Annotated in this window: 88 protein-coding genes, 1 tRNA gene and 1 pseudogene (1 of these 90 running past the window's edge); 32 read left to right on the top strand and 58 right to left on the bottom strand. The window is 43.1% G+C overall.

Annotated features, from left to right (window positions below; translation table 11 throughout):
- The 6 genes and pseudogenes from JMW39_RS05050 to pilG form a co-directional block, all read right to left on the bottom strand.
- Positions 1-746, bottom strand: partial view of an Hpt domain-containing protein gene (locus JMW39_RS05050; RefSeq protein WP_201544480.1) — the 5' portion only. The gene continues 6,343 nt to the left of window position 1, outside the view; only the first 746 of its 7,089 coding nucleotides appear in the window; it begins with the start codon at positions 744-746; its stop codon lies off the left edge, out of view.
- A gap of 30 nt (positions 747-776) precedes the next feature.
- Positions 777-1,790: a CheR family methyltransferase gene (locus JMW39_RS05045; protein WP_201544478.1), complete on the bottom strand. Its 1,014-nt coding sequence runs from the start codon at positions 1,788-1,790 to the stop codon at positions 777-779.
- A 201-nt stretch (positions 1,791-1,991) separates the two neighbouring features.
- A pseudogene (locus JMW39_RS05040) lies at positions 1,992-2,996 on the bottom strand (methyl-accepting chemotaxis protein); the annotation flags it as partial.
- Positions 2,997-3,595: 599 nt separating this feature from the next.
- The gene (locus JMW39_RS05035) at positions 3,596-4,126 is read right to left on the bottom strand and encodes a chemotaxis protein CheW (RefSeq protein ID WP_201544474.1); all 531 of its coding nucleotides are present in this window, start codon (positions 4,124-4,126) and stop codon (positions 3,596-3,598) included.
- Between the two features lie 3 nt (positions 4,127-4,129).
- Complete coding sequence (locus JMW39_RS05030; protein WP_201544472.1) at positions 4,130-4,495, bottom strand: response regulator; 366 nt, start codon at positions 4,493-4,495, stop codon at positions 4,130-4,132.
- Positions 4,496-4,607: 112 nt separating this feature from the next.
- The gene (gene pilG, locus JMW39_RS05025) at positions 4,608-4,985 is read right to left on the bottom strand and encodes a twitching motility response regulator PilG (RefSeq protein WP_201544471.1); all 378 of its coding nucleotides are present in this window, start codon (positions 4,983-4,985) and stop codon (positions 4,608-4,610) included.
- Between the two features lie 789 nt (positions 4,986-5,774).
- Here pilG and JMW39_RS05020 point away from each other — a divergent pair.
- From JMW39_RS05020 to JMW39_RS04995, 6 genes are all read left to right on the top strand, one after another.
- Positions 5,775-7,061, top strand: a complete 1,287-nt coding sequence (locus tag JMW39_RS05020) for an efflux RND transporter periplasmic adaptor subunit (RefSeq protein ID WP_201544467.1) — start codon at positions 5,775-5,777, stop codon at positions 7,059-7,061.
- Between the two features lie 251 nt (positions 7,062-7,312).
- Complete coding sequence (locus tag JMW39_RS05015) at positions 7,313-8,035, top strand: response regulator transcription factor (protein WP_201544465.1); 723 nt, start codon at positions 7,313-7,315, stop codon at positions 8,033-8,035.
- Between the two features lie 92 nt (positions 8,036-8,127).
- Complete coding sequence (locus JMW39_RS05010) at positions 8,128-10,242, top strand: sensor histidine kinase (RefSeq protein ID WP_201544463.1); 2,115 nt, start codon at positions 8,128-8,130, stop codon at positions 10,240-10,242.
- 373 nt (positions 10,243-10,615) lie between these two features.
- The gene (locus JMW39_RS05005) at positions 10,616-11,386 is read left to right on the top strand and encodes a methionine ABC transporter ATP-binding protein (protein ID WP_201544461.1); all 771 of its coding nucleotides are present in this window, start codon (positions 10,616-10,618) and stop codon (positions 11,384-11,386) included.
- Positions 11,387-11,403: 17 nt separating this feature from the next.
- Positions 11,404-12,090, top strand: a complete 687-nt coding sequence (locus tag JMW39_RS05000) for a methionine ABC transporter permease (RefSeq protein WP_201544459.1) — start codon at positions 11,404-11,406, stop codon at positions 12,088-12,090.
- A 267-nt stretch (positions 12,091-12,357) separates the two neighbouring features.
- Positions 12,358-13,353, top strand: coding sequence for a MetQ/NlpA family ABC transporter substrate-binding protein (locus JMW39_RS04995; protein ID WP_201544457.1), 996 nt, complete (start codon positions 12,358-12,360; stop codon positions 13,351-13,353).
- Positions 13,354-13,634: 281 nt separating this feature from the next.
- On the opposite strand, the gene JMW39_RS04990 is transcribed toward JMW39_RS04995, so the two are convergent.
- Together JMW39_RS04990 and JMW39_RS04985 are read right to left on the bottom strand one after the other, a co-directional pair.
- Positions 13,635-14,891, bottom strand: a complete 1,257-nt coding sequence (locus JMW39_RS04990) for an amidohydrolase family protein (protein WP_201544455.1) — start codon at positions 14,889-14,891, stop codon at positions 13,635-13,637.
- Between the two features lie 88 nt (positions 14,892-14,979).
- Positions 14,980-16,212 (bottom strand): MFS transporter, encoded by a 1,233-nt coding sequence (locus tag JMW39_RS04985; RefSeq protein ID WP_265088444.1) that lies wholly within the window; start codon positions 16,210-16,212, stop codon positions 14,980-14,982.
- 479 nt (positions 16,213-16,691) lie between these two features.
- Between JMW39_RS04985 and JMW39_RS04980 the strand changes: the two genes are divergently transcribed.
- The gene (locus tag JMW39_RS04980) at positions 16,692-17,540 is read left to right on the top strand and encodes an aldo/keto reductase (RefSeq protein ID WP_201544453.1); all 849 of its coding nucleotides are present in this window, start codon (positions 16,692-16,694) and stop codon (positions 17,538-17,540) included.
- Positions 17,541-17,654: 114 nt separating this feature from the next.
- Here the strand turns inward: JMW39_RS04980 and ccmE are convergent, their stop codons facing one another.
- The 5 genes from ccmE to ccmA form a co-directional block, all read right to left on the bottom strand.
- Positions 17,655-18,155, bottom strand: coding sequence for a cytochrome c maturation protein CcmE (gene ccmE / locus JMW39_RS04975; protein ID WP_201544451.1), 501 nt, complete (start codon positions 18,153-18,155; stop codon positions 17,655-17,657).
- Positions 18,156-18,396: 241 nt separating this feature from the next.
- Positions 18,397-18,618, bottom strand: a complete 222-nt coding sequence (ccmD, locus tag JMW39_RS04970) for a heme exporter protein CcmD (RefSeq protein WP_201544449.1) — start codon at positions 18,616-18,618, stop codon at positions 18,397-18,399.
- 59 nt (positions 18,619-18,677) lie between these two features.
- A complete protein-coding gene (gene ccmC / locus JMW39_RS04965; protein ID WP_201544447.1) occupies positions 18,678-19,466 on the bottom strand; it encodes a heme ABC transporter permease CcmC in 789 nt (262 codons plus the stop codon).
- Positions 19,467-19,674: 208 nt separating this feature from the next.
- Complete coding sequence (locus JMW39_RS04960; protein WP_201544950.1) at positions 19,675-20,331, bottom strand: heme exporter protein CcmB; 657 nt, start codon at positions 20,329-20,331, stop codon at positions 19,675-19,677.
- Positions 20,332-20,515: 184 nt separating this feature from the next.
- Positions 20,516-21,145 (bottom strand): heme ABC exporter ATP-binding protein CcmA, encoded by a 630-nt coding sequence (gene ccmA, locus JMW39_RS04955; RefSeq protein ID WP_201544438.1) that lies wholly within the window; start codon positions 21,143-21,145, stop codon positions 20,516-20,518.
- A gap of 133 nt (positions 21,146-21,278) precedes the next feature.
- Between ccmA and JMW39_RS04950 the strand changes: the two genes are divergently transcribed.
- From JMW39_RS04950 to JMW39_RS04935, 4 genes are all read left to right on the top strand, one after another.
- Complete coding sequence (locus tag JMW39_RS04950) at positions 21,279-22,328, top strand: hypothetical protein (protein WP_227679345.1); 1,050 nt, start codon at positions 21,279-21,281, stop codon at positions 22,326-22,328.
- Positions 22,329-22,395: 67 nt separating this feature from the next.
- Complete coding sequence (locus tag JMW39_RS04945; RefSeq protein WP_201544436.1) at positions 22,396-23,388, top strand: YbjN domain-containing protein; 993 nt, start codon at positions 22,396-22,398, stop codon at positions 23,386-23,388.
- A 124-nt stretch (positions 23,389-23,512) separates the two neighbouring features.
- Positions 23,513-24,430 (top strand): histone deacetylase, encoded by a 918-nt coding sequence (locus JMW39_RS04940; RefSeq protein WP_201544434.1) that lies wholly within the window; start codon positions 23,513-23,515, stop codon positions 24,428-24,430.
- A 57-nt stretch (positions 24,431-24,487) separates the two neighbouring features.
- The gene (locus JMW39_RS04935) at positions 24,488-24,694 is read left to right on the top strand and encodes a DUF2905 domain-containing protein (protein WP_201544432.1); all 207 of its coding nucleotides are present in this window, start codon (positions 24,488-24,490) and stop codon (positions 24,692-24,694) included.
- A 36-nt stretch (positions 24,695-24,730) separates the two neighbouring features.
- Here the strand turns inward: JMW39_RS04935 and JMW39_RS04930 are convergent, their stop codons facing one another.
- Together JMW39_RS04930 and coaBC are read right to left on the bottom strand one after the other, a co-directional pair.
- Positions 24,731-25,513 (bottom strand): sulfite exporter TauE/SafE family protein, encoded by a 783-nt coding sequence (locus JMW39_RS04930; RefSeq protein WP_201544430.1) that lies wholly within the window; start codon positions 25,511-25,513, stop codon positions 24,731-24,733.
- A 52-nt stretch (positions 25,514-25,565) separates the two neighbouring features.
- Positions 25,566-26,939: a bifunctional phosphopantothenoylcysteine decarboxylase/phosphopantothenate--cysteine ligase CoaBC gene (gene coaBC, locus JMW39_RS04925; protein ID WP_201544428.1), complete on the bottom strand. Its 1,374-nt coding sequence runs from the start codon at positions 26,937-26,939 to the stop codon at positions 25,566-25,568.
- A gap of 128 nt (positions 26,940-27,067) precedes the next feature.
- On the opposite strand from coaBC, the gene radC reads away from it, so the two are divergent.
- The 3 genes from radC (at position 27,068) to JMW39_RS04910 (ending at position 32,825) form a co-directional block, all read left to right on the top strand.
- The gene (gene radC, locus JMW39_RS04920) at positions 27,068-27,751 is read left to right on the top strand and encodes a RadC family protein (protein WP_201544426.1); all 684 of its coding nucleotides are present in this window, start codon (positions 27,068-27,070) and stop codon (positions 27,749-27,751) included.
- 334 nt (positions 27,752-28,085) lie between these two features.
- Positions 28,086-31,049, top strand: a complete 2,964-nt coding sequence (locus JMW39_RS04915) for an acyl-CoA dehydrogenase (protein WP_201544425.1) — start codon at positions 28,086-28,088, stop codon at positions 31,047-31,049.
- 402 nt (positions 31,050-31,451) lie between these two features.
- A complete protein-coding gene (locus JMW39_RS04910; protein WP_201544424.1) occupies positions 31,452-32,825 on the top strand; it encodes a dicarboxylate/amino acid:cation symporter in 1,374 nt (457 codons plus the stop codon).
- Between the two features lie 133 nt (positions 32,826-32,958).
- Here the strand turns inward: JMW39_RS04910 and JMW39_RS04905 are convergent, their stop codons facing one another.
- The gene (locus JMW39_RS04905; protein WP_201544423.1) at positions 32,959-33,714 is read right to left on the bottom strand and encodes a TSUP family transporter; all 756 of its coding nucleotides are present in this window, start codon (positions 33,712-33,714) and stop codon (positions 32,959-32,961) included.
- A 382-nt stretch (positions 33,715-34,096) separates the two neighbouring features.
- Between JMW39_RS04905 and nhaA the strand changes: the two genes are divergently transcribed.
- The gene (gene nhaA / locus JMW39_RS04900) at positions 34,097-35,299 is read left to right on the top strand and encodes a Na+/H+ antiporter NhaA (RefSeq protein ID WP_201544415.1); all 1,203 of its coding nucleotides are present in this window, start codon (positions 34,097-34,099) and stop codon (positions 35,297-35,299) included.
- Between the two features lie 120 nt (positions 35,300-35,419).
- The gene (locus JMW39_RS04895; RefSeq protein ID WP_201544413.1) at positions 35,420-36,841 is read left to right on the top strand and encodes an oxygenase MpaB family protein; all 1,422 of its coding nucleotides are present in this window, start codon (positions 35,420-35,422) and stop codon (positions 36,839-36,841) included.
- 259 nt (positions 36,842-37,100) lie between these two features.
- On the opposite strand, the gene JMW39_RS04890 is transcribed toward JMW39_RS04895, so the two are convergent.
- The gene (locus tag JMW39_RS04890; protein ID WP_201544411.1) at positions 37,101-37,838 is read right to left on the bottom strand and encodes an NUDIX hydrolase; all 738 of its coding nucleotides are present in this window, start codon (positions 37,836-37,838) and stop codon (positions 37,101-37,103) included.
- Positions 37,839-37,962: 124 nt separating this feature from the next.
- Here JMW39_RS04890 and JMW39_RS04885 point away from each other — a divergent pair, with 124 nt between their 5' ends.
- Together JMW39_RS04885 and JMW39_RS04880 are read left to right on the top strand one after the other, a co-directional pair.
- Complete coding sequence (locus JMW39_RS04885) at positions 37,963-38,478, top strand: HPP family protein (protein ID WP_227679343.1); 516 nt, start codon at positions 37,963-37,965, stop codon at positions 38,476-38,478.
- 370 nt (positions 38,479-38,848) lie between these two features.
- The gene (locus JMW39_RS04880; RefSeq protein ID WP_201544409.1) at positions 38,849-39,412 is read left to right on the top strand and encodes an NUDIX hydrolase; all 564 of its coding nucleotides are present in this window, start codon (positions 38,849-38,851) and stop codon (positions 39,410-39,412) included.
- Positions 39,413-39,533: 121 nt separating this feature from the next.
- Here JMW39_RS04880 and JMW39_RS04875 read toward each other — a convergent pair whose 3' ends face one another.
- Positions 39,534-42,617, bottom strand: a complete 3,084-nt coding sequence (locus JMW39_RS04875) for an insulinase family protein (protein WP_201544407.1) — start codon at positions 42,615-42,617, stop codon at positions 39,534-39,536.
- A gap of 354 nt (positions 42,618-42,971) precedes the next feature.
- Between JMW39_RS04875 and JMW39_RS04870 the strand changes: the two genes are divergently transcribed.
- Positions 42,972-43,433, top strand: a complete 462-nt coding sequence (locus tag JMW39_RS04870) for a universal stress protein (RefSeq protein ID WP_201544406.1) — start codon at positions 42,972-42,974, stop codon at positions 43,431-43,433.
- A gap of 149 nt (positions 43,434-43,582) precedes the next feature.
- On the opposite strand, the gene JMW39_RS04865 is transcribed toward JMW39_RS04870, so the two are convergent.
- Positions 43,583-44,515 carry a LysR substrate-binding domain-containing protein gene (locus tag JMW39_RS04865; protein WP_201544404.1) on the bottom strand — a complete coding sequence of 311 codons (933 nt, stop codon included), beginning with the start codon at positions 44,513-44,515 and terminating at the stop codon, positions 43,583-43,585.
- Between the two features lie 192 nt (positions 44,516-44,707).
- Here JMW39_RS04865 and JMW39_RS04860 point away from each other — a divergent pair, with 192 nt between their 5' ends.
- On the top strand, positions 44,708-45,790 hold the full coding sequence (locus tag JMW39_RS04860) for a YeiH family protein (protein ID WP_201544402.1): 1,083 nt from the start codon (positions 44,708-44,710) through the stop codon (positions 45,788-45,790).
- 219 nt (positions 45,791-46,009) lie between these two features.
- Here the strand turns inward: JMW39_RS04860 and JMW39_RS04855 are convergent, their stop codons facing one another.
- The 5 genes from JMW39_RS04855 to JMW39_RS04835 all read right to left on the bottom strand — a co-directional run bounded on the left by JMW39_RS04855 (position 46,010) and on the right by JMW39_RS04835 (position 52,900).
- Positions 46,010-46,219 carry a cold-shock protein gene (locus JMW39_RS04855; protein WP_010201661.1) on the bottom strand — a complete coding sequence of 70 codons (210 nt, stop codon included), beginning with the start codon at positions 46,217-46,219 and terminating at the stop codon, positions 46,010-46,012.
- 266 nt (positions 46,220-46,485) lie between these two features.
- Positions 46,486-46,908 carry a YbaN family protein gene (locus tag JMW39_RS04850; protein ID WP_201544400.1) on the bottom strand — a complete coding sequence of 141 codons (423 nt, stop codon included), beginning with the start codon at positions 46,906-46,908 and terminating at the stop codon, positions 46,486-46,488.
- A 159-nt stretch (positions 46,909-47,067) separates the two neighbouring features.
- Positions 47,068-47,490, bottom strand: coding sequence for a hypothetical protein (locus JMW39_RS04845; protein WP_201544398.1), 423 nt, complete (start codon positions 47,488-47,490; stop codon positions 47,068-47,070).
- Between the two features lie 154 nt (positions 47,491-47,644).
- Positions 47,645-49,801 (bottom strand): SEC-C metal-binding domain-containing protein, encoded by a 2,157-nt coding sequence (locus tag JMW39_RS04840; protein ID WP_201544944.1) that lies wholly within the window; start codon positions 49,799-49,801, stop codon positions 47,645-47,647.
- A 135-nt stretch (positions 49,802-49,936) separates the two neighbouring features.
- Positions 49,937-52,900, bottom strand: coding sequence for a valine--tRNA ligase (locus tag JMW39_RS04835; RefSeq protein WP_201544397.1), 2,964 nt, complete (start codon positions 52,898-52,900; stop codon positions 49,937-49,939).
- A 337-nt stretch (positions 52,901-53,237) separates the two neighbouring features.
- Between JMW39_RS04835 and JMW39_RS04830 the strand changes: the two genes are divergently transcribed.
- A complete protein-coding gene (locus JMW39_RS04830; protein ID WP_201544393.1) occupies positions 53,238-54,314 on the top strand; it encodes a formate/nitrite transporter family protein in 1,077 nt (358 codons plus the stop codon).
- A 271-nt stretch (positions 54,315-54,585) separates the two neighbouring features.
- On the opposite strand, the gene JMW39_RS04825 is transcribed toward JMW39_RS04830, so the two are convergent.
- The 6 genes from JMW39_RS04825 to JMW39_RS04800 all read right to left on the bottom strand — a co-directional run bounded on the left by JMW39_RS04825 (position 54,586) and on the right by JMW39_RS04800 (position 60,090).
- Positions 54,586-55,509 (bottom strand): bile acid:sodium symporter family protein, encoded by a 924-nt coding sequence (locus JMW39_RS04825; RefSeq protein WP_201544391.1) that lies wholly within the window; start codon positions 55,507-55,509, stop codon positions 54,586-54,588.
- Positions 55,510-56,010: 501 nt separating this feature from the next.
- The gene (locus JMW39_RS04820) at positions 56,011-56,523 is read right to left on the bottom strand and encodes a YbjQ family protein (RefSeq protein ID WP_201544389.1); all 513 of its coding nucleotides are present in this window, start codon (positions 56,521-56,523) and stop codon (positions 56,011-56,013) included.
- Between the two features lie 48 nt (positions 56,524-56,571).
- Positions 56,572-57,060, bottom strand: a complete 489-nt coding sequence (locus JMW39_RS13210) for a YbjQ family protein (protein WP_413786217.1) — start codon at positions 57,058-57,060, stop codon at positions 56,572-56,574.
- Between the two features lie 158 nt (positions 57,061-57,218).
- Positions 57,219-57,776: a UPF0149 family protein gene (locus JMW39_RS04810; RefSeq protein ID WP_149488651.1), complete on the bottom strand. Its 558-nt coding sequence runs from the start codon at positions 57,774-57,776 to the stop codon at positions 57,219-57,221.
- 380 nt (positions 57,777-58,156) lie between these two features.
- Positions 58,157-58,393: a PA3496 family putative envelope integrity protein gene (locus tag JMW39_RS04805; protein WP_201544387.1), complete on the bottom strand. Its 237-nt coding sequence runs from the start codon at positions 58,391-58,393 to the stop codon at positions 58,157-58,159.
- A gap of 188 nt (positions 58,394-58,581) precedes the next feature.
- A complete protein-coding gene (locus tag JMW39_RS04800; RefSeq protein ID WP_201544385.1) occupies positions 58,582-60,090 on the bottom strand; it encodes a hypothetical protein in 1,509 nt (502 codons plus the stop codon).
- Between the two features lie 435 nt (positions 60,091-60,525).
- Here JMW39_RS04800 and serB point away from each other — a divergent pair, with 435 nt between their 5' ends.
- The 6 genes from serB to hemJ all read left to right on the top strand — a co-directional run bounded on the left by serB (position 60,526) and on the right by hemJ (position 66,164).
- Positions 60,526-61,713 (top strand): phosphoserine phosphatase SerB, encoded by a 1,188-nt coding sequence (serB, locus tag JMW39_RS04795; RefSeq protein WP_201544384.1) that lies wholly within the window; start codon positions 60,526-60,528, stop codon positions 61,711-61,713.
- A 139-nt stretch (positions 61,714-61,852) separates the two neighbouring features.
- A complete protein-coding gene (locus JMW39_RS04790) occupies positions 61,853-62,863 on the top strand; it encodes a DUF368 domain-containing protein (RefSeq protein ID WP_201544383.1) in 1,011 nt (336 codons plus the stop codon).
- A 239-nt stretch (positions 62,864-63,102) separates the two neighbouring features.
- Entirely contained in the window at positions 63,103-63,492 is a 390-nt protein-coding gene (gene aciT / locus JMW39_RS04785) for an AciT family ciprofloxacin tolerance protein (RefSeq protein ID WP_201544382.1), read from the top strand.
- Positions 63,493-63,711: 219 nt separating this feature from the next.
- Entirely contained in the window at positions 63,712-64,218 is a 507-nt protein-coding gene (locus tag JMW39_RS04780) for an SCP2 sterol-binding domain-containing protein (protein WP_201544381.1), read from the top strand.
- 237 nt (positions 64,219-64,455) lie between these two features.
- Positions 64,456-65,625 (top strand): biotin synthase BioB, encoded by a 1,170-nt coding sequence (gene bioB, locus JMW39_RS04775; RefSeq protein WP_201544374.1) that lies wholly within the window; start codon positions 64,456-64,458, stop codon positions 65,623-65,625.
- 104 nt (positions 65,626-65,729) lie between these two features.
- The gene (hemJ, locus tag JMW39_RS04770; RefSeq protein WP_201544942.1) at positions 65,730-66,164 is read left to right on the top strand and encodes a protoporphyrinogen oxidase HemJ; all 435 of its coding nucleotides are present in this window, start codon (positions 65,730-65,732) and stop codon (positions 66,162-66,164) included.
- A 132-nt stretch (positions 66,165-66,296) separates the two neighbouring features.
- Here the strand turns inward: hemJ and JMW39_RS04765 are convergent, their stop codons facing one another.
- From JMW39_RS04765 to JMW39_RS04745, 5 genes are all read right to left on the bottom strand, one after another.
- Positions 66,297-67,058 (bottom strand): hypothetical protein, encoded by a 762-nt coding sequence (locus tag JMW39_RS04765; RefSeq protein WP_201544372.1) that lies wholly within the window; start codon positions 67,056-67,058, stop codon positions 66,297-66,299.
- 337 nt (positions 67,059-67,395) lie between these two features.
- Positions 67,396-67,887: a hypothetical protein gene (locus JMW39_RS04760; RefSeq protein WP_201544370.1), complete on the bottom strand. Its 492-nt coding sequence runs from the start codon at positions 67,885-67,887 to the stop codon at positions 67,396-67,398.
- Positions 67,888-67,960: 73 nt separating this feature from the next.
- Positions 67,961-68,677 (bottom strand): ribonuclease PH, encoded by a 717-nt coding sequence (gene rph / locus JMW39_RS04755; RefSeq protein ID WP_201544368.1) that lies wholly within the window; start codon positions 68,675-68,677, stop codon positions 67,961-67,963.
- A 198-nt stretch (positions 68,678-68,875) separates the two neighbouring features.
- Positions 68,876-70,657 (bottom strand): AMP-binding protein, encoded by a 1,782-nt coding sequence (locus JMW39_RS04750; RefSeq protein ID WP_201544366.1) that lies wholly within the window; start codon positions 70,655-70,657, stop codon positions 68,876-68,878.
- A gap of 554 nt (positions 70,658-71,211) precedes the next feature.
- Positions 71,212-72,939, bottom strand: coding sequence for an AMP-binding protein (locus JMW39_RS04745; protein ID WP_201544364.1), 1,728 nt, complete (start codon positions 72,937-72,939; stop codon positions 71,212-71,214).
- A 583-nt stretch (positions 72,940-73,522) separates the two neighbouring features.
- Between JMW39_RS04745 and parC the strand changes: the two genes are divergently transcribed.
- Both parC and JMW39_RS04735 read left to right on the top strand, forming a co-directional pair.
- Entirely contained in the window at positions 73,523-75,844 is a 2,322-nt protein-coding gene (parC, locus tag JMW39_RS04740; protein ID WP_201544362.1) for a DNA topoisomerase IV subunit A, read from the top strand.
- 70 nt (positions 75,845-75,914) lie between these two features.
- Positions 75,915-76,823 carry a hypothetical protein gene (locus JMW39_RS04735; RefSeq protein WP_201544359.1) on the top strand — a complete coding sequence of 303 codons (909 nt, stop codon included), beginning with the start codon at positions 75,915-75,917 and terminating at the stop codon, positions 76,821-76,823.
- A 97-nt stretch (positions 76,824-76,920) separates the two neighbouring features.
- On the opposite strand, the gene JMW39_RS04730 is transcribed toward JMW39_RS04735, so the two are convergent.
- Positions 76,921-77,520: a hemerythrin domain-containing protein gene (locus JMW39_RS04730; protein ID WP_201544357.1), complete on the bottom strand. Its 600-nt coding sequence runs from the start codon at positions 77,518-77,520 to the stop codon at positions 76,921-76,923.
- 352 nt (positions 77,521-77,872) lie between these two features.
- Between JMW39_RS04730 and JMW39_RS04725 the strand changes: the two genes are divergently transcribed.
- Positions 77,873-78,703 (top strand): HAD family hydrolase, encoded by an 831-nt coding sequence (locus tag JMW39_RS04725; RefSeq protein ID WP_201544356.1) that lies wholly within the window; start codon positions 77,873-77,875, stop codon positions 78,701-78,703.
- 75 nt (positions 78,704-78,778) lie between these two features.
- Here JMW39_RS04725 and JMW39_RS04720 read toward each other — a convergent pair whose 3' ends face one another.
- Positions 78,779-79,042 (bottom strand): hypothetical protein, encoded by a 264-nt coding sequence (locus tag JMW39_RS04720; protein WP_201544355.1) that lies wholly within the window; start codon positions 79,040-79,042, stop codon positions 78,779-78,781.
- A gap of 404 nt (positions 79,043-79,446) precedes the next feature.
- Between JMW39_RS04720 and JMW39_RS04715 the strand changes: the two genes are divergently transcribed.
- Entirely contained in the window at positions 79,447-80,568 is a 1,122-nt protein-coding gene (locus tag JMW39_RS04715; RefSeq protein WP_201544353.1) for an ABC transporter substrate-binding protein, read from the top strand.
- Positions 80,569-80,707: 139 nt separating this feature from the next.
- Here JMW39_RS04715 and JMW39_RS04710 read toward each other — a convergent pair whose 3' ends face one another.
- The 11 genes from JMW39_RS04710 to JMW39_RS04660 form a co-directional block, all read right to left on the bottom strand.
- Positions 80,708-81,943 carry an FUSC family protein gene (locus tag JMW39_RS04710; protein WP_201544351.1) on the bottom strand — a complete coding sequence of 412 codons (1,236 nt, stop codon included), beginning with the start codon at positions 81,941-81,943 and terminating at the stop codon, positions 80,708-80,710.
- Positions 81,944-82,180: 237 nt separating this feature from the next.
- Positions 82,181-83,602: an FAD-dependent oxidoreductase gene (locus JMW39_RS04705; protein ID WP_201544349.1), complete on the bottom strand. Its 1,422-nt coding sequence runs from the start codon at positions 83,600-83,602 to the stop codon at positions 82,181-82,183.
- A gap of 152 nt (positions 83,603-83,754) precedes the next feature.
- A complete protein-coding gene (gene gltB, locus JMW39_RS04700) occupies positions 83,755-88,218 on the bottom strand; it encodes a glutamate synthase large subunit (protein WP_201544343.1) in 4,464 nt (1,487 codons plus the stop codon).
- 968 nt (positions 88,219-89,186) lie between these two features.
- The gene (locus tag JMW39_RS04695) at positions 89,187-90,293 is read right to left on the bottom strand and encodes a hypothetical protein (protein WP_201544342.1); all 1,107 of its coding nucleotides are present in this window, start codon (positions 90,291-90,293) and stop codon (positions 89,187-89,189) included.
- A gap of 130 nt (positions 90,294-90,423) precedes the next feature.
- On the bottom strand, positions 90,424-91,611 hold the full coding sequence (aroB, locus tag JMW39_RS04690; protein ID WP_201544341.1) for a 3-dehydroquinate synthase: 1,188 nt from the start codon (positions 91,609-91,611) through the stop codon (positions 90,424-90,426).
- A 90-nt stretch (positions 91,612-91,701) separates the two neighbouring features.
- Positions 91,702-92,265: a shikimate kinase AroK gene (gene aroK / locus JMW39_RS04685; RefSeq protein WP_201544340.1), complete on the bottom strand. Its 564-nt coding sequence runs from the start codon at positions 92,263-92,265 to the stop codon at positions 91,702-91,704.
- Positions 92,266-92,428: 163 nt separating this feature from the next.
- Positions 92,429-94,819, bottom strand: a complete 2,391-nt coding sequence (gene pilQ / locus JMW39_RS04680) for a type IV pilus secretin PilQ (RefSeq protein WP_201544336.1) — start codon at positions 94,817-94,819, stop codon at positions 92,429-92,431.
- 27 nt (positions 94,820-94,846) lie between these two features.
- A complete protein-coding gene (locus JMW39_RS04675) occupies positions 94,847-95,380 on the bottom strand; it encodes a pilus assembly protein PilP (RefSeq protein WP_201544335.1) in 534 nt (177 codons plus the stop codon).
- Positions 95,380-96,114, bottom strand: a complete 735-nt coding sequence (locus JMW39_RS04670; RefSeq protein ID WP_201544334.1) for a type 4a pilus biogenesis protein PilO — start codon at positions 96,112-96,114, stop codon at positions 95,380-95,382. Before JMW39_RS04670 ends, JMW39_RS04675 begins: the two co-directional genes overlap by 1 nt.
- Positions 96,111-96,764, bottom strand: coding sequence for a PilN domain-containing protein (locus tag JMW39_RS04665; protein WP_201544333.1), 654 nt, complete (start codon positions 96,762-96,764; stop codon positions 96,111-96,113). Before JMW39_RS04665 ends, JMW39_RS04670 begins: the two co-directional genes overlap by 4 nt.
- Positions 96,764-97,819 (bottom strand): pilus assembly protein PilM, encoded by a 1,056-nt coding sequence (locus JMW39_RS04660; RefSeq protein ID WP_201544331.1) that lies wholly within the window; start codon positions 97,817-97,819, stop codon positions 96,764-96,766. The genes JMW39_RS04665 and JMW39_RS04660 overlap by 1 nt, the downstream gene beginning before the upstream one ends.
- A 193-nt stretch (positions 97,820-98,012) precedes the next feature.
- Between JMW39_RS04660 and JMW39_RS04655 the strand changes: the two genes are divergently transcribed.
- Complete coding sequence (locus tag JMW39_RS04655) at positions 98,013-100,706, top strand: penicillin-binding protein 1A (RefSeq protein WP_201544329.1); 2,694 nt, start codon at positions 98,013-98,015, stop codon at positions 100,704-100,706.
- A 187-nt stretch (positions 100,707-100,893) separates the two neighbouring features.
- Here JMW39_RS04655 and JMW39_RS04650 read toward each other — a convergent pair whose 3' ends face one another.
- From JMW39_RS04650 to JMW39_RS04605, 10 genes are all read right to left on the bottom strand, one after another.
- The gene (locus JMW39_RS04650; RefSeq protein WP_201544325.1) at positions 100,894-101,421 is read right to left on the bottom strand and encodes a DUF6586 family protein; all 528 of its coding nucleotides are present in this window, start codon (positions 101,419-101,421) and stop codon (positions 100,894-100,896) included.
- 207 nt (positions 101,422-101,628) lie between these two features.
- Positions 101,629-105,849, bottom strand: a complete 4,221-nt coding sequence (rpoC, locus tag JMW39_RS04645; protein ID WP_201544324.1) for a DNA-directed RNA polymerase subunit beta' — start codon at positions 105,847-105,849, stop codon at positions 101,629-101,631.
- Positions 105,850-106,037: 188 nt separating this feature from the next.
- On the bottom strand, positions 106,038-110,156 hold the full coding sequence (gene rpoB / locus JMW39_RS04640) for a DNA-directed RNA polymerase subunit beta (protein ID WP_201544323.1): 4,119 nt from the start codon (positions 110,154-110,156) through the stop codon (positions 106,038-106,040).
- An 857-nt stretch (positions 110,157-111,013) separates the two neighbouring features.
- Complete coding sequence (rplL, locus tag JMW39_RS04635) at positions 111,014-111,385, bottom strand: 50S ribosomal protein L7/L12 (RefSeq protein ID WP_201544321.1); 372 nt, start codon at positions 111,383-111,385, stop codon at positions 111,014-111,016.
- Between the two features lie 126 nt (positions 111,386-111,511).
- Positions 111,512-112,039: a 50S ribosomal protein L10 gene (gene rplJ / locus JMW39_RS04630; protein ID WP_201544320.1), complete on the bottom strand. Its 528-nt coding sequence runs from the start codon at positions 112,037-112,039 to the stop codon at positions 111,512-111,514.
- A gap of 430 nt (positions 112,040-112,469) precedes the next feature.
- Entirely contained in the window at positions 112,470-113,171 is a 702-nt protein-coding gene (rplA, locus tag JMW39_RS04625) for a 50S ribosomal protein L1 (RefSeq protein ID WP_201544319.1), read from the bottom strand.
- A complete protein-coding gene (gene rplK / locus JMW39_RS04620; RefSeq protein WP_068405081.1) occupies positions 113,172-113,603 on the bottom strand; it encodes a 50S ribosomal protein L11 in 432 nt (143 codons plus the stop codon). It lies immediately after the preceding gene.
- A gap of 92 nt (positions 113,604-113,695) precedes the next feature.
- Positions 113,696-114,226, bottom strand: coding sequence for a transcription termination/antitermination protein NusG (nusG, locus tag JMW39_RS04615; protein ID WP_201544318.1), 531 nt, complete (start codon positions 114,224-114,226; stop codon positions 113,696-113,698).
- A 69-nt stretch (positions 114,227-114,295) separates the two neighbouring features.
- On the bottom strand, positions 114,296-114,784 hold the full coding sequence (gene secE / locus JMW39_RS04610; protein ID WP_201544317.1) for a preprotein translocase subunit SecE: 489 nt from the start codon (positions 114,782-114,784) through the stop codon (positions 114,296-114,298).
- 51 nt (positions 114,785-114,835) lie between these two features.
- Positions 114,836-114,911, bottom strand: a tRNA-Trp gene (locus tag JMW39_RS04605).
- Positions 114,912-115,343 lie beyond the last annotated feature (432 nt).

The following is a 115,343-nucleotide window of genomic DNA, read 5'->3' as shown; positions in this document are numbered from 1 at the left end:
AACGGGCTGTCATTATGAGCTAGGTCATGTAGCCAAGTTTCAGTCAAATACCAAAGACGCTGTAAATCTGTATCTGCTGTGGTTTGCCATAAATAGCGACTGACCTTTTCTAAAACAGCCAATATCGAAGAAGTATTGCTGTTAGCTGCTAGCAATGCTTGTACTTGCTGACGCCAAACCAATAACAACTGCTGATATTGATCACGGTCTAAATTCGCCGTTGTTGTAATAGCAGGTAGATTAATATCAATGTATTCGTTATCTAGAGCGCTAGTAGAATGCTCATCTTCAGCGTGCAGCAATGCAAGATGATCCATCGCTACATCAAAGTGGGTTAAGACTTGCGTTAACTCCGACGAGATTTTATTGACCAAAACAGTATGGTAGCCACCTGTACGCGCATAGTAGGCAATCTCACGCGCCAGCAGTCGATGAGCCATCTGAGCGATACGGTTTTTATCTGTACCTAATCTAGCTTCAACATCTATTTCAGGGTTATCTTTAAGATCTGCTTTTGAATCAAAACCACCCGCTGCTAACAAACTTAGCTTGTTGGCTAAGCTTGCCAAGGCAGGCAAGTTAATCATGGTTAAAGCGCCACCAATCTGATGATAGCTCTTTGCTATCTCTTCATAATCAGCGCTTTTTTCACCTAATTGCCAGCCATCAGCTACTTGTGATAATTGCTGATTAAACAGTGGTAATAACCACTCAAACGTCACCATGTCATTGGGCTGGTTCTTCATAGATGTATCCTAACTCGTCTAGGTGTTAATTTAGGCACTGATTTTTTGCCACGCATTAATCTGTGGGTGCGCAATACGGCGCATGTTTGAAGGACGCCAAAATAACGCCTCACCTGGAGCCAATATAATATAACCACCTAGCGCACACTGTTCTGATAGCCGTGCCAAAATGTCGCGCTGATCAAACTTACGAAAATAGAGCAGCATATTTTGGCAGACAATCACTTGTTGTAAATGCGGCGTAGGCGGTTCTTTATCAATAATGTTGTGCAAAGCAAAGCGCACATGCTGTTTTAAAGCTGGCATCACCTGCCAGTTTGTAAGAGCACTGTTTTCCATCGTTTTTTTAGTGGCAACGGGAGAAAAATGTAAGTTTCCAACCCCGCTTACTGGGTGCAATGGTTGGATAAACTGCTGACATTGTGAGGGAATTAAATCTCGCTGCTTTTGCTCATACTGCCCTAAGCGGGCTTTTTTTAATGCTTGCTTACTGACGTCGGTACCCAATATGCTGTAATTGGTCAGCTGCTTTGCAGCCAAACTCATTGCCAGCGACCAAGTTTCTTGCCCGCTAGCACAGCCGACGCTCCAAATACGAAACGACTCATCAGCGCTGATATCATCGCTAATATTATCACTATTATTAGCAAGTCCTGTAGCAGTATGACTACTGACACTATCATCAATTAGCTGCTGTCTCTGATACTGCAAAGCATAATCAGTGACAAACTCGATAGAAGGTTGATGGCGAAAAAAGCGACTTTCATGAATCAGCACTTTATCCAATAATTGCTGACGCAGCTCAAAATTAATGGGCAACTGATTCCATAGCTGTATGATAGTCAAACCATAATCTACTGCTGTTTGCGTGATGGCATTGATCAACCATCTACGCTGGACATTCGGTAATATGAAGCCAATCTCTTGCTCTATATAACGTTGCCATTGCTCGGTATCAAAAGCAGCATTATCTTTTAAAGCCTCTGCTGCTAGAGCGTCAGCTTTATGAAGGATAGGACTGAATTTTTTAATATGATTATTCATGTGACCTGCTATTAATAGAGTTGCCCTAAGTAAGATAACGACTAGAGCAACTATTTGGTTAACATTTCAATATAAAAATCATAAATTAAGAGCGGTTAATTACATAGAAAATTGCTTTTAAATGCTATCTGAGACTCTTTCATCAATATCTATATACTCATCGTCAGTCTGTTCTTGTTCCAACTGCTCGTCATCATTAGAAATCTTAAAGCCTGTTACCGACTCTTGCAGTGCAGCCGCCATTTCACTGAGCTCACCAATAGAACGAGCTGTCGCCATTGAACCTGACGAGGTTTGCGAGGTAATATCCTGAATGATATTCATCGTATGCGAGATATGACCTGCAGACTCTGCTTGTTGCATAGCCGCGTTGGAGATGTTTTGAATGAGGTCTGCCAAAGTATTAGATACGGTTTGCACTTCTTCTAGTGCTTCACCAGCATCTTTTGCCAAACGAGCCCCACGTACTACTTCAGAGGTCGTTGATTCCATCGACATAACCGCTTCACTGGTATCCGCCTGAATGGTTTTTACCAGCGTTTCAATCTGTTTGGTCGCATTGGCTGAACGCTCAGCAAGACGCTGGACCTCATCGGCAACAACTGCAAAGCCTCGACCCGCTTCCCCTGCCATCGATGCCTGAATTGCCGCGTTCAATGCCAAAACGTTGGTTTGGTCAGCAATATCGTTGATCAGACCAACGATATCACCAATCTCTTGCGAAGATTCGCCCAAGCGTTTGATACGTTTTGACGTCTCTTGAATCTGATCACGAATAACGTTCATACCTTCAATCGAGCGCTGTACAACTTCTGCACCGTTATAAGCAATGGCAACTGAACGCTGTGCAACCGTTGCCGATTCTGAGGCGTTGTTTGAAACTTGGTCAATTGATACCGTCATCTCATTAATAGCGGCTGATACCCCAGCAATTTCTTGTGCTTGGTGCTCCGATGCTTCAGCAAGCTCAACCGCATTCATCTGCGTTTGCTCTGAAGACTGCGAGACGCGATCAGCCGTGCTGTTAATAACCAGTACCAGTTGGCGTAATTGGTCAATTGCGAAGTTAACAGAGTCAGCAATCGCGCCGGTAAAATCTTCTGATACGGTTGCATTCACCGTCAAATCACCATCTGCTAAATCGCCCAACTCATCCAATAGACGCAAAATTGCAATCTGGTTACGCTCATTCTCTTCTTGAATTTGGCGCGCACGCTCAGATTCTGCTTCCGCTTCTTGGCGACGACGCAAAGTCTCTTTTTCAATCAGTAAACGTTCTGAGCCGCCTCGTTGTTTTAGTAATTGGTATAAAGCAAATAAAATGCCCAGCACACCTACAACAAAGACAATCACCGGTAATATGACTGATTGATTAAAATTGGCTAAATACTGACTGACCGATGACAAGGAATTGACCAGCCAAAACAGACAAGCCACGCTCACTAAAGCACAAAGCCCTAATAACAGCTTCCATTTACTATTAGCATCTGTCGTTGTTTTATTCGTACTAGCTACAGGGTTGTTTATAACATCACTCATCGTGCCTATTCCTTTCAAACAATCGTCAAAGTCGTATCGTGACTGACTCTGAAATCATATTGTCATCAAAACAACAGTGATTCGCAAAGCCTGTATGAATGCTGACATATCATCGAACCATGCCAGCCTTTATTGCTTTCTTCTATCAGCCTTTTAACAAAAAAGCCGATGATTAAAATGGGTGTTTGTTAAAGCTTATGTATTTGCTAAAAATAGATATTTATTAAAAAAATTAGGTAGTAAAAATACTTAAGTACTAAAAACTATTATATTGCGGCATCGGTATATTGCAGATCTTGTGCCAACAAACTCGGCATAAACACATACCAATCCTGCTCATCTTTAAAAAATTTACCATGATTATAAGGCGCGAACGGTGAGCTAGACTCAAGTGCTTCTGGACGGTATTGATCTTGCGTAAACTGCTCAATACCTAGCACCTTGTCTACCAGCAACCCTGAGAACACATTATCATGGTCAATGACGATGACTTTACGCTGGCTCATTTGCGACAACTGACTAGGCACTTGTAAAAACCGCGACAAATCGGTTAAAGGTAACAAGCGCCCACGAATATTGGCGATACCAAGCATCCAAGGCTTTACTAAGGGCAAGCTGGTATATTCTGGCATGGTCAATATTTCTGATACTTGGCCCATTGGCGCTACTAAACGCTGACCACCGATCTCAAATACGACCCCTTGCCAATCAAACTCTTTGCCGCCGCGGCGACCACTTTTGCGCGCGCGTGCTAAGTCTGCTATGCGCAGCAGCTCAATAAATCCTTTGGATGCCACAAGCTACCCCATTACTTTACGAATTATCTGGACCAAACCACTTTCGTCAATCGGTTTGGTAATATATTCTTTAGCACCTTGACGCTTACCCCATACTCGATCCGTTTCTTGATTTTTGGTACTAATCATAATAATAATAGGAATATGAGCGGTCGTTTTACCACGTGTAATCTTACGAGTTGCCTGAAAACCATTCATTTCAGGCATCACTACGTCCATCAAGATGACATCTGGTAGATGGTCAATGGCCATCTGACAGCCTTGCTCACCGTTTGTTGCTTCTAATACTTGATAGTTATTTTTAGAAAGCATGTCGCGAAATTTCGCCATCTCAGATGGCGAGTCGTCAATGACTAAAACAGTAGTCATAGGTGTTTCCTTTATGTTCGATGATATCCAATAGGATATATTGTTGAGACGAAACGATTAAAATAAGTTGCTTGGACCATATCTTTTTACAGATTTATTTCTATTTTTACGCTTAACGATATTGGTTAATCGCCTCGAAAAGCTCATCTTTACTAAAGGGTTTGGTCAAATACTCATCAGAACCGACAATGCGGCCACGGGCTTTATCAAACAAACCATCTTTCGACGACAACATAATTACCGGCTTGCTAGCGTAATCTGGATTGTTTTTGATCAATGCACAAGTTTGATAACCATCTAGACGTGGCATCATGATATCCACAAAAATGATATCTGGGTTATGATCGACAATCTTAGCCAAGGCATCAAAACCATCAATGGCAGTTACCACTTCACAGCCAGCTTTTTGCAACAAGGTTTCTGCGGTACGGCGAATGGTTTTTGAGTCATCAATCACCATTACTTTTAAACCTTCAAAATTATTTTCCATTATCTCTATCCTATTAACGACTATTTATTCATGGCGCTATCTATCATTACAAAATATCAATATAAACTATTAATAGTTAAGCTATTAATTTAAATTAACGAGCTGTTATCTCAATGTATCAATTAGCTTATTCTATCTAAAGATTAACAGCAAACCCTGCATCAGGATCGATCATAATAGCTAGATTTTCACCATCAGTATCTGCCTATTTACTAGGGCATTACCATCCGTCACTATACGCACTTTATGATAAATTATCTTAGCGAATTGCTCGGTATTTTAGGTGCTTTTAGGCTGTTATGATAGCGATAGCAGCAATGAGTAACGATACTAATTAGTCATTGAATCAAATCCTACTGGACTAAAAAATTATCTTTGTTATTGATATATAATTAAGTAGAAGCTGACTTCATCTAATACGGCATGGCTTTAATCAAACTATTGATAGCTACAGGACTGGGCATTGCCATATCTCAAACATTATATAGAAATAGCGTTCACCTTACCGAATAATTTTCTTTTGTCATAAAAATGTATCAATATATTTTGTTATGTTCGTTTTAGCACAGTTATAGCACCTTTTCCAGTCATTTAATGAATTTATGTTCAAATAAATTTGTGTAAATTCATCACTCTAGCGATATTCCTCTTATTTATGTCTTATATCCTTGTCGTTCTCTAGCAGTGCTATATTTGACTTAGAAAATTCAAATTACAAAAGGCAGCGTAATTATTTCACCGCAGCAAGTTTCACTATATAATAAAAATTCGTTGATAAAGGTGATTGATATGATAGGTTCTGCGGGTACAAAAGGCTTAAACGCTATATTTTTAGCTTCTAACCCTCTCAAGAAGAGCACCTATTTTTTAAGTGCTTTACTCATTGTCGCCTGTCAGCCTTCCCCGCCTACCTCTGAGCCGGTCACGGCCGAAAACAGCGAAGCATTCAATACGCCACTTTTGATACGCGCTGATAGCATCACGATGACTCGAGATCATATCTTAAGTGTCAAACCAACCCGTTATCAGCCAAGCCTTGGGCTAGAGGGGCATATTGAACCTATTAGAAAGGTAAATTTGCTTGCCGTGCAGGCCCTGACTGTCGAACAAGTACTGGTAAAGAAAAACCAATGGGTAGAAAAAGGTGCGCCGTTATTTACGGTTCGACGTTTAGCAACGTCTATTACAGCAACAAGCGCCTCTCAACAGCCGAGTAATGAAGCAGCCTCTACAAATCCAAAACCTACTATAGAAGATAGTAACAACGCAGATATTAACTCTAAGCAAACTGCCATTGATAAAGCCAAAACGTCAGCAAATGATAGCGTTATGGATAGTATGCAAGCTGAGGTAAAAATAACGGCAAATGATAATAAGACAAATCCACAAACTAACTACATAGCTAGCAATGACAAACCAAATAATACTCAAGTGCTTAAAAAATCAGAGCAATCATATAGCTTGATTACGGTACGGGCGAGTTTTTCGGGTCGTGTAGAAAAGCTCTATATTAAAAATGAGCAAAAAATAGAAGCTCGCCAGCCTTTATTAAAGCTCAGTGATGAGACGGAACTGCATTTTATCGCAACCCTGCCTATTGAGGCTGAATCGCAAATCTCTGTCGGCCAGACTGTCAACTTTACTGCGGAAGGCTTGATAGATGAATTTACTGGACAGGTTAGTAAGCTGACCGCCACTGCGCAACCAAAGCAGCTATTGGTTTATGTCAATGTGGTTGATAATGAAGTCAGCCGCCACCAAATACGACCTGATATGAAGGTGACAGGACGGGTTGACTACGGACAAATAGAGGTCGGGACTATTGTTCCTAAGCGCGCACTGCATGACGTTGACCTAACCGTGCTACACAACCCCCCTTATAAACCACTGCGTTCTTTGATCGCCAACGTCTGGATTATCAAACAAGACCAACGTTTGACGCGCCAACCTGTTGAAGTCATCGAATATGACCCATTGACCGAGCAGTATTTAATCGCGGGTATTACCAATGACAGTTTGATTTGTTTGGCAAATTTACCGGTTGAATCTGAAGGCAAAAAAGTGGTGGTGTCATAAGCGCCAAAGCCAGTAGTTACATTGTGTAGAAACATTAACAAAGCATGTCTTGTTTAATAACATCCTGTTTAGGCAATATAGCGTATGCTAGCAGTGATTGAGCATTGATTAAAAATTAAGGGCGTGCTTCTTTTTAAGAGCAAACTTATAAAGGCAGAATTTATAGAAAAGCAATTTCTAAAGAATTACTTTTAGAGTAGTATTTTTAGAGCCATTTTAAACAAACTATAACAACAACTAGAGGAAAAATTATGAGTAAGCAGATTTTGTTAATTGAAGATGATCCAGATTTAGCCGAGTTAATCAGTGATTATCTGACCATGAATTATTACGATGTACACCATGCTGGATTGGGTCAAGAAGGTCTTGAGTTATTGGACGCCAAAGAGCGTGATATCGATTTGGTTGTCTTAGATTTGATGCTTCCTGATATGGATGGGATGCAAGTTTGCCAAAAAATACGTGGCAACAAAAATAATATGACCAATAAAGTGCCGATTATTATGCTAACGGCAAAAGGCGATACCACTGATCGTGTACTCGGTTTAGAGATGGGCGCCGATGATTATATCTCGAAGCCGTTTGAGCCGCGTGAATTACTGGCTCGTATTCGTGCCGTTATTCGTCGTCATGAGCAGCCAAATCAAGCAGACAGTCAATCGGATAGCTTGACTTTTGGTCGTTTAAGCGTCTTTCCTGACAGCCATGAAGTCACTATCGATGATCAACCAGTCCGTCTAACGACGCATCAGTTTCAATTGCTGCATTATTTTGCCACCCATTCTGGTAAAGTACTAAACCGCGAGCAATTGTGGCAAGCGATGCCAAACGATGACAGCTCAGACAATATTGATCGCGCTATTGACGTGCATATTTCGCGTTTGCGTGCGCTGATTGAAGACAATCCACGTCAGCCAAAACGTATCATTACTGTACGCGGTGTCGGTTATCAATTTGCCACCGATCAAGTTTAATTGCTAGATAAAATCAAACGGCATTAGGCTAAGCGATAGTTGCAGTAAAACCAATAAAGTGGTTATAAGCGTTTGATAATAGAGATGATTTGATGCAACAACTGGGTTTTCGTTCTGTTTTTGCCAAGCTATTTGCCAGTGTGATGCTGGCACTTATCTTATTTGCGGTAGCGATGGTTTTATTGACCCAGTTGGTTCATGATAAAGATGCTGGTATCCGCTCAGAAATCTTAGCCACGCAAATATTGGGTCAAATCGACCCCTTCTTGCACGAATTAAATATCGCCGTTAGTAATGACAACCGACTACAAGCACGCTTTATGTTGGCGGTAGTCAAAAAAAGCTTTGATATTTTTGATGAATCGTTGCAGGCAAAGATGGGTTTGTATGACAGCGACGGTCATTTGCTGATGCAAAGTGATAACAGCGATTTGCCGTTAGAACTGCCTGCGCCGCCCTCTCTATTAGCGCGGGTTTTTCCATCATTTGCCGAAACCTCTCCAACCAAGCAAGCCCAAGTTTATAGTAGTACGGGCTATACACTATTATATGAATCACGCCTACCACCTAAGAAACCTGTACTTTCCGCAGCATTAAACTTATTTACGGGTACTTTATTGCTGCTCATTATTATGGCAGGTGTGCTTTGGTGGATTGCGCGTACGATCACTTGGCGTATCAATCAGATGAGTCAGCAGATGGCTGAACTTGGTGATGGCGACTTTAGCGTGCGCGTCAATGCCCGCGGTAATGATGAGATTGCGTCACTCGCCCGCGGTTTTAACCAAGCAGCGCAAAAAATCGAACATTTGATCAATGCTAATAATCTGCTATTGGCGCACGCTTCGCACGAACTACGCACACCTATCACCCGTATCCGTTTGCAGATAGAGATGATGGATATGCTAGCTGGAGCATTGCCGAGTGATACCAAAGAAAAATTTGATAAGCGTGCGCAAGCGATCAATCGTGACTTGTCTGGATTAAATGATTTGGTCGAAAGTATTTTGCTCGTCAGTCGTTTAGACGCCGGTCATGCGCTACAGCAAGTTGAGCAACTGGACTTATATGATTTGGTCAATCAGGAACGGCAGCATTATTCTGAAGCGACTTTGATTGGTGAGCACATCGTCATTGATGGGCAATCATCCATGCTGACTCATTTAATTCGCAACTTATTGACCAATGCCATGCTGCACGGCAAGCCGCCTGTCACTGTCTTACTTTACGGCGTACAAACCTTGAATGAAGCTAATGACATTCCTGACTTCCTGTTGCAAACCATACTGTGCAGCAGTTTTGTCGATTATAACAGCTCAGACTTTGATTCTTATGAGGAAATAACCCAAAACGTCAACCAGCTTGAGAATGTAGAAAACGCTATTACCAATGACGATTCTATTGTCGCTCATGCTAACGAACTTAAGCCAACGTCAGCAGAAGCGACAGAAGTAGCGTTATTACCTGCCCCTGCTATTTATAAAAATGGTGAAAGCATCATTGCTGATACTGAGATTGATGACAATAATAGCGTAAGTACTGATAAATTACAGTCATCAGAAGTTGTTGACGTACCTAGTAATATAGACAGTGATATAAGCAGCGCCATAAACACTGATTCAAAAAGCGCCGATGAAGTCGAAGCCATTGTCGAGCCATCGTTAATATCTAATTACCAGCGCTTAACGAGCGATTTAACCGATAAAATCAAAAAAGTTATTTGGCGTGCAGTTCCTGAAAATCAAGAGATATCACTTCTCAGTATTGAAGACAATGCTATTAATCAAAACGCAGAAAACACCGGTAAAAATAATAGTGTTGAGAAAGATGACTCTAAGGGCAATAATAAAGAGAACGCCAAAGATAATGGCGAAACAGCAAATACACCACGTAAAGAAGGTTTGTTTAGTAAGCATCTAAAGAAAGCAAAACCCGAACCAACCCGCCCACTACCAAAATATGCCGTAATGGCAGTGATTGATGAAGGCGAAGGCATCCCTGAAAACAAACGTGAGGAAGTCTTTAGTCCTTTCGTACGTCTACAGCAAAAGAATAAAGGCTCGGGGCTAGGTTTGTCCTTGGTTGCCCAGATTGTTACGGCTCATCAAGGGCGTATCCTCACCGACACCATTAATGGTCATACGCGATTTTTAGTGGTCCTACCCGTCAAGCACGACCCTCATTATCATCATGACAGCCATAATTAATACTATAAGCTCAGTCTCAACAAACTCAATATTAACAAACTCGATAGCAAAAACTTACGGCTAAAATGATTACCAAAAATACATTCCAAAGTATATGCAACTGTCATAAGCCTTCTTTATTTCAGATAAATTTATTTGAAACCACAGTAAATTTATACTTTACCTATCTCGATTGCTTCGTTACTCGATAACGTGCAAGCCAATATTATCCTTTAGTCATGGATGTCCATATCCAAAACACTGCAGAATATGCTATATTAGCGCCCCTTATTATAGGGTTATTGAATGTTGATTTTAATTTACGCTCAAACACCCAAAAGAGCTTACAACCGCTTCATAACCGTTAAAATATTTATTGAATTTTGAGCCCTCCATGAGTGACATGATTGTCTTAAACGATGTGACCAAAAGCTTTTTAAGCGACCGGTCTATAAAAGATAAAGACGGCAAGCCACATTGGTTTACTGCTGTCGAACCGACGTCCTTAACGGTACAGCAAGGCGAAATATTTGGCCTGATGGGCTATTCGGGCGCGGGTAAATCTACCCTGTTACGCCTGATTAATTTGCTTGAGCGTCCAGATTCAGGTCAAGTTATCGTAGATGGTACGGATTTGACCACGCTATCTGCCAGTGAGTTACGTATCGCCCGCCATAATATCGGCATGATTTTTCAGCAGTTTAACCTGATGTCCAATCGTACGGTCTTCGATAATGTCGCCTTCAACTTAACGGTGGCAGGCTACCCGAGCGCCGATATTCATAAACGGGTAATGGACTGCTTAGAAATCGTCGACTTGACTGACCGTGCCGGGCACTATCCTGCGCAGTTATCAGGGGGACAAAAGCAGCGTGTCGGTATCGCGCGTGCTATTGCGCCTAGCCCTAAAGTGTTATTGGCTGATGAGCCAACCAGTGCGCTTGATCCTGCGACCACACGTAGCTTATTGACTTGTCTACGCGATATTAATGAACAACTTGGCGTCACCATCGTCATCGTCACGCATGAAATGAGCGTGATTCGCAGGCTATGCGACCGCGCAGCATTGTTACATCAAGGGCAATTGCTTGAGGTTGCCGATATTCGCGACGGTCTGATTCAGGCCACGACCCCGATTGGCAAAGGCTTGGTCCATGAAGATTAAGAGGCAGGAGAATAGACATGTTAACTGGTGCTGAATTATCCGCCTCGATAGACAAACTGCTCGCGCTACGCAAAGAGATTTGGCAAGCGTTCGTAGATACCTTTATTATGCTTGGTATCTCAACGACGGTCGCCATCGTGATCGGCGGTCTGTTTGGGGTTTTCTTATTTTTATCTAGTGATCGGCAGTTTTTGCAAAATAAGACCTTGTATGGCGTTCTTGGTGCTATCACCAACTTTATGCGCGCCTTCCCATTTGTAATTTTGATGATTGCCATGAGTCCTTTTACCAAAGCCATCGTTGGCACGGGTATCGGACCGATTGCTGCATCTCTAGTACTGGCGATTGCGGGTTCCTTTTACTTTGCACGTTTGGTCGAACAAAATCTGCGCGAAGTGCCACGCGGTATTATTGAAGCAACTGAATCGATGGGCGCACGCCCCTTTACCATTATCAAAGTATTGCTCAATGAAGCGCGCTCTGGCTTGGTATTGTCTGTGACCATTTTATGTATCAGCTTACTGTCATTTTCGGCAGCTGCCGGTATGATTGGCGGTGGCGGTTTGGGTGATTTGGCGATTCGTTACGGCTATTATCGCTATCAAACTGAGGTTATGGTATTTATCGTGATTATGCTATCAATTATGGTGATCGGTATTCAGGCGTCTGGTAATTGGATAGCGATGCGTTTAGACAAGCGTTAAAACTTACTTCTAAAATAACTATAAATAGCCTTAGTCATTGGCTATTAAAGCGCTCAGATTAAACGTTTGATATGAATAATGCTCAAGGTTTAATGCCGATTCATCCTAAGCAAATGCTTGACTTTGTAACTGATTCCCTTTAATTTTGATACTATCTTAACAACCGTTAACTTAGCAGCATTACTATTCATAATGTTGCTTTTTTAATGCGGATTTTTACTGTTAACATTCAATCCCCTATTCCCCACCCATTATTAAGGAAGTTTCATGAAATTAACAGATATCAGCCGTCAGCTTGCGACCGCATTGGCCACCGTTGGCGTATCAGGTCTTGTATTGGTCGGTTGCAACAACTCATCAGCGCCAGAAGCTACTAAAGAGCCAGTCACTGAAGGTGCTACTGAAACAACGACCACAGAAACGGCAGCGACCAACGATATCGACCCTGAGCATAGCAAAATTATCATCGGTACCACCGAAGGCGACTTTGCTGATATGGTTCGTAACCAAGTAAAAAGCTCATTAGAAGCGCAAGGCTATGAAGTTGAGCTGGTAACATTTACCGATTATGTGCGTCCAAATATCGCTTTGGCCGATGGCGATTTAGATATCAACATCTTCCAGCATAAACCTTACCTTGATACCTTTAAAAAAGAAAACAATCTTGATTTGGTGGAAGTCTTCCAAGTACCAACCGCGCCACTTGGTATCTATACTGGTAAAAAGACTAAGCTCGACGACGTCTATAAAGGTATGAGTGTTTCTGCACCGAATGATCCAAGTAACTTTGCCCGTGCGTTAGTAATGATGAATGAGCTTGGATGGATTACGCTAAAAGACAACATCGACCCGTTGACCGCATCAAAATCGGATATCGCCGATAACAGCAAATACGACATCAAAATCGTTGAGCTAGAAGCTGCCCAGCTACCGCGTGCGCGTGATGAAGTGGACTTTGCTATCGTCAATGGTAACTACGCGACCGATGCGGGTATCAAGCTGACTGAAGCCCTATTCCAAGAGCCAAGCTTTGCTTATGTTAACTGGTCAGCGATCAAAACCGCTGATAAAGATAAGAAATGGGTCAAAGACGTGACTAACGCTTATAACTCAGACGCCTTTAAAAAGTATGCTCACGATAGCTTCCCTGGCTATAAATACCCAAAAATCTGGGGTGAGAACACTGCTACTGCTAAAGCTCCTGCAACCGCTAATGCTCCTACGGCAGCTAGCGCGCCAGTTGCCGAAGCTGCTGCTCAGTAATTGCCGACCTCATGATTTAAGATACTTTATGCCAATAAAGTATTTTAGAAGTTAAATAGAAAAGCCCATTATTAAAATAATGGGCTTTTTCGTTAATATTTTAGCTGGTTGCTATAGTCAAAATACCCTAAAAACAATACGGTATTGTTGATATCAATTTTTTGTAGCCTCTGTCTGCGCAGGCACAGCAAGCAAGAAAAATTGATATCAGCAGTGCGTGATGTATCGATATTACTTTTCACTGACTATATTTATTCTTTCTCTATTTTTGGTAAATAAGACTATTTGGTTTTTCTAAAAACATCCAATTCGATATCATAGCTTGGTTCAGACTTTTTAAATAAATATTTACCGTTACGAACAGAAGCAAGCACGTCGGCGCGTTGGCGCACCGCTTCAAACGGACTATCGGCATCCAATACCAAAAAGTTAGCTGGCTTACCAACATCCAAACCGTATTCATCTTCGATATTTAGGGTTTTTGCGCCATTGATCGTGATAAAGTCGAGACAGACGTCAAGCTGCGGCAGTGACATGGTTTGCGCCAAATGAATACCGTTATCCAAGATATTCATCATATTGCCGTTACCGGTTGGATACCACGGATCGTTAATAGAGTCCTGACCAAAGCTGACGTTAATACCATTTTCCCAAAACTCTTTGACCCGCGTCAAACCGCGGCGTTTTGGATAAGTATCTTGGCGACCTTGTAAGTAAGCGTTTTCGGTTGGCAATGCGATAAAGTTCATGCCTGATTGCTCAAATAACCCCATCATCCGAAATGCATAAGCATCATCTGCTGAGCCGAATGAGCAGGTATGACTCGCCGTCGAGCGCGCACCGATACCTTCAATCATCACCAAGGCATTTAATAATTGTACGTGACGACTCATCGGATCATCAGTTTCGTCACAGTGGACGTCGATGAGCTTGTCATATTTAAGCGCAAGCTCTACCGTTTTACGCACAGAATCTTGACCGAATTCATACGCCCATTCAAAATGCGGAATACCGCCAACACAGTCCGCGCCCATTTTTAACGCTTCCTCAATCAACTCGACAGCGCCTTTATAGGCGTACATGCCTTCTTGCGGAAAGGCCACAATCTGAATGGTGACGTTGTCTTTTAATTCTTCACGAAGCTCGAGCATGGCTTTGAGCCCTGTTAAATCAGGGTCGCAAACGTCTATATGGGTACGAATGTACTGCACACCTTTAGAAACCTCTTCCTGAATGCCTCTTAGCATCCGCGCTTTCGCATCTTCAAAAGATTGCGTTTTTTTAACATCGTGCCAGCGCGCAATCCCTTCAAATAGCGTACCTGAAGCATTTTTCGCCTCATCACCACCACCGGTATAGACATAATCTAAATGCAGATGCGAGTCTACATAAGGCGGCACAACCAACCTACCCTTCAGGTCAATCTCTTCTTCAGCAGTTGGTAAATCCTTACCGATTTGATGAATGACACCGTCTTTGACCAAAATCTCGTTAGCAGCGCTATTACGATAAATAGTGGCATTGGTAAATTTAATCATGACAAACTCCTATTATTGCTAAAAGTTAGTTATTTAAAGTTGTTTATTAACACTGAATTATTAAGTGCTATTAGATTAATAACATCCATTAGACAGCAGGTGCATCTAAGGTTTTCTTAGAGATTACCGTAATAATAATGGCAGGCACGAAACACAGAATAGACAGATAGACGATACCCAAGACACCTGTTTCTGGCATATGTACCAAAATCAAACCGGCAAGCCATGTGGCAATCATAATTGAAAAGTTAAATACGCTCGATTGTACCGAGGTCGCGACCGCTTTTGCTTCCGTCACCTGATGGCTAACAGCCGTTTGAAACATAGTTACCAGAGGTCCGAATGCCAGTCCCCACAGTAAAAAAGCAAAATGCGCAAAACCATTCGTTCCCCTGAAGAAGACGAACAACAACATAGCAATCACGCCGCAAGCTAACATCCCAACGATTAAACCGCGTAAATGGGTGTCAATAATCTTGGCCGATAAGATGACCGAGATGACCGAACCTATCCCAAAGATAAATAGCGCTAAGCTGATACCGCCAACGAACTTAATGGTTTCGACCAATAGCGTGATATAGGTGTAGGTGCTGTAATGGGCGACGACTGCTAAAAAAGTCAGTGCTAAAACAATCCAGACGCCAGGTATTTTGAGCACCGCTATTGGCGAGTTACTTTGGGTCAGCTTTTCGCCTTGCACCGATGGTAAAAATTTCATAGCCAGCAGTGCAATCACCGCACCCAATACACCAAGTACGATAAATGAGGTACGCCAGCCAACTTGGGTGCCAATATAGGTCATAATCGGTAGACCCAGACTTACCCCAAAGGTATTGCCCGCCATAATGATAGTGATAGCTTTGCCATGCAGGTTTTCTGGCACCAATGCCGTCCCATAGGCGGCAATCATTGGCCACATAATCCCTGCACAAATACCGCCAATGATACGCATGGTGACGATAAGCGCATAAGATGAGGTAAGACCGACGACGATATTAGAAATGGCAAAGCCTGCCAACAGAACCATCAAAAGAATTTTTCGATTGACCCACAACGTCATACTAATAAGCGGAATGGCAAAAATCGCTGATGCCAGCGCGTATATACCGACCAAAAACCCTACCTGAGTCTGCTCAATACCTAAGCCAGCGGTCATTTGCGGCAAAATACCAGATGGCATCAGCTCTGAGAGAATACCAATAAAGGTTACGCTTGCCATCAAACCAAAGATAAACCACGAAATAGGGTTTTGATGTTGACTGTCTGCACCGTTCTTTAAATGACTGTTTTGTACAGTACTTGCCTTTGAAAGATTGGACACATCCTCTCCTAATTGAATGAAGTTGCTAGAAGATTGTGCAACTTAACTTTGTTCATCGTTATGTTCTTAATCGTTACCTTGTTAACCATTGCTTTATTGGTAGCTCTATCAATAAGAATCTATATATCTGTAAATAGATAAATTTTTATGGATAAATAAATTTGTCATTTGTTTGGTTATACTCTAGCATTACGCCGCTTTTAGATATACCCCTTACTATAGTAAGGTTTTGTAATTTCAGCAATGCCTATTTTTGGCAACACACTCGAATGACCTATTAGCGGCTTTAATAACTATTAAATGACGTTACAGCCTGTTTGTGGTTTGTAGGAAAGCGTCACCTGCTCTTTCAATCAACGTACTTTCTTTTTATAGTGGCTAAGCTTAATAGAGAATGAGAACATCATATTTCTGCTTGAATTCTCTATTAATAAATACAAGAGCTATTAATAAATCACAAAAACAACAAGGATAATAATATGCGTGCTAAAACTTATAATATTCGCAGCGCTGGACAAGCAAACATTCCGGTACTAGGACTGGGTACGTGGCAATCAACCGGTCAAGACTGTATCGATGTCGTCAGCCAAGGATTAAAAATGGGTTACGAGCATATTGATACTGCCCAAGCTTATGATAATGAAAAAGAGGTGGGAAAAGGCATTAAGCAATCAGGCATCGCTCGTGATAAGTTCTTTTTAACGACAAAAATATTTCCTGATGACATGAAGTTTGAGCCAGAGAAACTCATAGCGGCTACCAAGCGTTCGTTAGCAAACTTAGATACCGATTACGTTGACTTACTGCTGCTACATTGGCCCGATGATCGTGTGCCTTTATCTGAAACTATTCCGGCGCTTTGCGAGTTACAAAAACAAGGGCTGACTCGCAATATCGGGGTGTCTAACTTTAACATCGCCAATATCATCGAAGCCAAACGCTATGCTGATATGCCTATTGCGGTCAATCAGGTGGAGTTTCACCCTTTTATTAAGCAAAAAACGTTGCAGACTTTTTTAAATAATCACCATATTTTATTAGAAGCTTACTCGCCACTTGCCCGCGGTGATGTGTTTGATAATGAAGTGATTAAGGAAATCGCTGATAATCACGGGATTACTCCAGCGCAAGTATCGCTGGCGTGGATTTTATCTGATAAGCAGCGTATTGCGATTCCAAAAACCTCTAATCCTGAGCACTTACAAGGCAACTTAGATGCTGTCAAGGTAACGCTCAGTGCGGATGAACTTGAGAAAATTGGCAGCTTAGCGCGTAGTGACGGGCGTAAAATTAAGCATCCGGATTATTCACCAGAGTGGGATGATTAATAAATCATACTTATTTAAATACTAGCAACAAAAAAGCCAGTGATAAAAGTCACTGGCTTTTTTGTATTTGACGCTTTTTACGATAACTATTGATAATTATTATTGCTCGCGCTATTACTGCTGCAAGGTATTGGTCTTATGAACTTTTTCAGCGGGGTTATATTGCTCAGAAGAAGGGACCGCGCTGCTACGATTATTTTCTTTCATCGATTTGGCAACTTCTGGTGGCATATAATTTTCATCATGCTTGGCCAATACTTCACCTGCGACAAAGGTATCGCCTTGCATTTTGCCGGTTGCAACCACACCTGAGTTTTCAGCGAACAAATCTGGCAAGATACCTTGATAAGTAACTGGTACTGTGGATTGAAAGTCGGTAATAGCAAATTCAATACTTAGCGGGTCATTTGGCGCACGTTGGACACTACCAGCAACTACCATACCGCCAGCACGGATACGCTTGTCTTGCGGAGCTTCACCCTTCGCAATGGCAGTAGCGTCAAAGTAGTAATCGGTCTGTTGCCCAATGGCATAAATCACCAACACCACGGCAATCGCCGCCCCTGCAAGCGTAAACATAACCCACATCAGTTTTTTGCGACGAACTGCGTTCATACTACTACCTCATTGATGAGTCGCTGTTTTACAAACTGCGCGTCTGCAAAACAGAAAATATTAAAGAAATGCTTATTAGACTGACTTGATAACAAGCCCGTCCAACCGTACTTTTCTAATACCTATATGGTAGCATTTTTTGCCCAAATCAATAAGCCCCCTAGCAACTGATGAGGTCATATATTTGCAAGTAAGCCGTTATTATTTTAAAAGCTAAAATTTTGATATTAAAAAGGATTTTTTAAGAGGATTGTTTGGTCGCAGGATTTGGAGTCTTAGCAGCACGCTGTGCTTGACGCGCTTGCTGAATTGCTAGCTGCTTGATAAGCGCTTGCCGTTCACGGCGAATATAAATAATAAAAATCAGCATCATGCCGACCGTAATTGCCCAGCATGACCAGACAAACACACCATGCTCACCCATGGCGATAAACTCAGAGACGCTATAAAAGTAAGGCTGCATTATATTTTCCTAGCCGTTATTTGCTTTGCTCATGGCTGTATTGTTATCTTGTTATGCGGTTATTTGTTTTGCGCACGAACGTATTCTTTTACCCACGCTTTACCTTGGTCGCGATATAAAATCAGGGTATTGGTACGATAAATGGCCAACGTCGCCACCAATAAATAGCTGCCAACAATCATCAATAGTAAGGGCATCCACATATCCGCCGACATTTTTGGTGCCGCAGTCAGCGTAAAGGTCGAGCCTTGGTGCAAGGTATTCCACCACTGTACTGAGTACTTGATAATGGGCAAGTTGACAGCGCCAACAATAGACAAAATAGCCGCCGCCTTGCCACGATTGGCCGTATGTTCAAAGGCGGCAAACAATGCCATCACGCCCGCATATAAAAACGCCAAAATCAGCATCGAAGTCAGCCGCGCATCCCAAACCCAATACGTACCCCATGTCGGTTTTGCCCAAATAGAACCGGTCAGTAAACTAATCACACAAAGCAAAAACCCCATCGGAGCTAACGCTTGCGCCACGAGGCTAGCGGTCTTAATTTTCCAGACTAAATAAATTACTCCGAGCACCGCTAAAGCAAAATAAATGGAGATAGCAAGGCTGGCTGCCGGTACATGGATAAAGATAATGCGATAGCTATTACCTTGCAGATAATCAGGCGGCGCAAATGCCAAGCCCCAAACGCTACCGATGAGCAGACAGAGACCGGCTAATATCGCTAACCACTTGACCCAAGGCGAAAAGATACGAAAGAACTCCTTGGTACCCACTGTGGTCAAGAAAACTTGCCAGATACGTTGCCATAGGCTAGGAGATGAGACATTATTCAGGTTGGGCATGGGAATAAACCTATTGCGCAGCTGGTGGTTATCGAGTAAAACACATGATTCATACGACTACCCGCTAACCTGCTGGCGTTAAACGCTGGATAGAATCTACACGTGACTGTATGTTTAATAGACTATTATAGCAAAGTTGCCAGTTTTCACCATGCTGTTAATATAAAGGGTTTTAATAAGAAAAAGAATGACATGCCAACATGGGCTTTTAATTAAGCCAAGACATTTTTAGCGTCAGGGCAATGACCCACGGCATCACTAAAACTGAAATAATACTACCTGCCAGCAACAACGCTAAAATAGGTAATCCATTAAGACCGGTGGCAAATAAATCAACCGCACCAGTGGCAAAGATCAATACGGGCAACTGCATCGGTAAAGCAATCAGAGGTACCAGCACCGCACCATTTTTTAGTGATAACGTCAGACTACTGGCGACTGCTGACAGCATGAGCAGCATCGGACTGCCAGTGATAATAGATGCCATCAATATCCACGCCTCAAACCAACTAAGCTGAAATAGAGGCACGGCGAGCAAACTTAATGCCGCCACGATACCACTACTAAAAATCCAGTGAATAACCAAACGAATCAGTACCCATAATGGCAGCGACGCTTTAGCGACGACCAATTGCGCCAGCGTACCATTATCAAGGGCAGGCTTAAACAAACCATCAACGCCCATTACCAGCGACAACAGAGCTGCAATCCAAACTGCGGACACCCCAAGACGCTGCAATAAAGCAGGCTCACTACCAACGGCTAGCGGAAACAAGGTAATAATCACTAAAAACAGTACTAGAGGATATAACCACTGTACCGCTCCTTGCTGCTTGACCTGCCATTCGCGCCGCCAAAGCTGCATAAAGCTGATACCGCGCACAGCAGCTGCACTAGCATTTGAAGTGATAGCATTTGAGCCTGTATTCACGGTTTGTACTGAACTGTCTGGATCTATCATCTATTCGCTCTTCCACTAATGCTTGTCGCACTTATATTGACGCTTGTTGCAGTTAGATTGATGCTTATGGCACTTATATTAAGCATATTTACACCATATAATCGGATAAATCTAGCACTTGATTGGCGACGCCGACGGCCTGATGACTGGTCATTAATATCGCACCGCCAGCCATAGTAAATTCTCGCAATCTGTCTTCCATGCGCGCGACCATATCGACATCAAGCGCGGTAAATGGCTCGTCAAGCAACCATAAAGGGGTAACTTCAGGCGTTAATAAATACAAGCGCGCAAGGGTAATACGGCGCGTTTGCCCTGCAGACAAATGGCTTGAGCTAATGGTCTCAAAACCCTGCAATCCTACCCACGTGAGAGCGTCATCAACATCAGCCATACTTGGGCTAATGCCATATAAATTGAGCAAAAAGGTGAGATTTTGGGCGACGGTCAGGTTTGGATGAATACCTAACTGGTGCGACACGTATAAAGGCTGCACAGGTAAGCTTGCTATTCCTTGATAAATAACCTCACCGCTCAGCACTGGCAATAACCCAGCTAATTGCATCAGTAGCGTCGTCTTACCCGTACCATTGGCGCCGATTAAGTGACAAATGCTACCAGCAGCCAGATTGAGCGTCACGCCTTCACATAAAGGGATTTCACCGCGCTGAACCGTCAGCTCATCAAGCGCAAGTAAAGCGGTATTCAGAGCCGTCATCCAAACCTCTCATTATTTATTAAGCAGCAAGCAATATTCATCACAAACACAGCTGATGTTCGTGGCATAATACTTTATGCTTACCACAACCACACAGTATAACAAATTGTCGATTACTATGACCTCAAAACCTATGCAGACTTCAAAAGATATTCAAAACTCAGCTCAAAAATCAGACACGCCCATGCTAACTCTAAACAGCTTAATCGAGGCGCAAGTTGCCTTTATGCAGCAATGGTTGCGCTCACAAGCAGAGCCGCTATCAATGCAAGCTTGGCAGTGGTTTGGTGAGCAGCCACTGAGTAAATATATCAGTAGCGATGATTTGCAGCATCTTATTAATGACTGGTTTCTTAAACAGCCGCTAAGCAAAGTAGTTCGCAGCGATATTCGCGATATTTTGCATACTATTATTTATCATCCCGTTAATGATAATGTGCCTTTATCAGAATTGGTCGATGACACCCAAGTTGAGATTCTAGCCAGCTACGTCGGTAGTCATGAAGAGCAGCGTAATATCTTGGTTCATACACTGGTCGGCAATGAAACCTTTGCTGATTTATTGACGCAAACGCTGTATCACGCTATCAATGATTTTATGGAAACCACGCTAGATAAAGCCGGTGCTGCTGGCAAACTGATGAAACTTGGACGTAGCTCGTTTGAAAAAGCAACCAATCGCAATCTTGATGAAAAGTTGCAGACCTACCTGCATCGTAATATTAAAGATTTGGCGCGCCGAGCAGAAGCCAATGCCCAAGCGCATTTATCCAATGAAGAGGTTGCACGCTTATTGGTAACGGGTTGGGGGCGTATCAAAGATAAGCCGATTAGCGAAATCCAAACCTATTTACGTGATGAGCCTAACGATAGCAGTATTGAGCATATTGAAAACAGCATCCAACAAAGCTATAACCGTCTGCGCCTATCACCTTATTTGCATAGCCTTGTGGCAGCCGGTGTCGATACTTGGTATACCAACCATCAGGCCGACAGCATGGCCAATATCGCGGCAAGTTTAAACATCGATGAGCAGGCAATGACGAAATTGAGTACTGCCCTGCTACCTGTCGTCACTGACGCCCTTGAAAGCTCATGGGTTACGGCGCATATAACAGAGATGCTGCAAGCGTTTTATGCCCAGCCGAGTATCAAAACAGGATTGGTATTTAGCACAGATTAATTTTTTTAGCGTACGGTTTATTATTTAGTGTTTAAACTTCCACCCTTTATTAGCTAGCCTACTATCTATGAGCCAATCTTATAAACTCAGCTTATGGCAAAGAATAAAACAGCTGCTTAATGTATCAGCTGAACAGGCTGCTATTGATGATACGAAGATAGCTAACGACTTAGCTTTAGATTTGGATTTGGGTTCAGATTTAAATCTAACAAAACAGGATAAAAACAACCCTCATCCTTCAGAAAATGAGAGTGATAGTGTAGAAAACTATCCTAAAGATACTAAAAAGAATAAGGATAATAACCACGATGATACGCATGTTAGCGGCTCTAACCCTGACTTAAATCATAGTTTAAATCATAACGTCAACCACAGCTTTGATAACCGTTTCGATGACGTCATTTATAGCAGCCTTAGTAGCAATCTTGATAGTCGGTTAGATAGCAGCGCTGATACTGACGATTATTTTGACAATGACATTGACAATATGGCGAAACAAAATGAGCTGAATGACACCCCCATTATCAATTATCTTAAGCAGTATTTCGACGAGCAACAATGGCATTATAACCATTATCGACCAAAAAGCAGTGACAGCGACAATAACAATAATGACAGCCAGCAATCACACTATTTGTCTTTAAGAATGCGCAATAAAAAGCTCGACTGCGGCTACCTATTTCGCGTGCAAGAACACAACAACCTACTGGCAGTCTATGGTATTTTGCCGTTCTTAATACCCGAAAGCCATCAAAGCGCCGCCATGCTATTGATTACCCAAATCAATTACGACATGCTGATTGGCAATCTTGAAATGGACATCAATGATGGCGAGATACGCTACAAAAACGCCATCGATATCGAAGCAGTCGGTATCGATGAAAACACCATTGAGCATTTATTACAAAGTGTCATCGCGATGACCACGGTCGCTTACGAGATATTTAGTGACTTGGTCAACAATCAAAATCCTGCTGTAGAATTGCCAGACTTACTGATGACGCTACATCAGCAAGAGGATGCTCGAACCTTTTTCTTACCAACGCAGTTTGTTCAGTAATCCATTGCGCAAGCTAGATATTTGTCGCTCTTACATTTTCTCATCAATACCCTACTTTCAAAATACTTAAACCTCTCTATCCTTTTATCCCTAAATCACTTTTTAAAAGACATACGTTAATACTATGCTAAAAATTGCTTATTCTGATATTTTTCATTATTCCGTACCTGAAAAACACCGCTTTCCCATGCAAAAATACACCATGATTCCTGAGCGCTTACTAGCGGAAGGTACCATCAATAGCGGTAATTTTTTTGCCCCTGCGCGCTTAAGCGAAGATGAAATTTTAACCACCCATACAGCGGACTATTGGCAGCAGCTTAAAACCCAGACCTTACCACGTAAAGAAGCGCGCGCCATTGGCTTTGAGATGACGCCAGAGCTGGTAGAGCGTGGTCGTTATATTGCCCATGCCACTTATGAATGTGCGTTATACGCGCAGCAATATGGTGTGGCAATGAATGTCGCGGGTGGCACTCATCATGCTTTTGCCGATCATGGTGAAGGCTTTTGCGTCTTTAATGATGTTTGTATCGCCAGCAATTTATTGTTAAATCGCGGACAGGCGCAAAGAATATTGATAGTGGATTTAGACGTTCATCAAGGCAATGGTAATGCCAGCATTATGGCGGATGAACCGCGCGTTTTCGTCTTTAGTATGCATGGCGCAAAAAACTATCCATTTCGCAAACAAGTATCAGACTTAGACATCGAGCTAGATAATGATACAGGTGATGTGGAATATTTACAGATACTAGAGGATACGCTGCCGCGTTTAATCAATGAATTTGCGCCAGATATGATATTTTACCAATCTGCAGTCGATGTGTTAGCAACCGATAAATTGGGCAAACTTAGTCTGACGATAGAGGGTTGTAAGGCGCGTGATGAGTATGTCTTACACCAAGCTAAAGCGGCAAATATTCCCGTCGCTATCGTCATGGGCGGCGGCTATTCAGAAGATATCGAAGATGTGGTCGAAGCGCACTGTAATACTTTTCGCTTGGCACAGCAGCTGTTTTTTGCAGAATTGAATGAGTAGCGTGTAGCTAAATGAAAGATAAGAAAAAATAACATAACAAGGTTAGTGAGGTGGTAGATGGCAAAAATATTGATAGTTATAGGAATTTTGCTGGTTATTATCGGCGTTATTTGGCTGCTGTTTCCAAATGCGTTTTCGTGGATAGGTAATATGCCAGGCGATATTAAACAAACCTCAGGCAATACGCGAGTTTACTTTCCAGTCGTAACCATGATAATAATCAGTATCGTTGCTACCATACTTTTAAATTTATTCAATCGCTAAATTTATTCAATCGGTAAATTTATTTAATTGCTCAGTTTATAGCAATGTCGTTATTCCCTGCCAGCCGACACGAATACCTAGCACGGTGAGAATCAATAAGATAAGCTGACGAAAGCGTGCCTGTGGTAAATAGCGACGCAAGCGAATACCAACTATCAGCGCAGCGACAGACAATACACTCAGTAGAGTAATCAGCAGCCACTCACCACTACTGAGTGCCATGATAGGTTCACGCAAGACAATAATTTGCGCAACCTTCCCCAAGAAATAACACATATTGCCGACTTTAGCGATGGTGTTTTTATCATCACTTGCGGACAACAGATACATCATTAATATGGTCGACATGGCATTGGTCGCACCGCCAATAATACCAGCACTAAGTCCAACGATAATCAGTACAGGCTTGGTATTAGGCAGACGAACTTGCTTACCGAGCAAGCTACTGACGACATAAAAACCAATAACTGCTGCCAATACCAACAAGATATAAGCACTATCGATCCATAGCAGTAGCTTTGCACCAAGCATACTACCGAGCAAACTGGTTAACGCCAATAGCCAATAGCGCCTGCCGTAATAAATAAAATTTTGCCAGACTGTACGCCCGCCACCCGTCAACCAAGTCATGGCATTGAGTAATAATGAGGGGAAAATCACCAAGACAATAGCGTGCGGTAAAGGATAGATGCTGGCAAGCGCGGTAGTGGTTACTAACGTTACACCCAGTCCGCTAATGCCGTGAAGCAATGATGCTAGCGCAAAAATTGCAAACAGTAATAATGTCTGGGTGCTATCGTCATCCATCATATTTGCCATCAGACTTTATTCTCTAATAGTTATACTGGCAAAATTATAACTAGGACGTATCTTATGCATTATGACGTTGCCAAATGGTCTCACCAATAATAGTCGCCAACTGCTCGGCAATCTCATCTTTGCTCGCCTTCTCAAGAATTATGCTATCGTGCTCATAATGCTCTGAGAAAAATACTTGCATGGCATTATCATCACTGGCAAAACCAATATCTGCGCGTGAGACATCATTACAAGCGATTAAATCTAAATCTTTAGATAGCAGTTTGCCACGTGCATAGTGCTCGACATCTTGCGTTTCTGCCGCAAAACCAACGACAAACAGCTCTGGATGGGCAAGTGAAATCGTCGCTAAAATATCAGGGTTTTTAACCAAGCTCAGAGTCATAGCATCTTGGGTCTTTTTGATTTTTTGCGGTGCCGCTTCTTCAGTACGATAATCAGCGACCGCTGCGGTGGCAATGAAGATATCAGCAACCTTTACGCTGCCATCATTGATAATCTCAGCATGTTCATGTTGATGCTCTTCACCGCAATCACAATCACCATGCTGATGAGCATGGTCGTGCATATGATCGTGAGAATGCTCATCATCCTCTTCAGGCAAATACTGTAGCGCACTATGCGTACCATCGACACATTGTTGCGCTGCTATCAGCATGTCTTTAGCTGACAGGACATCTATGCGCGTGACATTGAGCGGTGTTGGCAGGGCAACTTTGCCACCAGCAATCAAAATAACCTCTGCACCAGCGGCAACACAAGCACGTGCTAAAGCAAAGCCCATTTTGCCAGTAGAGTGATTGGACAAATAGCGTACGGGATCGATACCTTCTACGGTTGGTCCTGCGGTAATGACCACGCGTTTACCTGCCAATAATTGCGGCGTGGTTTGCATAGCATTAAATAGCAGCACTTCAGCTAACAACTCTTCAGGCTCAGGCAAGCGCCCTGCGCCGACATCACCGCACGCCTGCTCGCCGCTGGCTGGTTGGATAATTTGATAGTTCATATCACGCAAGGTCTGCACATTTAGATTCACCGCTGGATGCGCCCACATTTGCTGATTCATCGCTGGCGCAATGATAACGGGAGCAGTCGTTGCCAAGCAGACAGTGGTCAATAAATCATCTGCCATACCCATCGCAAGCCGTGCCAGAGTATTGGCTGAGGCAGGTGCAATCACAATCAAGTCCGCCCATTTGGCAAGCTCGATATGCCCCATTCCCGCTTCTGCTTGCTCATCTAACAATGAGACATGCACCTCATTGCCAGTCAAAGCTTGCAAGGTAAGTGGCGTGATAAAAGCTTGGGCGCCTGTGGTCATAATGACGCGCACATCAAAGCCCGCCTTGATTAATAAGCGAGCGAATATGGCAGATTTATAAGCGGCAATACCGCCGGTGATAGCAAGCACAATATTTGACATAAGCATGGCATCAGTAAAAAAATGGAAGATAAAAATTGCGCTTATAGTAACAATTATGCGATAAGTTAGGGGAAGTTTTGTGGATTTATCTCACTTATCTGGCAGCTATCCCTTATCAAGGAGTGACAATGGCAATCAAAGACTGGCATGAAGATGATAGACCGCGTGAAAAGCTGCTGAAGTTTGGCGCAGCTCATCTATCTGATGCTGAGATATTAGCGATATTCCTGCGGACGGGCACCCAGTCACAATCGGCAATAGAGTTGGCGCGCCATTTAATCGACAAGTTTGGTAGCCTAGCAGAGCTGTTGGCCGCGCCGCAGGAGACGGTGCTTGCTTGTCACGGTATTGGTCCCGCCAAATATGCGCAAATACTGGCATCGCTTGAGATGGGTACGCGCTACTTAGACAGTCAGCTTAAAACTGGTCACGCCCTTGGGCGCTCGCAAATGGTCAAAGACTATATTAGTACCCAGCTGCGCGGTGAGCACCGTGAAGTCTTTGCCGTACTGTGTTTGGACAATGCGTTAAATCTAATCAATTTTGAGATATTGTTTACTGGCGGCATTTCTTCTTGCTCGGTTTGTATTAAACACGTCTTGCGTCATGCATTGAGCCACGCTGCCAGTCAGCTTATCGTCGCCCATAACCACCCCCATACAGATGCGACCCCTTCAACGGCAGACAACTTATTAACCTACGAGCTAAAAAAGGCCTGCGACTTAATAGATTTGTCATTGGTTGACCACATTATTGTCGGACGCAATGAAACCCTCTCTTATGCTGAAAGCTGCCTACCACCTTTTGGCTAAAGCTCAATAACAGCTGGTTATATCAACAAAGCTTGATACATATTATCGACACAGCGTAGCATTTTGGCTCTTGATACTTATAAACAACTGTTTCATATTAGTAGTTAACTTTATTTTTGCTGTGACAGTTATCGGTATACTTACTAGTTATTGGCAAATCTACTATTGATAGATTTATTTAATAGTAGGTTTGCCCTTATTAATTTTAATAAACTGTTATAAATAAAGCACAACACACCTGATGGAAAAATAAAACAACAATTAGAGTTATTCCATCATTTTTTATTCATTTAAATTTTACGCTTGTACATTCAGCGTTATAAAGGAGACAGTCATGGGCATTGGCTTATTTATTTTGGCAATAATCATTCAGTTAGCCGTGGTCTTGGCCATCTTTTTATTATCCTTATCGCGTGTCACTGGCAGTGTCGTGGCTCTTGTTACCGTCCTCGTCACCGCCTTTATCAGTCCATGGTCACTTATCTTAGGTATACCAATCGCGCTCTTATGCTTAGTATTGTTATTTACTCCGCTGCGCCAGTCATTGATTACTAAGCCTGTTTATAAAGCCTTGGGCGGTGCCATGCCAAGCATGAGTGATACCGAACGTGAAGCGCTCGATGCGGGTACCAGCTGGTGGGAAAAAGAGCTGTTTATGGGCGCGCCAGATTGGGATACCTTTGCCAAATATCCTTACCCTGAATTGTCAGAAGAAGAGCAAAACTTTATTGATAATGAAGTAGAAGTGTTATGTGCCATGCTTGATGAATGGCAAATCCATCATGAAGATAAAGAGCTGTCACCAGAGGCGTGGCGCTTTATTAAAGCCAATGGCTTTTTGGGTTTAATCATTCCGAAAGAATATGGCGGATTAGAATTTAGCTCGTATGCTCAAAGTCGGGTGATGAGTAAAATTGCTTCGCGCTCACCAACCGCTGCCGTTACTTGCATGGTGCCGAACTCGCTCGGCCCCGGTGAGCTTTTGATGCATTACGGCACCGATGAACAAAAACAACGCTGGCTACCAGGTTTAGCTAAAGGTGAAGAAGTTCCTTGCTTTGGTTTGACGGGTCCTGAAGCGGGCTCCGATGCCGGCGCGATTCCTGATACGGGTGTGGTTTGCTATGGCATGCATGAAGGCGAGCAAGTTCTCGGCCTGCGTATGAACTTCTCTAAGCGCTGGATTACTCTAGCCCCTATCGCAACCGTCGTTGGTTTAGCCTTTAAGATGCATGACCCAGAAGGGTTTCTTGGCGACCCTAAAAAGACCGACTACGGTATTACCTGTGCGCTCGTTCCTGCTAGCCATGAAGGTGTAGTTACCGGTCCGCGTCATAATCCAATCGGCTCGCCATTTATGAATGGTACAGTCGATGGTAAAGACGTTTTTATCCCGCTAGATTATATTATCGGTGGCGTTGAAAACGCCGGTCGCGGTTGGCGTATGCTAATGGAGTGTTTGGGCGTTGGCCGCGGTATCTCCTTGCCAGCGCTATCAACGTCTGCCAGTGAAGTCACCTATTTGACCGTTGGTGCCTTTGCAAAAGTACGTGAGCAATTCAAAATCTCTGTCGGCAAATTTGAAGGTGTACAAGATGCCACTAGCCGCATGGCCAGTAATACTTATATGCTCGAGGCCTTTCGTCATTTGGTCACCTGTGGCTTAAACCAAGGCGGGACGCCATCGGTGATGACGGCAATGGCAAAATACTATGCCACTGAGACTATGCGTTCAGTCATTAATGATGGCATGGATGTGGTCGGTGGTCGTGCGGTGCAAATGGGACCGCGTAACTTTTTAGCGATTCCTTATCAAGCGATTCCTGTCTCTATCACCGTTGAAGGCGCCAACATCTTAACGCGCTCGTTAATGATTTTTGGTCAAGGGGCCATGCGTTGTCACCCTTATCTATTCGATGAGCTGCAACTGCTACAAAGTGATGATAAAGAAGGCGCGCTCAAGCAATTTGATAATTTATTCTTTAAACACTTGGGCTATACCTTTAATCGCGGTGCCAAAGCCTTTATCGCAGGTTACGTCGGTGGTAGCAGCCATGCGCCAAGCTTTGCCGATAGCTTTACCCGTCCTTATTATAAAGACATCAACCGTTTGAGCGCAGGCTTTGCCCTAACCGCCGATATGTCCTTAGGCTTATTAGCAGGCGATTTAAAACGTAAAGAGATGCTGTCTGGGCGCTTAGCAGATATTCACGCGCATCTATTTATCTGTACAGCAATTTTGCAATTTTATCAGTATGGCTCTAAGTCAAAAGCCGAACGCTTGCATGCAGAAGTGGCACTAAAAAATAGCCTTTATACCATTCAAGAAGCCTTTTTATCTTTATTTGCCAACTTCCCAAATCGCATGGCGGCGAGTGTGGTCAGCTTTGTGACTTTCCCAAGTGGTCGTATTTTTGCGCCGGTGAGCGATGAGCTAAAACGCCAATTGGGCGATACTTTTATGGGCGACTTTGAAGCCAATCCCTTCCGCGACTATCTTAAAACCATGGTGTATTACAACACTGAGCCCGACGATGTTACGGGACGTATGGAGCATGCTTATCAAACGCTGCTTGACGTTGAACCTTTATGGCAGAAGTTTAAAAAGGCTGAGCATAAAGACAGCTTTGAAGGTCTTACCTTTGAAGATCACGTGGTCTACGCCAGCCAAAACGGTGATATTACTGAAGAAGAGGCTGAAGTCCTTATTCAATATAACGCCATCCGTTATGATTCATTGTTGACCGATGTGTTCGATAAGCATCTCTCTAAAGCACAAGAACGTCACAATCCGCATAGTTTAGAAAATGCGGTCTATAAGCTCACTGACTATGCGCAATTGAAAAACGATGCACAAGCAAGAAACGGCATCGCAGTTGATAATACTGCGCAAACAGCTGAACCAATGACTGATAACCTTGAGCCTGCAGCAGATGATAATCAAGAAGCAACCGGTGATGCCAATCCTGACCATGGTTATGAAAGCGATGGTGATGTCAAAATGGTCAGCGAGCAAGACACTGTAAAAGAAGTTCAGGCACAAACCGATTTTGCAGAATCAGACCCTGAAGCACAAGCACTCGACCCGCGTCACCGTGATGCAGAATCGCATTTAAGCGAACGTATGGGTCACAACCATAGCATTAACAAGACCGATCCAAATAGTGCCACAGCAGAGAATGGTTTAGGTAAAAAGGTGACGGTAATGACAGACATAACGGACAGTGAGGTAGAAAAAGCAAATAGTCACCCTGAATGGAAGGATGGTTTACGTCGTGACGAAAATGATAAGGTTTAACTGACTCATAATTGGCGCTTTCATAAACCTTGTTTTTCAACTTAAGCGAGACTATCCAATGGATAGTCTCGCTTTTTTATTTATCACTTTTTGATTTAGAAAATTTATTACGCAGCTATCACGCGCAAATATACGTAAGAACGGCTTATCTTATTCCATTGAATATAAAAGTTTCTAATGCTAAATAAATCTGAAACACCGTGAATTTATCCGCTCGCATTTTCCAAGTCATAAATATTTCTTGCAGTACCTCCAACAATTCTTTTATATTGTCCCCAAAACCTGACCTCGATGACAGGTAAAAACTTTTAGACGTAATAAAAACAGGTGTAAAAACGATACCTATGCGGCTTAAGATATCGTATTTATGACTGTGCGTTACGGCAACCAAGGATCGTAGTTATGTGGAAGAATATGGGACTGACGGGCAAGATTATTGTTGCCATGGTGCTGGGTATCATACTGGGTTTATTTATAAACTATTCGGGATTGAACACTGAAGGCAGCTTTGTTAACGACTATGTGACCAATGGTTTTTTTGCCATTGTTGGTAAGCTGTTTGTAAACTCGCTCAAAATGCTGGTTGTACCGCTGGTCTTGATTTCGCTTATCTGTGGTGTCTGCGGTATCGGTGATATTCGTCTATTAGGACGTATTGGTGGCAAAACATTCTTTATCTATATGGTGACTACAGCACTAGCGATTACTACGGCTATCGGGCTTGGTTCACTATTTGGTATTGGCAAAGGCATGCAAATCGAAACCAAAGCGGTATTCGAAGCCGAGTCAGCACCGCCGCTCATTGACGTTTTCTCTAATATTATCCCCTCTAACCCCATCAGCGCGATGGCAAATGGCGATATGCTATCGATTATCTTTTTTGCGATGTTAATCGGTATTAGTATTTTAATGGTGGGGAAACCTGCCAAAGGTTTGGTACAAAGCTTGGAGCTTATTAATGAAGTCATCTTAAAAATGGTGACCATCATTATGAATCTTGCACCGTATGGCGTCTTTGCACTATTAACCAAAGCGATGGCTGAGCTGGGATTAGATCTTATTTGGTCACTGCTAGGGTATGTCGCGGTATTGGTTGGTGCACTCTTCTTTCACTTTTTTGTCACGATGATGGTGATACTTAAGTTGACTTCAGGGCTATCGGTTAAAACCTTTTTGGCAAAAATGCGCGAAGTGCAAATCTTTGCTTTTAGTACTTCAAGCTCAAATGCGACGATTCCTATTACCTTACGTACAGTCACCAAGCGTATGGGTGTTAGTAATTCAGTAGCTTCTTTTACCATTCCATTTGGCGCAACGATCAATATGGACGGCACAGCAATTATGCAAGGTACGGCGACTATTTTTATCGCCAATCTGTATGGTATTCAATTAGGCATTACAGGATACCTGACCGTTATTTTGATGTCAGTACTTGCCTCTATCGGCACCGCAGGTGTTCCAGGCGTAGGTCTGATTATGCTATCCATGGTATTTGCCCAAGTCGGTTTACCCATTGAAGGTATCGGTCTGATTTTAGGGGTTGACCGTATCCTTGATATGTTACGTACAGCAGTGAACGTGGGTGGCGATGCTGCTGTTACAGTCATCGTTGCAAAATCAGAAGGTGAGATGGATTTGGCAATTTACAACGATCCTGATGCGGGTGCAAAAGAGATGTTTGATGGGCATATCGATGCAGACAGCGAACGCGAATTCTCTGAAGTCTTTAGCGATGGCATTATGGGCAGTGAGTACGACGATATTAAACGTGGCTAAATTAAACGCGGCGTGTCTGTAGTATAAAGTAGCCAGTTATAAAATATTTATAACAAAAAAAACCTCAGCCGATTGGTCTGAGGTTTTTTATTGCTATCGTGAATGGTATTTTTAATATTGATAGCAAAATTAATTAACCCAATACATACTTGGTTAGCATCGCTAGACAAACCAGCACAATCATAGGACGGATAAGTTTGCTGCCGCCTTTAACGACCATATGTGAGCCAAAATACGCCCCTATCGTCTGCCCGACCATCATTGCCAACCCCACTTTCCACAATACATTACCGCCCAAGATAAAGAAAATGAGCGAGCCAATATTGGTGGACAAATTCAGCACCTTTGCCGCGCCCGTCGCTTCAATGATTTGGCGACCACGCAGCGCCACATTTCCTAAGGCAAAAAACATCCCCGTACCCGGTCCCATATAACCATCATAAAACCCAATCAAGGGTGCCACTACTTTTTGCCATGTACCTTCTGAGATGCGCGGTGCGGCCTCCACTTCGCCCAATCTCGGCGCAAATAAAGTATAAATACCAATCGCTGCAATCAAAAATGGAATCAGCTTTTCCAATAAATCAGGCGGCGATAACTGCACGGCAATCGTACCAACAACAGAACCGATAAAAGCCGCGATAATTCCCGTTTTTATATTCTTTGGTTTGACCACCCCTTTTTTAATCATCGTAATGGACGCTGCGAGCGCCCCTGATGCCGCCTGCAGTTTATTGGTCCCCAAGGTTAGCACGGGCGGAATATTGGCAAGTAGCATGGCGGGAATGGTCAATAAACCACCGCCGCCAGCGATAGCATCGATAAAACCTGCTAGCGCGGCAACAGCCGTCAGCATTAAAATAATCTCGATAGAGAGCGATATGTCCATGACACTAACCTTGAAAATTTAGGATATAAAAAAAAGCAAACTTGACGTTAAAATTTGTGTAAAAGCGCTCATTATAAAGATAAAACCGTAAAAAGAACCAAAAACCTAGTAAAGTCTGCTAGATTTGTCATATCGGCTGTCTTATCAGGTTGTCCTTTGATATTCGTTGAGTCTTCACGGACGCAGCATAAAACCGTTAACGTATTTAATTGTTTATATGAATAAAATTGTGAGAAACTAGAGCCACCTATTTGTTACATCAATCTATGTCAATATTAATGACGGTCTATTGAATCGAAGCAGACCGAATCAAAAGGTATAACAACAGGTACTTGAAGTTTTTGAATGATTTAGCACGTTTTATTTAGTCAATGAGGATGATATGGCAATACAAAAAATAAGAGCATTTTTTAACCTCGAGGCGTCAGGTGGCATTGTCTTAGCACTGGCAGCCATCGCAGCAATGATTATTGCCAATACTCCTCTGAATGCTTGGTATGAATCCTTTATTCATGCGCCCGTCGCCATTCAAATAGGCAGCTTTGCAATTGCAAAGGACGCCCATCATTGGATCAACGATGGTCTGATGGCAGTGTTCTTTTTCTTAGTTGGTCTTGAGCTTAAGCGTGAAGTGCTCATCGGCGAGCTCTCCAACGTCAAACAAATTATCTTACCAGCTGGCGCGGCGTTGGGCGGTATGATTATGCCGGCTATCGTCTACTTGCTCTTTAACTATAATGAGCCTGAATTTTGGAAAGGTTGGGCGATTCCTGCGGCGACCGATATTGCCTTTGCTCTTGGCATTTTAAGCCTACTTGGCAATCGCGTGCCAAACTCGCTCAAGGTATTTTTGGTATCTATTGCTATTTTCGATGATATTGGCGCTATTTTAATCATCGCCTTATTTTACACCAGTGACTTATCGCTCGGCTCGCTCGCTGTCGCTGCTCTTTGTTTACCATTCTTATATCTACTCAATCGCCGTAATGTCACCAGCATCACTCCTTACATACTGATTGGGGTCATTATGTGGATTGCCGTGCTCAAATCTGGTATTCACGCGACGTTAGCTGGGGTAGTACTCGCTTTATTTATTCCATTATTTGACCGTACTGACCCTGAACACTCTCCACTTGAAGAGCTTGAGCACGACTTGCAAAACACCGTGTCTTACGGGATTCTGCCATTATTTGCCTTTGCCAACGCCGGTATCTCGCTCAAGGGCGCAGGCTTTGCCGAGCTGTTTCATTCGGTGCCACTGGGTATTGCTGCCGGACTATTTATCGGCAAACAAATGGGTGTGATGATAATGTGCTGGTTAATTTTCAAATTGGGTATTTCTACCATGCCAAAAGGTATGACCTTTAAGCAAATCTACGGCGCAGCGTTACTTTGCGGCGTTGGCTTTACCATGAGCTTATTTATTGGTGGTCTGGCCTTTGGCGGCGCGACGCCATTATTTGATGAGCGTTTGGGTATCATTATGGGTTCAATCGTTTCTGGTATTGCCGGTTATCTGATGCTTAAAGCGACCTTGAAAAACGATGTCAATAATACCTCGGTGGATTTAACCCATCATTCGTAATCATTAACTGAGCGACTTTATAATGAAGTTGCTCAATACAACTAAGTTACTTAAAGCAGCATCGCCCAATGCGCTTACCATTAGTTCATAAAAGCAGACGATATAGAGTAGCTAATAAATATGGATCCCATCGATATCGCTAAAAAAAACGCTAAAAAAAATGTTACCAGTACTCGGCAAGATACTAACATCCGTCAAGTGCCTGACCCTCAATACGCGCATCCCTCTTATCAGCGTCATGGGCGCACGACGGCGATTGACGACCATAGTGACTTGCAAGTCTTAAAGCGCATTAAGCGTTATTTATTGCCAAAAGACTTTGTCATCTCGCAAGATTTATTAAACGAGATGGTTGCTGGCTACGATATCGGTGATCCAGTGGCAGATGCGTTAGCCACTGATGGCATTCGTTTTGCCAAGCCTTTACAGCAACTTATCATCAGCGACAGTAGCAATAGCAGTAGCAGTAGCAATAGCAGTAGCAGCAACCTCGATGCTAACCTCGTAAATAACCCTGCATTTAACGCCTTAACCGAGCAATTTAGCAGCCATCCTACTTGGTTTGACCCAAAACTTGCACAAATCGGTGCCGTCGCTTATCGACGTTATCCACTGATGCTGATTTGGCTATTGCGTAACGTCGCGCTCATGGCAGGCTATAGTATTCCCGCCCTCTCCCTGCCGCTCATTCAAACGGGCGCATTAATGCATGACGCCCTACCGCGTTTGATGCGTACTTATGCGTATATCCTAGCTATCTCTGAACATCCTCAATTGAATATGAAGACAAGTAATAATCGCCAACCTATCGAGCAGGTATTGGCGATTGGCTCAGAAGGCTGGCGGCAGTCTATCAAGGTGCGGCAAATTCACACTATTGTGCGGCAAAACTTGCTCAAAGGTAAAGGCAATGCAGCTAAAGGCGTCATACCCAATGCCGACCAACACCATAATCCAGATGGCAGTTGGAACACAGACTACTGGGGTATTCCGATTAATCAAACCGATATGATTGCCACCCACTTGCAGTTTTCATTATTGATTATGCGAGGGTTACGACTACTAGGCGCACGCATCAGCACTGAGGAAGCTGAAGGTATCCTGCATTTATGGAATCTTGCTAGCTACTGGATGGGCGTTGATTTAGAGCGCTTACCAAAAGATGAAGCCGCTTGTTGGGAATGGCTCTATATCTATTTATCGATTCAGCAGCTTGATTTTAAAATGGGTCAGCCGCTAGCCAAAGCGCTACACGATTTGCCGCGGCAACTGATGGGTGAGGACAATCGCCGTGGACGTTTCGTTGAGATGGTCAATGCCAGCGTGACCCGTACTTTGGTAGGTGATGATATCGGCGATGGGCTAGATTTGCCAAAATCAAAAATCCGTTTTGGTGTTTTATCCTCAGTACCAATTCTTTTTGCGCTCGATACGGCACGCCAGCACAATCAAAGTGTGGCTGAAAAACTAGAAACCTTCCGCGCCAAACGCCAAGATAATATGAACTGGTGGCTGAAGAAAAATGACGATTATTATAAATAACGTGCGATAAATACAGAATAATAAAAGCAGAGAAACCGCTCAACATTAAGTAAATCTATAACGAATATTATTATTAAAATCTATAGTTCATAACTAAAAAGCATATGTTGAATATTATTAGTAGTAAATAGAATATATTAAGCCATTATCAACCGCCTCTACAATAACTATAATAAATCCGCAAAAGACGCGCTTGGCTTTGGTTAGAGAATGGTTCTACTTTAGATACCTCAATCGATAACCTCAACCCTTATGCGGGTTAATTACGCGTATTCTCGATGCGGTAATACCACTCAAGCTGCCGATCAAAGCCCGTTTCCAACAAGCTGGCAATGACGCGTCCTGTCAGACCCCAAACCGTTTCACCATCAACCTGCCAGCTGGGTGTGAGGATGGTCGCGGTCTGATCTTGCATCGCATATTCTACCGCATACTCAACGGTAGGCTGAGTCAGTAAAGTTTCAAAATCTGCCCAAAAGATACGTGAGATTTCGCCAAGCTCAGGCACTAGCAATAAATCTGGTGCAATCAGCGCCACAATGGGACGCACACTCATACCGCTTTTGGAGGTTTGAGTGGGTAATTGACCAAGCAACTGGACTTTATCAGGTGGTAGCGCCGTCTCTTCGCAGGCTTCACGCAAGGCAGTGACGACATTATTACCATCGCCTGCGTCATGCTTACCGCCAACGCAAGAGACTTCGCCAGCATGACTGTTCATATGGGCGGCGCGGCGCGTCAGTAGCAATTTAGGATGGCGCTCGTGGGTAATGGCAACCAATACCGAGGCATCGGCAATCGGTGTCTGATATAAGCTGTCTAAAATGCGGACGCTACGAGAAGTGTTAGAGCCGTCGTACAACGCCGGACTGGTGACGGCATTTAAGGTCTCTTGCTGCACGCGTTCTGCCAATTTTCGAATGGTCGGATAACGAATAAATTCGGGCACAGCGACTGAAAATTCATCAAAACGTGCAGACTGCGGGAGGAGTAACATTATTATTGCCCTATATTTTTATCAGTATGAAGCATCAATGCCGTTAAATATAAATAGCCATTAAAGATAAATACTGACTACCCAAGTAACCATTTTAAAAATCACATTTTTTTAGGAAATAGTCGTGGATAAGATTTTTTCATTAAATAAGATGCAGGGCAAGATTGATGATTGCCCGCAAAGATTGCCATTAGTCATCATCGCCCTTGCTTGGGTTGGCGGTACTTTTGCAACCGCTATACTGGCGCTATTAGGCAGTTGGCAAAATGTCGCCATGATTTTAGGCTCATTTGGTGCCAGCTGTTTGCTTATTTTTGCTTATCCAGAGAGCCCCTTTGCGCAGCCTAGAAACATCGTCGGCGGTCATCTTATCACCACTTTTACTGGTCTATCATTTTTGACCTTGTTTGGTATCGAATGGTGGAGCTTATCGCTGGCGGTCGGTACGGCGATTGCGCTGATGCTATTGCTGCGCGTACCGCACCCACCTGCCGGCTCTAATCCATTAATCGTCATGCTCGGCGGCGTCAAATGGCATTTTTTAATTACCCCTACTCTGGTCGGCGCGCTCGCCTTGGTGGTGGTTGCTCTCATTTATAACAATATCGGGCGCGGTCGCCATTACCCGCGTTATTGGTAAAGCTATCCTTTAAGGTAAAAGGTAGAGCCATCATTTATTATTTAACGTCAGTCTAGCCTAGCGCAATCTGAACACGACTGCATATACTTTCTGTGACTGGACTGGCGCGGTAATCGCTGCCCCGACAGCGACGCATAAAAACACCTTCTTTCATAAACGTAAGGCTAGCTACAATTAGCTTAGAAAAAATGTGTGCTTTTTATTATCACTGCCAGTGCGATGAAAATTTGTGTTATCTTAGGCTTAATGGCTATTTTCAAATAAAACTTGATAGGCTAAAGTCATATTATTTTATAAAACAAGAATTATAATTCTTCAAATAATGACAACCTTTTCTTATTCCTCTTTTTTATTATATAAGGCAGTTGATATGCGCTATTGTCTACAATGCGGTCATGAAGCAGAACGCAAAATACCAACCACCGATAATATCCCGCGTTTGGTATGCCCAAACTGCAATTATATTCACTATGAAAATCCAAAAGTGATTTGTGGCTCGCTGGTCGTGCATAAAAACAGAGTACTGCTATGTCGCCGTGCGATTGAGCCGCAATATGGCTTATGGACGCTGCCCGCAGGCTTTATGGAAAATGGCGAAACCATGGCAGAAGGTGCTGCGCGAGAAAGCTTTGAAGAAGCGGAGGCAGTCGTTACCAACCCGCATCTATACTGCTTATACGATATTCCTGATATCGGGCAAATCTATAGCATTTATATCACCGAGCTAAAAGATGGCGCTTATGGTATTGGCTCTGAAAGTCTTGATTGCGCTTTATTCACCGAAGAAGATATTCCGTGGGATAAGCTTGCCTTTGAAGCCGTACGCCGCACGTTAAAAAGCTACTTTGCCGACCGTAAGCAACATGATAACCATGAAGACTTCCCCATCCATCAAGAGTTGATTGGCAAAGATCAAGCCATCAAGCGCTATTAATCCAGCTTTTAAAAATACTACCCACAATAAAAACCGCCGCTTTCAATATAAATATTGAAGGCGGCGGTTTTTTTATACAGATACTGATTTGCTATTACTTATTTTGCTATCAGTAAAAAAACTAGCTTCTAATTTTACATACTTTAAAGCCAAGCTCTTGTACCGCAGCTTCTTTATCATAGGGCGCTAATACGGCACGCACGTGTTTTTGACCTTGCAGATATTGCTTGGCAACACGCTGCAAATCAGCAACCGTCACCGCTAAAATGGCAGCACGCATTTTACGTTGCCAGTCTACGCCGCGATGATGCAAATTAGCAAAGCACGCTTTAATCGCCTCCCCTGCTGGAGAACCCGGCTTATCCATGCCTGAGATAATGCCTAAGATAGCTTCTTCTAATTGCTCATCCGTTTGCGGCTCATTCAATAGCCATTCGATACTGGAATCGAAGTGCACAAAGGTCTCAGCGCACTGCGGATCACGGTAGCTAAAGAACTTAAAGGCGCAAGCGTTGGCATCATAGCCCGCACCGCCGCCATAAGCACCGCCACGCTCACGAATAGCACTATGCAAGTAGCCATTACGCAAATAAGGCGCTAATACCATTAAAGCTGCTGTATCAGGATGGTCAGCCGCTGGCACGGTATATGCGCTAGCATTGTGATAAACGTTGGTCGGCACTAACCAAGCCAAGTCTTCAACGTCGAGCGCCACACCACTTTCTAGTGCTTTGACCGCGTCTTTATCGCCATTTAACGCTGCATCAAGTTGCAACTCGGCAAACTCACTTGGAATACTATCTTCAATACCCGCATCAGAGTTTGTTATTTTTTCAGCAATTTTCGGTGCTTGGCTGTCTTTCCAACTATCAACAATCAAATTACTCAAGCGTTCGGTTTGCTCTGCTTCACAGATAATAACGGCATGCTTAGGCAAGCTGATTAAACGTTGATGTAAATCCATCAAACTGGTTGTTAATTTATCCCACTGTGCATCATCGGTACTGGCATGGGTTAAGAAGTCTTTTAGCGCGTTCAATGCTGGCAGACCGCTGCGCACATATTCTAACTGCGCTTGGCGACTCATGCCGCGACTGGCGGTTTGCATCGCATAAGAATGTCCAGAACCGGCAAGGTTTGACTGCCAACCTGCTTGGCGCTGCTGCAAGATTTCTTTGATACGGTCATGCTCACTAAAGACACTGTGTTCCATGACTTCTTTTAGTAAATCAATTGCTTCAGGCTTACGATTCAGCGCGCGCGTGGCAACCACAAAGTAACTGCTAATCGCTTGGCTGTCATCGATATTGGTACGCTGACTTATACGCGCCGTCACCCCTGATGAATGCGCCGCTTGCTTGGCTTGCATCTCATGAGCGCTTAGCGAATCCGTACCCAACTCAGACAGTAAGCTTAAATAAATAGGCAATAACGGATGATTAATCACCTCATTAATGGGCAACTCATTGTTGTTATCAACATTCTCACCAATCGCATCGGTTAATGGCACAATTACTTGATAATAATACAAGCCGTTGGTGCCTGCTTCATATTCAAATAAGATGCTGTCTTGCCCACTCAAACTTACTCGTTTTTGCTTGCCTTCTTTAAAGCTGATATCCGTTGGTACATCTTCTAAGCCAACTTTCGGTAATAAGCTTAAATCATCAGGCGCTGCTTGGCGCGCTGCCAAATCTAACGCTTGTTGTTTTAAGATAGCTTTATCATCAGCGGTCAAATCCATCGCAATGGTATCAAGACGGGTTTGCTCAGCGGCTGCCAAACGGGCTGTTTTTTCGCTGTCTGGCGTCATTGTGACGCGGACACGGTGCTGATTGTCTAACAAGTGCTGCTTAATTAAATTTGGTAACCACTGCGCGTCGACGACTTGCTCACGTAGCCATTGTAGATGCTCATCAACTTCCCAGACATCGATAGGGTTGCCATCATGAATCGCAGTACTAAAGCCTTCTAACATTAGATTTAGACCATACGGCATACTATCGCCACCGATATGGCGCTGATCTATCTCAATCTGATGCAGGATGGTTTCAATGGTTTCATCATCAATCGGTTTGCTAGCAACCTCTTTAAGCAAATCAATAATGCCCTGCTCTACCGCTTCGGCATGCTCAGGATTAGAGCCACGTAATCCAGTATAAAATACCATTTCATAATGACTGTCGTCGAGTCCCAATAGCGGACTTGGTGCTTTACCAAGTGGATGGCTGTCCAAATACGCACGCAGCGGCGAGCCAGCATGCTCAACCAACACGCCTTCTAATAAACGCAAGGCTAAACGTTGCTTTGGATCGGTAATCGATGGCAATAACCACGCAACCACATGATGGGTTTGGTCAGGACCGGCTTCGTCAGCGGTATAAGTGTCAACGGCGCTAATCGGTGCAGACAGACGCTTTTCTGGACGTGAGACGTGTTTTTTACCCGCTTCAAATTGAATTAAGGCATCTTCATGGATTTTCTCCTGCGTCTCAGCGACCGGAATATTACCAAAGCTCATAATCACACTGTTTGATGGATGATAATGGCTTTGATGAAATTCAACCAGCTCATGATGGGTCAAGTCAGGAATATCAGTAGGATCACCGCCTGAATTATAATGATAGGTCGTCGTTGGGAACAAGTGATGGGCAACCGTATGATATAACTGGTCAATCTCGCCGCTCATCGCGCCTTTCATCTCATTAAAGACGATACCCTTAAACTGCGGCTTATCATTTTCGTCTAACTCTACGCGAATGCCTTCTTGGGCAAAATCAAGCGGATGGATATTTGGGAAAAATGACGCATCAAGATAAACGGCAAGTAAGTTAAAGTAGTCGTTTTTATTTTGCGTCGCATACGGATAGGCTGTCCAATCGGCAGCAGTCATCGCATTCATAAAAGTATTTAATGAGCGTTTAATCATCGAAAAAAACGGATCACGTACGGGGAATTTCTCAGAGCCACATAAAGCCACGTGCTCTAGAATATGTGCCTCACCTTTTGAGTCCATTGGCTGGGTGCGAAAGCCGACCAAAAAGGCATTTTCATCACTCGGATGCGCCAAATGGTAATGCATCGCCCCAGTCTTAATATGCTGACTGATCAGCACATCCATCGATAGCGCCTCAATGTGGCGATGCTCAATCAGCTCAAAGGCAGGATGCAAAGTTAGATCAGTAGTAGATAACGTGTCGGTCATAATTTTCCTTATAGACTATCCTGAGAGTTTTCCAGTCAATCGCTCATTTAGCCAATAACTAGTGACGTATGTCAGGATAAGCAATCAAAAGTGGTGAGATTATATTTATGAAATTCGTTTGCATAACAATAGCAGCGTTATAAAAAATGTCTGGGTAATCTTTAAATAGAATGGCATTTAGCAGCTAAAAAGAGTTTGCCTAACGAAACTAGATGGGGCTAAGAGCTCGATAAGTCAAGACAGAACAGGGATAAAAGTGATAACACATAAAGATAGTATGGAATTAACAAAGCCTACTTAACAGCGCTCGGTAGGAGTGCTATAGTAAATACTATCTGACACGAGGAAGACGCTATGAGTTACGAACATATTTTATTGGTCACCGACTTGATGTCCGACGCTGATGTGGTCGCCCAAAAGGCCAAACGTATCGTCGAGAATCGTCCTAACGCCAAACTATCGGTATTACATATCGTTAAAGATACTATGGTTGGCTTCGGCTATGAGCTGGTGCCTGCCTCAAGCTTATATGATGAAATTGATGATGAACGTTGCCAAGAAGCGCGCGCCAAACTGGCACAGTTTTTGGACCGTAACGACTTACATGCGGTCAATTCTGAAGTGACCACCGCCATCTCTAACAGCGAAGGTATCGTTAACTATTGCCACAAGCATGAGGTTGATTTGCTGGTCATCGGTCGTCATGAACGTCATGGCATTGCCGCTTGGCTTAGTGGTGCGACAGCAGATAATATCTTGCCAAACGTCCCTTGCGACAGCTTAGTCGTGAGACTGGATAAACCTGTTAACAAATAACTCTAAGAATAGAATTAACGTCGTTCCCAAGTTATTGTCAACTATTAAAAAAGCTCATTAAAAAAAGCGCATTGTCTGACATTGCGCTTTTTTATTATCAATTAAAATAATAAATATCTTCGCCCGCGCCTCTATATTTACTAAAAAAATCAATCTTCTGTCAAAATATCAATAAAGCTTTGCCAAATCGGGCTTTGGTGACGAGCTTTATGCCAGACTAGCCACCACGTACGCGACAAATCTATACCCGCGACCTTAACTTGAACCAATTTTCCTGCTGTAAGCTCCGCTTCAATGACATGCTGTGATAAACAGCCAAGTCCGATATCGGCGCTCACCATATGTTTGATGGCTTCTGATTGCTGAATCGCCATCACAATCTCGGCATGCGGCAAGTATTGCAATAATTGCTCATCGATAATTTGCCGTGTACCAGAGCCCGCCTCTCTTACCAACAGCGGCAGCCTTGCCAGTTGTTCCGCGCTCAGCTCATAACATTTCTCTTTATCGTTATAGGTCATGTCTGTCAGCCACTTACTCTTACGCTTAGCAAATACCATCAAGGTATCGGTCCGCCAAGCACGCTGCTCAATCACTTTCATATCTGTCGGGCGCGGCATACCTTCTACTAAAGCAATATCAATACTCAATTGCTCAACCTCGCTGACCACTTCTTGGGTATTGGCAATATACATATCGATATGAGCATCCGGTAGCGCGGCATATAGCTTGGCAAGCAGCGGCGGTAGCACATAATTGCCGATAGTGGTACTGGCACCAATATGAATCTGCCCTGCTTGATGTTTATGATAATGCTCTAGAGTTAAAGCCTGCCCCAAGATGGCTTGCGCCTGTATATAAATAGGATGGGCGTTTGGATGCTGATTAAGCCTACGCCCGACGCGCTCAAATAGCGGCATCTGCAACCTTGCTTCTAATTCTGTCAGCGCGCTACTGACCGCTGACTGCGATAAATGCAGCGCCTCACTGGCACGGCTGGTACTGCCCGTTTGATAAATACTGACAAACACTGATAGCTGTTTAAGGGTAATCTTTGGCAGCATCTGTATGGTTTTTTTCATAATTGCTTTGACATCCTATGCACCCTGTAAATTTTCAAAAACCTAAGTTTCAAAACCGATTATTAACCCAAAAAATCGATAGTTTATATCTTATTAATCTGTTTTTATTATAAATCGGTATGACTTATACTGTCTATTCATAAGCTTATGCTTATTTCGATTATAGTTGATAAATAATAGGATGCGTACGATATGAACGCAATGACACAAACCATGCATAACTACTTCCCGCATAATCGCCATCTCTTGGGACTGATCGTCGTGCTGATGGGTAGCTTGTTTTGTTTGTGGCTGAATATGAGCTTAGATACGTGGTCGGACGGGCGTATTGTCGGTCTGTCGTCGTTGACGCTAGCAATCTTATTTGGCATGGTATTGGGCAATACACTGTACCCAAATTTTTCCGAGCAACTTGATGCTGGCGTTAACTTTGCTAAAGGTCAAATATTACGTCTTGCCATTATTTTTTATGGCTTTAAGCTAACCTTGACACAAGTCGCTAGTGTCGGTATGCCAGCCGTTATGACGGATGCACTGGTATTAACCTCAACGTTTTTGCTTACCTATTGGCTTGGCACCAAATGGCTCAAAGTCGATAAGCAAACGACGTTATTGATTGGTTCTGGTGCCAGTATCTGCGGTGCGGCGGCGGTGATTGCCGCAGAGCCAGTGGTCAAAGCGGAAGCCCATAAAGTGACTATCGCTATCGCTACCGTGGTAGTCTTTGGCACGATTGCCATGCTTCTTTATCCGTTTTTATATCAGCTTGGCTGGCTGCAACCTTGGTTAAACGCCCAGCAATACGGCATTTATACGGGTTCAACCATTCATGAAGTGGCGCAAGTGGTGGTCGCAGGTAATGCTGTTAGCACTGAGGTTGGCAATACGGCAGTTGTGACTAAAATGATACGGGTGATGATGCTTGCGCCTTTTTTACTGATTTTATCGTTTGCTTTGACCACAGGTAGTAGCAAAAATGGTGAAAAACCGTCATTGATGAAGCGTGTACAACAAGTCAAAGTGCCATGGTTTGCCTTTATTTTTATATTAGTGGTGTTACTGCATACTTGGGTGCCGATGACGGCAAGCTTTGAGCGTAGTATGGTCATACTTGATGATGTATTGCTTACCATGGCGATGTTTGCGCTTGGTTTAACCACGCATCTAAGCGCCATTAAACAAGCGGGGGTTAAGCCGCTTATCTTAGGGGCGATAATGTTTGCTTGGCTCATCATTGGCGGCGGACTGATTAATATCGGCATTGCTTCACTTTAATTACTTCACTCTAAAAAAGTTACTGATTAAACACCAAAACCAAAAACGCCGACGATTATCAATAATCGTCGGCGTTTTTGTTCTAAGACTTTGCTTAATGTCTTATTATCAAAGCATTTCTCATAAGTCATAGGCGATAAATATAAACAATAGACGAAAAAAAACGAACCCGAAGGTTCGTTTTTTATTCATCTTGCTCTAGTTGTCTATAAAGACAAATTAGATAGCAACGATGTTATGAGCTTGTGGACCTTTTTGACCTTGAGTTACAGTGAACTCAACTTCTTGGCCTTCAGCTAAAGTTTTGAAGCCTGAACCAGTGATTTCGCTGTAATGAGCAAAAACGTCTGCGCCAGTTTCTGGAGCGATAAAACCAAAGCCTTTAGCTTCGTTGAACCACTTAACTGTACCTTTTTGAGTATCTGACATAATATAATCCTACTTTTTAATTTATTAATGGTCTAGTGACCGGTAACGCTTGCAAATAGCTACTGAACGATAAATATTAAAACGAAGGATTATAACTAATACTACGAGGTAATGATTTGGTGCAGAACTGCTCTTAAGCTTGGGGGTATTATAGGCAGGATAGTTCAGTATCGCAAGCCTTATCTCATCTTTCGTGTAACTAAGTGCAACTATTGACTGTTTTTTAGCCTTATTTGCACTGTTTTTCGGCATTTAGCACAATCATTTTAAGCATTGGGCAAACGAAATAAAAACACCGCTACGCTAGTACAGACAACGGCTACCAGCCATGAAACCCATATCATATCGGCAGGAATGTTAAAAAATAACATCGTTGTTGATATGGTCATCATTATGGTTGCTAACCACTTCGCATATAGCGGTACGGCGCGGCGATCTTCCCAATCACGGACATATTTACCAAAGTATTTGTGATTAATCAGCCAAAAGTGAAAGCGTCGTGAGCTACGCGCCCAGCAACCTGCCGCCAGTAAGATAAAAGGCGCGGTCGGCATCACTGGTAATAAAATACCTATAATACCCAATACAAAAAACACCCAACCCAGTATCAAAAACGTCCAACGTACGGTTGGGCTGCTATGTTGATTGGACTTTGGTCGATAGTAAAAAGCTTTTTTCGGTTGAGTCATGGGAGTTTTATCAGTCAGTGTTAGACATTAGGTCGTTAGGTATGGACTACCTATATAAGCTATCAAAGATAAAGAAGTCGATAATCCAATTCAAGACTGATTTTGCACGGTTTTGCTACTGAAGCGTAGTTTATTTAGCAGTTAGGTAAATGAAGGTCGTTATTCACTATGATTTGGCAGGATAGAGCTTTTCCAGTAATCAGCGATTACCTTTGGAAAGCAGTATTCTTTTGGCATTACAGTAATGGCGATTGGGATTAATATGGATTTGGTCACGCCGCCGATACTCTCACAAGTGGCATCAGTCGATACGTCATAATAAATCACCCGCAAAGTATTCTGCGGACAGAGGTCTGAGCACTGGAATGATTTGACGACTGCAATACCATGGTGATAACCAATAACCCATTGCTGCGCACCTTCGGTTGGCGCTGATTCTTTTTGCTCAGCAGCTCGAATAAGATCGGCATCTGTTAAGGTGTCTTCATTAGTCGGTGGCGATACAAGGACGCAAGCGCTTAGGCTTAATAACAAGGCGCTGGAAGTGAGGGCTTTTGCGGTTAATGTTTTTATGGTAGACATCCTTGTTTAAAGCAGCTGATATCCATTTCTATTGGATTTTGGCGAGTGAACTTAAGCGTGATTGGCGAGTTATTTTCAATAGTAAGTGTTCTTATAAAGTACGAACTCTTAGTAATTTACGACGCCTCACACAACAATATAATTGTCTGAAACTTTAAGGTCGGCAACACTTTTTGTATTTTTTACTACTTCCACAAGGACAGTCGCTATTAACACCCACTTTCGGAGGTTTAACTTTAGTTTTTAAATTAATTTTACCTGATGGCTTAGCCATTGTAGATAACTCATTTTCCATTCTTTCTGAAAACTGCCACGCATGATCTAACTTAATACCAAATCTTATTTTTTTTGTTTTTGGGTCAATACATATACCGTGCCACTCTGTAAATTTACAGTAATATTTTCTTAGCTCTGCATGTGCTCTAAGTATCCGGCTTGCCTCTAATAACTCATTATTATTACAATGTATCGTTAAACCATCATCGTCAAAACCCATTGTTAAGTCGTGATTTCTTCCATCTTGCTTTGATCTTCTGCACAACTCATCTATGGCTTCATTTATTTCAAATATCGTACTCTCACTTAATCTAAGAATTTGTAAACCAAAATCAACAATTCTCGAATCATTACGCATTTCAATTTGCTTAATTATGTCATCAATATTGGTGCCTTGATATTTAGTAAGTATGCCTTCAAAGGTGTCTTTTGCATTCAAGCCATCCCTTCTTGATAACATAACTAAATCAAGTTCAGCACTAAAGTCATCATGAAAATGAATCATAGAAAAATCACTATCAAACCATAAATTATTTTTCAAATGATATGCGAGTATAGTTAGCTCATGTGATGCTAATAATTTTTCAGCATAATCAGTTCTACGATTGAGATAGCTCAAAAAATACAAGGGAGTTTTTAGCATTTCAGTTAGAACATCTAAACAAAAAACATCCATGACAAATGGTGACTTTATGATATCTGTCACTTTATACTTTAAAAAGTTTCTTGACTGAAAAAACAAGGCTGGATAATGATCAGAAACAATGCAAATAGGATATATTTCTTTGAGTAATATATTAGATATATTAATTTGATTTCCTTGTTCATCTATAAGCATAATATCAGCACTTAAGAGTAAATTAGAACAAGAATACGCTTGATCATAAGCATCTTGTACCGCTTTCTTGAAATCATCTTTAATACTTTGATCATTACCTTTACGTGAAGTAATAGTCAGTTTTTTAGACTTAGCTTGTATGACTATTGCTCTATCAGCAAACATAACCAATACATCAATTTCTCCTAAAATGTCACCTTTCACGTTCAATATATTTACATTTGGAAAAACTCTACTACTCCCAAAAACTAGTGCTAATCTTTCAGTAGAAAACTCTTCTGTAAATCTACCTCTATTAGCCATTGCTTGATTACAGTAGCTTTTATCGCTTATAAACCAAAAAAATGGAGATTCATATAAAGCTTCAAATAAGCTATAGCTTTGAAACAAAATATATTCATCTTCGTATATTTTTATTATTGGAAAAGCATTTTTCTGATTAAAGTCATCAAGAGCACTGAAACTATAATTTTCACTGCTAACAAATGATTCTATAATTTTTCTAACAGTAGCTATTTCAAGACTTGATTTTAATTTTATTACAACTTCCTCAATTGAAAAAATATGAGCATCAAGATAAGTCCAATCTTTTGGATGCTTCTTTAGCATCTCAGGTAGAGCTTGACTCATCTTATCTAGTTGCAAGCTTTTAACTGCATTAACTACTTCAAATAACTCATCTAAAGAATAGCCTTTGTTATTTATTATCCAATCTTCATCTGACTTATATTTTAGTCTTGATAAATCTCTATACTGGAAATCATAAGCGGACTCTCCACCGTAGAATATTGGCTCCCTAAGAAATATACCTTGTTGAAACGGATTAGAGCCTTGAACTAATTGATTTTTTTCATCTAGTTTAAACATTTCTTCTATAGGAGGGTTCATTGACTCATGAAGCTCAAGAAGCAGATTTTCTGTTTCATTAACGTACTCCCCAATTTCATTAGGATTAGGTACTGTCAAATCTGGCGCGTTTAGACATGCTAACCCAATTAAAGTAGATATCTCAGTTCTTAAAAGTCGATCATCTCCATACTGTTTTAATATATCCTCTTTACGAACTTCACCATTTACACTTATGACATTATCTCTAAAACAAAAATACGCAATTGCATGTAAATAACCTTTCGAACTACATAGTTTAGCAAGGTCAGTAAACACTTCTGTTTCGCTTCTTATAGTTTGATTGTTCATCTTAATTCTCTCTTAATATATAATTAAATTTAATGAGACGACATTAGCAGAGATTCAAACCACTCACCAAATTTAAATCAATCATAAAAAAAGCCACCAAATTGGTGACTTTTTTACTATAAGTGCTGATACAAGTTACAACGCCCTTAACTCTTCCATCTGTGCCGTCATCGCCGTCAACTGCCCTTCTAACTCAGCCAGTTTAGCCTTCTCAGCATCGACCACTTCCGCAGGTGCTTTACTGATAAAGCCTTCGTTACCTAGCTTGCGGGCGATACCTTCCGCTTGACCTTTCAACTTATCATATGACTTGCCTAAACGCGCCAGCTCAGCAGTTGGGTCGATAAGACCTTTCATTGGCACAAGCACGCGTAGCTGACCGACCATACTTGATGATGACAATGGCACTTCATCGCCTTCTTTGACAATCTCTAAGCTCTCAACTTTGGCAAGCGCTTTAAACTGATTTTTGATACGTGATAGGCGCGCATCTTCATCAGCAGAGATATTCTGTAGCAGCACTGGCAAGCGTACCGCATTGCCCAGTTTCATCTCACCGCGAATATTACGCACGCTGGCGATAAGCTCTTGTAGCCACTCCATATCGGCTTCGACTTGCTCACTGATTTGCGCAGTATCGGTTTGTGGATAGTCAGCAACGACGATGCTGTCAGTATTTTTACGACCCAATAGCGGCGCAACCGTCTGCCAGATTTGCTCGGTCAGATACGGCATGATTGGATGGCTAAAGCGTAGCGCGGTCTCAAGCACATGCAGCAATACATAACGGATTTGCGCTTTACGCTCGCTTGATACCGAGTCATCATTGAGGCTGGCCTTGGCAAGCTCAACATACCAGTCACAGTATTCATTCCAGATAAACTCATAGATATCATGACTAACCATATCGAGGCGATACTGGGTAAAATGCTGATGGATATTACTAATCGTCGAGTTTAGACGACTCATGATCCACTTTTCTGGTAACTCCCAAACCTCAGGATTGGCCGCTTGGTCAATCGCTTGCGCATTACCTTCTTTATCCACACAATTCATCAATACAAAGCGGCTGGCGTTCCAGATTTTATTACAGAAGTTACGATAACCTTCGACACGTTTTAGATCAAAGTTGATATCGCGACCGGTACTGGCAAGGGAGGTAAAGGTAAAGCGCAGCGCATCGGTACCAAAGGCTGGAATACCTTCTGGGAACTCTTTACGGGTTTGCTTTTCGATTTTCGCCGCATCTTTTGGATTCATCATATTGCTGGTACGTTTTTCAACCAGCGCTTCCAGATCAATACCATCGATGAGGTCAATAGGATCTAAGACGTTACCCTTAGATTTAGACATCTTCTGACCATTACCATCACGTACCAAACCATGGACGTAAACGGTCTTAAACGGTACTTGCGGCGTGCCATCTTCGTTTTTGACGAAGTGCATGGTCATCATGATCATACGTGCGACCCAAAAGAAGATGATATCAAAACCAGTAACTAACACACTAGTTGGGTGAAAGGTTTTAAGCACGCGCGGATCGGCATTGACGTCAGCCCAATCAAGGGTACTAAACGTCCAAAGACCCGAACTAAACCATGTATCAAGGACATCATCGTCTTGGCGCAATTTTATGTCATCGCTTAGATTGTACTTAGTGCGTACTTCGGCTTCATCACGGGCAACATAAATCTCGCCAGTCGCATCGTCATACCATGCAGGGATACGATGTCCCCACCACAATTGACGGCTGATACACCAGTCCTGCAAGTCGGTCATCCACGACATATACATATTTTTATATTGCGCCGGAACGAACTCAATACGACCATCTTCTACCGCTTCAATCGCCGGCTTAGCAAGCTTGTTTACGGCCACATACCATTGATCGGTCAGCCATGGCTCAACGATGGTACCGCCACGCTCAGCGCGCGGAGCTTTTAGCGCGTAGTCTTCGATATCTTCTAGCCAGCCTTGCTGGCTTGCTTGCTCAACAAGGAATTTACGCGCCGCAAAACGCTCAAGCCCAGCATATTCACTTGGTGTGGTTTCTAATGTTGGCTCACGTGTTTGTAGGTCAGGATAAACTTCCATCGCTGGCAAAATGTTAGCGCGCTCATCAAGGATATTAATCAATGGCAAGTTATGACGACGACCTAATTCATAGTCATTAAAATCATGGGCTGGGGTGATTTTTACACAGCCAGTACCAAAGTCTTTTTCGACATAATCATCGGCAACGATAGGGACAACGCGACCCGTAATTGGCAAAGTAATGGTTTTGCCAACCAAATGAGAATAACGCTCATCACTTGGGTTCACGGCAACAGCAGTATCACCAAGCAAGGTTTCAGGACGCGTGGTAGCGACCACGAGATAGTCTTTACCCTCTTGGGTCGTCAGGTCTTTATCAGTGAAATGATAGCGGAAATGCCACAAGCTGCCTTTTTCATCAACGTTTTCAACTTCTAAATCAGAGAGTGCGGTTTGGAACTTGGGATCCCAGTTCACCAAACGCTTACCACGATAAATTAAGCCGTCATCAAATAGACGCACGAACACTTCTTTTACCGCATTAGACAAGCCATCATCCATGGTAAAGCGCTCACGCGACCAATCGACCGAGCTGCCCAAACGGCGAATCTGACGGGTAATATTGTCACCCGACTCTTCTTTCCACTCCCACACTTTATCGATAAAGTCTTCACGAGTCATATCACGGCGCTTGATACCTTGTGCTTCTAGACGACGCTCAACCACCATTTGGGTGGCAATACCCGCATGATCGGTACCTGGTTGCCAAAGCGTATTGTCACCATCCATGCGGTGATAACGCGTTAGCGCATCCATGATGGCATTGTTAAAGCCATGACCCATATGCAGCGAACCAGTGACGTTCGGTGGTGGTAGCGCGATAGAAAACGACTCGTCTTTATCAAAGCTTGGCTTAAAATAACCGCTATCTTCCCAGCCTTGATACATGCCCGCTTCGACCTCGGCAGGGTTGTAGGCGTTTTCTAATTGGCTTAAGGCGGCTTGAATAGATTCGGTTAGGTTGGTTTTAGTGTTTGTCGTAGTATTGATATTAGGAGTACTCATAATAGAATGGTCTTTTATTAAAAATGAATGTGGTCAAACAAATACGTTGAGAATAAGGAAAATAATTAATAGAGTGATTTTAACGCAGATAGCCATATTTTGTTAGATGCTAAGGTAATTTATCAGGCTTGTAGCGTCTCATTACCCTGTTAATAACCTTAAATATCAATAAATAACCCCAATCGACTGAACTTCCAACAAAAGGAATCCTAGTCGTGTTATAAAATATGGGTGATGTGATGACTTATATAGCCTTCATATATCGACCTAGTCATCGCATAGTAGATAAATGGCGTCTTTATCCTAAAATCACTATCTCATAAACAGCGAGCTGACCGTGTCCCAAGATACCGAGCACACCTATAACAATAGCAGCCACTCTGAAGCTGATAAAATAGACGATAAGCACTTGACTGATGATAGCGTTCATCAACAATCTAGTGCTGGAGATAAAGACGTTAACGATGCTGATATGACAGACGACACTGAGGTGACAGAAAGCTTAAAGGACGAAGATTTCTCTGAAGATATTAGCGAAGCAGACAAAGAAACCATCAAAAAAGTCGCCAACGATGACAATTTAAGTCAAGCAAAAAGCTATGCCAGTATCTTGGTTGAGCAGGTGATGGATGCCAGAGAAACTTTTGAGCGCTCGCTTGGCTCGTTATTTACCAGCGCTTTTACCGCTGGACTTGAGATTGGCATCAGCTTCTTTATGATTTTATCGACTTTTGCACTATTGAGTGGCGTGCTACCGAGCCATTACGCTATCGTACTCGCCTCCCTACTTTACCCGATTGGCTTTATCATCGTGGTCATCGGTCAGTCGCTTTTATTTACCGAACAAACCTCGCTGTTAAGCCTACCTGTGCTCAATAAAATTGAACCCTTACACAAGCTGCTACGTCTTTGGGGCATTGTCATCGCGGGTAACGTCGTTGGCGGCTGTTTATTCGCCGCTTTGATGATAGGTTTAGGTTTAAATATGCAGCTGTTTAGCGTCAGCGACATTGACGCGTATGCCGAGCATATTTTAGGGTTTAAATGGTGGGTGATATTTGGCAGTGCCATCTTGGCAGGCTGGATGATGGGCATCACCGCGTGGCTTGTGACTTCAGCGCGCGATACCCTTAGCCGCATTGTCTTAGTGACGCTTATTACTGGCAGTATTGGCTTTTTAGGTTTGCATCACAGTATCGTGGGCAATATCGAAATATTCTCAGCCTTAATCTATGGCAATACCGTCAGTTTGGGGCGCTACTTGCTATTTTTGGTGGTGATATTGCTGGGCAATACCGTCGGCGGCGTGGTGTTTGTGGCGGTACTTAAAAACCGTACTTTCTTATTTCAAATCGAAAAAGTGAAAGAACAAACCGCTAAAGACAAGTTAGAGACAAGCAAAAAAACCCGTTAACCTCATTAGGAATAATCAGCACGGTACTTTTTAATTCTAGCGCATAAATTCCTTAACCACTTTTAATTATAATCAACACCATTTAAAAATAGTACAGGGCTACTGGGATAAATTTTACGCCGCCTCTGGCGCGCAAAGCACACAGCAAGCAAGAGAAATTTATAACAGTAGCCGTTTATAATATTTGTACTTATTTTATTTAGCACTGACTATGTTTAAAGCAATTATTGAGTTTTATAACTGAGTAATTGTACAAATTACTCATTTCCATTTATAGCATACGCGCTGCCAACACACTACTTTCTATCTCAGACTTTCTCAATTTATTATGTCGAGCGCTAAATATACGCACCAAAATCCCTGCGCTTAAGAACATCACCAAGGTATAAATGGCTGGCATCATCGACATGTCGTAATTAGACAATAGCGTCAATGCCATGAATATCGACAAGGTACTGTTTTGTAGGCCGACTTCTAGGGTGACCGAAGTTCTTTGTGCTAAGTTAAGACCAAACCATTTACTACTGTAATAACCGAGCGCCATGGTTGAAAGGTTCAACAATACCGATATGGGACCGGTAGCGATAAAGGCGTCGACGATAATATCTCGTTGCACATAGCCTAAAAACAGCACTAAAAACGTTAAAAAAATCACCCCAAATCTAGACACATATAGTTGTGAGCGATCGGCGACTTTTGGTGCATAGCGTTTAATCAACATCCCAATACTAATAGGCACAATCGTCAGCAATACCAAGGTAAGCACGGTTTTTAATACTGGCAATTCAAACTCACTACCACTGCCCATAAAGTAAATCAATGAAAAGCTCAGCACGATAGGAATGGTAAATACGGTAATAACGCTGGCAATCGCGGTCATTGTTACCGACAGTGCCACATCACCTTTGGCTAAATAGGTAAACAAGTTTGAGGTGGTGCCTCCCGGACACAATACCAGCAGCATAACTCCGACAGCATACTCTGGGCGTAATGGCATGATATTGGCTAAGGCAAAGCCAATCATTGGCAACAATATCAATTGATTGGTCAAGCCTATACCGACGGCTTTGGGATACTTTAACACTCGTTTAAAATCATTGGTGACAAGGGTCAGACCCATGCCCATCATGATTAAGAATAAGCAAATAGGAATAACAACTGAGTTTACTAAAGTGACTAGCGCCAAACTTTCCATAACTACATCCCTGTAGATAAGACCTATTACTAGGTCAGTTTATAGTGATTAAATGCGGTTTGATTAGCAATCCTTGCTAATGCTTTTTCATACTTATTAATGGCTATTTATCGTTAATAACACTTATAAATGACGTTCATCGCTCGTTTTAAACAAGGCTCATTTTAAATAAGGGCCGTTTTAAATAAGGGCCGTTTTCAACAATTTGTTATAGCATATTTCACATAATGCTACTGCTAATTATCGACAATAATTAACAAGTGATAAGTAATAATCGATAAAGCGAGTATATAGCGCAAAAGTGCTATACATTTGCTTTATTAAACGACTCATCAGTCAAAGTCGAAATATGGGGATTTTGTAAGAATAAAGGGGAGTTTAGCGAGATTAAATGAAAGTGTTCGCTATGAGCTTTTAGATAATTTGGGTCGTGATAATTCAGATGCTGAATAACTTAGGCGTTAAGTAAAGATCATTAAATAGCTATTACGGTATAAATATTTATTTTTTTAAATTATTGGTAGTGACTTTGATTGGAGCTTTAGTAGGATTTTCAGTACTAAGTACGGCGGTACCATAGGCAATGGCTTCAACCATGCTGCCCAATTGATTGATGTTACTGACCTCAAAACGCAAACCGTAGATATGATTATAGCCTTTCGCTTGCGCTTGGCTGCGCATACGCACCGCTGCTTCACGGCGAGCGCGATCGAGCAAGGTTTCATAAGTGGTGAGATTTTTACCAAAGATACTTAAAACGCGAGCAATCACCATTTTAAAATAATCTTGTGCAATCACCACGCTGCCCATGACCAGCTCACCCTCAGTGTTGGCGGCAAGCTTCGGTACATAAAAGCGCTCTGTCGATACGATAATATGGCTGAGCTCTTTTTCTGCAATTTTTAAGCGTGCCAAGTGCTGACGCTCATTCCGTGAGCCAAAAAACCAGCCAAGCACAAATAATACGATAAGCGGCGCGTAGTTCATCAGCATTTGGGTGAGGGAGTTATTCATCGGACGTCTCGTAGCAGCAAAAAGCGTCGCCGCGCTTTTTATGGTTCATTAACCAAAAGGGTTGAAACGTGGTAAATCATCATCAGCCTTTGGTGCTTGAGGCGCTGCTTGGCTGTGACCTTGATTATTATTGTGACTCTGATCGTAATTATTGAAATCACCATGACCCGAGTGATTGTTTGGTGATTGCTGCGATTGAGAAGAAATGGACTGCTGCGGCATCGGGACGGCTTTCACCGCCGTGCCATAAACAAAAAGCTCAGCGGCACCTTGCGCAATGCTAGAGGTCGAAAACCGCAAGCCCACGACTGCATCAGCGCCCAAAGCTTCTGCCTTAATAACCATGCGATCGATTGCTTCTTGGCGTGATTCATCTAACAGCTCGGTATAAGCGGTCAGCTCACCACCGACAATGTTTTTCAGGCCAGCAAATAAGTCTTTACCAACATGCTTTGAGCGCACAGTGCTACCGTATACGACGTCTAAACGCTCGGTAATCTGATAGTTTGGCAAGTGCTCAAGATTGGAGAGTTGCACAGTCATAGTACAGCCTTATCGGTGACTTATAGAGGGTTCAATGAATATTTAGGGGTTGAGCGAATGTTAATGAAAGATGCTTATAGACAGCATTTATTAGAATAATGTACTAAAAAACGCTATCTATCTGCCTATTTATTATCTGTCTATAAATAATTCTAGTCGTTAGTATGGAACAATAAAAACAACTCAGTTAAATTGCCTTCAATACTGTTGGCCATTTGCACCATTTTGTCTTCGTCGGCACGCATTTGCGCCAGCTCTGGATCTTCATCATCAATGCCACTTAGCACAATCATTGGTAAGGTTAAAACCGCTACATCTTCTGCAGTCTCTTCATCTTCGAACCAATCACTGGCTTCATCGCCATACATCGCATCGACAAAACCAATTGACCAAGCAACGATATCTGAATCGTCTGAAAAATCGACCGCCACTTCTTCATTACCGGCATCTTCACCAAATGGTAGCTCAATCGGCGTTTCGTTTTTGAGTTCCGCCATGATTGATTCGCGCCAGCGCTGAATACCGTCGAGCACATTTGCAGGAATTTCGCTGACATGACCTTCAAACAACGCCTCTATCCAATTTGGCAACGGACGACCAATAACAGTTGCGGTCAAAAAACCATGGGTGGCGACACTATCGAGCACAAATGCGCTTTCTTCATTGTCCAAATAGTCTAATAATTCATCGAAACTGAGTGGGTTATTCATAGTGTGGTAGTCCTTGGAGGATAGGTTATATCAAGCGCAATAAATAAGTGACGCAATACAAAAGGCAGGAAAGATAAAGATAAAAACGGTAGAACTGTCTATTTAAGAGCGCTTATTATTTAAAAGAGCAGACTGTTTAAGAGCGCTGATTGGCGCATTATTTTCGACAATCTGATTTCTAACACGCTAATAGCATGATAGAAATCATTAAAAACGCTTCACAACCAGCTTAGCACAATGCAGTAAACATCATGATTTAATAATGGCTACTATTAATAATCGGTAATGCGCTTCAGCAGTTAACAACTTTCGGTTAAAAACCCGTGATACCAGCTATTATTGTTAGTTATTAAGCTGAAACCCATAATAGTAATGACGATTTAAATATCGTCATCTTCCCAGTCATCACCATCTTCATCAAAATTATCGATATCGTCAAGATCGTCTTTTAGCTCTTTGGCCAGACGTTTCTCTTCTAGTAAGTTGTCGATTAGGCGACGTTTTTCAAGGCTGCTTAAACGTGTACGTACACTGGTTTCAGCCTCTTCCACCATTTTTGCATCATCGTCATCAACAAAATCGTCATCAAAATCGTCATCAAGATCAGCGTCACTCATGACAAACTCCTATCATTTTTCGGCAAGGGTATTGAAAATACGTGAATATATATATGCCTTATAAAGTCTCTACCCAGCGTTGTCAATCCTTTTTATCACTATGAGCTCATTATGCACAAAATCAAAACGTAGGCTAGCGTTTATCGCACAGGCAATTGTAGGGGTTCATTTGCGTCTAACGCTGTAATTTACTCTGTCTCTTCTGCCTCTTCAATCATCAATACCGCATTACGTACATCTGCTAGGCGCTGAATCATAGCGTCATTACCGCCATCAAATATCGCGCATTCACGCTCATAAACGGTCGTTGGACGCATGATGCTTTGTACTTGTACATGATGACTGATTTGTTTAAGACCGGCATTGGGTAACAAAATAAGCATTTGCTCTTTTTTACCCACGCTCTCTAACAGATGACTCATCGCCTCGACTTGAGCATTGTCACTGACGCCCGCTTTTGCTGGTAAGGCAAAACGTGATAGCTCAATATGCTTATCGTGAATGATTTTATTCAGCATCAAGTAGAGCTTACCAAGCATCACGCCTGCCAATGCGACTTTGGCGTGGCTATTATTTGCTTTTAGCATGACATAAGCACCGGTTTCATCAAAGTGCGGCTCATTGAGCGCGCTGACCCCAAGTAACAATGGCTGCTTAAGCAACTCGGTCACTGCTTGGTTTAAGAGTTGGGTACATAAGGCCAAATAAGGCAGGCGCTGCGACGGCGCTAGGCGCTCGAGCATATTGAACTCATCGTGAAAGACAATTTGGACGCTGACACTATCGAATGGGCGGGTAGCAGACAAGCGCGCTGCACTATTAGATTTATGGCTGTCATTATTGACGTTAGCATTAGCAGCGGCCACTTCATCTTGTCTGCTGTCTGTGCCAGCATTACTCGTATCATTATCAGTGGTATCATGAGTAGCATCAAGCTCAGAATTTTGACCTTGCTGTCCTCTAACGTACTGATTTACCGCACTATGAATATCTAGTTTACGCGGTAGGTCTAATTTACGCGCATTTGGATTTTTGTTATTTGCATCGCTCATGGTTCCACTAGTGGTGCTATCAAAATCTGTTGATGTAGATTCAGTTTCATCGCCACGCGCAAAATCTCTTTCATAACCACGCTCAAATTCACGTTGATCGATTGGTCTGTACTGCTCACGATGCAAGTCTTGAATATCACGGCTGAGCGCATTGATTTGTTCTCTGGTTGGGCGCGCAATATAACCATAAATCAGCCATAGCAATAAATGCAGCAGCATTGAGCCAATGACAAACGGCCATTGCATAGCGATAATCTCACCCTTGCTAATATCTTTTAGCGTTAAGGCCACACTACCGATGACCGCATCGCCTTTGGTGGCGATTTGAGTAATGGTATCGCCTTGCTGCATCGGCGCATTACCGACTGGCACTAAGATATCGCCATTATTGTCTTTAATCAGTATGCGGGTCACGTCCTGCTCGCTGGTATAGCGGTTGGCAATGACGCTAAGGCTGACACGGTCTTTGTTTTCTAAAGACAAGCGCGCTTCATCAATAAGCTGGGCGACCATTTGCTCACCCTTTTGGGCGCGGCTATTGGTCAGCTGCTGATCGGTACTGATGACCAATAACAGGGTCTGCAAACAAAAACTAACCAGAAGAATAATGGCAAACAACCCTTGCCGCGGCGCTAAATACGTCATGATATGTTAAACTTTTTTGGATAAATGGAAGTAAAAACGAGGCTATGGCTCGTTTTCTGGAAGAGTATGCAGCTATTTTTTTACATTTACTTTGGCTCAATTTACTACCGCAGCCACTCGCTAAATAATATTTAATCAAATGCCATTTACGAGACTTTGCCATCGTACAGCAGATTTGTTATGCAAGTATGTGTGGCGCACGCACCCATCAACAAACCCCTGCTTATTTTCTCTACTATATCATCATAGTAAGGGTTATGGCGTTAGCGAATAGCACAAATTTATTGTAAGAATTTTATTTTATTCGACGGCGCTTTTTAGGCATGATAAGCATTTTTATCTGACTGTGAGACTTTGTACCTCATCTATAGGCGCTGCCGAGTAAAGCTGTTATTATTCCCAATCTTATATCAGCATACAAGGGACAATTGAGCGATGCAAAAAAATACATCTTACTCGTTACCAAAAGACAGCAAAGCCTGGCAACAAGCCGTCGATTCTGTAGCGTCATTGTTGCCTGAGGGTACTAATCTACAAGATTTTGATGCGCTGCAATCCTTGCCTGTTTTTGCGTTGATTGTGGTATTGCCTACGCATGTATCCTCGCTCGATATCCATCAATATGTGCAGTCATGGGTGGATGAGCAGCCAAACTGGCATTTGGTCACCGTCGCAGAAGATGCCGATGCCAATTTTGTCGATGTTGAGATTGCTGATATAGACACCACGCAGCCATTTGCCAAGCGCTCATTTGTTGATGTGCAAGTGTTCCGCTATTTGCTGGTACCCGTCACCGATACTCTGATGCACCCCGCCAAAAAGACAGCAGCAGCGCACATTATTGATGACCAATTGACCATGCGTTTGCGTCATGACTTAGCGGAAGACTATAAAAACTCGCAAAGCGCAAGCAGTGGCGACCACTCAGACGTTGTCGATTGTCACATCTTATCGGTCGGTCATATGTTACGCACCCATAAGCTGGCTTGCTTTGATATGGACTCTACTTTGATTGAGCAGGAAGTCATCGTTGAGCTGGCAAAAACCGCTGGGATTGGCGATCAAGTAGAAGCCATCACCGAAGCGGCGATGCGCGGTGAAGTGGATTTTGATGAATCTTTTGCTCAGCGTGTGGCATTATTAAAAGGCATTCCAACGAGCGTGCTGGATGATATTTGCACGCGTTTGACCTTGTCAACAGGTGCGCGCACCACGATCACGGCTCTTAAAGCCTTGGGTTATCATACGGTTTTAGTCTCAGGCGGCTTTACCTATTTTGCCCGCTATATCGCTGAGCAGTTAGGCATCGATGAAGTGCATGCCAATGCGTTAGATATCGACGAAGGCGAAGTCACCGGTCATGTGCAACTGCCTATTATTAATGGTGCTAAAAAAGCGGCGATTGCTGAGCATACCGCTGAGCGCATGGGTATTGATATGTCACAGGTAGTCTGCGTCGGTGATGGTGCCAATGATTTGCCGATGATGGCTTTGGCTGATTTGGGCGTGGCGTTTAATGCCAAGCCCATCGTCCAAGCGCGTGCAGATGCTGCGGTCAATGTCACAGGGCTTGAAGGCGTTCTTTATGCGCTTGGCTATCCAGCTTTTTCCCGACCTAAATAACGCTTAAACACGCTAAACCACGAGCTAGGTTAAGGGTTTATTCTTAGCCTAGTTTTTATGGTTGAAGCATTTTTTATACTTATATCTCTTTTACCCTATTCATCTCACTTTTAACTTGTTAAATAAGAAAGGAATGTCCATGACGGCATCACAATCCCCACGGCCAGATGCGCCGTCATCTTCCACTCATGCAGCCAGCCAGCCTATAGCTGACGAGAGCAGCCCCATTTATCACGACAATCCAAAACAGTTATTGGGTGTTTATGTCAAAGGTATTGCCATGGGTGCGGCGGACATTGTGCCCGGTGTTTCTGGCGGTACCATTGCCTTGATTGCGGGGATTTATGAGCGCTTGATTAATGCGCTAAGTAGCGTGGGTCCCAACCTTTGGCAGATATTTCGTCAAGAGAGCGGGCTGAGAGGCTTGGTTGCAGTGTGGCGACAGGTTGATGCCACTTTTTTAGTGTGTCTATTACTTGGTATCGCCACCAGTTTTGCCACCTTAGCCGGACTCATTAAGCACTTATTAGACAATCAACCTTTACTGATTTGGTCATTCTTTTTTGGTTTGGTGGTGGCGACTGTCTTTATCTTATTGACTGAGATTACGCGCTGGAATATAGGACGGATCGCATTATTTTTGCTGGGAGCTGGTAGCGCCGTTGTGATTAGTAGCTTGCCGTTATTGACTACCGCACCGAGCTTACCCTATTTATTTCTTGCTGGCGCGATTGCTATTTGTGCGATGATATTACCCGGTATTTCGGGGTCATTTATCCTATTACTAATGGGCGCTTATGATTCGGTACTCGAAGCGGTTCATACGCTAAACTTTAGCATTATATTCACAGTCATTGCGGGTATGGCAACAGGGTTATTATTATTTACCCGCATGCTCAAATGGCTGCTATCACGCTACTATCAAGCAACACTTGCATTGCTGACAGGCTTTATCGCCGGTTCGCTAGTGAAAGTATGGCCATGGAAAACCGATGCGCTAGGTACATTAAGTAGTGATGCCATCAATAATGTCATGCCATGGCAGTATCCTACTGGCGCTCATTGGCTGACTACTTTAGGTTTGATGCTGTTAGGAGCCGTTTTAGTTACTGCTCTATCATGGTGGGGACGCCGCGGCGTTCGTCCTTAAAGCTAAATCTACGTTAAAAAATATATTAAGTCCAAAAAAGCGTCCATGATTGTGGCGCTTTTTTTGTTGGTAATTTTCTTGGCAATAATGGCAGAATTTACGCAGTATTTTCTTAATATGGTTTAAAAAAATCAAACGTCAGCTGTTGTCGCAAAGTCGTCGCTAGCCTCTTTAGCTTTAGGTCGCAAACTTCCATAATGACGGTGTTGGAATTCACCTGATAAAGAGCGAGATGAACAATGTTATTAACCATATTTTCTATTTTTGCGAGTGAGACATGGAGCGCTGGCGCCATATTGGGTACTGGTCTGCTAATGGGTTTGTTACTAGCGCTTGCCTTATCATCGCAGCGTTGGTTGCTATGGTATCTGTTTGGCGGCATGGCTTATTGGTTGGCGGTTGAAGCCATTCACAGTTTATTAACCTATTGGTTGGTGTTGTCAGAATGGCACAATTATGTGGTCGCTATGGGTATCAGCTGGTTGCCTTTGGTTGCTTGGGTACTGTATAGAGCATTGCGTTACGAAGACGTCAGTCGCACTGTGCACGAGCAACGTGAGCTGCAAGCGGCGCGCTATATTGAACATACGCCTGTCTATGATGATGACTATCAGCCGCGCTTTCAGTAGTTCAATAATTCAATAATTTATTAAGTTTGCCCCATTCATACTGCTGTCATTGAATGTTACAAGATACTTAAGACGCTCTACGTAACTCCTAAAGAATTGAAACCTATCATTCGTTCAATCGTTTATAATCTAATTATATATTTGTCGCCACAATTGTTATAAAGTACGCATTATTTTGCGTCTTATTTCTCATTCTTTAGGTTCTTTAGGAGTTCAATTATGTTTACTGTTCCTGTATTAGATATTAAGTCTGATCCATTAGATGTTTTATTGGCAATCATTGGTTATCGTTTATCAATGTTGTCTGATAGCGAAGATGAAGACGTTAAAGCGCTGTTTGCTGATCGTAAAGTCACCATCGAGCTTGCCAGCACTGAAGCTGATATCGCGCGCTATTATAGCTTTGATAATGGTAAATTTAGTCAACATAGTGGTCATGCCAAAGAAGCGGATTTGACGATTAATTTTAAAGACTCAATGACAGGCGTTAAACTATTGACCAAAGGCAGTCTTCCTGCCTTTATGACTGCTGTGCAAGAAGGCAACTTGAGCATCGAGGGCGACTATAGCCTAATGATGTGGTTCAATAAGCTTGCCAAACATATCGTGCCAGCCGTTCCAGAACAATGCAAACCTTACATCCAGCAAGCCAAACCTTATGCTTACAAAGCGCAAAAGTTTGCCAATCATTGGGTCGGTGTTGCTAAGCATAAACTGGGTAAATAATAACTCAATCGAATAAATAATGTAACGAATGAAAATAAGCAGATAGCAGCTATCTAGCGTATAAAGAATCTAGATACGATTCACTACTTAGTACTATTCTGATTTTCTAAAAAGGTTGCGGTATACTATACGGCAACCTTTTTTATTGCCTAAATTTTATGTTCTTAACTTTATTAAAGGCAAAAATATCAAAGGTTATCTAACACTTCTAAATACTGTTATAAAAGGATTTATCTCATGGCAGGATTGCTTAATATCTCAGAACCGAATGCCAATCACCATAACTATACTGATACGACACTTAATAATAAAAACGTGGCTGATGATTTTTTAGCCACATTAGTAACTGACGCCGCTAAAACTAAGCAACAAATAGCCAGTAAGCACAGCCGTGAACAGATTGCTCAGTTGTTTGACTTGCCGTTGATGGATTTGTTATTACAATCGCAGACGATACACCGCCAACACTTTACCGCTAATGAAGTCCAAATCAGCACCTTATTGTCTATCAAGACCGGTAACTGCCCTGAAGATTGCGGTTATTGCTCCCAGTCTGGTCATCACCGCGATACTACTAAGCTACAGGCAGAAAAACGTATCGAGGTCGATAAGGTCATTGCCGCTGCCAAACGCGCCAAAGCCACAGGCTCATCGCGTTTTTGTATGGGTGCAGCGTGGAAACACCCAAGCGCAAAAGACATGCCTTATGTGGTTGAGCTGGTCAAAGAAGTCAAAGCATTAGGGCTTGAAACCTGTATGACCCTTGGGATGCTAGATACAGACCAAGCGGAACAGTTGGCGGATGCAGGTTTAGACTATTACAATCATAATCTGGATACCTCAAGAAGCTACTACGAGCAAGTCGTCAGTACGCGCAGCTATGATGAGCGTCTAGATACCATTGCAAACGTACGCAACTCAGGTATTAACGTTTGCAGTGGTAATATCGTTGGCATGGGCGAAAGCCGTGATGATCGCATTGACTGGGTACATGAGCTGCTCAAAATGCCCAAAGCGCCAGAGTCGATTCCGGTCAATTTATTGGTGCCTATTCAAGGTACGCCGATTGGCGACAAGGTTTTAGCAGAAGGTCAGCTGCCCGTCCTTGAATGGATACGGACGATTGCTGTCACACGCATTTGCTGCCCAAGTAGCTATGTCCGTCTATCTGCTGGGCGCGAAAGCTTATCTGACTCTGAGCAAGCATTGGCATTTATGGCAGGGGCCAATTCATTCTTTTATGGTGACAAGCTATTGACCACAGGCAATGCCAGTCAATCAGGTGACGATAGACTGATGCGCGAGCTTGGTTTAACCAAGCAATTCGCCGCGCCACGAGCACCAAAGCATGTACCGGTGCTCGACGCCATGAGCGGTCATCAATCGCAAGTTGTCTTAGCAGAGTAAATGCCAAGTATGCCGCTACCATTATCGCGTCATCTGCGCTAAGCTTGCCGACATTATTGATCACGAAATTGCGCATAAAATATTAAAACGTAAGAGAGAGTATGATGGCAGATTATTTTAATTGGATTAAGGCGGCACACATTATTTCTATGGTGTGCTGGTTTGCGGCGATATTTTATTTGCCGCGCCTGTTCGTTTATCATGCGATGAGTGACGATAGCATCAGCCACGAGCGTTTTGCCATTATGGAGCGCAAGCTCTATCGCGGCATCATGACGCCGTCGATGATAGCCACTTGGTTCTTTGGTTTATGGATGTTGGGAATGGGCTGGGATGTTTATAAACCTCAGGGCTGGCTACACGTCAAGCTATTATTGGTAGTGCTACTTTCTGGCTATCATGGCGCCTGCGGATTTTATCGTAAAAAGCTCATTGATAACCCGCATTATAAATCACATAAATTTTGGCGTTGGTTTAACGAAGTACCCGTATTTGCGTTAATCTTTATTGTGATTTTGGTGGTGGTAAAACCCTTTTAAAAATACCTAACAGTAAAGCTATTTACCTTAGAAGTATTTTTATTTTAAACATCTACAAAAAAGCATCCATTACTGTAATAAGTGATGGACGCTTTTTTAGGTCTCAATAATCTGACTAAATACCCTTAACTACTAAACATTTGGTCGCATGATTTGATAGACATTGCTTAAATCATAAACACGGTAGCGCGCAGGTTCACGGCGATTTTCACCGGCATAGCTAAGTATCAATGCTTGTTTGGCGCGCTCATCGACCCAGCCAACAAACAGTCCGCTATGCTCGACACCATTGTAGCCGTGATTGATATAATAGAGCCAATCACCGACTTCGATCTCGTTGCTATTGGCATAAGGACCTTGACCGTAAGTGCCTTTATGGATGGTATCGCGGCTCACCCCTGCTCGATTAAACACCGCATTTAGATAGTCCCAGCAGCCACCTTTAATAATCGTACGCTCATTTAATGCCATCTTGCGCGCGGTGCTGATGACTTCACTCGCCGCGCGACTGCTCTGGGTTTCAGCATTGCTGAGCAGCGGTAAATATTCACTATCGACATTGTCATAATTGCCAGATAAAAATGCGGGTATAACCGACGGTGCTTGCCGTTGTACTTCCGGATAACGGTAATTACTTTGGGCATTGCCCGCATTTGAGCGATAGCTAGCAGCATTGCCAGCGCGTTGAATGGTAGAGCGTGTGCTGATTTTGGCAGGAGGAACCACCGAGTTCGCTGGGTTATAACGGACGCTATAATCAGGTTGGCTAGATTTTTGCACAATCAGGGCGCTCATGCTATCGGCGTTTGCTTGACTGACCTGAAAAACTGGACCAAAGGTAAATAATAATGTACTGCACGACGTTGTGATTGACCAAATGGACAAACGCGACATGACCAACTCCTTGTCACCATATTATGGATATTGATATAGCCGATTCAATTTAATAAACTGCTATCAAGGCTAAGTATCCATAACCGTATGAACGATCAGTAAGATAAGATTTTTCAATCCTACTTATAAACCATTTGTACAGGAATCTGCAAGTATTATTGCTTTAAGGTAAGCGATAAAAGGTATGATATCGAGGATAAGCGGTAAAACGAGATAGGAACTTTAGAAGTGTAAGCGGAGATTTAGGAAGGATAATCAGTCATAAGTTTGAATATTGTTCATAGAAAAAAATAGACTAAAACATTCAAGCATATCAATACGTTAATAATCGAATACGTTAATCGTCGCTCATTTTGATATTGGCATGGCGTTTGCTCAGCGGTTGCCCTTGTAGAATAGTTTTGGCCGCGTTTGCTTCTTGGACATTATCAAAACCGCCAATTAGGTATTTACGAATATCATCACAATCGACAATCTGTAGCTGCTCGCCAATTAATGCGATTTTGTCGCCATCAGTCAGATGGATATGCTCACGTTTGCCATAATTATCATGCACCAGCTCGCCATCACGCACCCACAAGATGCCGCTACTAATAACGCCGCTCATGGCTTGTTTACGTTGCAGGCGCTTACGATTGAAAATAAAACTACCCACAATCAGCAGTGCCAAAGCGCCAATAGCCAAGCGCTCAGGCAGCAGGCTCATTGCCAAAGCAACCGCTACTGCCCCAACCAATAATGCGGAGCCAAACCAAAACAGCCCATTGTCAGCCGCTGGCGACTGACCTTGCAAGGTGATTTTAGCGCCGTCATCAGTCAGCTTTAGCATGCATAATTACCTGTTCAAGAGCAGTGAATGGTTGAAGATTTAATTAAAAAGTCATAAAAGAGCGTTGAGAAATTTACCAACCTAACGCTGTTTTTTGCATATTGATAAGCTCAGCGATACCTTTTTCAGCCAGAATCAGCATATCGTCTGCTTGTGCGCGGGTAAATGGCTTTTCTTCTGCCGTCCCTTGCAACTCGATAAACTCACCTTTTTGCGTCATCACCACGTTTAAATCGGTATCACAGCTGGCATCTTCTTCGTAGTTTAGGTCAAGATACGCTTCACCATCTTTCATACCAACCGACACCGCCGCAACCAAACCAATCAATGGGTCAGCTTTTAGCTTTTTGGTTTTTTGTAGGCTTTCTAACGCATCAATAAGGGCAATGGCTGCACCCGTCACACTGGCAGTACGCGTGCCGCCATCTGCTTGCAAGACATCACAATCAAGATAAATGGTATTTTCGCCAAGCTTACTCAAATCAATCATCGCCCGTAAGCTACGACCGATTAAACGCTGAATTTCTTGCGTACGTCCTGATTGTTTACCGCGTGCCGCTTCACGTTGATTACGGGTATTGGTCGCGCGTGGCAACATACCGTATTCTGCGGTAATCCAGCCTTTACCTTTACCTTTGAGCCAGCGCGGTACGCCCGCCTCAACGCTCGCGGTACACAATACTTTGGTATCGCCAAAGCTGACCAAGACTGAGCCTTCAGCATGCTTCGTGTAATGGCGCTCAAAGCTGATTGAGCGAAGTTGGTTAAGCTCACGGTTGTCAATACGCATAATATTTCCTAGGACAATGGTGTAAAAGCAGAGTTATGGTTATATAGAGTTATATAGTTATAAAATAATAGATTAGTCATTACGTCCACAAAGTTGCGGGCAGACGTAAATATGACGATATCCTAACGTGACAGCGGCGCAATAGCAAGATTCACCCAAGCTATTACGCCGCTGCTTTAGCAAAATTTAGCGTTAACGTTATTCTAAACCTTCCATCTTACGCAATTCTTTACGGAGGATTTTACCGACGTTTGATTTTGGTAATTCATCAACAAACTGGATGTGACGTGGACGTTTATAGCCAGTCAATTGCTTTCTGCCAAAATCAAGCAGCTCTTGCTCGGTCACATCACCCTTTTTGACCACAAACAGCTTTGGATCTTCACCGCGCTCATCGTTTGGAATACCAATAGCGCCGCATTCTAACACAGCAGGATGCTCACTCATGACTTCTTCGATTTCATTTGGATACACGTTAAAACCAGAAACCAAAATCATGTCTTTTTTGCGATCGACAATTTTGATAAAACCTTTCTCGTCCATAATACCGATATCACCTGTTTTGAGGTGACCACTGGCCGTAAAGGCTTCAGCCGTTTCTTCAGGGCGATTTTGATAGCCAATCATCACTTGCGGACCTTTAACACAAATTTCACCGCGATCGCCTAGTCCAACTTCATTATCCTCTTCATCAATCAAAATTACGTCGGTGCTAGAGGCAGGAATACCAATTTTACCAGTGAATTCAGAGATGGTCATCGGGTTAAAGGCAACCACTGGCGAGGTCTCAGACAAACCATAACCTTCAACGATAGGCAGACCAGTGATTTTATGCCACTCTTTTGCCACGCTTGGCAAAACTGACATACCGCCGCCAATCGATGCTTTTAGGTTAGAGAAATCCAGGTCAGCAAAGCCTTCTTTATGCACTAAACCGTTAAACAAGGTGTTTACCGCAGGGATGTAAGCAGGTTTATATTTACCCATCTCTTTAATGAGACCATCCAAATCACGTGGGTTCGGGATAAGCAAGCCTGCGCAACCTTGGTACATGCTATACATCCCGCAAACCATAAATGAGAACACATGGTATAGCGGTAGCGCGGTCAAAAGAACATCCGTAGCGTCGATATCATCTTCAAAAGCACTGTCCATGAGCGCACTAATCTGCAGCATATTGGCGACTAAATTGCCGTGCGAGAGCATCGCGCCCTTGGCAACACCAGTCGTACCACCCGTATATTGCAACAATGCCACATCGCTTAGGTTTAAATCAGGACGTTTATATTTGCTGGCTGAGACAGCATTTAGCGCATACTTAAAACTGGTGCTCTCAGGCAGACGGTAAGCTGGAATCATTTTTTTAACATGGCGCGCGACTAGGTTGACGACTGTACCTTTAACCAAGCCCAGCATATCGCCCAATTTACAGACGATAACGTGCTTCACTTGACCTTTGTCTTCCGCATCTTGATAAGTTTTGGCAAAGTTTTCAACGATAAACAAAGCTTTAGCGCCACTATCATGCAGCTGATGCGACAGCTCGCGGCTGGTATATAAAGGGTTGACGTTGACCAAAATCATACCGGCGCGGATGATACCAAGCATCACGATAGGATACTGCAAGATATTGGGCATCATCACCCCAACTTTATCGCCTTTCACCAATCCTAACGACTGTAAGTAGCTGGCAATTTGACGGCTGTATAAGTCTAATTGCTTAAAGGTGATTGACGCGCCCATACAAATATATGCCGGCTTGTGCCCATAACGGCTAAAGTTACGCTCGAACACTTCAAGTAAAGACGTACTATCATCGGGCATATCGATGGTCGGCTCGATGCCGTAACGCTCATAAGTACTCAACCACGGACTGTCGCTATCAATGGTCGGCATGGTAGGAAATGCATTTTCAACTATAGATTGAGCGTTGCCCGCAGCTTTATGGTTGCTGGTTTCTTTATTGATACTGTCCGTCATAATCTTCCCTAAATGTTGCTGTTAAAATATAGAGTATAGGTGCTGCCCTTAGCGTGGTCGCCAACCACGTATTTATAAAATTAAAAACTTGTGAATAAGAAACTGCTCAATATCTGAGCGTTAAGCATAATTACTATTCACAAACTTTTAAACATATAAGCAGTATGTTTAATTTTACTGTCGCTATTATAAATAGTGCTTATATGCAAATGCTGAAAACCTATTGTATCACCAGTTGCAAAGGCAATAACGCCAAAAGCTATTATTTAAAGACATCGTGATCGAAGCTTTTATCATAATATTAACTGCTTAAACATGCACTTTTATCGTGAAATACAAAAATATAATCGGCAGGAACTATAGCAGTTTTGCGCGCCATTCTCTATAAATAGTACCAAACCCTCATAGAAAAATAAAAAAAATGATAAGGTCATTTGCATAGACCTTATCATTTTTATCATTGCGCCATCGAGTGCTTAAGGTTATTCATGCCACCTTAGCACGCATTAATACTCATAAATATGAATAAAAATGCCACACTCGGGATAAATCATTTAACCGTGATTCTTTTCTTCTAAAGCACGCAAGTCTTTGTGTAGAATCTTACCGACGTTAGATTTTGGTAGCTCGTCAATGAATTCGACATAACGAGGACGCTTGTAACCGGTTAGATTTTCTTTGCTATAAGCCAGCACTTCTTCTTTAGTTAAGCTGTCATCACTACGCACCACAAAAATCTTCGGCACTTCGCCGCTCTTTTCATCATCGACACCGATGACGCCGCATTCCAAAATCTTTGGATGAGCTGACATCACATCTTCCACTTCGTTTGGATAAACGTTAAAGCCTGATACCAGAATCATATTCTTTTTGCGATCAACAATCTTAAAGTAACCCTCTTCATCCATCACGCCGATATCACCGGTACGGAAATAACCGTCAGACGTCATCACTTCAGCTGTCGCATCTTCGCGCTTCCAGTAACCTTTCATTACCTGCGGACCACGAACACAGATCTCGCCACGCTCACCCAGTGCGACTTCATTACCATCTTCATCCAAGATGGCCATGTCCGTTCCAGGCATCGGTAGACCGATATTACCTGAGAACTCACCGGTACCTTGCGGGTTTGCGGAAGCAACGGGAGAGGTTTCCGACAAACCATAACCTTGCACAATGATGTTGCCGGTTATTTTTTCCCACTTAGCCGCCGTGTCTTTTAATACTGCCATCCCGCCGCCCATAGACATCTCAAGCTTGCTATGGTCTAGGGCTTTAAATGCATCGCTATTAGCGAGCGCATTAAATAGCGTGTTTACCGCTGGGAAAAACGCCGGTGGATAATCTTTATAAGCTTTGATTAAGCTTGCGCCATCACGTGGGTTTGGCACCAATAGTCCGATACAGCCACGATATAAGCCGAACATACCACAAACCGTGAATGAGAAAATATGATATAGCGGCAAGGCAGTCATAATAACAGGCTGCTCATTAAGCCCTTCAAACTTATCAAAAGCATCACCAAGATACGTGTCACACTGAATTAAGTTGGCGACCAAGTTGCCGTGCGTGAGCATTGCGCCTTTTGCGACACCTGTTGTACCACCGGTATACTGTAGTACTGCCACATCTTCAAGCCCGATATTGGTTGGACGTTTATACTTTTTAGCCGATAATTTATTGAGTGCTTTTTTAAAGTTTACGCTATTTTTAAGCGTATAATCAGGGACCAGTTTTTTGACATGGCGCACGACCGCATTGACGATAAAGCCTTTTAATGGGCTCATCAAATCACCCATCGACGTGACTACAACATGATCCACCAAGTCTTTGCCAATATCTTCATAGGTTTTGGCAAAGTTTTCTAAGATAAACAGCACTTTAGTCTCAGAATCTTCCAACTGGTGCTGAAGCTCTTTGGTAGTATAAAGTGGATTGACGTTAACCAAGGTCATGCCAGCACGTAGGACACCTAATACAGCAACCGGTAGCTGCAAGATATTGGGCATCATCACCCCCACTTTATCGCCTTTTTTTAGTCCGAGCGACTGTAAATACGCGGCAATCTGTTTGCTATAACGGTCTAAATCTTCATACGAAAGCTTTACATCCATGCATACAAAAGCGGTACGACCAGCATGTTTAACAAAATTCTGTTCAAATATATCGATTAAAGAGGTATTGGCGGCTGGCATATCAATATGATATCGAATACCAAGCTTTTCATAGGTTTTGAGCCACGCTTTGTCATCACGACGAATTAAGTTACCTTGATTTTCCATAATCTTCCTGCTCCTAATAATAGTGTGCTGCTGCCAAACCATCTTTATCATCGAGTGATAAACATACTAAACATCGCCTTATCAGCTCACCATCTATATAACTCTAGTGATGGCAGGCGACAGACGATATAAATGTATAGCAATGGGTCAACAATATAGCGGTAAATAGCCCTTTGTTGATTAACATACACACTTTATACAAACTACTCAATATAAAAGATTGATACTTCAGTTCTTAGAATGGCTTGACGACATCTATTAATATTAATATCAAGTACTTAAGCAGATATACCATCTAAATGACTCACGATATACTGATAAACATTAATCTATCAATACGTTTTCTGTGGTTTTCTAGTGAACTATTTGCGCTATTTACTGTCAAAGACGTGCGTATAACTTTTAAAATATGCGAAGTTACAGCGCCTAACCTTTTTATGCTTATGTAGCACGTCATGACCTGTCGTCTATTGTGACTTATGCCTTTTTAATTCTGCCAATATCCTTTACGATAGCACTATCCTATTTGCACACTTGCACCAATTATTTATAGCTATTAAAACTGATAAGTGAACCCTATTATATGTCCGATGTTATTGATCATACGATTGACGCTATTATTCCCAACGAACCGATGGATACCCGCTCCGTGGCGGAATTCACTGAACAAGCCTATCTCAACTATGCGATGTACGTCATCATGGATCGGGCGCTACCCAATATCGCTGACGGTCTAAAACCTGTGCAACGTCGTATCGTCTATGCCATGAGCGAGCTGGGATTAAAATCGACGGCAAAGGCGAAAAAGTCGGCGCGTACGGTCGGTGACGTGCTGGGTAAATATCATCCACATGGTGATAGCGCGTGTTATGAAGCGATGGTGTTGATGGCGCAGCCGTTTAGTTATCGCTATCCGCTCATTACCGGTCAAGGTAACTGGGGTAGCCCTGATGATCCTAAGTCCTTTGCTGCTATGCGCTATACCGAAGCCAAAATGTCCGCTTATGCCAATACTTTGCTTGCAGAACTCGGACAAGGTACGGTCGATTGGCAAGATAACTTCGATGGCACCATGCAGGAGCCAACTACCCTGCCCGCCCGCCTGCCCAATATTTTATTAAATGGTACAACAGGTATTGCCGTCGGTATGGCAACCGATATCCCACCGCATAACCTTAATGAAGTGGTACGCGCCGCGATTCGGCTGCTAAAAAACCCTGAATTATCGGTTAAGCAATTAACGCAGTCGATACCAGCGCCTGACTTGCCGACCCCAGCTGAGATCATCACCAGTAAAAAAGACTTGCAGGCGATGTATGAGACTGGACGTGGCAGCTATAAAATGCGCGCGACCTTTCATATTGATCCTAAAGAAAAAAATCTCGTTATTATCGACGCGTTACCTTATCAAGTATCCGGTAATAAAATTCAAGAGCAAATCGCTAAGCTAATGATCGATAAAAAGCTGCCGTGGATTACTGACATTCATGACGAATCAGATCACGAAAACGCCTGTCGTATCGTCTTAGAGCTAAAATCTACCCGCGTCGATGTGCAGCGCGTCATGAGCCATTTATTTGCAAGTACTGACCTCGAGAGCAATTACCGCGTCAATATGAATATGATTGGCTTAAATGGTAAGCCACAGGTCAAAAACCTCAAAGAAATCCTAGAAGAATGGCTCGTCTGTCGCCGTTCAGTGGTCACGCGCCGCTTGCAATATCGCCTTGATAAAATTGATAAGCGCTTGCATATCCTCGCAGGTTTGTTGATTGCTTATCTGAATATTGATGAAGTCATTCGCATCATTCGCGAAGAGGACGATCCAAAATTATCATTAATGCAAGACTATGACCTGACTGAAATCCAAGCCAACGCTATCTTGGATATTCGTCTGCGCCAATTAGCTAAGCTCGAAGAGATTGAACTGCGCCGCGAGCAAGACGAGCTCGCTGCCGAACGCGCTATCATTCAAGAATACTTGGACAATCCAGACAGCCTGACCAATCTGATGATTGACGAGCTTACCGCTGATATGAAAGAACACGGTAACGAGCGAGTGTCACAATTGGCAGAACGCGAAGAAGCACAAGCACTAAAAGAGTCGGATCTCGTACCAAGCGAACCTGTCACTGCTATCCTATCGAAAGCGGGCTGGATACGCGCTGCCAAAGGCCATGACGTCGATGCCGCTGGCATGACTTATCGCTCAGGTGATAGCTATCAAGCACACGTCCGTGCTAAATCCAATGAGAGAATCTACGTGCTCGATAGCACCGGACGCAGCTATAGTATCGATGCCCATAGCCTCGCCTCAGCACGCGGTCAAGGCGATCCGCTGACCAGCGTACTCAAACCACCCGCAGGCGCGAGCTTTGAGCAGCTATTAATCGGCGCGGAAGATCAACGTATCATCCTTGCAAGCTCGGCAGGTTATGGTTTTATCAATACTATTGGCAATCTCGATAGCAATCAAAAAGCGGGCAAAAACATTATCAATCTAGCGGCTGATAGTCGCTTACTGCCTGTAGCACGTATCGATGCGCCAGCAGATATGACTGCCAATGCTAATAACGAAAATGCAGAGGGTGAAAACAGCACTGTAAGCGCGATGCCTGACCATCTCGCTGTTGTGACCAATGCGGGATACCTATTGATATTTGCCCTTGATGATTTGCCTGAACAGGCTCGTGGTAAAGGTAATAAAATGATTAAATTAAAAGACGGTGAAGAGGTGCTTGCTATCACGCCACTCAGTCAGCAAGACAGCCTAATCATTACCGCTGGCAAACGCCATGTGACGCTAAAGCCTAATGATTTAGCCAATTATACGGGCACTCGTGGTAATCGTGGTGGGCAGTTGCCAAGAGGTTTTCAGAATGTGACGAGTGTCGAGGTTTGGTAGTTTATGGTTCTGAATACAGGATTAAAGTTTCTCTTTCTAAAATAACTGGGCTTAATTGGAAACAAATCAAATGATTGCTTTGACGATAGAAAAAGGATTTAGAGAAGTTTCTACATGGGACGAAGTTTTTGAGATGCTTGGTTATACTAACTCTCTCGATCCAAAGGAAGAAGAGCTAAAACAGATATTGGGTAAGTATGAGTTTCTTACTTACGAAAAATGCGGTCTATCTAATTGTGGGACTCCACATGGTAAAGGTTATATTGTAGAAACAGCTTCAGGCAAACTAACGAATATTGGAAGCTATTGTGGAAAAAAACACTTCAGCGTAGAGTTTGAAAATCTTTCAAGAGATTTTGATAGGTATTATAGAGACTACAAAGCAAGAGAAAGGATTGAGACTTTTCAAAAATCTATCAACTCAAAGTTCTCAGAGGTCGCTAGCATAGAAAATGATTTTGGCAGTATAGATACTGCTTACAAAATTCAGCAGTTTTTTAAAGGAAAATCTAGGAACTATTCTAAAACAATCGTACAAAAACTGAGTAAGATGGTCAAAGACAATGATCCAAATATCTATATTGATAAAATGCTTAGCAAGGAAGAGATAGATGCACGTGAAGCAAGTGGTCAAAAAAATGTTTCTAAGTACGAAAGGGTGGTTGCAGACAGTATTACAGGACTAAATTTTCTTTATGAATATAACGATTTAAGGTTGTTATACGTTATTGAATTTAAAAACTCGCTTGAAGAAATTCAAAAATTAAATGTTGACAATCTTCTGAGTAAAGATCTTGATTTTTGGTCTAAAAAGATAGGAGAACTAGACAGTAATATTCGTCGAATAAGAGAAGTTATGGAAGAAGGTTATAACTTCCTACAATTAGGAAATATGATTAAAATTACATCTGAAAACTCTGATGACTTTCGATACTTAGTATTTATTCTCAATGCAGATTACTCAATACAATTGAATTAAGTTTGAATAGAGTGCGTTCCACACACCGATAAGATTGATAACGTATGGAAATGGTGCGCTGGGCGCACCCTACATTTAAAGGCAAAAAATCAATTTTTTAACCCTGCCTTAACCCCAAAATAGGAATGACCAAGTCTTCCTCATCGGTCAGGTGTTGCGAGAGTAAATCGGTTGCGTCTACCAATGTTTGATATAATTGCACTGCCAGCGCTTTATCTTCGACCTCACTTCTCGCCAGCCTATCGTTTTCCACTTGCAGCTTATCGAGTATCGCATCCAAGCGCACATGGTCGCGGCCCAATATCTCAAACCCTGCCTGTAACTGCGGATACATCTTAATAAACTCAGGGAAAAAGCCCTCATCCTCTACGCCATGATGCTGATGCAACTTAAGAATGTGCATATTGATGCGCTTGAGTAGCTGCGAGCGATACTCTGCCCAGTCATACTCGCCAGATTGATAGCCTGCACTTATCTGTGTCAAGATACGCTGACGCTTGCGTATGTTAGTATGTACTTTTAGCCAGCCCGAGGTTTTATAAGCATAATCTGCGCTAAACCATTGATCTGGCGGTAGCTTATTAAATAAGAACAACCAATCCGCCTCTAGCCGACTGTCAGGATGACGCGGCGACAGAGTAAACAAATCCTCGTCTAAGGCTTTTTGGCTAACAGTGTTATCAGTAGATTCAGGCATTGTAGTGTCCTTATACGAAATTTCCCCAATAGAGTTTACTTACAAACTTATTAACAATACTAAATTTATAAGACTCTATGTTTAGATAATATATAAAGTCAAAAAGCAGAAAATCAACTGCTTGCTGGCAAGTGTATTCAGAATGTGAAAGGCAATTATCGTTATAAAAGCGATACATAAATTAGCCACAACCACCCTATTACTGTATTTTTAACCATATAAAATGGATAATTACTCATAAATCCAAACGATATTATTAGTAATAACACTTAAAATTATTAAGCAAATTTCAACGACTTTACACACTTTATTGAATACTTACATAGTCGTTTTTCAAATCTAAAGGATAGTCATGTTTATTGTAGATAAGGCGGCGACAGCCAGTATGAATCAGGCGTTACCGGTGCCGAAAATAATATTTTTTGACATTGATGACACGCTCAGCCGTAACGGTATTATCGCCGAGCACAACCAAGCGACCCTTGAAGCGCTTTCAAAGACTGACATTAAATTAGTGATTTCGACGGGACGTTCTAAAGCGATATTGCCGGCGGATATTTTAGCTTTGCTCAAAGCAGATATTTTAGATGCCATTATTTGTATGAATGGACAATATAGCTTTGATAATAAAGGGCTGATTAGCCATTATCCATTGTCTTCTGAGCAAGCGGACAAAATCGTGCAGTTATGCCAGACAAGTCAGCTGATTCATAAGTTTGACTCGGCGACGCACATTGCTTGGTCAGGCGAAAACGAGCGTTTGCGTGATTTTAATGCCAAAACGCCGAACTCTATCGTTGACCCACTGTATTATCAATCAAACCCCGTTTATCAATGCTCAGTATTTTTTAACAATCAAGAAGAAAAAATGCAAGATATTGACTTTGCACAGGACGATTTAAAACTGGTCCATTGGCATCACATCGGTGCAGATATCTTGCCAGCAAACGCTTCTAAAGCACGTGGTATCAAAGACGTCTGTCAGTATTATGGCGTAGACGCACGTAAATGTATGGCGTTTGGTGATGGATTAAATGATTTAGAGATGTTTGATTTGGTCGGCTATGCAGTAGCAATGGGCGATGCGCAACCAGCGTTGATTGAGCGCGCAGATTTTGTCACGGGTACGATTGAGGAGCGCGGTATTCAGTCGGTGCTTGAGCAATTTCATATAGCGTCTTGATAAATAGACTTTGAAAATCGCTGTTTATCTAAGGTATGTCCTCATTTTTAAAATAAGGACACGTCCTAGCAAAATCTAACCGCGCTTGGTCATTAAACCGTAAAGCCAGCTGCCGATTTTATAAAATCCGACAATGAGTAAGATAAGCACCAACGCTGCTAGCACATAAGCCAGCCAATTGGGTACATGGCTGAGCCAGCCAATGGTAAATGCCAAACCCATATAAGTTTCAACCGGCCAATCAACGATAGCGGTCGGAGAGCCTGAATTAAATATCATCATAAAACCTATGATGCCAATCAAAGCCATCACTATGCCAGCGCGTACACGATTATTCATTGTATTCCTCTTTTAATTCAATCAATTTGGTTAAAATCGTCTTATTTTTATTTTGCTTAAAGTCTCAGGCGGCAGCTATGTTGACATAAGACTGGCTTATCATGTTGCCTTTCTCGTTATTATGCTATGGTAAATCTGTTTATTCTAAAAAACGCTATTGTTAAATGATGCATAAGAAAGCCACGCTCATTATCATTTACCTTCACTTAGCACCACTTAGCCCCCTTCGCATAGCATGGTTATTTACACTGACTGTAACGTTAATATCAAACACGCTATGCATGATTGCCCTTTAAATTATGCACAATCATAGCCATAATAGTTTCCATAGCTGTAAATATTTAGCATCGCGCCTGTTTTACGGATTTTTTGCTTTGCATCATTCTTACTTTAGGAGAGATATCTTGACTCATTTATCATTGTCCCACTCTGCTGCTCGTAGCGCTCGTATGCTACCAAAAGCTCTATTAGCCGTGGCGATTGGGCTCGCACTTGCTAGCTGTAGCAAGTCAGATAACACCGCTACCGATGGTGCTGCTACCAGTGCAGAAACACTAAATCTCTATAACTGGTCGGAATATATGCCGCAAGAAATCCTCGATGGTTTTACCAAAGAGACTGGCATTCGGGTCAATTACACCACCTTTGATTCTAACGAAGCCATGTATGCTAAGCTAAAACTGCTCGATGATTCTAGCCAATATGACTTAGCGATTCCATCGACGTATTATGTCGAAAAAATGGCTAAAGAAGGGTTGCTACAAGAACTAGATAAATCTAAATTAAGCAACTTTAAGAATCTTGATACCTCCTTTACCAATACCAAGGTTGACCCAGACAATAAATACTCGATTCCTTATATGTGGGGCAGCACCGGTCTGGCCATCAATGGCGAAGCGGTCGATCCTGCCACCGTAAATAGCTGGAATGACTTATGGCGTCCTGAGTATAAAGGTCAAGTGATGCTGATGAACGACATGCGCGAAGTGTTTGGCATGGCGCTATTGACCCTTGGACATTCAGGTAATAGTAAAAACCCTGATGAAATCAAAGCCGCTTATGAGAAGCTGACAACCTTGATGCCAAATGTAAAAACCTTTAATTCGGACGCCTCGCGCATGCCGTATATGGAAGGCGAAACCACGGTTGGTATGAGTTGGAATGGTGAGGCAATTATCGCCAATAACGAAGGCTTGACCAGCTTGGTGTATAAATATCCAACTGAGGGCGCTATCTTATGGATGGATAACTTTGTCATTCCAAAAAACGCCAAACAAGTCGATGCAGCACACAAATTTATTGATTACTTACTGCGTCCTGAGAACTCTAAAATCGTCAGCGAAGAGATTGGTTATGCGTCGCCTAATATCGCTGCCCGTGAGCTGATGCCAGAAGAAGTACGCAACAATCCAACCATTTATCCGAGCAAAGCCATACTAGCAAAAGCTGAATTCCAAGAAGATGTCGGCGATGAAGCCTTGCGAGTTTATCAGCAATATTGGGATAAGCTAAAAACCGGTCGTTAATCATTGTTTGTTAAAATATGATTATTAATGGTTGATTGTTGATAGCTGTTTTTAATAGCCCTTTTTAATGACTGCTACCGTAAAAAAACGCTGACTTAATAAAGTCAGCGTTTTTTTGTGGCTTTTATTGGGCTTTTATTTATAAATGCAAATCGGTTTCGCTACCTTTATGCTCGATACGGCGTTGCTCGCGGCGTTGGTAGCGCAAACCAGAGGCAGCAAACCATTGCGGCTTAGTCGTTTGCAATAAATCACTGAGCCGCTGCAACTGTACTTGTAAGGTTTGCGTGAGCCAAAAATAGCCTTGCCATTCAAAGCCTAAGTTTTCTACGCTTGGATATTCTGATACTGCGATACGCGTAATCGGTCGAAATACTTCATCATTTGGGCTACGTAATACCGCGGCCATATGCTGCATCGCTTGCGTCAATTCATGCTGATAATGGATAAGTAAAATATGGTTTTCATCGTCAATCTCAATGTTTGCCAAGCGCGGCGCGGCACTTAATAGCAAATCAATAGTTCCAATAATATTCCGATGGGTACGCTGAATAGTCTCTAGCGTTTCTTTTTCAATTCCCGATTCGCTAGCTGTCGCCGCGATATGCGGGCGCACAGCTAGCAAACGCTTATTGATTTTTTGTAGTGCCTTGACCAAAGATTTATTGACCGGTGTATCAGGTACAGAACTGCTCTTTGGGTAAATAATACTGGCTGAGCTGGTCGCTTTACTATACTTAAACGGCTTAGGCACCAAAACTTCCGCATCGATATGATTGCCAACCCCAGCGTATAAATTACTGCAGGTTTCAAGATTCCTGGCCAATAAAAACCGCCACATTAACGTCGATTTAAGCGGTAAAATCAACGTCGCGGCGACCGCTACTCCAGCCCCAAGCAAAATATTAAACGCTCGATATAAGCCATCTTGGGCAATATTACTATGGTCAGGGCTTGAAACAATCATCAGCATGGTAATCCCTGTTAGCAGCCCGATATAACCCAATTGCTTAACCGCCACGTAACCAATAATACCGCTGATAATACCAATCAGCCCGTAATATAACCACAGCCAACCGCCCGTATCTTGAATCAACCATAAAAAGCTCAGCCCGACCACCACACCTAATAAGGTGCCGAGTATCCGCTCTTTGGCCTTGGTATAAATCGCCCCTTGATATTGCAACAAACCCAATATCACAAATACAGTAATGGTCGTCCACTCGCCGTGCGGCAAGTGCGTAAACTCATTTAACAACAGTGCAATAAGCACAGCAATACCTAAACGTATGGCATGTAAAATATCCGCATGCTGATAACGGGCGTAAGGCTCCACAAACGGTGCAGTAAATCGTTGCCAAAAAGTCGGTTTCACGCGGGCTATCTCTTATAATAAATGAATAAAAATGCGGTTAAAGGATAACTGCTAGCTTAACCGCTGAGAAAGCGATACTAAAGCAATGATCAAAAAATAACGCCTTTTACCTATTAAAAGATAAAAGACGTTAAAGGTCAAAACATGCTAGCACATAACAACAAAAAAGCATTCCAAGATAGTGCTTAGTTGAGAACGTCTGCCTGAGAGCATTTGGCTATGGATAATAGCTATATGCTATACCTCTAAAAAGTCTAGAATACCTTCCGCCGCTTCACGACCTTCCCAAATCGCTGTCACGACTAAATCAGAGCCACGTACCATATCGCCACCGGCAAAGATTTTGGGGTTACTGGTTTGAAATTTAAAGGTTTGTTTTTCGGCGGCTACTACTCGACCAGAGCTGTCCATGGTGATTTGCTGACCTGTAAACCAATCGGCAGGGCTAGGACGGAAACCAAAAGCCATAATGACCGCATCACATGGAATGATTTCTTCTGAATTAGGAATGGGCTCAGGGTGGCGGCGACCATGACTATCAGGAGCGCCCAAGTGCGTGGTAATCACTTTGACCGCATTCACCTTGCCATTTAAACCAATGATTTCGGTCGGTTGACGATTGAATAAAAACTCAACGCCTTCTTCACGCGCATTGACCACTTCTCGGCGGGAGCCGGGCATATTTTCTTCATCACGGCGATAAGCACAAACCACTTGCTGCGCCCCTTGACGAATACTGCTACGGTTACAGTCCATTGCCGTATCACCGCCGCCTAATACCACTACTTTTTTACCTTTTAAATCGATATATTCTTCTGGATTTTTCTCCCAGTCGTTACAGCGATTGACGTTGGCAATCAAGTAATCTAGCGCATCATAGACGCCCTCTAATTCTTCACCAGCAAAGCCGCCACGCATATAACTATAAGTACCCATGCCCATAAATACCGCATCATACTCGCCTAACAGCTCATCAATACTGACATCGCTACCTATTTCGGTCTCTAAACGAAACTCCATACCCATGCCTTCAAAAATGACACGGCGATTGCGCATGATGTCTTTTTCCATTTTAAACTCTGGAATACCAAAGGTTAATAAGCCGCCAATTTCTGGGCGCTTATCAAAGATAACAGGCGTCACGCCATTTCTGACTAAAATATCTGCGCATCCAAGTCCTGCAGGCCCAGCCCCGATGATGGCAACTTTTTTGTCCGTCCATATCACATCCGACATATCAGGACGCCATCCAAGGGCGAAAGCGGTATCGTTGATATACTTCTCGACATTGCCAATCGTCACCGCGCCAAAGCCGTCGTTTAGCGTACAAGCGCCTTCACATAAACGGTCTTGTGGACAAACGCGCCCACAGACTTCAGGCAAAGTATTGGTTTGATGACACAATTCTGCTGCCTGAAATATTTGACCTTCTGCCGCCAATTTAAGCCAATTGGGAATGTAGTTATGTACCGGACATTTCCACTCACAGTAGGGGTTGCCGCACTCAAGGCATCGATGCGATTGCTGCGCTACTGACTCGCTTTCAAACGGATGATAAATCTCGACGAACTCGGTTGAACGCGTAGCGATATCTTTTTTGGTGGGCTCAAGGCGTGGTACATCTAAAAACTGAAAACTATTTTCTAAGCGTTTTACCATGGTATTGTCTCTTTTTTAGTGGGTGACGACAGCTAATATCTGCAGCCTCAATGAGGCAAATTTACGGATACGGGCTGTCATTTACCTGCTTAAAACTTTGCGTTAAAGCTATGAGTTAAAATGCTCGTAAACCTATTGCTGGCTCATCCCATTTATTGTGGATCAGCCGTCGTGGTCTTAAGCAAGGTCGCAACATTTGCGGCTTTAGGTTTCACCAAATAGAATTTACGCGCATAATGCTCAAAGTCCGCTAAAATAGTCTGCCCCCACGCACTGCCAGTTTTATCGACATGGGTTTCAATCACTTGTTGTAAATAAATACGATGACCTTCCGTTTGCTCACTTGAGATACGGTTTAAGTCAATCAGCTCATGATTACAGCGGTCAAAGAAATCACCATCCATATCAAGTACATAGGCAAAACCACCCGTCATGCCGGCGCCAAAATTCAAACCCGTACGTCCAAGAATAGTAATGATGCCGCCGGTCATATATTCACAGCAATGATCGCCCGTACCTTCGATGACAGCATGCGCGCCAGAATTACGCACCCCAAAGCGCTCGCCTGCCGTGCCCGCAGCGTATAATTTACCACCCGTTGCACCATACAGACAGGTATTACCGATGATAGCGGTTTCTTGCGCACTAAAGCTTGAATCTTTCGGTGGATAAATCACAATCTCACCGCCTGCCATGCCTTTACCGACATAGTCATTGGCATCGCCTTCAAGCTGAATATGTAAGCCGCCAGCATTCCATACACCCAAACTTTGACCTGCGGTGCCGTTTAGATGCAGCTTAATGGGCATATCACTCATGCCAAGGTTGCCCCATAGCTGCGCAATCTCACCCGAGATACGAGCGCCGATTGAGCGATCACAGTTACCAACTGCGTAGCTATAATCGCCGCCGTTACCTTGACGGATATTGAGCAGCATATCGCTAATCATCTGTTCAGCAAGCAAGCCTTTATCAAATGGCTCATTACGCGCGACCTGACAGGTTTGCGCTTTGCCACTACTGGCTGGATGACTAAACAGTAATGGCGTTAAATCCAAATGACGCTGCTTATCGGTATTGCCTTCTAACACATCAAGCAAGTCAGTACGCCCGACCAGCTCTTCCATACTGCGTACGCCTAATGCAGCGAGCCATTCACGCGTTTCAGTCGCCACAAATTTAAAGAAGTTAATCAACATTTCCGCTTCGCCAATGAAATGCTCATCACGTAGCTGGGCTTTTTGCGTCGCAACGCCGGTCGGACAGTTATTAAGATGGCAGATACGCAAGTATTTACAACCAACCGCAATCATTGGCGTGGTGCCAAAACCAAAGCTTTCAGCACCTAGAATCGCGGCTTTGACCACATCAAGACCTGTTTTTAGACCACCATCGGTTTGAATGCGAACCTTATGGCGCAAGCCATTCACCCGTAGTGATTGATGTGTTTCAGCAAGCCCTAGCTCCCAAGGCGAGCCAGCATGATGGATAGACGACAGCGGCGAGGCGGCAGTACCACCATCATAACCTGAGATGGTAATCAAATCGGCGTAGGCTTTTGCCACGCCCGTTGCAATGGTGCCAACCCCAGGACGTGAAACCAGTTTTACCGAAACCAAGGCATCTGGATTGACTTGTTTTAAATCAAAAATCAGCTGCGCCAAGTCTTCAATCGAATAAATATCATGATGCGGCGGCGGCGATATGAGCGTCACCCCCGGTACCGAGTAGCGTAGACGCGCAATTAGCGCATTGACCTTACCGCCCGGCAGCTGACCGCCTTCACCTGGTTTTGCCCCTTGAGCAACTTTAATCTGCAGCACTTCTGCCGAACGTAGATAAGCAGGTGTGACCCCAAATCGACCAGAGGCAATTTGCTTGATTTTTGAATTACGCAGCGTGCCATAACGTACCGGATCTTCGCCGCCCTCACCAGAGTTTGAGCGACCGCCGATGGTATTCATCGCCATGGCAATCGCTTCATGGGCTTCGGGTGATAATGCCCCTAATGACATGCCAGCTGAATCAAAACGCTTCAGAATCTCTGAGATATCTTCGACCTCATTAACATCGATAGGATTGGCTGTCTTTAGTTGCAATAAATCACGCAAGGTCGCAACAGGACGACTATTGACCAAATCAGCATAATTACGATAATTGTCATAATCACCAGTACGGACGGCGGTATGTAGGCTATTAATGACGTCAGGATTAAAGGCATGGTATTCTTTATTAAAGACAAACTTCAGCAAACCACCTTGATCAAGTGGCGCACGACGCTTAAAGGCATTTGCCGCCAACTGTGCTTGGTCAGCAGCCAAATCGGCAAACGTTGCGCCTTTAATACGACTTTGCACGCCTTTAAAGCATAAACTCACCACTTCTTCAGAAAGACCGACAGCTTCAAATAACTGCGCGCCACGATAAGACACAATGGTCGAGATGCCCATTTTTGATAAGATTTTCAGCAAACCTTTATCCAAGCCTTTACGGAAATTCACCCGCGCTTGGATTGGATCGCCAAGCAGCTCACCAGTCGCCACCAAATCATCAATCACGTCATAGGCCAGATATGGATAAACACAGGTCGCGCCAAAGCCAATCAATACCGCCACTTGATGCGAGTCGCGTGCCAGTCCAGTCTCGATGATTAAATTGGCATCGGTACGAATACCTTGGGCAATCAGGTAATGATGCACCGCACCCGTGACCATAATGGCATTGGCAGGCACTTTATCGGCAGCAATGTTTTTATCAGACAAGACAATCAAAGTATGACCAGCCCGAATGCTATTGGCCACTTGCTCACAGATGGCTTTGATGGCGGCTGATAGCTCAAGATTGGCATCGTAGTATAAATCGATACGCGCCAGCTGAAATGCTGGATCAGCCAAGGTTTCAAGCTGCTGCATTTTACTGGCTGATAAAACCGGCGACGATAAGATAATACGATGTGCGTCGCGTGCTGACGGCGCAAACACATTGGTCTCAGCACCTAAGCAAGTCTGTAGCGACATGACGATTGATTCACGCAATGGATCAATCGGTGGATTGGTTACCTGTGCAAACTGCTGACGAAAGAAATCACCCACATGGCGAATTTGCTGCGACAGTACTGCCATGGGCGTATCATCACCCATCGAGCCGACTGGCTCTTGCGCATTTTCAGCATTAGGGCGGATAATTTCGGTGCGTTCTTCATTGGTGATGTGATACATTTTTTGCAACGCTTTTAGTGGCTCACCGCGGCAGGCTTGGGCGGCAAGCGTTTCTTCTAAGCGCTCATCATCACGGATACGGGTCGCTTCTTCGCGTAGCCACTTACGATACGGATGCGCCTTTTTAAGCAAGGTTGCAATGGCCTTGGTATCCATAATTTGACCAGTCATGGTATCGATAACCAGCATCTGACCCGGACCGACCCGACCTTTAGCCAACACGTCTTTTGGCGCATAATCCCAAACACCGACTTCAGACGCCACAGTGATATAACCGTTTTTGGTCGTGACCCAACGTGACGGGCGCAGACCATTACGGTCAAGCATGCAGACAGCATAGCGACCATCTTGAATCACCAGACCTGCTGGCCCATCCCACGCTTCCATATGCTGTGAGTAAAACTCATAAAAGGCGCGCAGATCCATATCCATGCTATCGACATTTTGCCAAGCGGGTGGCACCAGTATCGACATCGAATGGAATAAACTCATGCCTCCTGACATCAGTACTTCTAGCATATTATCTAAGCTTGATGAATCCGAGCCCGTGCTATTAACCAGTGGCGTCAGTTCATTTAAATTGGGCAATTTATCAGATTTTAATTTTGGCGTACGGGCTTCAGACCAGCTACGGTTGCCGGTGATGGTATTAAGCTCGCCATTGTGTGCCAAATAGCGAAATGGCTGTGCCAGTGGCCAACGGGGTAGCGTGTTGGTCGAAAAGCGCTGATGAAAGACCACGATATGCGAGGCCAAACGCGTATCTTGCAAATCTAAAAAGAAAGCTGGCAGGTCTGATGGCATGACCAAACCTTTATAAATAATCGTTTGACAGTTTAATGAACAAACATAAAACAGCTCGTCATCAACCAAGCGTTGTTCAGCTTTTTTACGTGCGACAAATAATTTGCGGTTAAAATCATCGGCAGCTATCTCGTCTGGCGCATTGACAAATATTTGCTGAAAACCGGGTAATGTCTGACGACCAATCTCACCAACGATACTTAAATCAAGCGGCACATCGCGCCAGCCAGCCACTGCTAAGCCTTGGGCACTAAGCTCTTCATTGAGCACCTGTTGGCTATATTGCGCTTTTGTCTCATCTACATTGACAAAAACCATGCCAACAGCAAAATTAGCGGTAATAGTAAAGCCCTGCTCAGCCGCGATATGCTTAAAAAATGTCGTCGGCGTCGCCAGTAATAAACCGCAGCCATCACCGGTCTTACCATCAGCAGCAACGCCGCCGCGATGGGTCATACAACTTAGACTATGAATGGCTGTTTTTACCAAATCATGGCTGGCTTGTCCCTCAATATGAGCGATCAAACCAAAGCCGCAGTTATCAGAGAAGTCATCTGGCGTCGCCAAATGAATAGAAGAGGAAATCATTGACATAGCTTGTCCTTTTAAGTGAGCGGACGGCCTATACTTCCAATATGAGGTATCAACCAAACTCCGCAGGCAGAACGGGCTAAATATATTCACATAAGCGGATTAATAAAGCGCAAGCAGAGAAAATAATGCAAGCGTTTTGAGACTGATAAAAATACTTATCACGACCCTATTTATTCTATAGTCATCAGAGCTATTGCTTTAACGTTACTAACTAAGAGGATTTTAATGATGATATAAGGTGGTATAAATGGTTACCACCCACCGACCCTTTAAGCATTTATACGTTATTCTCTATCAGTTGCTGTCAGCCTTCGCCTATCTTCTATCTGTTGTATACTCAATGCGAGTCGGACAATCATTATTAAGCGCGGATACGCGTTAAAAACTTCAATAGAAAGTGAGCAAAGTAGCGAAAAACTGGCTAATAAAGTAGCAAATATTACTATGGTATACCGTCAAATTTAAATATCAGACGCTCTGTATTCAAGCGCCTTAACAACCCTTAGCAGGTTAATAATGAGGAGTTGCGCCACTTGCGATATGCTTAAATAGAGGTACAAGTAGCAGCGCTTGAGACGACGACATTGTTGTAAGGGCTCATCTTTATCAAGCTTACTTACTCCATGTAGAGGTGTTAAATAGAGGTTTACGATAACTATACAGAACGTCGCCCTTAGTTATCTTAGTTAATGATTGATAAAAAATCTAGTCTTTTTTATAAACTCACACTATAGATTTTGTAAAAACTTATGTTATCCATCAATCATTGATAACTAACTCTCTAGAATGAATACTATTAAAACCGCTCATCTAAGCGTTTTTAAGAATTTTAGCGGTAGTTAAAATTGCTAACAGAAAAAAGCCCACGACATAAAATATGACATGGACTTTTTAAATGAAATACTTAGGGCATGTCCTCAACTCAATCAATGAACACAATCCACGAACAGCTAAATGGGCTAGTCAAATTAATTACCTTTTTCTTCAATAAGCTCTTTTATACTATCATTATTGTTTTTCGAAGCATTGTTTTTTGAGGTATTATTACTAGCACTGGCGTTGGCATTTTTACTAGCCGCATTGGCATTCTTATTAGCGGCGTTGTTATTTGCATTCGCACTAGGCGGTTTAGGCGCTTCAACCACGGGTGGTTTTTTCGGTTCATTATTGTTACTTACTTCAGGTTTGCGGCTATTATCGGCATTTTTAGGCGTCGCGGCGATCGCGGTCTGCTCTTCGATACCGACCGTGCGCTCTTCATTAACCGATAAGGTATCAGAGGTATCGACTGACTGACGAATACTTTCAGCAGCACTATTATTCGCCCCTTCTTGAGCAGCGCGGTTGGCATTACTTGCTGCTTGCTCGCTGGCATTATCGTTAGTTGGCGCTTTCTGACGCACGGGTACTTCGCGTTTGGTTGGGCTCAAATTCACAGCGCGCGTGCGTTTAGCACTCAAATCTTTGACGGGGTCAGGGCGTTCATAATTATCGATAATACTGACATAACGATTGATCTCTTCTGGCAACACACGCACATTCGTAGGCAGTTTAAAGTTTATCAGCTTAGCCGCGCCAACCGCTTCTTGTGGACTGCTCATCAACCCATAAGTCAGCATATAACGCACTTGATTGTTTTCATCAAGGTAACGAAAATAAGCAAACTTCTCGCGATCTTCACGGCCTTCTAAATAACTGACGATCACATCATTTTCACCGACATTCATCACCTGCACTGTCCATCTGCCTTTATTAGCCAGTAGATAACGCTTGTCTTTAAACTCATCAGGATAACTGCGCAAGTCTTTTACCGTGGTATCAAAACTGATTGGCTGCACATCGGTGTCAAGCTCATGTAAGGATTCAATCTTTAGTGGCTGCTCAAGCTCTGCGCTCAGAGTTTTTGGTGCAGATATCGGCGCATTTTCGATTTTCGCGCCCATCGCTGGTGTTTGGCTAAACATCCAAACCAAAGCGGTAAACACGCCCAATAGCAGTGTCGCTATCAGCCAAATCAGTGCTTGACGGCGATATTTCTGCCCAGCTGTGCGAGTCGTCGAGCGTGATGCTGCCATGGGGATATCCTTGGGAGAAAAAGTCTTATAAAAAGTTATCTATAACGCAATACTTATAAAGATAGACTCAAAAAATGAGATACTTAAAAATAAGGCTATAAATTAAAGTATTAACCTTTAATCGCCTTTATTAATGATGCTGTGCCAATACGTCGGTTAACAGCTCCGCATCAAAATCATTGGTCAAAACTGCCTTACCTAATGATTTTAACAAAATAAGGCGAATTTGTCCGTGTTTGACTTTTTTATCATGCCCCATCAAACCAAGCGCCGTCTGTACGTCAATAGCTGGCGGTGTAATGGGTAGATTTGCCAATACTAATACGCGCTTAATACGAGCAACGTCATTACCTGTTAACCAGCCAAGCTTTTGTGACAGCTCAGCCGCTTGCACCATCCCAGCCGCGACCGCCTCACCATGCAGCCAATTACCATAGCCTTCATGAGTTTCAATCACATGACCAAAGGTATGGCCGAAGTTTAATAAGGCACGCACACCGGACTCTCTTTCATCTAGTGCGACGATATCGGCTTTATACTGGCAACAGCGTTTCACCGCTTCGCCAAGCATGGCTAAATCTAACGCCATCATCGCTGGTAGATTGTGCTCAAGCCAAGTTAAAAAGTCTGCATCCATAATCAGTGCATATTTGATGACTTCCGCCAATCCTGCTGATAGTTCGCGTGCGGGCAAGGTTTTAAGCGTGCTCATATCGGCTAAAACCATTTGCGGCTGCCAAAAAGCGCCAATCATATTTTTACCTTGGGCATGATTGATGCCCGTCTTACCGCCAACGCTTGAATCTACTTGTGACAACAAGGTCGTTGGAATTTGAATAAAATTGACCCCGCGCATAAAACTTGCGGCAGCAAAGCCTGTCATATCGCCGATAACGCCGCCACCAAGCGCGATTAGGGTCACATCACGATTAAAGTGCTCCGCCATGAGCGCATCATAAATCTGATTGATACTGGTTTGATTTTTATATTGCTCACCATCTGGCAGCACACAGACCTTGACGGTAAACTGCGCTTCAAGTTCTTCTTGTAAAGGCTTTAAATATAAAGGCGCAACCGTCTCATTGGTAACGATAAGGACTTGGCGACCCGCAATATAAGGAGCAATTTGGCTTGCCATACTGTTTTTTTCAGCGCTGTTATTAGCAGCGTTTTCAACGCCATTTTCAGACACGTTTTCAGCAGTGTTACTGACAATATTTTTAGGGCTGTTTGCAGTGCTATTTTCAGTGATGACAATAGGATAATCATGACTTTGCGTTTGTACTGTTAGGTTGGCATGAAACAGTGGCGTTGCCATGAAAATCTCCTTAAAGATGAGGCTTGAATTAAATTGAGCGGTGTTATTTATTAAACTTTGTCTAATTTATCTAATGAAATTAATTTGTTATTATTCATCTTCTTGAGGTGCTGAGCTGATAGAAGTGGATTCACAAAATGCGTCTAATTGCTGCAATAACTGATTGACCATATGGCGAGGATAGGTATGACCGGTCGGCATGATAATATGCGCCACTTGCCGATATAAGGGATCACGGGCGCTATATAAATTTTGCAATATTTTTCTAGGATTCGGTTGTTGTAATAATGGTCGCGACTTGTCTTTGGCAGTACGCGCCATTTGCACGTCAACGGGAGCATTAAGATAGACGACGATGCCGCGCTCTTTAAGAAACGCACGGTTTTCAGCTGCCATCACCGCACCGCCGCCAGTCGCCAAGACAATTTGTGATTGCTGCGTCAGCTCATCGATGGCGCGTGTCTCCCGTTCACGAAAGCCGGCCTCGCCTTCTTTGGCAAATATCCAAGCAATATCCGCGCCGGTTTGCGACTCAATATACCAATCACTGTCTACAAACGAGCGCCCTAATTGCTTAGCCAGTAACCTGCCAATGGTGGTCTTCCCCGCTCCCATCGGCCCTACTAAAAATACCGACGGTAATTCCTCAACCATAATACGCACTCAGCTAAATTAGCTATGATACAACGTCATGGTTATTCTGGCTAGTAATGCGCGTTGATTATTGTCAGTAAAATCTAAGCAAGCTCAAAAATTTGCCATAAAAAAAGCAAGCGCTGATGCTTGCTTTTTTCTATTATAAATAATTCAACACTGACTAATTTAAACGGCTAATACCATCATTAATCAATTTTGGCGTAACAAATATCAATAGCTCTTCTTTAGAATTATTACGCACATCACGGCGGAAGGCACGACCGATATAAGGCAAGTCACCTAAGAAAGGTACTTTATCGACACCATTGCTTTTGCTATTCTTAAAGACGCCACCCAGAACAATGGTCTGACCGTCTTCAACAATCACGTTGGTTGAGACAGAATCTTCAGCAATAGCAACCTGCCCATCAAGGGATCTAATTGGGGTTCCGTTGGTGATGTTCAGCTGCAAAGCGATTTTGCCATCTGGGGTAATATTTGGCGTCGCTTCCAAACTTAATGCCGCTTCTTTAAAGCTGGTAGTGGTCGCGCCACTGGCCGATGCTTCTTGATAAGGAATTTGCGTGCCAGAAGATACTTTTGCCGTCTGTTTATCAGCGGTCAAAATCTTTGGTGTTGAAATCACTTCACCGCGGTTATCCGCTTGCATGGCTGATAGCTCAAGGTCTAACATGAAATCAGATATACCGAGTAAACCAAAAGCAATACTACCGGCTGGGTTGGCAACCCCTAAGTCGACGTTTAAGTTATCAGGACGACTAATGTCGTACTTAGGATAAGAAACGGTTTGACCATTGATTGTCGTGGTTTCTACGTCAAAATCTTTTAAATCCCATAGTGTCTGATTACTACCACCTACCAATAAGTTACGGTTGTTGGCAGCGCCGTTTGACAATATGCCCCAACGCACGCCAATCTCTTTACTAAAGCTATCGGTAGCACTAACAATACGCGCTTCAATCATTACTTGACGGACTGGAATATCAATTTTGCCAATCAGCTTATGGATATTTTCAATGCTTGCAGCCACGTCTTTGATAATCAGGGTATTGGTACGCTCATCGACGGTTACCGTACCACGGTTAGACAATAAGGTATTGTTATCGACAGAATTTGCGTTTCCGATGTTACTATTGCTGCCGCTGCCACCTGATGAACCGCTCCCCTGAGAGATAAGGGTCAAGACATCAGCCGCTTTAGCGTAGCTTAGACGGATGTATTCTGTACGTAGTGGCGCATAGGATTCAACTGCCTGCTGCGCTGCAAGATCGCGTGCTTCTTGTTCGGCAAGCTCAGTTGATGGTGCAACTAAAATCACATTACCATTTTCACGCTTACCAAGATTTTTACTTTTTAGAATAATATCTAGCGCTTGATCCCAAGGCACATTAATCAGGCGCAAAGTGATGTTGCCCGCGACCGAATCACTAGCCACGATATTCATATCGGTAAACTGTGCCAAGATATCTAATACACTACGGATTTCGACGTCTTGAAATTCCATCGATAGTGCTTCACCACTATAAACTTTCTCTTCAAGCGTTGGTTCGCGCAGTAGCTCAGGCTTTCTGATATTAATATTTAATTGGTTACCTGATTGATAAGCTTGATACTCATAATCTTCTTTGACATTGATAGTGATGATGCCATTTTGCCCTTGGTTTTTTGTATCAATACTATCAACCAGACCACTATTAACGTTTAAGCGGCGTAATAAATTTCTAGGCACGGTGCTGCCTGTTAAGCGTACCACCAACTTATTACCTTGGCGCTGAACGTCAACTGGAATGGCTTCGTTAGCAAGCGCAATACTGACGTTACCGCCACCGTCATTGCCTGCGGCAAAATTAACCGCCGTTAAACCATCATAACTGTACTGCTTACTCACTTGTGAAGCCGCAAGTTGTGGGCTTAGCAACGGATTCACACGTACTACCATGGTATCGGCAGGCACCTGTGTCTTAGATGCTAGTGTTTTAGACGCTTGAGTGTTGACTACTTTGGTCTTAATCGGCGCAACCGCTACACTATTAGTCTCAACTATCGGTGTGACAACCGCAGTGGTAGTAATACCCGCATTGTTATTAAGAACATCTCGCACAGGGTCGTTGGTGATAACAGGACGACTAGGGTCGCTAATCGTTAGCAACAAATCTTTACCCTCAATAGCGGTGGTATAACTACCCGCTTGTTTGAGTCCAACAATCAGACGGGTGGTATTGTCACTATTTAACGTTGTAACATCATTAATCATACCGACGTTGTATTCATTAAATCGATTAGCAAGCCCGTTTTGAACTTTTTCAAAATCCAATACCAAACGGCTTGGATTATCGAGCTGATAAGCGGCTGGCAGTACTGGCTTGCCAGCAAAACCCAAACGCATTTGGGTAACGGCTGGTGCCGTTTGTACCACAGAGACGTTATTAATGCGCTGCTCAGCATGAGCACTGCTACTAATTGCTACCATACTCATTGCCAATGCAGAGATGGCAAAAGTAGAAGATACGCGGTTGTTCATCGTCATTACCTTGTTATTGCGTACTGTCATTATATATTCCTCAAAAAATCTGCCGACTTAGCTTATAGGGGAGACCAGCGACTGGGGTTTTTCTACAAACCCAGCGCGGCTGTCTGGCACAATTTCAATCAAGTTAATCTGGGTCGGCGTGATTTCAACAATACGGCCGTCATTTAAGCCAAGATAATTACCGACTCTAACGCTCGCAACTGAACCATCAGGACGCTGCACTAAGGCATATTGCCGACCTTCAGGGGAAATAACGACACCGCGAAAGACGAGTTGCGATAGCTCATATTGTTCAAGTGGTTCTTTCACTCGGGTTATGTCAGGACGCACGCCATCTATAGAGGTGACAGGGCCTTGAACATTCACTAAGCTTGGTGGCAAAAATGGGCTACGCTGTGCACTGGCACTATAGACAAAATCTTCTACGAGTTCAGCTTTGGGCGGCGGCTCTATCGGCTGCGCTGGCTGGTTACGAATATCAGCCATCGACTGCTCTGCCATACCGATACGGTCAGTACAGCCCGTCATCGATAGAACAATAGCAATTGAAATTAGCAGCATGGGCAGTTTTTGGATACTCATTAGTTGCCTCCTGCAGCATCAGTTGTAGCGGCAGCATCAGTCGCGACGGCTTCATCACCTTCAGGAGCCGCTTCTTTTGAGCGATACGTTTTGGTTTGTAGCACCAGATTGAGCTCTGGTAGAACATCTAAAGTCGGCTGCGGATTACTGACTTCAAAATCATGCATCGTAATAATACGCGGCAAAGCAGCAAGGCCACTGATGAAACTACCGAACTGATGGTAATCCCCTAACGCTGCGATACGAATAGGCTGCTCAATAAAGAATTCATTTTCAATCTCAGGCTCTACGGAGATGTCTTGAAAACGAATATTACTGCCTACACCAGTCATATTGATACCTTCGACCAATTCTGATACGCGGGTGTCTTTTGGTAACTGGTCAAGTAAAGTATTAAACTCTGTTTCCATTTGAACTACTTGAGCTTGATAGGCTTTTAAATGGCGCGCCCGTGATTCTTTCTCACGGTAGCTATCAAGCAATGTCTGTTGTTGACTTTCAGCGGCTGTGATCTCATCAATTTTACTGCTAATCGGCAGTGCCCATGACAATGCCGCTATCAAAGCAATAATAAATCCAATCACCGTGACTTTGACGGGAAGTGGCCAACTGCCATAGTTTTCAGAGTCTAAAGACTCAAAACTGCGGCGAAACTCATTCAGATCAAATTGCTTTTTAGCACTTACCGCAGTCTTCTTGGTCTTAACAAGGCTTTTTTTACGGCTCAGTTTCATAACTCACCTCCAAGCGCAGTATTAGCATCAGCATCTTCAACCTTTTCCGACTGCACTTTGGTCGTCACGACAAACTGAACATAACTGTCTTCTGGATAAACAGGACGCGGCTGTTCACCTGTGGTCACCGTATTTTCTAAAGCAGGCGCAGCCTCATAGGCAGTAATATTTTGCTGTATATTACTAACAGCTGAGTTACCCATCCATTTGCTACTATCCAGGTTACGAATCAAGCTAGAGACAATATTTGGATTGTCAGCAAGACCTGTCAATGTAAGCACATCACCTTCGCGTTTTAAATTATTTAAATAAAGCGCTGGCGGAATAGCTTTGGCAAGATCGTCCCATAAGCGCACAGGAACCGGACGTCTACCTTGCAAATCTTGGATAACTTGCATACGTGAGATGATATCTTCACGGCGCTGCTCTAAGCTATCAATCTCCACTAGTGCTTTATCTAGGCGAGCATTTTCTTGTTCAATCAGTGTATTGGCATCTAATTGTTCATCAAGTTCATTATTAAAATAACTCCATGAAGCGAATGCCGCTAATAGAGCAAGCAAAGTAACGGCCACCACCAAAGTGATAAATTCTTTATTGCGACGTTCGCGCTCTTCTTGCCGCCAGGGCAATAAGTTAATACGAGCCATTAGTCAAAGCTCCTTAACGCAAGACCGCAAGCGGCCATTAAGCTTGGTGCATCAACTGCCAATTGCTCATTATCGATATGCGGAGCAATGGTCATGTTGATAAAGGGGTTAGCGATACTTACAGGAACGCCCAATCTTTGTTGTGCCATACCGGCAAGTCCTGCAATAGAACTACTGCCACCAGCAAGCAGCACATGGTCAATACTATTGTATTGGCTCGATGAGAAGTAAAATTGTAGAGAGCGTGTAATCTGTTGGATGGTGTTTTCTATAAATGGTGTTAACACATCAGGATAGTAATCATCTGGTAAGGTACGTTCGCGTTTACTAATGGTCGCCTCTTCAGCCGATAAGCCGTAGCGATTTTGAATCGCTTCAGTGAGCTGAGCGCCACCAAATAACTGTTCACGGCTGTAGATAAACTCACCATTTTTAGCGATATATAAGGTAGTTTGGTTATGACCAATATCGACTAAAGCGACCAACTCTGGCATATTTGGCAAATTATCAGCCATCAAACCAAAGGCACGCTCAATAGCATGCGACTCAATGTCCATCACTTTGGTTTGCAGACCACCGAAAGTGAGCGCATCGACTCTTTGATCGACATTCTCTGAGCGCGATGCGGCTAGCAGCACTTGCACCATATTGTCGTTGATAAGAGAAGGACCCAACACTTCAAAGTCCAAATTCACATCTTCTAATGGATAAGGGACGTATTGATCGGCATCCAAACGAATCTGAGCTTCGCGCTCAACGTCGTTAAGCACCATATCCATATCTATGATTTTGGTAATCACGGCTGAGCCTGAAACGGCGGTAGCAGCACTACTACCAGCAGCTTGGCAACGACGCGCTAAGCTTGCTATGGTATTACCAACAGCTTCAGTGTCTACAATGAGTTTGTCGACGACTACGCCTTCTGGTAATGTTTCGATACCATAAGATTTTAGGTGAAATATGCCTTGCTGACGCTGTATGTCAACCAACTTTACTGAGGTGGCACAAATATCCACACCAATCAAATGTCGACTTTTAGAAGTAAATAGCCTCACAAACTCTATACCTTATATTAAGTGTACAATCTGATAGTTATTTGTAATAATTTAGTACAATACTTTACTTAACAGATAGATTCAAGCATTTAAATTGCTTATTAAGGCATACTTACACATTTATTATTACTTGCCTATTTTGTTCAAGGTATAATCTCCTACCTGTTGCAAATTTTAATTGATAAGTCTGATTATGACCAAAAAAAATGCTACCGCTCGTCTCATTCACTTTTTGGTGGGACTTTTCATCGCCTGCTTAGCATTGGCGCTCATTTTAGCCCTTGCTGTACCGATTGGGTTTTATGGCATGGCGATGTATTTATCGCCAACCCTACCAAGCATTCAAGAAATTAAAACCGCAAGTTTAGAGATGCCATTACAGATTTATAGTAGTGATGACAAGCTCATTGGTCAGTATGGCAATCGTCTGTCGTTACCGGTTACTTTTGAAGAAATCCCTAAAGGTCTAACCAATGCTTTTTTAGCAGCAGAAGACTCGTCGTTTTTTCAACATAGCGGGATTAGTATTAAAGGTCTCGGCCGCGCAGTCACCGAAGTTGTGACCGACGACGATAGTCAAACCGGTGGCTCTACCATTACTATGCAGGTTGCCAAAAACTATTTTTTAAGCTCAGAGCGTACTTTGAATCGTAAGCTCACAGAGCTGTTTTTAGCGCGTAAAATTGAAGACGAGTTGAGCAAAAATGAGATTCTTACCTTATATGTCAATAAAATTTATTTAGGCGAAGGCGCTTATGGTATCCGCGCTGCGGCCAAAAAATACTATAGTAAGTCTCTAGAGAACCTGACCGTTGCTGAAATGGCCATGCTAGCAGGCCTGCCAAAAGCCCCTTCTAAATACAATCCTGTTGCTAATCCTAGCCGCGCCCTCACCCGCCGTAACTGGATTATTGGACGCATGCATGAGCTTGGTTATATCGATAAAGCTCAGCACGACGAAGCCATTAACGCCCCTATTGGTATTAATCTTTATCAAGAAAAACTTGATATGAATATGCCTTATCTAGCAGAAATGACACGTTCAGCCTTGGTTGACCGTTATGGCGAGCAGGTGATGCATGGCGGTTGGCGTGTACGTTTGACTGTTGATAGTGAAGCGCAAAAAGCAGCAGAATCAGCGGTACTAGCAGGTTTGGTTGCTTATGAGCACCGTCATGGCTGGCGCGGGGCAGAAGCGAATGGCGAACCGCTTGAGAACTTCAGTCGTTATAGCAATATGTCTCCGGCCAAAGTGACCAAGGTAAATTCTCGCAGTTTTGAAGCGACCATGCCCTCTGGTGAAAATGTAACCGTTAACTGGTCTGGTATGAGCTGGGCGCGCAAATACATTTCTGCCGATCGAATCGGATATTTTCCAAGTAACGCCAGTCAGATTGTGAGCAAAAATGATATCGTACGCCTGATGCCTACTACTAACGGTGGTTGGCAGTTGGGTCAAATTCCTAAAGTGCAAGGTAGCTTAGTTTCTCTAAATCCTGAAACGGGCGCGGTTCGAGCCTTAGTGGGTGGTTTCGACTTTAATCACAGTAAGTTTAATCGCGCGTTGCAAGGCTGGCGTCAACCCGGCTCGACGATTAAACCGCTTGTTTATACCGCTGCATTAGAAAAAGGCTATCGTCCAGATAGTATTGTCTCAGACCGCCCTATTCAAGTAGGTGACTGGAAGCCAAAGAATTCTGATGGGCGTTTCTTGGGTGATATTACCTTGCGCCGCGGGCTCTATTTATCTCGTAACTTAGTGTCTATTCGTTTGCTGCAATCCATTGGTATCTCTGATGCGCGCAATCTATTAGATGAGTTTGGTCTTGATAAAGAAAAGCTACCTACAACTTTATCATTGGCATTAGGCGCTGGGCAAGCAACGCCATTACAAATGGCAACAGCTTATTCAACCTTTGCTAACGGTGGGCACCGTATCCAGCCTTACTTCATCGACCAAATTTATAACTATAATAATAAACTGTTATTTCAGGCCAATCCGCAGCAGGCTTGTGCCTTATGTTTCAATGAGCAGCTTGACGATGTTAACAAAAAGCTGATTAAAGATTATGAGGCAAAAATAGAAGCAGAAAATAAAGCGGCTAAAGATGAAAAGATTAGCGCTAAAGATAAAGCAGTAGACAAAAATCCTGATGCTGATATCGATGCAAAAAACAGTGATACTGAAGCAAAAGATGATAAAGCGCTTGATTTGAATATTTATGATGCAAGCCCAGATTCAGATCGCCTAAAAGCCCCAGTCATACAGTACGTCCGTGCTGAGCAAGCGCCGCGTATTTTAAAGCCCAGAGTGGCTTTCGAGATGGCAGATATTTTACGCGATGTTATCCAGCGCGGTACGGCTTTTAAAGCCAGAGCCTTAGGCCGTGATGATATTGGTGGTAAAACGGGGACGACGAATGAGGCAAAAGATGCCTGGTTTGCAGGTTTTCATCCTACCAATGCCACGGTCGTCTGGATGGGTTTTGATCAGCCATCAACGCTGGGTCGCCGTGAGTATGGTGGCGTAGCAGCGCTGCCAGTATGGATGGACTTTATGAAAGCCCAGCTTAAGGATACACCTAGCCAATGGGTCTCTATTAACAACCGTGCTAAATCAAAAAAACAAAAACAGACTATTATAGAGATGATGGATGAAGGGGCTGCTGAGCTTGACGACGACGCTGCCGATGACGGCAAAGCAGCAAAGCCCGTTAAGACCACAACCCAGCAACGTAAGCCTCCGACGCCTAAACCGATTGAAGAGCAAATTCAAAATCGTCCAGCCGCTGAAAAACCCAAGCCAAGCCGTAATAACGACAGCAATCCTCAAAACAAACCCTTAGCAGCAACACCAGTTGAACGTATGCCACCGATGCCAGAATAAATTAACTGGGGTTTTGCTTAATACTTCAATAAAAAATGTCCTACTCAGTCTACTGTGTAGGACATTTTTATGCGCTCTTAAAACTCATTTATGTAGTGAAAGCCTATTAATTATAACGGCTACTAATCTACTAATCTGCTAATCTACTAATCTGCTAATCTGCTAATCTGCTAATCTGCTAATGATATTAAAACTCTACCATACCCGCACGCAGCTGTTCAATCAGCTCCGAAAACTGCTGACGCCATTCACGGATGGTTGCCTCATCTGGCAACCATTGATTTGATAACGTCACCACATTCACAATCAGGTCAGGCGCTTCTTTAGTCTCACCATCTGCCTTGTCACTTATTACAGTATCAGGCAATACCGCATAGAGACAACGCTGATAAGCATGCTCTATATTGGCTAAAAAGCCTTGTTGCTGTAGCTGTTGTAAGCGCTGCACTTCAGGCGATACTTGGGTACGTGTGCTAAGTGCTTCTTCTATATCTGCCAATGTCGGCGCCGTCATATTCAAGCCATAAAAATGCCCAAGCTCTTGCACAAAAGCAAGATATGTCCCATATAAATGGAAAATAGCCGTTTCACAATGGGCTTGATATAACTGTTTATCGCTGGTATTACTTGCCGCCTGACAAGCCAAACGACAAAAATATAGCTTTTGATTGGTACGATCAGCTTGGTATTTGGCAACGCGATTCTTACCTGCCATGCGCCTTTCCTTTTTAATTATTAATGATGATGAACTGTTATTCAAACAGCCATGACTGTTTTATAAAGCTACTTTATTGCAGTGTACTATTTTCTTAAGTAACTTCCTAAGAAAATAAGCCGTTATGCTTCACTTTCTTAAAGGCGCAAAAAAGCCAGCAACTTAGGCTGGCTTTTTTATTAAGGAAAAAACTAAGCTTGATTTAGATTAATGATTGCCTTGATTAAGCTCTTGGGCAAACGCTTCATCGAAGCTTGCAAAGTCTGTGCTATCAGTACTTGCTGTCATATCAAACGCTGCATTCAAATCTTTATCTTGCAGTTTTTGCTCCGCTTTCTCTTTACGGGCTTTATGATAAGCAAGACCAGTACCGGCAGGAATCAAGCGACCAACAACGACGTTTTCTTTCAGACCACGTAGTTCATCCACTTTACCAGTTACAGCAGCTGCGGTTAGGACACGCGTTGTTTCCTGGAACGACGCTGCTGAGATAAAGCTTTCTGTTGCCAGACTTGCTTTAGTAATACCCAGTAGTTGACGCTCATACTTAACTGGGAATTTATCTTCCGCTTCCAGTTTAGCATTCAAGGCTTTGATATCAGCGTATTCAACCTGATCGCCTTTAAAGTGACTTGAATCGCCGCCATCCGTTACTTCAACTTTGCGCAGCATCTGACGAATGATAACTTCGATGTGCTTATCGTTGATTTTCACGCCTTGCAGACGATAAACGTCCTGTACTTCGTTAACGATATAGTCAGCAAGCGCGGTTTGTCCTTTCAGACGTAGGATATCGTGCGGGTTTTGTGGACCATCAGCGATAACCTCACCACGGGCAACGGTCTCGTTTTCGAAGACGTTGATTTGACGCCATTTTGGGATCAGCTCTTCATGAATCTCGCCATCTTCATTGGTAATGATGAAGCGGTTTTTACCTTTGGTCTCTTTACCAAAGCTTACCACACCTGACATCTCTGCCATGATAGCGTGATCTTTTGGACGACGTGCTTCAAACAAATCAGCAACACGTGGTAGACCACCGGTAATATCTTTGGTACCTGAAGACGCTTGTGGTACACGGCCTAAGATTGAACCGGCTGCTACTTTTTCACCGTCGCTGACACGAATAATGGTTTCAGCTGGCAAGAAGTAAACCACTTCTTTACCTTCGTCAGTGTTCAAGATAATCGCCGGACGTAAGTCTTTGGCTGAACTTGAACGGTCACGAGTCGCTAGAATCTCAAACGAGCTCATACCAGTCGCATCATCAACTTTTACCGTTGCTGTCAAACCATCAGTAATATCACTGAAGCGTGCGGTACCAGCGAACTCGGTAATAATTGGATGCGTGTGCGGATCCCATTTAGCAATGGTTTGACCGCCTTCAACTTGCTCTTCATTTTTCACAAGCACGCTTGAACCATAAGGAACCTTATAGCGCTCACGCTCACGACCAAGCTCATCAGTCAATGCCAGTTCAGCTGAACGCGACACGATAACCAAATGACCATCAGTATGTTGCACCGTTTTCATGTTTTCAAAGTGCACTTGACCAGCATTACGTGCTGAGATGCTGTTGTCCACAGACGCAGAGCTCGCCGCTCCACCAACGTGGAAAGTACGCATCGTTAACTGAGTACCAGGTTCACCGATAGACTGCGCCGCCATAACACCGACTGACTCACCGATATTGACTTGATGACCACGTGCAAGGTCACGACCATAACACTGTGAACAAACGCCATGTTCGATATCACAGGTAATCACTGAACGTACCCAGATATCATCAATCGCATTACTATCAAGCACATTTACCCAATGCTCATCGATCAAGGTACCCGCTGGAATCAGTACTTTATCAGCATCATCGTTATAGGTTACATCTCGAGCGGTTACACGACCAAGTACTAGCTCACCGAGCTTCTCAATGATCTCACCACCTTGAATATGCGGCTTCATGAGCAAGCCTTGCTCAGTACCACAGTCTTCACTGGTAATAACCAAATCCTGTGCCACGTCAACCAAACGACGGGTCAAGTAACCCGAGTTAGCGGTTTTCAGTGCCGTATCCGCAAGACCTTTACGTGCACCATGCGTTGAAATAAAGTACTGAAGTACGGTCAAACCTTCACGGAAGTTGGCTTTAATCGGCGTTTCGATAATTGAGCCATCCGGTTTTGCCATCAAACCACGCATACCTGCCAACTGACGAATCTGTGCTGCACTACCACGAGCACCAGAATCTGACATGATAAAGATAGAGTTGAATGATTTCTGCTCTTCTTCCTCACCTTTAGCATTCATGATTTTGTCAGTGGCCAAGTTGTCCATCATCGCTTTGGCGACTTTGTCATTGGTACGTGACCAGATATCAACCACTTTATTATAACGCTCACCGGCAGTCACAAAACCTTGCTCGAATTGATCTTCGATCTCGCGAACTTCGCCTTCTGCGGTTTCAATGATTTGCTTTTTCAATGGTGGAATGACCATGTCATCGATACCGATAGACACGCCAGATAGTGTTGCTTGGGCAAAACCAAGATACATCAATTGGTCAGCAAACATAACACTTTCTTTCACGCCAACTTTACGGTAGCAAGAGTTAATCAACTTAGAGATGTTTTTCTTAGTCATCTCTTCGTTACACTCATCGAACGACATACCTTTAGGCATGATGTTCCAGATAAGTAGGCGACCAGCGACGGTATCTTGTAACTTGACTTCTTTAGTCTCATTACCTTCTTCGTCGATATGAGTTTCAGTCACACGTACTTTAATCTTAGCGTTTACATGCAAATCATTTGAACCAATCGCACGCAATGCTTCATTAACGGTGGCAAAAATCATGCCCTCGCCTTTAGAATTGATTGACGATCGGCTGATATAGTACAGACCTAATACAACGTCTTGTGATGGGACGATAATTGGCTCACCGTTGGCAGGCGACAAGATGTTGTTAGTCGACATCATCAATACACGTGATTCAAGCTGTGCTTCTAGGGTCAATGGCACGTGAACGGCCATTTGGTCACCATCAAAGTCAGCGTTGAACGCGGTACAAACCAAAGGATGCAACTGGATGGCTTTACCTTCAATCAATACTGGCTCAAATGCTTGCAAGCCCAATCTATGAAGGGTTGGCGCACGGTTCAAGAGTACTGGATGCTCACGGATAACCATGGCCAGCATATCCCACACTTGTGGCTCTTCACGTTCTACCATCTTTTTAGCAGCTTTAATCGTCGTTGCTAAACCGTGTGATAATAATTTGTTATAAGTAAATGGCTTGAATAGCTCAAGTGCCATTTTCTTCGGTAGACCACACTGATGTAGACGTAGGGTTGGACCAACAACGATTACCGAACGACCAGAGTAATCAACACGTTTACCAAGTAAGTTTTGACGGAAACGACCTTGCTTACCTTTGATCATATCTGCCAAGGATTTCAATGGACGCTTATTACTACCGGTAATAGCACGACCGCGGCGACCGTTATCAAGCAAAGCATCGACTGATTCTTGCAACATACGTTTTTCGTTACGTACGATGATATCAGGGGCACTTAGCTCTAACAGACGCTTTAGGCGGTTATTACGGTTAATCACGCGGCGATATAAATCATTTAGATCTGATGTTGCAAAGCGGCCGCCTTCTAGTGGTACTAGCGGACGCAAATCTGGTGGTAGTACTGGCAAGATGGTCATAACCATCCATTCAGGCTTATTATTAGAATCACGGAACGCTTCTAATAATTTAAGACGCTTAGACATCTTTTTAAGCTTGGTTTCAGAACCAGTTTGCGGAATCGCTTCACGCAACTCATCAATTTCGATATCTAAATCGATGTCTTTTAATAAGTCTTGGATGGCTTCTGCACCCATCTTGGCAACGAACTCATCGCCAAATTCTTCAAGCGCTTTATAATAATCTTCGTCATCAAGCAGCTGATACTTCTCTAAAGAAGTTAAACCAGGCTCAGTGACGATATAGCTTTCAAAATATAGGACGCGTTCGATATCACGAAGCGTCATATCAAGTAACAAACCAATGCGGCTTGGTAATGATTTTAGGAACCAAATGTGCGCAACAGGGCTCGCTAAGTCAATATGACCCATGCGATCGCGACGAACTTTAGCAGTCGTGACTTCAACGCCACATTTTTCACAAATAACGCCTTGGAACTTACGGCGTTTGTATTTACCACATAAACACTCAAAGTCTTTTACTGGACCAAAGATTTTGGCACAGAATAGACCATCACGCTCAGGCTTAAACGTACGATAGTTAATCGTTTCTGGTTTTTTAACTTCACCATGTGACCATGATTTGATCACGTCAGGTGAGGCTAAGGTAATTTGAATACTATCAAACTCTTGGTTACCGTTGCCGGTAGGGCTTTGCATGATATCGAGTAAATCTTTCAAGTTGCTTCTCCGTTATCTTTATAATCATCTGACAGCGTGCTAGGAGCGCGGCTAAGATGAATGAAGGCAATGAATAGGGTTGAGACAAATCACTAAAAGCAGCAGCGATGCGCGTACTGCTTCTAGATTGACCACTAAGGATAATAATTAACTAAAGCTATGTTAAAGGTAGCTTCAGTCAGCCGTGCTTAATGGGTTTGCTTTAACTCAATATTGATACCCAGTGATTTGATTTCTTTGGTCAACACGTTAAACGATTCAGGCATACCTGGATCCATATATTGCTCACCATCGACGATGTTTTTGTACATACGGGTACGGCCTTCAACGTCATCCGACTTCACCGTTAGCATTTCTTGCAAGGTATAAGTCGCGCCATATGCTTCTAGTGCCCAGACTTCCATCTCACCAAAGCGCTGACCACCAAACTGAGCTTTACCACCAAGTGGCTGCTGCGTGACTAGTGAGTAAGAACCGGTAGAACGCGCATGCATTTTGTCATCAACCAAGTGGTTAAGTTTTAGCATATACATATAACCAACAGTTACTTTACGGTCAAACTTCTGACCAGTACGACCGTCATACAAGGTCTGCTGACCATCACGTGCCATACCAGCAAGCTCTAGCAAGTCTTTTACTTGATGCTCATGTGCACCATCAAATACTGCCGTACCCATCGGTACACCACCGCGTAAGTTATCAGATAGCGCCATGATGTCATCATCACTTAAGCTATCAAGATCTACTTGCTCGCCGCCCACTTTGTTATAGATTTGGTCTAAGAAATCACGCAAATCTTTAATCGCTGCTTGTGCTTTGAGCATACCATCAATCTTCTCGCCCAAGCCCTTCGCTGCCATACCTAAATGCGTCTCGAGAACCTGACCGATGTTCATACGCGATGGTACACCGAGTGGGTTCAAGACGATATCAACGGTATTACCATGTTCGTCATAAGGCATGTCTTCAACCGGCATAATGCGCGATACCACACCTTTGTTACCATGACGACCCGCCATTTTATCACCAGGCTGAATACGACGCTTAACCGCTAGATATACTTTAACGATTTTTTGTACGCCATGCTGTAAGTCATCACCAGCGGTCAATTTGCGTTTTTTCTCAGCAAATTTCACATCGATGTCTTTTTGCTTATCGACTAAGTACTCGGCGATTTGCGTTAGACGCTCAGATATTTCTTCTTCAACCGGTTGGATATCAAGCAAAGTCTCAAGGCTCATGTCTTTCATATCAGCCAATGCCATAACCGTACCAGCTTTTAGACCAGAACCGCCACTGACTTTTTGACCATCTAATAGATTACCAATACGACCACGAGCAGCTTCTTCAAAGATGCGTAGCTCTTCTTTTAAATCTTTGCGATAGCTATCAAGTTGTGATTTTTCAATCGCTTTTGCACGCGCATCTTTTTCAACGCCGTCACGGGTAAAGACTTGTACGTCAATAACCGTGCCTTTGCTTGATGTTGGAACACGTAAAGACGTGTCTTTAACATCAGCAGCTTTTTCACCAAAGATAGCCCGTAGGAGTTTTTCTTCTGGCGTTAGTTGCGTCTCACCTTTTGGCGTGACTTTACCAACTAAGATATCACCAGCATCGACTTCAGCACCGATATAAACGATACCTGCTTCGTCAAGGCTTGATAGAGCGGCTTCACCAACGTTTGGAATATCCGCAGTAATCTCTTCGGTTCCAAGCTTGGTATCACGTGCCACACAAGTCAATTCTTGAATATGAATGGTCGTGAAACGATCTTCTTTTACCACTTTTTCAGATAACAAGATCGAATCTTCGAAGTTGTAACCATTCCACGGCATAAATGCGATGCGAATGTTCTGACCTAGTGCCAACTCGCCAAGATCCGTTGATGGACCATCAGCTAAGATATCACCTACAGCAATAGCATCGCCTTGGTTAACGATGATACGTTGGTTGATACAAGTGTTTTGGTTAGAACGCGTATATTTAACTAAGTTATAGATATCAATACCCGCTTCACCAGCGACCATTTCATCTTCATTTACACGAACGACAACACGTGATGCATCAACGTCTTCGATCACACCGCCACGCTTAGCGATGACACAAACACCAGAATCACGAGCAACGTGACGCTCCATACCTGTACCTACTAACGGCTTATCAGCACGTAGCGTAGGAACCGCCTGACGTTGCATGTTTGAGCCCATCAAGGCACGGTTAGCATCATCATGCTCAAGGAACGGAATCAAACCTGCTGCTACCGATACTACCTGACTTGGTGATACATCCATATGCGTCACTTTTTCTGGCGGCATACGGACGAATTCACCATAGCTACGTACACTGACCATTTCATCAGATAACGCACCATCTTCAGTCATTGGTGAGTCGGCCTGTGCAATAACCGTACCGACTTCTTCAATCGCTGATAGATATTCAATAACGTCGGTTACTTTACCATCAACCACACGGCGATATGGCGTTTCTAAGAAGCCAAAGCTGTTGGTTTTAGCAAAGGTCGCTAGTGAGTTAATCAAACCAATGTTTGGACCTTCAGGCGTTTCAATCGGACATACACGGCCATAGTGGGTATCATGGACGTCACGTACTTCAAAGCCTGCACGTTCACGAGTCAAACCACCGGGTCCTAATGCTGATACACGGCGTTTATGCGTCACTTCAGACAATGGATTATTCTGATCCATAAACTGTGACAACTGACTTGAACCAAAGAATTCTTTAACCGCAGCCGCAACAGGTTTTGAGTTAATCAAATCTTGTGGCGATAAGTTATCAGATTCCGCTGAGCTTAGACGCTCTTTAACCGCACGCTCAACACGTACTAGACCAACACGGAATTGGTTTTCAGCCATCTCGCCAACCGAACGAATACGGCGGTTACCTAAATGGTCAATATCATCAACTTCGCCGCGACCATTACGAATTTCAATCAATTCTTTTAGGACATTAACGATATCGGCATTGGTCAAGACGCTACGACCGCGTTGAATATCAGCGTCATCGGTATCTACAAATTCAAGACCTAAACGGCGGTTAAACTTCATACGGCCAACGTTGGATAAGTCATAACGATCAGGGTTAAAGAACATGCTATCAAACAGTTTCTCAGCAGTTTCAACCGTTGGTGGCTCACCTGGGCGCATGACTTTATAAATTTCAATCAAGGCTTCTTCGCGGCTTGAGGTGCTATCTGCACGTAGCGTATCGGCAATATAACTACCTTGATCGATATCGTTTGTGAACAGAATGCTGAATTCTTTGATAGACTCACTGGCTTCAAACGCACTTAATTTGACCAACAATTCATGGTCAATCAGCGTATTGGCTTTAGCAATAACTTCATCATTAACGATGATATCTTCGGCTAAAATACGCTCGTATAAGTATTCATCAGGGATAGAGATTTTGGTCATACCCGCTTCTTCAAGCTGACGGATACGGCGAGCATTAATACGTTTACCCTGCTCGACAACCACGTCGCCTGCAGGCGTTACGATATCAAACTGTGCCATCTCGCCACGTAAGCGGTCAGCAACCAGATCAATCTCAAACTGCTCTTCGCCTTTATAAACCGCAACTTTATCAAAGAATAAATCTAAGATTTCAGAAGTGCTTAAACCTAACGCGCGTAGAATAATAGACGCCAATAGCTTACGACGACGGTCAATACGAGCAAAAACCAAATCTTTGGCGTCAAACTCAAAATCTAACCATGAGCCACGGTAAGGAATGATACGGGCGTTATATAGCACCTTACCACTTGAATGCGACTTACCTTTATCATGGTCAAAGAATACACCCGGTGAACGATGCAGCTGCGATACGATCACACGCTCAGTACCATTGATAATAAAAGTACCGTTGGCAGTCATCAATGGCATCTCGCCCATATAGACGCTTTGCTCACGGATATCTTTGATTGCCGCTTTGCTGTCTTTATCTTTGCTGTCTTTGTCTTTGATGATGAGGCGAATTTTGACACGCATTGGCGCAGCAAAAGTCGAGCCACGTAAGATACACTCACGCTCATCAAATTCAGGCGTACCTAAATAATATTCAACGAATTGTAACTCAGCATTACCAGAGTGACTCTCAATTGGGAAAATAGAGGAATACGCAGCTTGCAAACCAGTATTCTCACGAGCTTTTGGCTTTTTATGCTCTTGCAAAAATTGCTCATAAGAATCTACTTGGATAGACAACAAATAGGGAATGTCCATCACAGTAGGCAATTCAGCAAAACTTTTGCGAATACGCTTTTTTTCAGTATAAGAATATGCCATCGAGAGTCCTTACAGTAAACGTGGAAACAAATTGAAAGCGTGGCCAGCGTGCATCAATATTAGTTGATATTAATATTATGCAAACTTAGCGACGTAAACGATAATATAAAACGGTTATTCGTGCTCATTTAATGACTGATTATTAATTCACGCGTATAGTGCATGATTAACCCAGCTTATTTAAGCGTAAAATCGGCATCTAAACATGCCTATATGGGTGCTGACATTGCAAATTTCAATGTCGTACACTCTATAATACTTACAACCAAGCACTGGTATTTAAATACTATTGATTCTGTTGATAAATTCACTTAAAGTGTGGTTAATACCTTTAAAGCGTTGTTGATATCTTAAACAAGGGTGTTGCCTATAAAATTCAATTCTTACACTATCTAGCACTAAACAGCAAACTACTCACTATCTACCATCATAAGTAATATCGTCGCTGATATCTACCGTCTACGAGCCTACCTACTGACAGTAAAACCATGCTAAATAAATAACCTAAGATTTATAACGTTTCAGAATTAATGCTAATTGGAGTAACTATAAATTTTAGAGCAATGACTGTTAAAATCAATACAAACTATAGTGTTAATAGGAAAGCATGCGGACACAAAAAAACGCCAAACATCGATCGACGTTTAGCTTATATTAACTGACTTCAAAAATTACTAAGTGTGCTTGCGCTGTGTTTACTTGCATAGCTATCGTCTGTCCTTTTGATGGGTATCCACCGTGATGTTGCATGCGACTGTTGGCAGACACAAAAGGTCAAGCTACGAATTATAATAAAAAAAAGCTAGCAATGCAAGGCATTACCAGCTTTTTTTGTACAACACTAAGATAAGCGAGGCTTATTTTAGTTCAACAGTTGCACCAGCTTCTTCAAGTTTCTTTTTCAACTCGTCAGCTTCAGCTTTGTTTACGCCTTCTTTGATTGGAGCTGGAGCGCTTTCAACCAAATCTTTCGCTTCTTTCAAGCCAAGACCAGTAGCTTCACGTACGGCTTTAATTACGCCAACTTTCTTCTCGCCAAAGCTGGCAAGAACTACGTCAAACTCTGATTGCTCTTCAGCAGCAGCAGCAGGACCGGCAGCAGCAGGTGCAGCAGCGGCAACAGCAGCAGTTACGCCGAATTTTTCTTCCATAGCGCTGATTAATTCAACGATATCCATTACTGACATTTCAGCGATTGCGTTTAACACGTCATCTTTAGATAGTGCCATGAGAACTCTCCGTTATCTGATAAAAATTAATTGATTTTAATATCGCTTGGATTGCTTGCTAAATTTTCAAATAGGGTTAGCAATAAAGTGCAATCTGCGATGTCAAAGTTACGTTAAAACAAGCAATTATGCCGCTTCTTTTGCGTCTTTGATTGCTGCTACCGTGCGAACAAGCTTACTAGGAACAGCGTTCATAGTTTGAACAAGCTTGGTAACTGGTGCATTCATAGTAGCCATCAAGATAGATAGTGCTTCGTCGCGAGTTGGTAGCTTCGATACACGCTCTAGCTCTTCTGGACCATAAACAACACCACCGACTGATACCAATTTGGTCTCTAAAGCTTTGTTATCTTTGCTAAAGTCGAAAACGACTCGAGCAGCAGATCCCAAATCTTCCATAGAGAAAGCCAAAAGTAATGGACCAGTCATACGGTCTGACATGCTCTCAAACTTAGTGCCTTCAAACGCGCGTTTTGCTAGGGTATTTTTTACCACTTTCAAAACGACGCCTTTTTCACGGGCTTGTTCGCGTAGCTTAGTAAGCTTTGCAACACCAATACCATGATATTCGGCAGCTACTGCTGAGTAAGCATTAGCAGCAACTTCAGACACTTCAGCCACAACTTGTTGTTTTTGCTCTAGCGTTAATGCCATAAGTTGACTCCTTTAATCTAATCAATCTGCTAATTATTCAATATTTTAAAACCGAGGTTTTAAACAATTTGAACAACTCACTAAGACTGACTTGATACGACACGTTATTTATAAACTCTATAAAGAGTTTACTCATAACGACTGATTACGGCACCGTTATCAGAATGACGTTGAGTAATAGGTTGCCCTACTCGCTCTAGTCTTAAACTGGGTGGGCCACCGTCTGCGTAGGACAACTAAGATTTTCATCTGTCATCGATTAACAAAAGCAGCTCGTTGTTATTACAAAATAATCCGAAGATTATCAATAATAGCGCGAAACCGCTTTCTACCTACGGTCTTAGACAGCATAGCGTTTGCTACGCTGACCTAATTCTTTAAAATATTTTTATACCTTATTTGAAATCGTCAAATAAAGGTATCTATTTAATTATTTCGCTGTGCGATATGGAACTGGATCAATACTTAGACCAGGACCCATCGTGCTAGACAAGGTAATTTTCTTCAGGAAAGTACCTTTAGAAGTAGCAGGCTTAGCACGTCTCAAATCTGAAATCAGTGCTTCAGCATTCTGTATTACTTGCTCAGCAGTAAAGCCAACTTGACCGATAGTCGTGTGGATAATACCCGCTTTATCAACACGATACTGTGCTTGACCCGCTTTAGCGTTAAGAACCGCTTCAGCAACGTTAGGAGTTACCGTACCGACTTTTGGGTTAGGCATTAAGCCACGTGGACCTAGGATAGTACCTAATTGACCAACAACACGCATGGCATCAGGAGCAGCAATAACGACATCAAAGTCCATGTTACCGGCTTTGATTTGATCCGCTAAATCATCCATACCAACAATGTCAGCACCAGCTTCTTTGGCGGCTTCAGCAGCAGCGCCTTGAGCAAATACCGCAACGCGTTTGGTTTTACCAGTACCAGCAGGTAGATTGGTAGCGCCACGAACGACTTGGTCAGATTTACGTGGGTCAACGCCCAAGTTTACTGCGATATCGATAGACTCTTTAAATTTAAGAGCTGGTAAATCGTTTAGGATTTGAACCGCTTCTTCAATAGTATATAGCTTTTCGCTTTCTACACGCTCAGCGATTAATTTTTGACGCTTAGTAAGTTTACTCATTTACACACCCTCCACGGTAATACCCATTGAACGTGCAGTACCAGCGATGGTACGGACAGCAGCATCAAGACCAGCAGCAGTTAAGTCTGCATCTTTAGTCTTAACGATCTCTTCTAGCTGAGCACGGTCAACTTTGCCGACTTTAGCGGTGTTTGGTGTACCAGAACCTTTAGCGATACCAGCAGCCTTACGTAGTAAGTATGCAGCTGGTGGTGACTTCATGATGAAGGTAAAAGACTTATCGCTGTATACAGTGATCTCAGTAGGAATCGGTAAACCCGGCTCTTGGTTTGAGGTCGCAGCGTTAAATTCTTTACAGAACGCCATGATGTTCACGCCTTTTTGACCCAATGCTGGACCAATCGGTGGTGAAGGATTTGCTTTGCCTGCAGGCACTTGCAGTTTGATGTAACCATCAATCTTCTTAGCCATGAGATACTCTCCTAAATGGGTAATAGCGCCAAATCAACGTGGTATAAACCTTATTGACTAACAGCTCCCCGGTTGATGAATTTGTTACGGGTTTAGTCTAGCTTCTCAACTTTACTAAACTCAAGCTCGACCTGAGTCGGACGATTAAATACGTTTACGGTTAAATGTAGTTTAGACTTCTCGTAATCCACTTTTTCAACCAACCCCTTAAAGTCAGTAAATGGACCATCGATAACCAACAACTCTTCGCCGGGCTCAAATAGAGTCTTAGGACGTGGGTCGGTTTCAGTCTGATTTAAACGGTTTAAAATGCGATCAGCTTCTACTTCGGTAATCGGCGCTGGTGTTTCTGGCGTACCGCCAACGAAACCCATAATACGTGGGCAATCTTTTACGATGTGCCAAGTATTGTCGTTCATTTCCATCTGGATCAATACATAACCCGGAAAGAATTTACGCTCACTCTTACGTTTTTTGCCGTCTTTCATTTCGACGACTTCTTCAGTAGGTACCAATACATCACCGAAAAATTCAGCGAATTCACTACGATTAATACGATCAGTTAATGAACGCTGTACTTGCTTTTCATATCCTGAAAATGCTTGGACAATATACCAACGCATATCACGCTCCTGATCATTAAATTTAAGTCGTTATCAATACATTTTGGAAAATCATGCCAATACGCGTGATTAGCCAATAAATATGCCAACGAACCAATTAAAAAAATTGTCTAGTAGCCAAACAAGAAAACCAACAATCGCAATCATGACAATCGTTTGCCACGTGTACTGAAAAGTTTCGTCTTTGCCAGGCCATGTCACACGGCGTAATTCGACAGCAGCATCTTTTAATAGAGTTTTAAAAGCAGTACCCTGATGCGTCATTGCCAAACAAACCAATGCCAACACAAAAAGCGCAACAATAATACCAATACGTACCCAGAGGTCATTAGCAGGTTGCCAATAGCCAGGTAGATATTGATTAACTAAAGTTGCACTAATTAAAACAGCTGCGGCAAGTAGCCACAAGATCACATCTTTTATTGAACCTGTCTTAGCAACTTCAACAGCAGTCGTTTGATTGCCCGCTGAAATATGCTTATCTTTAGACAGTATTCCACCATCAAGTGCCTTGGCATCAGATAACTTATTATCGAGGTTATCTTGACTATTGCTCATAAAGAACTCACTTCGGAGATGATGGGGTATGACAAAGATGTGATAAAAAGATGGCAGGCGATGTAGGACTCGAACCTACAACCCTCGGTTTTGGAGACCGATGCTCTACCAATTGAGCCAATCGCCTATGGGTGTAAAGGACAGCATTATACAATATTGAGCATAGAATGCAAGCATTTAGGAATAAAATTCTTCTATCACTCTCATATCGCTGCTCTTAAAGCTTATTATTTAAACACTTTGTATGCATCATAATCTTAAAAATTTAACATAAAAGGTGCTCATAAGCTGCAGCGTTAATATAGCAAGCTCGCTTAAAAATTACAATAGATAGTAAGCTCCTTTCAAAGCGTATTTTATAAATACATTTGAGTTAGTATGGCTTTCCTGTCTGCCCTACTCTGCAACGATTCATTTTAATCATTTATTGAAATAAAGCGCAAAAAAAAGCCACCCTTTATCAGGATGGCTTTTTTCTTAGAGCTTAACACTGTCAGATTGCTCTGATAGTATTAATGCATCAATAGTTACTGGGTTACTTAGCTAAGTACGTTAGCAA

The sequence above is a fragment of the Psychrobacter immobilis genome, assembly GCF_904846175.1.
GTDB lineage: Bacteria > Pseudomonadota > Gammaproteobacteria > Pseudomonadales > Moraxellaceae > Psychrobacter > Psychrobacter immobilis_E.
The sequence above is the reverse complement of the archived record's forward strand: the minus strand, read 5'-3'. Positions and strand labels throughout refer to the sequence as shown.

What these genes read in the sequence shown, in the direction of transcription:
- JMW39_RS05045 (WP_201544478.1), bottom strand. Translation starts at nt 1,790, where the DNA reads ATGAATAATCATATTAAAAAATTCAGTCCTATCCTTCATAAAGCTGAC.
- JMW39_RS05030 (WP_201544472.1), bottom strand. Translation starts at nt 4,495, where the DNA reads ATGACTACTGTTTTAGTCATTGACGACTCGCCATCTGAGATGGCGAAA.
- pilG (WP_201544471.1), bottom strand. Translation starts at nt 4,985, where the DNA reads ATGGAAAATAATTTTGAAGGTTTAAAAGTAATGGTGATTGATGACTCA.
- JMW39_RS05020 (WP_201544467.1), top strand. Translation starts at nt 5,775, where the DNA reads ATGATAGGTTCTGCGGGTACAAAAGGCTTAAACGCTATATTTTTAGCT.
- JMW39_RS05015 (WP_201544465.1), top strand. Translation starts at nt 7,313, where the DNA reads ATGAGTAAGCAGATTTTGTTAATTGAAGATGATCCAGATTTAGCCGAG.
- JMW39_RS05010 (WP_201544463.1), top strand. Translation starts at nt 8,128, where the DNA reads ATGCAACAACTGGGTTTTCGTTCTGTTTTTGCCAAGCTATTTGCCAGT.
- JMW39_RS05005 (WP_201544461.1), top strand. Translation starts at nt 10,616, where the DNA reads ATGAGTGACATGATTGTCTTAAACGATGTGACCAAAAGCTTTTTAAGC.
- JMW39_RS05000 (WP_201544459.1), top strand. Translation starts at nt 11,404, where the DNA reads ATGTTAACTGGTGCTGAATTATCCGCCTCGATAGACAAACTGCTCGCG.
- JMW39_RS04995 (WP_201544457.1), top strand. Translation starts at nt 12,358, where the DNA reads ATGAAATTAACAGATATCAGCCGTCAGCTTGCGACCGCATTGGCCACC.
- JMW39_RS04990 (WP_201544455.1), bottom strand. Translation starts at nt 14,891, where the DNA reads ATGATTAAATTTACCAATGCCACTATTTATCGTAATAGCGCTGCTAAC.
- JMW39_RS04980 (WP_201544453.1), top strand. Translation starts at nt 16,692, where the DNA reads ATGCGTGCTAAAACTTATAATATTCGCAGCGCTGGACAAGCAAACATT.
- ccmE (WP_201544451.1), bottom strand. Translation starts at nt 18,155, where the DNA reads ATGAACGCAGTTCGTCGCAAAAAACTGATGTGGGTTATGTTTACGCTT.
- ccmD (WP_201544449.1), bottom strand. Translation starts at nt 18,618, where the DNA reads ATGCAGCCTTACTTTTATAGCGTCTCTGAGTTTATCGCCATGGGTGAG.
- ccmC (WP_201544447.1), bottom strand. Translation starts at nt 19,466, where the DNA reads ATGCCCAACCTGAATAATGTCTCATCTCCTAGCCTATGGCAACGTATC.
- JMW39_RS04960 (WP_201544950.1), bottom strand. Translation starts at nt 20,331, where the DNA reads ATGCAGCTTTGGCGGCGCGAATGGCAGGTCAAGCAGCAAGGAGCGGTA.
- ccmA (WP_201544438.1), bottom strand. Translation starts at nt 21,145, where the DNA reads ATGACGGCTCTGAATACCGCTTTACTTGCGCTTGATGAGCTGACGGTT.
- JMW39_RS04950 (WP_227679345.1), top strand. Translation starts at nt 21,279, where the DNA reads ATGCAGACTTCAAAAGATATTCAAAACTCAGCTCAAAAATCAGACACG.
- JMW39_RS04945 (WP_201544436.1), top strand. Translation starts at nt 22,396, where the DNA reads ATGAGCCAATCTTATAAACTCAGCTTATGGCAAAGAATAAAACAGCTG.
- JMW39_RS04940 (WP_201544434.1), top strand. Translation starts at nt 23,513, where the DNA reads ATGCTAAAAATTGCTTATTCTGATATTTTTCATTATTCCGTACCTGAA.
- JMW39_RS04935 (WP_201544432.1), top strand. Translation starts at nt 24,488, where the DNA reads ATGGCAAAAATATTGATAGTTATAGGAATTTTGCTGGTTATTATCGGC.
- JMW39_RS04930 (WP_201544430.1), bottom strand. Translation starts at nt 25,513, where the DNA reads ATGGCAAATATGATGGATGACGATAGCACCCAGACATTATTACTGTTT.
- coaBC (WP_201544428.1), bottom strand. Translation starts at nt 26,939, where the DNA reads ATGTCAAATATTGTGCTTGCTATCACCGGCGGTATTGCCGCTTATAAA.
- radC (WP_201544426.1), top strand. Translation starts at nt 27,068, where the DNA reads ATGGCAATCAAAGACTGGCATGAAGATGATAGACCGCGTGAAAAGCTG.
- JMW39_RS04915 (WP_201544425.1), top strand. Translation starts at nt 28,086, where the DNA reads ATGGGCATTGGCTTATTTATTTTGGCAATAATCATTCAGTTAGCCGTG.
- JMW39_RS04910 (WP_201544424.1), top strand. Translation starts at nt 31,452, where the DNA reads ATGTGGAAGAATATGGGACTGACGGGCAAGATTATTGTTGCCATGGTG.
- JMW39_RS04905 (WP_201544423.1), bottom strand. Translation starts at nt 33,714, where the DNA reads ATGGACATATCGCTCTCTATCGAGATTATTTTAATGCTGACGGCTGTT.
- nhaA (WP_201544415.1), top strand. Translation starts at nt 34,097, where the DNA reads ATGGCAATACAAAAAATAAGAGCATTTTTTAACCTCGAGGCGTCAGGT.
- JMW39_RS04895 (WP_201544413.1), top strand. Translation starts at nt 35,420, where the DNA reads ATGGATCCCATCGATATCGCTAAAAAAAACGCTAAAAAAAATGTTACC.
- JMW39_RS04890 (WP_201544411.1), bottom strand. Translation starts at nt 37,838, where the DNA reads ATGTTACTCCTCCCGCAGTCTGCACGTTTTGATGAATTTTCAGTCGCT.
- JMW39_RS04880 (WP_201544409.1), top strand. Translation starts at nt 38,849, where the DNA reads ATGCGCTATTGTCTACAATGCGGTCATGAAGCAGAACGCAAAATACCA.
- JMW39_RS04875 (WP_201544407.1), bottom strand. Translation starts at nt 42,617, where the DNA reads ATGACCGACACGTTATCTACTACTGATCTAACTTTGCATCCTGCCTTT.
- JMW39_RS04870 (WP_201544406.1), top strand. Translation starts at nt 42,972, where the DNA reads ATGAGTTACGAACATATTTTATTGGTCACCGACTTGATGTCCGACGCT.
- JMW39_RS04865 (WP_201544404.1), bottom strand. Translation starts at nt 44,515, where the DNA reads ATGAAAAAAACCATACAGATGCTGCCAAAGATTACCCTTAAACAGCTA.
- JMW39_RS04860 (WP_201544402.1), top strand. Translation starts at nt 44,708, where the DNA reads ATGAACGCAATGACACAAACCATGCATAACTACTTCCCGCATAATCGC.
- JMW39_RS04855 (WP_010201661.1), bottom strand. Translation starts at nt 46,219, where the DNA reads ATGTCAGATACTCAAAAAGGTACAGTTAAGTGGTTCAACGAAGCTAAA.
- JMW39_RS04850 (WP_201544400.1), bottom strand. Translation starts at nt 46,908, where the DNA reads ATGACTCAACCGAAAAAAGCTTTTTACTATCGACCAAAGTCCAATCAA.
- JMW39_RS04845 (WP_201544398.1), bottom strand. Translation starts at nt 47,490, where the DNA reads ATGTCTACCATAAAAACATTAACCGCAAAAGCCCTCACTTCCAGCGCC.
- JMW39_RS04840 (WP_201544944.1), bottom strand. Translation starts at nt 49,801, where the DNA reads ATGAACAATCAAACTATAAGAAGCGAAACAGAAGTGTTTACTGACCTT.
- JMW39_RS04835 (WP_201544397.1), bottom strand. Translation starts at nt 52,900, where the DNA reads ATGAGTACTCCTAATATCAATACTACGACAAACACTAAAACCAACCTA.
- JMW39_RS04825 (WP_201544391.1), bottom strand. Translation starts at nt 55,509, where the DNA reads ATGGAAAGTTTGGCGCTAGTCACTTTAGTAAACTCAGTTGTTATTCCT.
- JMW39_RS04820 (WP_201544389.1), bottom strand. Translation starts at nt 56,523, where the DNA reads ATGAATAACTCCCTCACCCAAATGCTGATGAACTACGCGCCGCTTATC.
- JMW39_RS04810 (WP_149488651.1), bottom strand. Translation starts at nt 57,776, where the DNA reads ATGAATAACCCACTCAGTTTCGATGAATTATTAGACTATTTGGACAAT.
- JMW39_RS04805 (WP_201544387.1), bottom strand. Translation starts at nt 58,393, where the DNA reads ATGAGTGACGCTGATCTTGATGACGATTTTGATGACGATTTTGTTGAT.
- JMW39_RS04800 (WP_201544385.1), bottom strand. Translation starts at nt 60,090, where the DNA reads ATGACGTATTTAGCGCCGCGGCAAGGGTTGTTTGCCATTATTCTTCTG.
- serB (WP_201544384.1), top strand. Translation starts at nt 60,526, where the DNA reads ATGCAAAAAAATACATCTTACTCGTTACCAAAAGACAGCAAAGCCTGG.
- JMW39_RS04790 (WP_201544383.1), top strand. Translation starts at nt 61,853, where the DNA reads ATGACGGCATCACAATCCCCACGGCCAGATGCGCCGTCATCTTCCACT.
- aciT (WP_201544382.1), top strand. Translation starts at nt 63,103, where the DNA reads ATGTTATTAACCATATTTTCTATTTTTGCGAGTGAGACATGGAGCGCT.
- JMW39_RS04780 (WP_201544381.1), top strand. Translation starts at nt 63,712, where the DNA reads ATGTTTACTGTTCCTGTATTAGATATTAAGTCTGATCCATTAGATGTT.
- bioB (WP_201544374.1), top strand. Translation starts at nt 64,456, where the DNA reads ATGGCAGGATTGCTTAATATCTCAGAACCGAATGCCAATCACCATAAC.
- hemJ (WP_201544942.1), top strand. Translation starts at nt 65,730, where the DNA reads ATGGCAGATTATTTTAATTGGATTAAGGCGGCACACATTATTTCTATG.
- JMW39_RS04765 (WP_201544372.1), bottom strand. Translation starts at nt 67,058, where the DNA reads ATGTCGCGTTTGTCCATTTGGTCAATCACAACGTCGTGCAGTACATTA.
- JMW39_RS04760 (WP_201544370.1), bottom strand. Translation starts at nt 67,887, where the DNA reads ATGCTAAAGCTGACTGATGACGGCGCTAAAATCACCTTGCAAGGTCAG.
- rph (WP_201544368.1), bottom strand. Translation starts at nt 68,677, where the DNA reads ATGCGTATTGACAACCGTGAGCTTAACCAACTTCGCTCAATCAGCTTT.
- JMW39_RS04750 (WP_201544366.1), bottom strand. Translation starts at nt 70,657, where the DNA reads ATGACGGACAGTATCAATAAAGAAACCAGCAACCATAAAGCTGCGGGC.
- JMW39_RS04745 (WP_201544364.1), bottom strand. Translation starts at nt 72,939, where the DNA reads ATGGAAAATCAAGGTAACTTAATTCGTCGTGATGACAAAGCGTGGCTC.
- parC (WP_201544362.1), top strand. Translation starts at nt 73,523, where the DNA reads ATGTCCGATGTTATTGATCATACGATTGACGCTATTATTCCCAACGAA.
- JMW39_RS04735 (WP_201544359.1), top strand. Translation starts at nt 75,915, where the DNA reads ATGATTGCTTTGACGATAGAAAAAGGATTTAGAGAAGTTTCTACATGG.
- JMW39_RS04730 (WP_201544357.1), bottom strand. Translation starts at nt 77,520, where the DNA reads ATGCCTGAATCTACTGATAACACTGTTAGCCAAAAAGCCTTAGACGAG.
- JMW39_RS04725 (WP_201544356.1), top strand. Translation starts at nt 77,873, where the DNA reads ATGTTTATTGTAGATAAGGCGGCGACAGCCAGTATGAATCAGGCGTTA.
- JMW39_RS04720 (WP_201544355.1), bottom strand. Translation starts at nt 79,042, where the DNA reads ATGAATAATCGTGTACGCGCTGGCATAGTGATGGCTTTGATTGGCATC.
- JMW39_RS04705 (WP_201544349.1), bottom strand. Translation starts at nt 83,602, where the DNA reads ATGGTAAAACGCTTAGAAAATAGTTTTCAGTTTTTAGATGTACCACGC.
- gltB (WP_201544343.1), bottom strand. Translation starts at nt 88,218, where the DNA reads ATGTCAATGATTTCCTCTTCTATTCATTTGGCGACGCCAGATGACTTC.
- JMW39_RS04695 (WP_201544342.1), bottom strand. Translation starts at nt 90,293, where the DNA reads ATGGCAGCATCACGCTCGACGACTCGCACAGCTGGGCAGAAATATCGC.
- aroB (WP_201544341.1), bottom strand. Translation starts at nt 91,611, where the DNA reads ATGGCAACGCCACTGTTTCATGCCAACCTAACAGTACAAACGCAAAGT.
- aroK (WP_201544340.1), bottom strand. Translation starts at nt 92,265, where the DNA reads ATGGTTGAGGAATTACCGTCGGTATTTTTAGTAGGGCCGATGGGAGCG.
- pilQ (WP_201544336.1), bottom strand. Translation starts at nt 94,819, where the DNA reads ATGACAGTACGCAATAACAAGGTAATGACGATGAACAACCGCGTATCT.
- JMW39_RS04675 (WP_201544335.1), bottom strand. Translation starts at nt 95,380, where the DNA reads ATGAGTATCCAAAAACTGCCCATGCTGCTAATTTCAATTGCTATTGTT.
- JMW39_RS04670 (WP_201544334.1), bottom strand. Translation starts at nt 96,114, where the DNA reads ATGAAACTGAGCCGTAAAAAAAGCCTTGTTAAGACCAAGAAGACTGCG.
- JMW39_RS04665 (WP_201544333.1), bottom strand. Translation starts at nt 96,764, where the DNA reads ATGGCTCGTATTAACTTATTGCCCTGGCGGCAAGAAGAGCGCGAACGT.
- JMW39_RS04655 (WP_201544329.1), top strand. Translation starts at nt 98,013, where the DNA reads ATGACCAAAAAAAATGCTACCGCTCGTCTCATTCACTTTTTGGTGGGA.
- JMW39_RS04650 (WP_201544325.1), bottom strand. Translation starts at nt 101,421, where the DNA reads ATGGCAGGTAAGAATCGCGTTGCCAAATACCAAGCTGATCGTACCAAT.
- rpoB (WP_201544323.1), bottom strand. Translation starts at nt 110,156, where the DNA reads ATGGCATATTCTTATACTGAAAAAAAGCGTATTCGCAAAAGTTTTGCT.
- rplL (WP_201544321.1), bottom strand. Translation starts at nt 111,385, where the DNA reads ATGGCACTATCTAAAGATGACGTGTTAAACGCAATCGCTGAAATGTCA.
- rplJ (WP_201544320.1), bottom strand. Translation starts at nt 112,039, where the DNA reads ATGGCATTAACGCTAGAGCAAAAACAACAAGTTGTGGCTGAAGTGTCT.
- rplA (WP_201544319.1), bottom strand. Translation starts at nt 113,171, where the DNA reads ATGAGTAAACTTACTAAGCGTCAAAAATTAATCGCTGAGCGTGTAGAA.
- rplK (WP_068405081.1), bottom strand. Translation starts at nt 113,603, where the DNA reads ATGGCTAAGAAGATTGATGGTTACATCAAACTGCAAGTGCCTGCAGGC.
- nusG (WP_201544318.1), bottom strand. Translation starts at nt 114,226, where the DNA reads ATGCGTTGGTATATTGTCCAAGCATTTTCAGGATATGAAAAGCAAGTA.
- secE (WP_201544317.1), bottom strand. Translation starts at nt 114,784, where the DNA reads ATGAGCAATAGTCAAGATAACCTCGATAATAAGTTATCTGATGCCAAG.